Source organism: Pantoea sp. 1B4 (assembly GCF_016925765.1).
Taxonomy (GTDB): Bacteria; Pseudomonadota; Gammaproteobacteria; order Enterobacterales; family Enterobacteriaceae; genus Pantoea; species Pantoea agglomerans.
Window position 1 is genome coordinate 1 of record NZ_JAEUWZ010000006.1, and the last position, 98374, is coordinate 98374.

The following is a 98374-nucleotide window of genomic DNA, read 5'->3' on the forward strand; positions in this document are numbered from 1 at the left end:
TCTTTAATCTCCGGCTTAGTGTCACTCATAACAGATAGTAAACCTCATAGCTTATTAGTGTCAGTCACCAGACGGATTGTTAAAACCCAATCCTGCAATGTCATTAAGTGCATAAGCTACAACGCCCCAGACAGGCAGTTCCTGACTTTCATCGAGCAAAGTAATGGTTTCATCGCCGCTTAGCTCCTGAAGGGCTGGAACAGGTTTTATAAGAAGCCTGCGCAGTACAAGCTCACCCTCAACCTCAGCGACAATGATGTGCCTGTGTTGTGGAGTAAGTGCACGATCAATGGCCAGAACTGAGCCCTGCAAAATTCCAGCTTCAGGATAACTACTGTCGCTACGCACAAGGAACGTTGAATGAGGAGATAGCGTGACCAGATCACCCAGATTCAGTCGCTGTTCTGCAAAGTTTTGTGCAGGATTCTGAAAAGCCATTTCAGCTCCAATATGCTTAAAATTAAGGGAGTTAGAAAATTTTTATCCACATATCCAGTTGATAGATCAATTCTTTTAGATCATATAGAGATCAAGTAGAGATCAATAGAGATCACCATCTCTATAACCGATTGATAGTTAAATAAAAAACATCACTTAAGGCGGTCACTTTCATAATTTTAGCGGTTACTTTCATAAGAAAAGCGTTTACTTTCATAAATTAGGCGGTTACTTTCATAATCCAAAAGCGGTTACTTTCATAAATCTGGGTGTTATTTACTCATTCGGTGTGGATAAATGGAAAAAATTCAGGAAAACAGTGAGATAGAAAGCCCTTTTTGCATCATTAAAAAAAGAGTCCAACACAAGTTATGAACTGACGCCAAACAGCAACAAATCTGTTCAGCCTGTCGCGCTACTTCGTCTCAGCGTATTCACACCTGTCGCACCCAAAGAAAAGGGTAAACGCGACTTCCTGATCGATGCTTCCGAAGAACTATCAAGTCTGGAAGTAGCAAGACAGGAAGGTTACACCGATATTAAAATCCAGGGGGCAAAGCTAAGCATGTCCACTGATTTTAAAACATGGATAGGCGTAATTTCTGCCTTTTCAAAGTATGGCTATAGCAGCGAAAAAATCACGTTACCTTTCTCTGAGTTCGCCCGAATGTGCGGTCTAAAACCCACGGATATCAACGGACGAGCCCGCGCACGCTTGCATGACTCTCTCTTTAATCTTTCCAGTGTAACTCTCTCATTTCGTGGTAAAAATTCAAAAAAATCCCTTGTGACCCATCTCGTTCAACGAGCAGTTCTTGACTATGAAACTGACCAGGTTGAAATTGTCGGAGATAGTAGTCTATGGGAACTTTATCGTTACGATCATAAGGTTTTGCTCGGCTTAAAAGCGCTTTCAGAACTGGCGAGGAAGGAAGCAGCGCAATCGCTCTATGTGTACCTGGAAAGTATGCCCGCAGGCCCTTTGTATATCTCAATGAAACGCTTTCGTGAGCGCCTTGCTCTTGAATCGCAGATAAAGGATCAGAATGCCATTATCAGGCGCGCCCTGGCTGACTTAGTCAGGATTGGTTATCTCGATGTCACTGAGTACAAAAAAGGCAGGGAAATCATGTTTGTTATCAATAGCCGTTCGCCAAAACTTCAGGCGATTGGACGAGCAGCCAAAAAATAGCGGTCACTTTCATAACGGCTGCTGCGCAGGGTAGGGTACTTTCATAAGGCCTCCTCGCAGAGTAGGGTACTTTCATAAATCAGTGCCGGTAAGGTAGGGTGCTTTCATAAGAAAGGCTCTACGGGACACAGTGTGCTCCACAAAAACCGCCCAAATGGTGTTTTGGAGAGCGAAAATTTATGAAAGTGACCGCCTTTGAGGTCTGCCTTATGAAAGTAACCGCTGTACTAGGATGAAAGTGAGATTACTTATGAAAGTAACCGCCTTTATCAAACTGACTGCATGAAAATGACGTTTACGATCCTCCCCAGCTCAGGGTATGAATCAACATAACTTGTATGGAGTGTTTAGTCGGAATGGAAACAGCTCAAATATACGTAACAGGTAGTGGTGACCCGCATACTCGACTTGGCTTCGCGCGCGTACTGATCGAACAGGGCTCCCGGAAAACGCCGTTCATCTTTAACTACGAAGACACTACTTATAAGCGCAGCCAGATTCAGGGCATGATTGATGCTGTGCTGCAGCTTCATTGCCCGCACCATGTAGTGTTCGTCAGCGCCTCACCACTGGCGTTAGAAAAGGCTGAGACTGGCGAAGGGCCTAACCGGGATCTTATCTACGAACTGTATCGCGTTCTGTCTGCTAAAGGCTGTACACACGCATTCGATTTTCGGGTAGGGAAAGCTAAAGAGATAAACAAATTGCTGTCTGATAACATCATCTAAGCCTATGCTCTTAGCTTCTTTTAAGCTGTACGCAGCTTTTGTCTTCACCATAAAATCTCAATGAGACTATGATAAATCCAATCTCTAAAATTATGCTAAAAGAGCTTATTTACATTAGCAGGCATAACTTCATTTCATGCAGGAATTCAAATGAATAGTAAAAAAGATTGAGCTTGATGCTGCCAAAGAAAAACTGTCGAAGTTGATTGAAGATTTAGACAAGGTAGAACGTGAATTCGATAAAGCGAATGAACATTCAGCACACTATATGGGAAATGATCAAACGATAGAAAAAGCCAGGGACGAAAAGGCAAGAAATGCTTACGAGCGTATGGCTGGAGTTAAGGAAGAGATAGCTAATCAAACTAAGCTGATTGAAACACTCGTAAATGCCTATTAAGCAATAGCTTTCGTGCGTCTTGAATAGCTGATTTAAAGCCAGCTACAGTTTTTACCAAAACATATCTTACTCATCCCCTGTGCATGCTAGCAGGGCTTTCCTGCCGTATCGAAACTAAAATCAGGGATCTAAATTGTTAAAGGCCGTGGGGCGGTAACCCACGGCCTTATCTACGTTTCCTCTATCTTCAGAAGAAGATACGGATCAGTTCCAGAAGCACGATAAGTGCTTTCAGAACCATGATTGCTTTATCAATCATGCGTTTCTCCAGTTTCCCGGAGGAGTAACACCGCGACGTACTCTTACACTGCCTGTGGTCGCGGCTCTCTCATTGTTAGATGTAGAGCGTTCTCCTCCTGCCAGAGCACTGAAACAGCACCACCTGTTTTTCAGCCAGGACTTACAAAACCTTCATACCCGTTGCAGGGCTTAAATCAGGAGGAGCGAAATACAGAGCTAACCTGCTGATTATACCGCGCCTCCTCTATCAATCCACTAAAACCGCTGAGTATGTCCAGTGCCTTCAAGTGCGTTGTAGTGCACTGTGCAACTGGCACAAGTTGCAATCTACTGCGCCAGGGATATAATTAAACACGTTAGATGTAGAGCGTTCTCCTCCGGTCAGAGCACCACCTCCGCACCGGAAAAGTAAAAAAAACCCGGCCTCACCAGTCGGGTTTTTTTTACGCCCGAAATCCGCTATTCCCATTTATTCAAAAGCCGTTAAGTAATCAACATGCAGTGTGTTAATGAGATTCTATTGACTATATGTGGTGATTGCAGATCTTAAATCGCAGCATTTTTGATCTGAAACAAGGACTCTTCACCCCGGTGTAAAATGTCGCATTTAACCTGGACGTTCTGATGCTGAGTATGGCGTTGCTTCAGATCTCCCCCTTCAGGTCGCCATCACTGACCCAATTACAAGCTAGGCTATGCGCCCGACTAGTCAAAAGGCAGCCTAAACGTACAAAAATTTTCGATATCCAAACTGCCCACTATTTTGGCTGGTAGGCCCCTAATGCCGCATAGCGGGATGGAGGCGCCAACTGTAGCCACATATTATCCCGCAGCTGAACGGCGCCGGTAGCGCGGCGCAGCCGCTTCCTGACGAATATATCGCGCAAATCCAACCATGCCCTGCTAGACGCCGTTGAAGCAGCGGCCTTTTAGGCGCACAGAAGCTAGACGGTCGCAGACGAAAGGAAGAACCCGCAGCACTACTTATAGCCACTCGAAAACTATAGTTACAACACCCATTAATCAGCCACTGCAGTTCCGGCCCTTTGGGCCGGGCGGCGGCGGCTGTTCAGTGGGGGCAACCGGGTTTCAGGTCCGGCTCAGGTCTGGCTGGAGAGGGGCACGTGTTATACGGTTCTGCCCGGAACGGGGTTAATAGTGCTACCATTGGGTGTTGTAACTAATGTGTTCTGCCCGCCGTCTGTCGGCGGGAGCTACCTCAGTCTTTTGATTCTGAGCGGCGCGGTCGCGTGCGGCCGCTGCAAGCGAAGGCATTAAACTTATCCACGCAAAATGCCGGTATGAAAACCTTATTAGTTATTTTGATTATTTCTTTCTGACGTAAGTCAGGACTATTTTGCGCGTAGCGCTGATTATGATTGCCTGTAACCTGCGGATATTAATTGCGGGTAACTGTGGTTAAAAAAAGCGGCACGCTGTTTTGCAGCCACGATTCGTGAATTTCCGAGGAAATGCCGGCGCAGAAAAGGGCGTTCAGTGCCCGGCACAAACGACTTTACCGCCAGTCAAGGCGGTTAAAAAGGTAGGTCGTGTCAGTGGACTATATCGGGTATTTCAGGGAGTACGGGCTCATAGTCGAGCCCCAGCTCCAGCTGTCGCAGACACTTCCAGACCAGGCGGTCAAAGTCTTCAGTCGGAAGATTGCGCCAGACGTGAGCCGGACGCGTGCGCAGCAGCTTGGCCATCGCGTTACGCCTGTCATCGAGCGGCAGTTTACTCAGGCGCTTGCGGCGCTTCTGCTTTGAAGCTTTTTCGCGACGGCTTATCAGCGTGGCCATGCGCATATTTTCATACCAGCGGCGGCGGGCGGCGCGTACTGAGGCGTGCGTGCCTGGATCAATGATGCCATCAGCCTCAGCAGCGAGACGCTCATTGCGCTCCGCGAGAAACTTATTCATATCGATGCCGCACAGCTGCCAGAACTGATCGGTCAGCACGATATGTCGCGGCATGCAGTAACCCGTCACCGGGTCCATTTCCAGATCTGGACGCTCTATCAGGCCGTAGCGCTCCCATTCTTCAAACAGGCGGGATATCCGGCTGGGTTCAACGCGAGTTTCCGGAATGACGTCGCCATTTTCATCTTTCGGGCTCAGCTCATCAGCCAGTTTGCTGCCGTTAAAGGTGACCACTGACGTGGCCAAATCTGCGCGCTGCACGCACAGCGGCCACATTGCGTCATACAGCGCCTGCTTTTCAGGCCGGAAATCACGTTTCCGGCCTGCAGCATCACGAAGGTGGACAAAATAGGGATGCCGGGACATGCGCTGGCGCAGCGTCATTTTGCCTGTGCGCTTGTCTTTGGCTACAAGCCGGCTCATGGCGTGCCCCATCTGACCGGGAAGACGTCTGTAATTTTTCGGTGCAAACCACTCCGGATTAGAGCATTTGCAGGCAGTGGAATGATCGCCACGGTGGCGTTTGTCAGGTCGTGATGATGTAGTGAAGGGTATCTGCTTAAACATGCCTGCCTGCGCTTATATTGCGCAGGCGGAGTAAGCCCAGAACGGATTGTCTTTTTCTGGCCATAAATCTATACTCCCTGCACAGGGCAATAATCCTGTGCAGAACGATACTGAAACCCCGTTAATCCTGTGGTCGCCAAACTCAAGGGATTAGCGGGGTTTTTACTTTTCTGATTTGGTCATACCGCCTCAGATCCCTGCCACCTTACGGCGTGGCCAGCCATAAATTCTTAACTGTCCGTAATCTATCACCTGATGAAGCGTTCAGCAATAAAGTGAACCCTTCACATCCTATTTTCTACGCCCGGTTTCGTTCTCGATAAGACGTTCAAGAACCTCTGCCTGCGTCAGGCCATCAGCTTCGCAGAGCTTTATCAGCGCCTGTTTAATCTCAGCTCTGATAAAGACTTTTATCTCTTTATGAGTTTCCCGTTTTCTGGCCTGGTAAGCTTTTGCTCGCTCATTGTCAGATGTGGGATTCTGCCGGCTGCGGGTGAGTTTCTTTGCGGGGGCTGATGTTACTGAATCACGGGGGCTCATGCTCGTACCCTGCTGCAAAATAAGACTTTCCGCAGAATACCATAAGCCAAATCAGTAATGCCCTTTCTTTGTGATACCTGAGCAGCAGCTGGCGAACTGACTGCTCCGGCGTTACGGACGATAAGCTGCGGCTGTCAGTACGGCAGTCGGTAGTCTGTTCCGGCGTCCCAGCGGGATTGCCAGTGCTGAAGATAACGATCGGCAAGTTCCGGCATACCTTCGATGACCAGCGCGTTTTCGCTGTTGTACCGGGCGCCCGCGCGGGTGTAGTTGACGCTGCCGGTTTCGACCGTGCGCCCGTCGGCAATGATAAATTTGTCGTGCAGGGCTGCATACCGGCCATTCAGTCGGACAGGAATGTCACGCGCCGTAAGCACGTTTATGGCCACCTGGCTTTTGCGATTCTGGTTCGCCTTTTCATCAAGCACCACGCGAACGTCAACGCCGCGCGCTTTTGCCCTGACCAGAGCAGTCGCCACATCAGGGGACGTGAAGCTGTAGCCGGCAAGCCGGATTTCGGCCTTGGCGCGGTCAATGACGCCGAGCACCAGTGCTTCAGCGCTGCCTTCCGGGGAAAAACCGACGCTGACGCCGGGCGCGCCGCTGGCGTGCCCGGCAGGCGACAGTAGCGTCAGACTGCTCAGGAGCAGTGGCACAAGAATGACTTTCATGAGGGTTCTCCGGGGGTCGTGAGCGTGCGGGATTTTCAATCCTGGACGCGAGGGACCGGCCAACCGCAGGGCGGCAGGCCGTTTGTTCAGTCTGCCTTGCCGGCAACCAGCACGTTCAGCAGGACCAGGTCGGAATACGCGTAACGCAGCAGCTGAAGGCCGGCAAAAAATACCGCCGTATTCAGAAAGGGCAGCAGCCACAGGCTCATATTGTGCATGGCCATACCCGCCAGCGGCGGCATGATAAGCGCGCTTATGCCTGTAGCCACAAACACGGCGGTAAGGTTTCGCCCGCGAGCAAAGCGTCCTTTTTCCCGTGTCACCAGCTGCGGATGCAGCAACAGGGTCACCGGCATCATGCCCGGGCGGGTTTTCATATCCCGGATGCGCGCTGTTTCGGCATCGCTCAGAATATGTGTGTCAGAAAAATCCTGAATGAACGCGTCTACTATGCTCTGCACAGCTTCACTGCAGCGAGGCTCTCCGCCCCCCTTTACTCCAGCGGCGAAGCAGTGCGCCTTTTGATCTGAACTCAGGCATCCAGGCCGCCAGCATCATCAGGGAAACGGCCACGGTGGTCGCAATCAGAAGTAATGTCATAGGGCTACTCCAGGGTTTTTTGAGGTTTATGGCCAAACTCCGGCTCAGGTTCACTGCGCTCGTGGCGCATTACATTGACTTCATCGTTCATCATTGCGGAGCGCTCCTCCCGCTCCGGCGACAGGTCGTAGTCGCGGTAATCAAATGCCTCCTCTTCCTGCAGCTCTTCAAGCGCCGCCGCCAGCGCCGCCTCGCGTTCACTTTCCCTGTCATCCGGGGCGCTTCGCGCGTCATCCTGCACGACAGGTTCCGGCTCTTTCTCCTCCTCTCCATGTGCGGCCCTGACAGCTTTCTCCAGCGCCTCGGCTTCACGGCGGTCCAGCTCCTCACCGCCCGATGTGGCCGTTGCTGCTTCTGCAGGAGCGCCTTTATCGCCTGAACGTTCACTGTGGTCAGCAGAGAGGACTACCGGACTGTCCGGGTTGTCCTTCATCAGCTGGAGCGCCTCCGCTACGTCCGCGGCTTCCAGCACCTTTCCGTGCTTTTCTCCGCGCTGCAGAACAATACGGCTGCCGTCCGCGGCCCCTTCATAGTGGGCGGCTGAAAAATTTACCTCCCCGCTTGAGGGCGACACCGGAACGTGCCAGTTTCCGCGCTGCCGGCCGTGCTCGTTAATGACCGGCCAGAGCATCTCCGGCGTTTTCCCCGCCATAAACCGTGCGTCCGCCGTCAGGTCCTGATCGACCCGGTCTGCCAGACGTGTACCGGACACCGGCAGGCTCTTATCCCACGCCTGTATTTCCCGACCTGCCCGTACGTCCTCCGCACGCATAAGCACGTCGTGCACCGTCTGTCGCCGGCCGCTTTTACTCTCCACCCGACTGGCCCACCCGGACATGTTGTCGAAGTAGGTCTGAACGTGCTCTTTTGCCCTGGAAAGCTGCACGTAGGTGCTGTCCAGTGCGGCCATCATCTTCCGTGCACCCTCCTCACCAAACAGGCCAATCAGGTACTTCACCGACGCGCCCTGTGAGCTGTAGGTCGTTACGGCATAGCCATAGTCCATGTGGCGGTCGGCGTACTGCCCGGCTGGATCGAAAGAGAGCTGGCGATCACCGGTATCGAGCGTGATTTTTCCGTCTTCCGTTACGCCGGTGACCACTCCCATGTCGCTGGCGCGCAGGTTGCGGTCACGGTCCGTTGCCGTCAGGCGGATTTTTTCGCCGGGGCTGATTTCCCGCTGCACTTCCTTAAATACGGCTACCTCCTCCTTGCGCAACTCGGCGGGTCGGATCCAGCGGTCTGCTGTACCGTCCAGCCCGGCCATACGCACCACGCCGCTCTCCGCGTCGGTTTCGCCGACCCGGTAATACTGCTCGCCCCGGCGTACCACGTTGCCTGCCTGCTCTTCCCAGAACGTCTGACGGCCCAGATCGGCGTTACTGTTATTCACGCGCACCAGCAGCGGCACCGTGACACCGTCACCCAGCGCGCCCTGATCCTGAAGTCGCGCGTGAACCGCGTCGTTTATAGCCTCGCGGTCGGCGTTCAGCTCCGCCACGATAAGCGTGTTGTCACGCGCCTCCGGCGTCCGGCCGGCGTAGTCGTCGGCAATCATGCCGGTCAGATCAGGTTTTTCGGCCTCCCCGCCTGCGCCTGCAGGCCCTGCCTGCGCCAGGCTCTTGCCGTCCATTGCGCTGCTCTCCGGAACGTATGCGCCCGGCTGGCGCGGCACGCTCTGCGGGCTGGTTTCCGCCGAGATGCGCACCGCCTCCCGTACGTTACCGGCGATGACAGCCTCTACGGCAGGCTTCAGCGCCGGGATCTGCCGGACGATTTCCTTCATCACCGCCACGTCGGCGGCGCTGCGCTCCAGCGCCAGCGCGAACGGTGCGCCGGACTCCAGCGACTTGAGCTGGTCCTGGTCACCGCTCAGCACCGCGCGGCCCCCTCCTTCGGCGATCACGTTCATCAGGGAGGCCATCTGGGCGTTGCCGTTCATGGAGGATTCGTCGATAACGAACACGGTGTTGCGAAAGTCGCGCGCCTGCCCGGCTGCCTGCCACTGGCTGCTCTCGCTGAGAAAGCTGGCAATGGTCTGCGCCGGAATACCCGCGCCGGACAGCTCACTGACCGCCCGGTGCGTGGGTGCAAGGCCGCGAATGTCCGGCGCGTCCTCTGCGGCGGCGAGCGCCGCCGCCACGGTGCGAAACTGCGTGGTTTTCCCCACCCCGGCGTAGCCCTGGATGGCGGTAAAGCGGTCGCGGGTGGTCAGGATGAGGTTGCCCGCTTCGCGCTGGCCCTCCGTCAGTCCCGCGGCCTTCTCCTCGCTCAGGCCGCCAGCCAGCAGCGGCTTAACGCTGTTTTTCCCTTCGGCGACGTGGCGCAGGATAGACACCTCGTTCTCAAAGTTCTCGCGGGAGATGTACTTCCCGGCCGCGCCCTGCTCCGCGCTGAGTTCGAGAATCTCGCCGCGCTGCACCAGCCGTGACAGCTCCTCCTCCGCGCGCGCCGGCGTGATGCTGCGGTCGGCGTTTATCACCCCGGCCAGCGCCCGGACGCCCGTGAACGTCACGTCGGTGCCGGTCGCTTTCTCGATGGCCAGCCTCATCGCGCGCTCCGGCTGGGACATCTTCCGGGACTCAAGCTCGCGCAGCGCGTCGGTCAGGTCACTTTCGCCCGATAGCGACTTAATGCCCTTCGTTACGCTGACAACCGGCCGGTTTTCCTCAAGCCGGCGGCCGATAGTCGCCTCATCCAGCGGGGTGAATGCGATCACGTCTGAGCCGCTGCGGCGCAGCATGTTCACGGTCGCGTCATTTACCTCCTTGCCTGCCAGCACCGCCACCACGCTTCCCTCTGTGCGTCGGGTGGAGCCAAAAGATTCGGCGTAGGCGTAGTCCGCGTAGAGCGGCGCGTTACGGTCGAGCTTCACGCGATCGCCCTTTGAGTTTTCCATCGTGATGGTGTCTTTAAAAAGCCAGCGCCCTTCCTTCACGCCGGTGACGATCAGCCGCTCGCCACTGCTGGCGCGGCTGCCGATATCGGCCGTTGCGCGCAGCTGCTCGCCCTCGCGCAGCTCCAGCTTTTTCTCCCGGTAAAGCCGGTAATGGCTGTCGATGCTGCTGATGCTCACCCCCTGCGTCTGGCCCTTTTCATCTTTCAGGGTCAGCAGGTTGTGACGCTCGCTGACCCCCGTGATGGTGAACACTGACTTCTGACCCTGCCCCTCGTGCTGCTCCAGCACCATGCCTGCGCGGTACACGCTGCGGTCGTTGCGGTTGCTCGCGTCCAGCCACACCCGCACCCGCACCGTGGCCTCGCCCAGCACCCGCCCGAGCTGTCCCTCTTCGGTCAGGACCTCACGGGCCCGGGACGTGAGCTGGTCGCGTGTGCGCGCGTTGCCCGCCTGCAGCGACACAACCCGTCCCTGCGCCTTTTCATGTGCGAAGTAGCGCGCCGCCACACTGAGCCGGTCTTCAACGGTGTCCTTCTGCACCATCGTCACGCGCACGTTCTCGGTCTTAGGCGTGGCGGTGAACTGCTTCACCCCCGCACTGCTCAGCACCTCGGAGGCAAAGCCCGCCGTACGCCGCGCATGCGTGTCAGTAACCAGCGTGGTGCTATCGTGCTGCGCCGCCGTCTTCAGCACGTCGTGCATACCGGAGGTGTTAAAGCGCTCGGACTCAGCAATCAGGACCAGCGGTCGCGCCGGCAATTCGGCCGCAGTCATCTCTTCGGCAGTCATGAGCGTTACCCCGGGCCTGTCCCCGAAGGTGGCCAGCTGGCGCTTGCGCGCGGCTCCGTCGGCCGCCACAACAACAAGCGGCCTCCCGCTCTCTTTGGCCATCCCCATGATGCTGCTGTTGAGATCGCTGACGAACTGCGTGCCCCCCGCGTACATCGATGAGCGACACTGCCCGGTCCGCGTCGGCCACCTGGGCCAGCACGCCCTTTTCACCGGCTGGCGCCACAAGCCCTCCGCGCTTCTCCGCGAGCCCGGCAGCCAGCTGCGCCAGCCGCGCTTCATCCCGGACGTGGGCTGCGGTGGTGAACAGCGTCTGGTTCTTGTCCACGGCAATCAGCTGGCCGCGCCCGATGGCATTATCGACGGCGCTGCGGGTCTGCCCGTAAACACCCGGGGCGACCGGGATGTGGTTGAGCACGCTGGTCATCACGTCGTCGTAGGTGACGCGCACGCTTTTAGACGACAGCCGCTCGATAGCCTCGCGCACTGCGCCCTCCAGCACCGGCGGCGTGGCGGCTTTTTTTCCTGACCGGCGCTTTCGGCTTCACGCTGCTGACGCCGCTCCGCCAGCTCTTCCCTGAACGTCTGCGCATCAAACCCGGTATCCTTCAGCACCGACTGCCAATGCTCACGCAGGGTTTCGGGGTCTTCAAAGTGCTTGGCCTGTCGGGAATCCAGCGCGGCCATGCTCTTCTGCTTCGCCGTCGCGTTTTCGCCGACCCGATCGAGTATGTCCTGGCGACGCGAGGAAAAAGGCTTCACCGGCACACCGGTGATATCCCACTCCCCGCGCGGCCCTGTGTCTTCCGTCTGGTAGCCCGCCGGTTCAATGATGGAGCGGTAATGGCCGCGATAGAGAGCACCGATGCTGACCTGCTCGTTCCACACCACGTCCGTAAAACCCTGTTTGCCGTTGATGTCAGTGGAAAGGGTTTTCCAGCCGTTTTCTGACAGCGTAGCGTTGGCGACAACGGCGTGCGTGTGCATCTGAGGTTCAAGATTGCGGCTGGTATCGTGCATGAAGGTTGCGATCACCAGGTTGCCGGTTTTCTCCATTTCAGTGATGCCGTCGGTCATGGTGCGCGTGGTCGCCAGCTTTTCCACCTCGTCCAGCGTGCGTCGTACCGCCTCTTTATGGGCGTCCACCAGGAAGGTGTCGCCAGTCACGAGTGCGAGCACAGACGCGCTTTTAGGGGCGGAGAAGGTCAGGTCATAGCCCGGGCGGTGTTTGTTGACACCACCTTCCATGCGACGCATGTCGGTGCCGTCCGGCAGCTGGCCTTCCAGCACTGCCACGAAGGTATCGCGGTTAACCGGGCCCTCAAGGCCCAGATTTTCTGCGCCTGTGCCGTACCACTCCGTGGACTGCTCCCCGAGGAAGTAATAATTATCTTCATTGGTGTAGTAAGCGCCGGCTTTGCCGGCGTTTTTGACTGAAGAGACTGACAGCATGATGTACCTCAGAAACGATCGTCAGGGTCGAAGTCGCGATGTTTAACAATGTCCACCTGCTGCAGAGAATTCTCCGCTGCGGGCTGTGTGGGAGGAGGCGCGGCGGCTGGCGCTGGTGCTGGTGCTGCAGGAACGGCTGGATTTGCGGGTGGCGGTAGTGCTGTTACGCGTCCGCCGGCCTCATCCGGCGCTGACTGTGCTGACGAACCTGATGCCGTTTCGACGGGTGCCGTCGCACCTGCTGCCGATGCCGCTGTGTTTTCCGCACCCGCAGTATCCCCGGCGTTGCCGGCATTCTGCTCATCTGCAGGCGTTTCCGCTTCAGTCGCATCACCAAACAGCCGCCCGACAATCTGGCCTGCCTGGTTGTCGCTGGCTTCGCCCGCCAGCGTCGCCTCGATATCCGGATCAAACACGTCTTCGACGTCCCGGGGGGATGCGGCCTTCCGCGATTTCCCTGTAGGGCTTCCAGGGCAGCTTCATACGAACAACCGGCCATTCACCTGGCAGGGTGATGTAGCACTCCAGGTCATTGAGGCTTTGAACGTCGGAATAGCTGACCAGGAACTCGTTAATCTCATCTTTGGAGAACTGCACGCCGTCGCGGATGATGTCGATGCCGTAGCTGTACTGGTCCTTGAACTTCTTATGGCGCTGTTCGCCGATTTCCTTCTGTACCCAGTCCGCAATTGAGCCGCTGGGCGCGCGGTAGAAGACGCGGGTGTTCAGCAGGTCCCAGATGGATTTAGCCGAGTTGGTTCCGTATGTTTCTTCCAGCTGCGGGAAGTTCTGCAGGCCGGCAACGGTACAGCCACCGAACTTACGGCCCTCGGCGCAGAACTCCGGCAGAATGGGCAGCTTGTGCAGGGACGGCAGCTCGTCCAGGAAGATCCAGATGCGACGGTTGCGGTCGGCCTTCAGGCCGAGAATCCCGGACATGGTCATGTAGAGCCACGCGCTCAGAAGCGGCTTCAGCGCATTGTGGTTCTGGCCGTCGCTGGAAATAAAAATCCACGGGTTATCACCGCTCGCATCCTCGGTATGCAGCCAGTCGCGAATGTTGAACGGGCGTCGGCCCTGTTCATCCAGTCCCTGCAGGTAGCGCAGTGAGCGAACGTAGGTGGTGAGAATGGTGCGGATGGTCATCGCGGTTTTCTCGATACTGCCGTCAACCAGGTTAGCCGCGTCCGTACCCTCAAGAAACTGGCGAAGGTCCGCCAGGCTGATGGACATGAGTTTTTTCAGCAGCTCACCGATGCTGCGGTTCTTTTCGCGGGCCATGCGCCGCGCGGTGGCCACAAACAGCGAACGGGCTGAGAGGACCCAGAACGGATCGCTGCTGCCGCTGCTGTCGGGCAACAGCGAGGTGGCGAAGTTTTCAAAGTCACCCACCGTCCGGCACTCTTCCCACAGGTCCCAGAACGGACAGCGCACGTCAAATGGATTGAGGATCTTGTCTTTATCCTGACGGAAAAAGGTCGGGATAAAGTTGTTACCTTTGTCATAGAGAATGACGCGATCACCGCGCTCGCGCAGTTGGCGCAGCAGATCGTTCAGTGCTGTACTCTTACCTGACCCGACGGTGCCGTGAAAGCCAAAGTTCTGCATCTCTGAGTCTTTGACGATATGCAAACCGCAGATGCTGAGCGGCGACATCACGCCAGCCTTTTTGAGAAGGCGGTTTACGACAGCAGGGCTTGTCGCAAGAATGCGACCGCCAGTAAGCTCGCTCTCACGCTGTTTCGCACCTTTGTTGCCAAGGAACCAGGTAATAGCGAGGATGGATGCAACAAAGCAGAACGTTGCAATCCCCCCACCCGTAAAACGCGGCGTCTTTAACGCTCTCACCCATCTGCACAAAGTACGGATCATTCATCACCTGCTGAGCAGTGTGTTTGAACGCTACCACTTCACCGTCCGGCCGCTGGAAATGAAAGGTCCAGCCGCTTTTAGAATTACCGCCAGAGAATTTCGACAGTGGCATGACAAACCACTTAACCAGCCAGTAGGCGCTGCCGTGAATGAACTCCTGCATCGTAAGGCGCAGCAGCATCCAACTGAAAAATACCAGTGCAGAAAACAGCACGACCCAGTAGGAGGCGATATTCATGATCTGCACAAACATGCCGATCATGTATTTCATCACCTGGCCGCCCTGGGTAAAGTCGCGGGCGTTGAGGCTCATTGAAAGTCCTTTATGTGGAAACAGAGACAGGCGCGCAGGGCTGCGGGCAGGCGAAAGCCAGGCAGAAAGCTGCGCGGGGTTTACTTACGGTGCGAACGTGCCCGGATGGGCTGACGTGATGTTCCGCCTCCTCCGCCAGACGCAGGGCGCGTCAGGCTGTGCGGCGGGCGGTCTCAGCTGACTGAAACCTGAAACAATGGCTGATTAATCTGGTCTTCAACAAACTGCTGATCGGCGTCACTCAGCGCGCTAAAACGCGTGGAAAATCTTCGGATGTAGTTCATCAGGTTGGTCGTGTTGGTGAAAAACACCGGACACACCGTGCGAACTTCCTGCAGAACGGGCTGAATGATCGAAGTAAACGCATCGAGCTTTCCGATCTCTTTCAGGTCGTTTTCAATAAGCTCCTCATGCTCCGTCAGTGGGCAAACGGTTACGCCCGGGAAGGGATACAGGACGCGCAGCGTGTCCGAACATTCCCGTACTTTGCAGTCAAACGCGTCTTCCAGTGCCGGTAACCGGTTATTGCTACGCACAGGAGAAAGCAGGCGTTCAGGCTCTACGGTAGCGGCGGTATAGTATTCGGTCTGCTGTCGGATAATCCCGGCCGGATCGGCACGACGCCAGATAGCCGGTTCGCGTGCGGACGGCCTGTCGCCAGCGTTCACGGTCAGGCGGGGCTGACAGGATGCCGGTATCCAGTTTCTGGCCTCAGCCGGGGTTTTATCCCGGAAGGGGGGTGTTGAAAACGCCGCTCCACAAGTGAATAACGTCCGTTACTGCATCGTCATCGCCGACGATGTGCATATGCACGCGGTGCACGGACACCTCACCCTGAACGGCCCAGCGGGTTATCACGGTTATGTCCGTCACGTCAGTGTCCGTATTCAGCAGAATACCGTGAATAGCTTTGCGTCCTTTTTTTACGGCAGACGTAATGCAGGCGTTTATTAGGTGACGGGAATCGGACGGTAATATCTCTTTCAGCATGAAGGTGCAGACCTAATTCAGGGATTTCGACATCAATTAAGTTAACAGAGATATTGGAGTAATTTAAAAAGAAAGAAGGTGTTAAGTGTATTAGCATTTTTTCCTCTAAATATTCTGATTAAGAGAGAGATGCAAAAGCTCTCGCCTGAATTTAATCAGGCGAGAACACTTTATTAGAAAAGTTGTTTTACGCTTTATTTCTTACAGCTTTCACAGCTCCAATAATGGAAGAAACCTGATAGCGTGATATATCCATATTGAAGACAATGAAGATCAGGAACGTAGCAACAAAGTTACCGATTACAAGAGGTAGTATGCTCCACTCAGTAAGGACTCCTGCAAGCCCGCATGTAACCAAGGCTACGAACCAAACCACCCCATACGCTCTGACTTTTCCTGATATTAATTTTGTTAGCTCTAAACTTTTTAACTTGTCAGATCTAATCATGTTGAACAGGCTTGCATATGATGCAGTAAATGAAAAAATCACAAGCCAGTGGAAGATACCGAAAGCTACAAAAAACAGCCATAATCCAACATTCTTTGGTTGAGGTAGCGAAAAATAACTTAATACACCGAGAACACAATATGCAATGAAGTGATATTTAACCTTACTGAACATCCCAAAAAAACTAGGCACCTCTCTATCAGACGAACCTATTGAGTCTATTATTTCTTTGGAGTCCTTTTCAATTTGTGCATATGTCATCATATTAACTACTCCTTACCATCCCCTTTGTAATCTTTATGGGTGTGATTCTTAAAAGGGTTCACTAATAAGTCGTCTTGTTGCTTATCAGCAGCCCGCTTATCATCCGCAAAGTTATTCGCGCTCGACGTATACTCTCCCATACGTGACGCTATACCGCTATCTGTTTCACCTTTAGCTTTTTCAATAGTAGCATTTGCGTCGCTGGCTTTATTGTTAACTACAGCCTGCTGTTCCTCAACATCATTGATAACGCCAGTGCGTATGTTATTTCTGGCTACACCTGCATCAATGTTCTGATTTGCACTATCGTATGCTCCTCCGAACTGAGCGCCTGCTGTATTCGCCGGTGCGCCCATACCTTCACCCGTGCTTCCTGAGTTGCGCGCATAGTCTCCGTCAATACGGCCCCGCAGCTTCTCTGCAAAGAACTCCTGCACCAGACCGTCGCGCTGCTTCTGAACGCCTTCATCGGACGTGTTAGTAAGGATAGTTTCGGCATTCCCCGGAGAACGCTTCTGAGCCCACTCCACAAACTGCTGCGTGTAGTTGTCACGTGCGCCTGCGCTGAGCGTTTCAGTCTCAGAGGCCATTTTCTGCAATTCATGCGTATGCGACTGACTGGCCGTGTACTGCGCATATTTGCTATCAGAGGTGGTGATGCCAGAAGAGATCTGGTTCATCAGGCCGGTCGCATTGTTATCAACGTGCTGTCCATTGTAGGTCGTGCTGTAATTACGCAGCACATCCATACCCTGGCTGAAGTCCTGCGACTCGCGAGCGGAGATAGTTTGCGAATTATCATTTCCACTTTGTCCTCCCTCAGAAGTTTGAGATGTTGAACCAGTTCTCCCTGTCAATTCTGTACCGCCATGAACATCCCCTTTGACCGAAGCACCTGTAACCCACTCTCCTGCTTTGCCCCAGAGTGATTTACTTGAATCAATACCCGCCTGTGTTCGTGCTCCAGTATTCACTGATGCGCTCCGGGATTTATCTTCAAGCTCCGAGTACGCCTCATTCAGGCTGATGTGGTTGCGGGTCGCATAATCCTGCGCCACGTTCTGCATTTTGTTTACGCGCTCCGCATCAGTGATGCTCATGCCGGTTGAAGCCGACAGCGTTTTCGAGTCGCTATTGCCAAACTGCTCATGGAACTGCTTAAGCTGCGAGCCCGTTTCCTGCACCGAGTGGTTGTAGCCCTGCGCCGCCATCTCGGTCTGCGCCATACTGTCGCGAACTGAGCGCTGCGCCGCGCTCGCCAGATTGCGGTCAAGATGTAGATCAACCGGCAGGCGGCTGGTTGCGCCGGACGCGTCATACACCGTCTGCCCGTCCTGCGTCATGGTTCGCATGGCACCATTGCCAAGCTGCATCGTAGTCATCCCCTCGCGGTAGGCACGGTTCAGGTCCGTTTTGTGCCCGTTGATATTATCCATCTGCACGTTACCCACGCTCACATTCCCCGATGCCACCGCACCGGAGTCTGCCGCCGACGCGCTGCTGAGCGCGCTGCCCAGGCTGGAGCTCAGGCTTGCAAAACTCTGGCCCAGCCCGGTGAACAGGCGGAACGCAAGGAACGGAATAGACAGCATCAGCCATCCGGCGATGCCCGCCGTGGTGGTGCTGGTTTCCATCAGGCGGTTCATGTTGGAGAGCGTCGGCCCCGTGGCGTGAAAGCTGCTCTGCGTGCTGTAGTTCACCGCAAAGTTAAAAATGGCGAACATCACTGGCCACAGCATCAGGCTGCCCATAAAGTTCAGATAGCTCTTGATGACGGACCAGGCAATTTCCCGCACATAGAGCGCCAGCACCATCACCGGGAAGATGCAGATGCAGAACAGCAGCAGCACCGTGTGCAGCTGTGGCAGCACCTCCGTCGCAATGGTGTAGCTGACCGCGTGCGACAGGCGCAGCTTCATCAGAGACTGCTCGGACGCGATGTCCACCATTGAGGCGGTGTCGCCCATACCCTTCACGTAGCTGTTCAGCCCGCGACGCAGGCCCGCCACGGCAATGTTCTGCATCATGATCGCCTGCGCTGACTTACTGCTGCCGAGAAAGTATTCATAGGACCCCGCCAGCTGTTCGGCGTATACCGTCTGCGGTGCGTTATTGCCCGGCAGCATGCGGGCCGCATGGGCCATGAACGTGCTGCCGGTGTTGTTACTCTCCGCCGTTAGCAGAGTTTTCAGGCGTGGTGCCGCGTCCCGGCAGACCATAAACGTAGTGCCGTTAGCGTCGCGCCAGTAGATAGCGCGCAGCGGGCTCGGGTTGCCGAAGATCTGCGCCTGCACGTCCTCGGACTCCATCACGTCCTGCATGCTGTACTTGTGGTTCAGCATGATGTCCGGGACCACGCAATTTTTCGCATACTCACCCATGTTATAAGCCAGCACCGGGTTGCGGCTGTCGATGGTGAAGCTGTCCTGCATCAGCTTACTCGCGAAGAGCATGCCGGTTTTTGTGTAGGAGCGCTCGTCCGGGAAGTGAAAGATGTCTTCATAGGTGGTCGTGAGCGTGTAGCCCACACCGGTAGCCAGATAGAGCGGCAGAGCAAGCCCCGCCGGCACGTTATCGACGCGCCCGATAGTGTCCGGGGCGGTCAGGTCGTTGACCACCACCGTGACCTTTGGTGTCAGCAGCAGCGCGGTGACCAGCACGAACGTCATTCCCCAGCCAAACATCGCGCCCAGACTGTGCGTGCGCAGGTAGGTCATCACGCAGAAGGCAATGCCCAGCATCTCCGCCACCCAGATTGTGCTTTTCCAGCCACCGTTTTCCATCACCGTGGCGACCGCGTTGAGGCCCATTGTGATCATGCCACCGGAGCTGACCACCCATATATCAAGCGCCATGCTTACCCCCCGAACTGATAGTTCGACAGCACGCTGTCGGAAACGGATGACGAGAGCTGCTGGCGCGTTTCTGACAGGCTGCGGTCATACTCGGCCAGCCCGTTCTGCTGAACCTGGATGCGCGCGACGCGCTGGCTCAGCTCATTGCGCACCTGACGCAGGTTCTCGCGAAAGTGCTTGTTCTCTTCTTCGGTATCGAGCGTACCTGCTGCCCCGCTCGCGGCTACGTCGATCAGGCCGTTGATGTAGGACATCACCATATCGGCTGCGATGTACTCTGCCAGGCTGCTGACCACACTCTGATCCATGCCCACCGACGCGGAGTCGATGGTGTAGCGCAGGATGCGCACGCGGGTGCTGCTGATAAGCGCCTTTTCGTTATCGTTAAGCGCTGTGTCGGTGCGGCTCTTGTCGAAGATGTCGTTGAGCATGTCGCGTACCCGGCCGGTCATGCCCTCATCTTCTGAGAGCGTGAGCTCCGCGATCGTGGGCGACAGGCAGGTTGTGTTGTCGTTGCAGCGGTAGATTTTCTCGGTGCCTCCGTTCAGTAGCGTATTGAACATCGACTCGCTGCCTCCGCGCGGCTGCAGGAACGTCGGGTTGCCATTTGCGTCATAAATCACCGTACCGACCATCGACATAATGAACTCCTTCAGCGCGCGATCGTTGCTGAAAAACTGGTTGAGCTTCGTGAACGTGTCCCAGGTCAGGTTGCGGTTACGCGGGATGCGCTTTTTCTCTTCGTCGGTCGCCTTATCGAACACGCTGTTAGTTTCTCCGCCGACGCCGCAGCCCTGGCGGGAGGCAGCCCAGTCTGAGAACACATCGTGCTTGGTGCCAAGGTCCTGGCAAATCTGGGAACTCGCTGCCTGTGTTTTTGGCCACAGTCCGCCGACGATGGACTGCGCCGCCTGACAGGTGGAAATATTCATGTTGTTGGTATCCGCCGCGAGCTTCTGCAGGTAGTCCTTAACCGCCTTACACTGCGGGCAGATGGTTTCCAGCCCGAGGTCAAAGGCGTAGCCGGCGGCGTTGCTCAGGATCTGCTTACCCATGATTTTGATGCTGTCGCTGTTAATGAAGCTGAACGAGCCGAGATAAGCGTCGATGCCGCCGCAGCCCGACTTAATGTCCGGGAGCGTGACCGAGATCAGCTGGATGTTGCGCACCGGCGTGCGGATAAACAGGTTTCCGCCTGTGAGGTAGCCCGCTGACTGGCCCTGCCAGGCGGCCGCCTGCGTGTAATTTCCGCCGCCACCGCCCATGTCGTTAAAGAATTTGTTGATGTCGTTCTGCACGTCCGCGATCGCCGCAGCGGAGAACAGCAGGCCAGCGGCCACGCCTGCACTTAACACAAATTTAGTCATCACAGCACCCCCCAGACGCACGGCCAGCGCGAACGATTCATCCAGGCGCTGCCTCAGCGCCTCCTCACTCATTTCCCCCTGCGACAGCGGGATGGTTACCAGCGACTGCGTGTTGATAATGAAGTCGGTGGGCGTCGCCTGCGGCAGCTCCGCGAAGAAGTCTTTCAGGATGCCGTCATTCACCGGCATGACCTTCGGAAACACCGCATCGCCCTTGCCGTCAAAGCTGTAAACGAATACACCGATGCCGGTCTGCTCGGACACCGACTTAAGAGTCGGATTGAAGCGGTGGCAGTACGGGCAGTCAGAGCGAACAAAGTGCACGATCTGCCAGTGGCCCACGTCCACGCGGCGGCCGTCGCTCAGGTGATACCAGACCGGCTTTGCAGGCGCAGGTTGCGCGTCAGCAGCAGGCGCGCTTTTCGCTGACCGGTTTTCCGGCTGCGCGGGTGCGTCTGCACCTTCTTTCGCCTGCTCCAGGCGGGCAATGTCATCAATCGTGCTGGCCGTGGCCAGCACCGGCGTAAGCATCAGCAATACGGCAAAGAGTTTTGACATCATGGATTAATCCTCGGGCTGGAAGTCGGTAACGATGTTGAGCATGCGGCGCGCCAGGTCGTCCTGTGTGATAAAGCCGTAGGCCAGCGGCTGATATTTCTTCGTGCGAGGCTCAACCAGGTAAATGGCCGGGAAGTGTTCGATTTTCATTTTCTCTGCCTGCCCGGCGTTCTGCCGGGTGTCTGGCAGGTCCGGGCTGGCGCGTCCGTCCACCGTTACAGGGATAACGGTCAGGCCGTACTGCTCGCTGAACTCCTTCACTACCCCGCCGAGACGGTTATCCAGTGGCTCGTTACCGCGATAAAAGAAGAAAACGCCGTAGCGCTGGTTAACGTAGCGGATGGCGGCCTGCTGCTTCTGCCGCTGCTCGGTGTACTGGATGTTGGCGGTGCCGTTGTAAAATGGATGTTTCAGGCTGTAGTCCAGCTCCGGGTTATCCAGCAGCACTTTCTCCCAGCGCGATGCAAACATGCTCGCCTGATTGACCATCCAGTCCTGCACGATTTTGTAGCGCCGGATGTTTTCGGTAGAGGGGTGCAGCATCGCCTCATTCATCAGGTTGTCGCGAAACGCCTGCAGGCGTTTCATCTTCTGCGTGGGCGTCTCCTGCGGCGCGGCAGGTGGTGGTGCAGGCTGCTCTTCCTCATCCTTTTTTTACCGGTTCGTTGTACCAGTACCAGCCGACCGCCGGATCGTAGTTGTAGCCATCGGGCTTTGTTTCCTCTGCCGCGTGCAACGGCGATACTGCAAGCAGCAGCGTGAGGCTGATGAGTTTTCTCACGTCAGTCTCCTGATTTAAGGCTGTTCTGGATGTCGGATGTGATGCGCTGGTTAAGCGCGTCCTGATCGGGCAGCTTAATGTTGCTGTTCAGGTCGTCGTAAAAGTCGCTGAAGTCGATATGATCGAACTTAATGCCCTGCAGCTCAGCCACCCTTATTCCCCGGCAGTCCGGGTTGCTGCCCGAGCCGAAGCTGATGCCCAGCTGATCCCGGCGTCCCTGCTCCTGCACGATGCGGGCGAGCTTGCTGTCGAAGACGCAGTAGCCCTCTTTTTGCTGCAGGCAGACTCCGAGCACTTTCTTCGAGCAGTAAGAGCCGACCTTCACGACAAGCTTCTTCTCCTTGCCGGTGCCGATTTCCTTTTCCTCGGTGTTGCACTGCGCAAGTCCGGCATCCTGACCCCAGCCGCCGCTTTTACAGCAGTTGCTGAAGCCGGCCGCACTCTTGCGGCACGCCATCGCCTTGCCGGTAAACGCCGTGACCGAGTCCGGGTCCATGCCCGCGAAATCTTTTCCCGCAGCGGCGAGTGCCGCCAGCTGTGATACCGCAGCCTCAAAGTTCTGATTCTGTCCCGCCTGCATCGCCGAGCAGCTGCCGTCTGAGCAGTAAAACTCTGAGCCGCAGATATAGCCGGTGCTCTTAACGGTGTGCGCACACTGGTAGGTCAGCTTGCTGTAGACGCAGAGGTTGCCGATTTTCTGGGTGCAGGTACGGGTGCCTTCACTGCAGTTTGGATTGTCGATATAGGCCTGGCAGGTATTGGTGTCGTCTTCGAAAACATTCCACTGTGTGGTGTAACCCCAGCAGTCGCTGTAAAGGCTGTAGGCCTTGCCGCCCACCGTGACAGAACGTGTGCCGCCCGGATCGCTGCAGACCTCACTCATCTTCACCGCGTCGCCCATGTCTGCCGGGCAGCTGTCCGTCCACTGAATCCCGGCACTGACCGTATCCCGGACCGCCTCCATCGGAAGGGTGATGCGGACAATCATTTGTCCGCTGGCTAACTGCTTCATGAAATTATCGGCGGCCTGATCGTTGTGGCCATCGCTGTTATTGCGTACCAGAAGGCTGATGATCTGCCCCTGCTTTACTTCCTGCGTGGCTATGCTGAATGCGCCGGAGTAGTTTATTTTGGTCCTGAAATTTTGCCCGAGCACCTGAATGGAGTAATCCAGGCGACCACCGTGATAACCGGGGGGGCGGACGGATAGAGAAACTCCCACGTTCCGCTGCTGATGGTGCCATCCTGCGGCACTGTGATGTCGTACTGAATCCAGTAGTTATCGATGCGCCTTCCGCTGACATCACCCGCATTCAGTACCAGCTGAGTGTTAAAGGTTTCACGTGACCCGGTCGTCACAATTGTGGCCTTACGCGTACATGACTGTGAGAGTGGGGATGCCATCTCACAACTGTGCGTCGTGTAGGTGGTTTTGTTCAGCTCCTGCGCCACGCACTGATTGCCGTTCACCCCGGTAATCGCATTCGCATTTTCCCGGATCTCATCGCTGTGTTTCATCATGTCCGAGTCGTAGCTGAGCTTGTCCGCCGGGTTGTTCACATAGGATTCCCGGGCCGTCTGCCCGAGTTCCGACTGGCTCAGCTCTGTCTGCCCCTTTACGTCGATGTTTGTTGACGTCTGCGTCGGGTCGCCGTAGTAGTCGCGCTGCGGCGCGTCAGAGGTGTAGTTGTCAAAATAACTGTTCGGGTCGGCGCTGGTTGTGCCGTTAGCCGACTTCGCGGCGTTAATGCCTTCCTGGTTTGAGGCATCCATTGACGCCGCCAGTGCACCCGCTGAAGCGCAGGTCAGCAGCAGGCCCAGCAGCTTGATGCGGGTTGCTTTTTTCATCGGGAGTTCCGGTCAGAGTAAGAGAAGGGCCCGCCGCAGCGGGCAGTGGTCAGGGCCTGTTGCGGCAGTCGCCGCGCTGGCTAATCATGTCCAGCGCCTGGTTCAGCGCCACGTTGCCATACACGATGTCGAAGTGGTCACCACACTTTTTAACCAGCGCCGGCACCTGCTTCACGCTGTAGCGGTCAAAGCGCACCGGGTCTATCTGCACGCCGCGCACCTTATAGGTGGTGACCATGTACATCATGTACTTCGCGGTCTGCTCCATGCTGTCGCCAACCAGCCCCCCGGAAGTACATCGGAATGTTCCGCGCTTCCGCCGCTTTCATCAGAATGGCCATCTCTTTTTCCGGCACCGAGGCGGACAGGAAATAGGCCGTCTCGTTTTCCGTACTGCTGACCTGCGTGCCTTTCGGCGCGTCTTCCGCCTGCGCTGACAGTGCGTTCATCAGCCCGGCGGCAAGCCACAGCGTGTTGCGTGTTTTCCTCATATTTCCTCACTTAAAGCACGACACAGTTGCGCTTTTTCCAGATGAGATAGCCGTAGTTCTTTTTGCTGTTCGGCATTTCTTTGCCGGTCTGCCACAGCATCACGTTGCGCCCCAGCGGATGACACGACGCTACGTCCGGTATGGTGTTCACCATCTGATAGCGGTAGCGGCTTTTCGGCAGGATGACGGACGGATATTCGTAACAGACGGCGGTGTTATACGGCACGGTATCGAGGATCAGCCCTTCGCGGTGCAGCTTGAAGTCCATGCGCTCAGAGAGCAGCACCGAACTGTTCAGACCGCTCGACTCGTTCACGATGTTGCCGGTAAACGGGTACATCGAGCCGTGTGAGCCGGCACACCAGAACAGCGCATCAATCGGCTTGCTGACACCTGATGCCACCGCGTCGGCCGCGCAGGCCATCTGCGCAACCGGGTTCGCAAACAGCATCACTTCCGGGTTCAGGAACAGCGCAAGATTGTCGTTCTGCCAGGTCGGGTCCAGCTCCGAGAGGTAGCCGATGTCATACTCACCGCCCTGCATACACATCTCCGAGGTAATAATGTTGAGCCAGGAGATCAGCGGGTACTTATACCAGTGGACGTGATAGAAGGTGCCGGGGTGCTCATTCGCCGTTTTGGTGCCGGTGCCGGTGCCGGTGTTCGGGATGTTGATGTTGAAGCCTCCCATGTTCACCATGCAGCCGGGCGAGCGCGTCACATCAGTCATTGCAAACGGCTCCCAGAAGCCAATCGCGATGCCCGGGCGCTCAAAAATGGGCGGCGGCACCGGACAGAACTGAATGGGCGATGACGGGTTTTCGGTATCCGGCAGCGACCCGGCCGATACCTGCACGCTGCCGATGCTCATCGGGAACAGGCACTCCCAGCACACGTCGGTGATAGGGTTGACCCAGCGACCGTCGCATGTCAGGGATGTATTGCCGTTTTCAGCGGCGTTAGCGGGCTGGCAGAACCACACCGTCAGCGCCAGAAATACCGTGCGCCAGACCATGTCAGCCCCCTTTCTTAACGTCGCCGCGTGCTTTTTCCACTGCAGCCTGCAGCCCCTGCAGGCTTGTCGCACCCGGGATCACGCTGATGTTCTCAGCAGTGGCGCCCTTCACTGGCATAATGAAGAAGGCCGGCGTGCCCTGAATACCGAGCTGCTTCGCAAGCTGGTCATTAGCTTTAAGCGCAGCGTCAGTCGCCTCAACCTCCTCACGCGGTGTGTCAGTCACACCCGCTTTTACCGCTGCCTGACGGATATCCTCATCGAGCAGCTTTCCTTCATCATGCCCGGTCGCGTAGAGTGCCGCGTGGTAGCGGTGGTATGCCTCTGCGCCGCCCTTTTTATAAACAGACAGGCCGACTTTTGCCGCCTGCACCGACGTCGGCCAGCGGCTGCCAAAGATCGGCCACTCCTTATAGACGAAGCGCACGTCAGGATTTTTACTGATGAACTGCTCTACAGTAGGAGCGACCTTCGCGCAGAAAATGCACTGGTAGTCAAAAAACTGGATCACCGCGACGTCGCCCTTCGGATGCAGCACCGGTGAGGAAGGGTCATTCAGCAGCGCGTCCTGGTTTGCAAGCGCCGCTCCGGCTGCTGACGCCATCTGTTTATTCTGCGCCTGGGCCTGCAGCTTCTGGCTCATCTCGATCAGGATTTCCGGGTGCGCGCGCAGATAGTCTGCCGCGATCTCGCCGATCTGCGCCTTCTGCGCGTCGCTGAAGGCAGCCGCTGCAGTGCCGGTCGTGTCTGCGGTCGCGTACCCTGTCAGGCTCAGCGTCAGGGCGGCGGTGAGGATTAACTTTTTCATGTCTGCTCCGTTAGCGGTCGGGAAGACCGAATTCAGTAATAAGGAAGAGTTTCTGCCCGGGTGCCTGCTTCACTTCCGCAGGCACCTGCGTGATGCCGAATTTCTTTGTGATGCTGCCGGTCTGGTCGAAGTAGACCCGGCTGCCAAGGGCCTGCGCGCTGTCGCGAACGTTGCCGCTGACCAGGATGACGCGGGAGGTTGTCGTGTGCGGCACCTGCTGCTTTATCCAGGCAATCTGCCGCTCGTCATCGGCGTCGATGAAGTAAAGCGTCTCGTCAAACACCGGAATGACGTCAAAGGGGTTCACCTTCTGTCCCTTGTGCGCGAACACCACGCCGTTCTGGTCGGCAATGTCGCGCTGCACCGTAAACGAGGGGTCAAACAGCCGGTGGTGCGTTTCACGCCCGGTGGTGAGTCCGGCAACCGGCGGCGGACGCATCGCCTCGTCTTCGGCCTTCTGCTGCATTTCCCGCTCAATGTCGGCCTGCGACCGGCCTTCAAAGTGCTGTTTCAGGTTGTCTTTGAGAACCGCGATCAGGTTGCGCTCGCGAATGTCCCAGGTATCGCCGTAGGTGCCAAGCTCGGCCGCGCCTGCCTGCAGGCTGAGCATGGTGAGCAGCGCGCTGGCGGCCAGTCGCGCCAGCGGAGTTGCATATGTCATCGGGATGCTCCCGTTGGGGTGATCGGACAGGGTTACTGCGGCGGGTTGCCGGCCTTCATCAGCTCAGCGAGGCGCGCCTGAATCTCCGGCGTGGCGTCCGGCAGGCCAGTAACAACTGCGGGACTCACCAGAATGGCCGCGCCGTGTTCGCTGGCATAATCCGCCGTTGCGGTGGTGACGCTGCGGTCAAAGCGGTTCAGCAACGCTTTACGCTGGTCATCGTTCAGATCCAGCTTCGCGGTCTGGCGTATAAGCGCGTTGGTCGTGCCCTTCATATCGAAGGTGACCAGCACGGGCGGCTTCAGCCAGAAAAACCAGGCGGTCGCGCACGCGCCCACGCTCAGCACAACTGACAGGCCGCAGCCCGCCACAAGGTGTCTTGTATTCAAAGTTGCATCTCCCGCAGCATGTGGATGATGTCGCGCTTGTGCGCGTCGTTATTAGCCATCTCAAACAGGATGTCTTTGATGTCCGCGCCTTCCCGCAGACGCTTCTCGCGGTAGGTGAAGTCCTCGCCTTTGGAGGAAAACAGCCCGTCGCTCAGCGGATCGAGAATGAGGCGGTGGAAGCTGGAAAACTCACCCACGCTGAGCAGGAACGAGCTGTAGCGCGCCTTTTTCGCCGGCGGGAACTTACGGATCATCTCCCACTCCAGCTCGCTGAAGGCGTGCGGTTCCTCCTTCTGAAAGGTGGTGAACGACTTGGCGTCCTGCATACAGGTGAACTTAAACGAGCTGTTGTCGTAGGCTGCAAGCGCTGCCGTGGACAGGTTTTTATCGCGTATCGCCTGCGTCACCGTGCCGTAGGAGCCGTTGTGGCGGCGGGCGGTGCGGTATCCCTCTTCAATGAAGTCCTTAATCTTGGTGCTCGACCCGCCGAGCAGCTTCCAGCCCTCGTCGATGATGTTCATCTTCCGCATGCTGCGTGGCGTGGTGTACATCATGTTCTCGTTCCAGATCATGATGGTGAACAAAATGGCCGACAGCAGGTCCTGCTGTTTGCGCAGGTCGCCCAGCTCGGTGACCACGAACTGCAGATCAGGCTTCAGGGTCGGTTCGGACGAGTTGAAGAACTTACCGTAGATGCCTGTGGTGCTGTACTTACCGAGCAGCGTGGTAATTTCGTCAATGCGCCCGCCAATCAGTGAAGAGTGCTCGCGTGTAATCGCGCCCTGCTGTTTTTTGAGGTACTCAATGACGTGATCAATACGCATGTCCTGCTGATACTGAGGCCACGACTCTGTGATGGCCTCCAGAATCAGCGACTCGTGCACCTCGTCCAGCAGGCCGTTGGGGCTGGCCAGAATGCACAGTTGATCACGAATACGCTCGGCCGCGAGTGTGATGTCCGTGACGTTCGCAAACGGGTTAAAACGCAGCGACTCGCCATTGATGTAGGTGCCGCCCAGGCTGCTGCAGGCTGCCTTGTAGGAATCGCCGATGTCCTGCACCGCGACCGTGCCTCCCTTGTCCAGCACCGAGCGCGCAATCGAGTTTGCCAGCACCGACTTGCCTGCTCCCGAGGTGCCGGACATAAACCAGTTGAAGTTTGTGTTCGGCAGGCTTTCGTCAAACACGTCGATAAACGCGACCTGGTTGCGGTAGCTCGGAATAAGAATGCCCGAGGCGCACAGTTTATTGTCCCCAATGACCGGCATGAGATTCACCGCGTGAAACGACTCCGAACGCTGGATGCCGCCGGTCTTACGGCAGTCAGCGCGCAGCTTTTTGTTCACCATCGCAAACGGCACCGTGGCCATCAGGTTACGCAGCTGCATGAAGTCGGCGCGCACGAAGCGCAGGCCCTGCGCCGCGAAGGCGTTGCGCGTTTTCTCGGTGTAGCGGGACGTCAGGTCGTCGTCGTCCGGGCAGAACAGCGTGATGCCGTAAAAGTAGCTCGTGAGGGACGTCTGGTTCGACAGCAGTCGCGCACGGGCGTCTTTCCACTCAGCGTGCTGACGCGTGGTGGACGGAATGTATTTGGCGTAACTGGTGTTCACGCGCGAGTCCAGCGCCAGGAATCGGCTGTTGGCCTCACCCTGGCTCTTCATCTGCTCTTCGGTGGTCAGCACCATCGTGCAGATAAACGGGCAGGGAATGCCGTTGGTCGGCGACATCAGGTCCTGAAAAATATTGCCGTTCTGCCACAGGTAGTGCTCCTGCGGATTGTTGTCGAGGTTCAGGTTCACCATACGCGCGGCGAACGGCTTACTGTCTCTGTCGCTGCCCTCGATACGGATATGCGAGGGTTTCACCCGCCAGGAGGTGGTGCGGTCCACGAACTGCGTGTTCAGATCGGCCGCCGGATCGTACTCGCTGTCGTAGCGCTCAAGACGCGCAGGATCATGATTAAAGAACTCGCGCAGTACGCTGCTGAACTCCGTCACGCCGATGGCCTCAGACCAGATGTCGGCCGCATTAAGGGCGTTCAGCAGGTTACGGCGTACGTCGCGCACGCGCACCAGATCGGTTTCAGAGAGACTTTTAACCGGCATACCCCAGACAAAGAACAACCGGTAGTCGCGCAGGGTCAGCGGATGGTCAAGCCCGTTGCTGTAGGTATAGCGCGCACCGTTCAGGTAAAAGCGGGCGGTGACGTCGTTACACTCGTCCGCCCGGTGTCCTTTCCAGGCAAAGTTTTTCAGGCCCTGCTCGACCTGCTCTTTCACCGCCCGGGAAGAGACCAGCATTACCTGGAGCGGAACGTCGCGCGGCGCCACGTCGCGCAGCAGGTACTCCAGGCTTTCTGCCAGCTTCTCGTTGGCGCCAATCAGCGGCTGCGACTCAATCACGAAGCCCACCGACTCCTTATTCACCCAGATCTGACTTTCGCTGTCATAGTCCTGGTAAGGCAGCAGGTCGCGGATATGGGGGTAGTCCATATCCTGCAGCTTCTGACGCGTTTCATTCGTTGTGTCGCGCTCCCCCCAGAATGCCCGCCACTGTGTCCACCACGTTCAGCGGGTCAAAGCGGAAGCCTTTCAGAAATTTCATGCGGACCTCACATCAGGATGCCGCTCCAGTCGCCGTGACTGGAGACGCTGTAAATGACCTCGCCCATGTGGACGTTGCTGTCAGGGGAGACGTACGGTGCAATCCAGATGCGCGCTACACCGTCAGGACGGCGGAAGGCGGCTGCTGGCTCCGGGAAGCAGTGCGAGGCGCTGCAGTACGCGGTCTGTCGGGCATCGGTGCGCAGAACACCGTTTTCCCGCGTGAACGGGCGGACCCCGCCGGATGACGCAAGGCGTACCGGGATGCCATCGTTCAGGCCGCTGTGGCCCGCCTGCGCCTCCGTCTGCGGGTCCAGGCGGATGGTGCCGGTATCAATCAGGCGGTAGTCGTCCAGGCGAATGCCAGCGCCGGTAAAGCCGCCTGCGGCGGAAGCTGCTGAAGGGGCGTTGCCGCTGCTGCCAGCAGACATGTCGTCGGCCTGCGACATCCAGACCCCGGAGTCCTTAGCAGGCTTGTCGAACTCAAAGTCGCTGTTCATGCCCGCACAGCCGCTCAGCATGACGGCCAGCGCGCTGATGATAAAAGAGTGTGCTTTAGTCATGGAGCTCTCCGTCTGTGTGTTGGTTGAGAAGGTCTTTAATAAGGGACATGGCCAGCACGGTTTTCCCCGCTCCGGTTTCGCCCGCCATCAGGAAGTGACCAGCAGAAGACTGATCATCAGCAGGATGTGTATTGCATACATATATCGGGTTATTCATGGTGTTCTCCGCGCGCGCTACCGGATGACAGCGCGTCGATTTCGGTAAAGTCGATATAGAGGTCGCCGTGTTTGCCGCTGGTCCCGAGCCGGGACAGCATGTCCAGAGCGAAGGTGTCGCCGGGTGCCACCTCCAGCAGGCGGCGCAGCGTTTCCCCGAAAAGCGCGACGTAGCCGTCGTCAGGAATGAGTCCGGGTTTGCAGTAGAGCTTCTTGACGCGGTAACCCAGTGCCTGCAGACCCGGAATGCGTGCATCGGCCTCACGCCCGAAGCAGCTCACCGTTCTTTCGGTAAACACCATCCAGCCGCAGTGCTCTGCGTGACGAAGCCGGATTTTTGTGTCTGTCATTGCGCAACACCCTGTGGAGTCATATTTTTCGGCTGGCTGCCTGAAGGGGTAACGAAGTCATTCATATTGAGACGCGTCGCGTCGCCGAGTTTGCCGACAAGGTCCGGCGGAAGACCGCTGTTGCCCTGCTCACGCGTCTGCGTGTCCTGCTGCTGTGCGCCTGAGCGCTGCTGCTCTTTTGCCAGCTTCGCAGCCTCTTCATCCTCAATAAATTTCGCGCGGAACCCCTCAATAAAGACCACCTCCACGCGGTTCGCCGCGCCTATCGGGATAATCGGGTGATACTGCTCGGCGCGCTCGATGTAGTAGTCGGCCAGCTTGTCCGCCGCCTTACCCACGCCGCCGCCGATGGCACCGCGCGCCACGTCTCCTCCGCTTACCGTGCTGGTTGCGCCAATGCCAGTCACTGTCTGACCAACCTGCGAGGCGCTCTGCCCCAGCCCACCCAGCGCGCCGGCGGTAAACGCCAGCCCGAGGATTTTGCCGTTGCGCATTACCGGCACTCCCTTGATGCCGTTCTTCCCGTAGAAAGCGACGTGACCCTTCACCGCCTGATCGATATGTTTACCGTCAATGATGCAGGAGAGACGCTGCAGCTGAACGATGGCCCGCTCGCTGGAGATGTCGCCGTAGGCAGCGGCCGTCACGAAGCAGTTATCGAACCGGTCGAACTTGTTGTTGCCCGGCAGGTGCGCTTTTCCCTTGAGCTTAAACTGCATCGGCACCAGGTTATTCTCCCCGCGCACCGAGGCGTTGGCATCGGCGCCTTCAATAACGATGGCGTCGGAGAACGTACCGGTCGGCACCCAGAAGGAGGTGTCTTTCGCTTTGGGCTCAAACGGCGAGTAATCAAACGTCTGGTTATCGATCTGGCCCCTCTGCACGGGCGCAGGCGCAAAGGTATATTCTGTGCGAGGCGGTGTATAAGCTGCGCTCTGCTGACCGCCCGGAGCGGTCTTAGACTGGTTCTGCTGATTTTTCAGCTGTTCCATCAGGTCGCTGACATTCTGTTGCAGGGACTTGTTGTTGTTCATCACGTCCGACATCTGGTCTTTCAGCGACCTGAAGTCTTTCTGCATTAAGGAGAGCTGCTCCCGCGCTTCCTTCTCGCGGTTCTGTGCGCTCACCAGCAGCGAGCCCTGCCCCGAACCGTCAAACGTATTCACTACGCCGCCGCCGGTCAGGTCCGGCTCGGCGGCAGCTTTATCGGGCTTACCCGCTTTGTTCACCGCATGACCGGACACGCCTCGGTTGGCAAGGTACAGGCCGCCGATGATTACGGCAGCGGCGGCCAGAATGATGGCAAACAGCCGGCGCTGCTTGCTGCGGACCAGGCTGTTAAGGTTCATCCGGGCCTCCTCGGGTGCGGAACACAGTGATCACCGACACCTTTGCACCCGGCTCCAGCACGTCCAGCTGTGGATGAAAAGCGACGGCCATTACGCCCGGACTCCAGAAGTAGCGCTCACTCAGGCGGATGCGCTGCAAAGAGAGGCTGGTTAAGTCGGTGCGCACTATGCGGACCCGGTCGCCCTGCCACGCGGTCACCGGACGCAGGGCAAAGGCGCTTTTCACCGATTCGCTTACCGGTACGTCGGTATTTTTGCTGAACACGTAGCCAGCAGGCTTGCGGTTGGTGATAAAGCGCCCGACAAGGCCGCTGATGAGCGCGCTGTAGGTGTCCTGCTTCTGCTCGTACTCCCGTGCCTCCTCAGTACCCTGTACCTCGCGGTTATCCACCGTCAGGCTCAGCCCCGCTCTTTTGCCAGGCGTGGCCTGCACAGAGAAGGCAAAGCCTGACTCTGTCTGAACGAACATGGTGAACGGCTTATCGGTTACGGTAGAAAATACGATTGCGCCTTCCGGCGTGGGTGATTTGGCGCTCAGCACCCCCTGCGCCGCCTGTACGCTCAGAATACGGTCGTCATTTACGCGCAGGTAGTTTGGGTTAGTGTTGCTCACTGCCGCGTTTACGCGGGCGCCAGGGTTAAGCGTCAGCTGTTCGGCGCGGGCACCGAAGGCGGTAAGCAACGCCACGGCGCTGATTAACAGGGATTTACGCATCAGGAACCTCCAGGAAAGCGCTCCAGCAGAGACGGTTGTTTCGGGTATCGGTGCGCAGGCGGTAGTGCTTTTTCACCGGGTCCGCATCATGCAGTCCATAACTCAGTTGCAGATCGCCGATGACGTCCACGATGCCCTTATCTGGCCAGACGCTGACATCCTTCGGATAGAACACCGAGCCGCCGCTGTTTCCCTTCACACGTGAGGCTTCGTCTGCCAGCACGCCTTTCAGGGACTTCTCTGCGCCGTCACAGGCACCGGCCAGCAGCATTTCGTGGCTGGCGTCCGCGTTGCTGTCGGAAATGTTGAGGCGCAGGTTCAACCACGCCAGCGCCATCAGGCGAAGGTAGCGGGCGTCGCCGCGCTCGCCGGTAAAGCTGAACGGCGTGTCCGCGCCGTAGGGAATAACAATGGTCTGTCGGTTGTTAACGAGCTGATTCATGAGCGCCCGGTTATCGCCGTAAATGCGCCAGCAGAGCGCCAGCGCGAGGATCGTGATAACGAGCAGCACCAGAATAGCCACGGCCATATTGCGGTTTCCCGCCGAACGCAGCTTTAATTCCATGTTGTCTCCGGAGGGGGGGGTCAGGCGACCCAGTGCCGTTTGTAGCTGTCAGGCAGGATGCTGATAAAGAAGCGCATCACTGATGTAGGCAGGCACCAGTACGCCAGGTTGAGAAGATACTGAGAACCGCGGCCTTTCTTGAGATGACGAATTCCAACCACGGCGGCTAATAGCGTGGGGCCGAAAATCCACATGTTGAGGAAGATTGCGAGCAGTGCCAGTGGCACGTACAGGCAGAACTCATCAGGTGGCAGCCCCACGAACCGCTTTTGCTCGGAAAACGTAGCCGCAAAGGTATACCGGTCACGTTTATCCATTAGCGCGAATTAAGAGGGGATGATGCCGAAGGCGACGTTGATAAACACCATGACTGCGGCGATACCGCCAAACATGGCCAGGTTCTTGGTTTTCACATAGGTAAACACGGCAGCGATGATTTCGAGGATATACAGAATCCAAACTACTGTACTTCCAGACCCGAACGTATCGTTAATGGTAGTTTTCCCGTTTGCGAAAAGGTCTTCCGCGTGGGCTGGCATCGCAGCAGCAGCCAGGATCGCCATTCCAGTGAACAGAGCAGGTTTGTTTGCTTTGCTCCACGCTACCGCCCCTGCCTTGCGGCAGTAATTTACACACGAAGAGAGAGTGCCCTTCATAGGAATTTTCCTCAGTTAGGGTTATAATGGTCAGTTGGTTGAACTACCTTTTGTCACTATCTGTATTGCCTTAAGTCAGATTCCTTTTTTTGCCAGTTACGCCTCCTTTAAACATTATTGGTATTGCAACAGATGCTTACGTTTCCCTGGTTGGCTGACGTTTTTTTTACGCTTCTGGAACACACACTTCAATTTAAGTTATTGATCTTACTGATCAATTTCACTTATCGTCATAGTCAGTAATTTTACTTAAGTCCATAACTGGTTGAACGGAAATGAAAAATCATGGCTGACGCTGCCGACTTGATTGTTCGAATCGCCGAACCGGCGGGTTTTGCGGCGAAGGTTTTTAGGAAAAACGATGAGGCAGCCTTATGTAAGCTGCTTGAAGAAGCGATTTTTCGTTACAAACGCGACCCGGGCTGGTTTGAGGTCACGACGGCAGAAGGCCGTTTTTATGCCTGCCAGCTGGTGACTATTCCCCTGCTCGCCTTTATTTCAAAACGCGTTCCCGGCAGTCAGCTACGGGCCGCAGCAGAAAAAACACTCGCGTATATCAGAGAGCATTATGACGTATGCGATCCAGACACCTGGATAATGATAAATGCCGATTTCCTCACTCCCCTTCCCCGCCCCGGCGTCAACCTCTGGCAGGCTAGAAAATTAAAGAACAGTCTGGATAAAGCGATATTTATCGAGTCGGGAACGGACATTAAGACGGAGAATAAAAGCACTCCGTCAGTTTTTAAAAAATGTGATGAACAGGCCGCAGGAAATACAGTTTCTACTGCAGGAAAAAGAAAAAACAGTCCCGATGAAGAAAAAGTAATGGAGCGTGTCATGCTGGGCTGGCGCGTAAAGGATATATGCGAAGAACAACACTGCTCTGAAGCCTACGTCTACAAGCTTATAAAGAAGCTGAAGGGAAAATCAGCAATGGATTATCGCTGGAAGCAGTGGGAATTGATTGCAGCAATGTATCATGCTGAGCCGAAAATGACGGTTGAGCAAATTGAAAAGGCATGCGGCGTATCGCGAGCAGTGATTTACCATGCAGTAAGAAAAATAGCCGAACGTGACGGAAAAGAATTAACGCCCAGGGAAAGAGAGAGAAAGCTTTCACAGGAAGACGTTGAATTAATAAAGCAGAAACTAGCAGATGGAATCCTGAGAAAAGATATTTGCATCGATTATGGCATTACCCTTGATACGCTCATTAAATACATTGGTATACGTGAAGACCACAAGGTTATATCCGACGAACTTAAAGATTATGCTGTCCGCCTGCGCGTGCAGGGTAAAACACTGCAGCAGACAGCCGATATCATCGGGGTGACGGTGGGGACAGTAAAAAAAGGCATGGAGCAAAGTGAAAAACTCCCCTCAAATTAAGGAAAATCGCGTCAAGTATGATAACCGCAATGTACTGTCTAAGCGCGACCGCGATCAGGCCGTAAATGCAGTTCTGCGGGATGGACATACCCGAAAGCAGATTTATACGCAGTACGGAATTAATGCTCTTACGTTACGCCGTTATATCAGGGATGCACTAAAAAAAGAGACGCAATTATTAAGGACGACCGAGGCGGATACTGATAAGGATGATGATAACTGAGAGGGAAAGCCTGATGTGCTGCCGTGGACATCAGGCATGAAATGCTTATTTGAAGTACTCCAGCAATTTACCCGCAACCCGCTCCTTCATTTCTTTAGGCCATTCCGGGTCAAGCAGACTTTCATTTTTAACGACTTTTGTCTGGTCAATCGTTTCTTTCATAATCCCAAAAATCGCGTCAATGATAAAACCGTTCATCAGCGCATTTTTTGCAATTAATTCCAGCTTCTGATCCAGTGTTTTCTCTGAAGCATCTTTGTTAATTTTGTTCTCGTGAACTCTCAGCCCGAGCTTAAATATTTCCATAATGAAGGATGAACGGTTAGCCGTATCCCGGGATTCACCATCCTCTAGTTTTTTTTCCACATGCGCATCTACCTTTTCCAGCAGTGAAAAAGGCACGGTGAGATTTACCCTGTTTCTTTTCGATGACATTTCTTCGCTCATATTTTTCCCCGTCCTTTATAAAAATAAGACTTATTGCTTAACATATCCGATGAGTGTGCATACCAGCGTCCAGATGCACGCAGCCTGAGCCTGCATAAGTAACCATCGGGTAACCACCCCATCAAACATGGGTAACCATCCGGTTACCATGTGCCTTTTTAATATTCTAACTTACTGTTTTAAAATAAACAAACCTCCCGGTAACCCATAAGAAACCCGATAGCACCCAACAAGTTACCATCTGGTAACCATATCCATGGCTAATTTTTCTACAAAAATCAATTAAGTAACTGTTCTAAAAGAGATAAACAAGCAAAAATAAATTTGCGAGTGGTGTGTAAAATCCTGACTCTTATGATATTATTGAGCCTGACATCTCCTCCGAACTTTTCAAACCAGGAGCCGCAATGCGTTTATTAATCCACGCTGCAGCCCTGCTGGCGACAGGCATTTTCTCCGCCAGCGTGAATGCGGACTGTTTTATTAAAGCCGGTAAATGGTATTCCATCGACCCGGACTATCTGCGCGCTATCGCCTGGCAGGAGTCCCGCTATAATCCGGCGGCTATAAATACCAACCGGACGAAAGACGGCAAACCCGGTAGCAGTGATTACGGTCTCATGCAGATTAATTCGGAAACGATGCGGCGGCTGAAGAAAGAGTACCCTGGCCTTAGTAAGGAAAAGTTGCTCAGCGATCCGTGCCTGAACATTTATATCGGTGCCATGCTACTTCGACGTAATTTCAATCAGTACGGCACAACGTGGCTGGCGGTGGGAATGTACAACGCGGGAATGAAAAACAAGCCTGTGACCGTAACGAACCGTTATAACTATGCGATGCTGATTGACAAACATTACAAGGCAATTAAAGCAGGTACGATCCCGCGCAAGTCATTCAACGGCTAATCAGGTTTTAGTACCGTTAAGGCCCGAACCTAATTTTAATTTTTCTGTACCAGATAATCTTACTGCCAGCAATGAAACTTGCGCACAGAATTACCTGAAACCGGATCAATTCCGGGAACGGGTAACCTAAGCAATTCTCTTTTTTCTTACGTTACGTCTGTTCCAGACATCGTACCGGTTTATATTTATCCGTCTCCGGTTCAATATCGGTGGTGGATAACAGGCAAAAAGAAAGGAGCCTTCAGGCTCCCCTTTAATTACGGTTTTAGTCCCGAAAGCGTTCTGTTTATTTCACCCTGTACACCCTGACTGTGCCAGAAGTAATCCCGTCCGACCCGGTAAAGCTCACCGGCGTTAAAACGCGCCAGCGTTATTTCCTCACCCTCCAGACTTCTGCCATATTTTTTAGCGATGAGATCTACCGCTTTTTTGCTTCATCCCGTCCGAATAATCCCGGTCGGTAAAAACGTAGCCCACACCCCCCATAAATCCGGTTGAATGGAGAGGCACAGGAAACGGACATATCTTGCATGCCATCAAAATAACTGTCTTTGTACTTGTCTGTTACGGTTTTTACTTCTTCCTCTGTAGGCCCATCGGTCCAGTTAACGCTTACGCTGTCATAGCTGCGCTTGCGCACGGAGAATTTAACGCCCGGAAATTTCTCCTTCAGCTCCTTACGAATATTAGATGTTACCTGCACGGCTCCGTTTTTATGCTGCGAGAGCGCGGCATATTCCGTTGCCGTTTTTAAACGCTGGCATTCAGCTGCATAATGGCGTTCTGCCTCTTCTTTTTCCTGCTGCTTACGGCGTTCTTCAGATTCCGCATGTTTCACAATGCGCGCCGTATCTTCTCCGCTTTTTTATTTCCTGAAATATACTCCACTGTTTCCCGTGCAGGATACTTTCAGGCAGCCCACGTGATATTCCGCCGCTCTCAAACGCAATATCAAATGTCGCATTCCCGCCGTATGACACACACCCCGAAAGTGACCCTACTGACCCCGGACTCTGTTCGCCGTGAACGGCGAAAACCACACCCCGCCCACGATTGTAAAGAACGGTACTGACCACCTGACCCACGACCACAGCCTGCGCATTCTGCATTTTCATTTCAGTTTTCCCTGAATTTGTAGAAAGGAAGAAACGGCCCGCCCCGGCAGGCCGCGCAACGTTTTCAGAACGGGATATCGTTTAAGGTGGTATCAGCGGCAACGGCAGTTACCTGATTTTCAGTCACCGGCTTCAGGGCGTTTTCCAGTGAGATAACGCCACGCGCAACGTCGCTTGCCCGGTAATAATCCAGGCCCGCATCACACGCTGCGTGAAAAAGGTCAAAAAACTTTTTTGCCTCTTCTGCCATCACCGATGAGGCGCGACGAATATATTCCCGACAGGCTTCCTGCCATGAATCCGTGCGGTAAAAAATCTGGCCACGGCTGGCAATGAGGTAACGCCCGGTTGCGTTTTCTCCCAGGTCGTACAGCGCTGTCATGCCCCGGCCTGAACTCGCCAGACGCGGCAACGTGGTATGTCCGGCAGCCAGCACTGTTACGACATCCGTTTCATTAAGTAGCAGCACGTCCGTGCCATAACTGCCGTTTTTCGCCGGAAAGTGCTTTCCTTCAGCTGGAATGATTTTTCCGCCCTCTTCGCCTGTGGCATGCCAGCGCGTACGCAGATCGTTCGCATTGACGCAGATTTTTTGGGCGGTAACCCATGTTTTGGAAGATTCTGAAGCGGCGGTGTTGACGTTTTGTGTGTGCATGCTGGTTCTCCTCTCGGGTGGTTAAGTCATGTTTCGGTTAGTTCCTCGCGGCAAAGGGCTGAGAAGCAACGGCAGGCAGCAGATACAAGGGCGCCGCAGGCGTGCATTTCACCCTTGTATCTGATGAATGACGGTGCTTTGATTCGCCCGTCGCGTGGAACCGGCCGGAACATAACCACCGTGCCGGAAATGAGCATGCACACACCCGACCGCAACGCGGGCGTCCTCAGCGGCCACGGATTTTTTGTGGCCAGTGAACGCGCGGGCGCACGCCCGCTGCAGGGGTTGGCCTTGACGTTGCCATCAGACCCTAGCCGTCAGGCCCGGAACGCTTCGCGGTCGGGCGGAGCTTACCGGCTCTGCCGGTTAGCGCAGTGGGGCTGACGACCCGGCAACGCCGGGGAGCCGGAGGTGGCCATCATGATGTTCATGACGTTGACCTTTATTGAAAGGAAACAGGAGAAGCAGCTGCAGCACAGCAGCAGAACAGACAGCAGCAGGAAGCCGCGAGAGAAGACGGTGAGACAGCATCCCGGAGAGAGAAAGCGCAGGCGAAGGGAGATGGCCGGTGCGTCAGCACCGGCCATCTCCGGCCCGCAGGGCCGCCCGCTTTTCCGGCGATGCCCGATGCAGACACATATCTCTTTTTCTGATCGCTGACATAAAAAAAGCCCCTGCCGGGGCTTCTTTCTGATAAGGCTTTTATACTGAATTAGTGAGCAGTGCCTCATAATCCACGGCGTCACGTTCTTCATCTGGATGTTCAAGGTCCGGGTGGACAAAACTTGCCAGTGCAGCAGTTACGTCTGCATGTCCCTGCCAGGCGCTATCGACGATGCCTTTACCCGAATTTTCCGCTTCAGTGCGAAGCTGGCGCGCCGTTTCGTAGTTATCCCAGCCGCTTTCAAATCGCGCTTTATCCAGCAGTTCCTCCTGAGCCGCTTTAATGCGTTCAATCTCAGCGGGATCGATCACATGTTCATTCCAGCTCAGGTCAGCAGCATTACCAGTCAGAACAGTTTTGCCTTGTTCATCGCAGATGACGATAAGTGAAGGGCTGAAGCTGACTGGACCTAAGTCACGCCCGGATTCCTCGTCATAGTAACACTCACCATCTTCGCGGGGGGTTCCATTCGCCTTTAACCCAGGTCGCTTTTGCCAGCTCCAGTGCCTCAGTGATTGTCCAGGTGCGCCCCAGATGCATACTGCTTTCTGTCCAGTACGTTTCTCCGTATGAGCTGTATTCTTCCCGGTACTCCATTTGTCCCCGCACATCTACGCTGAAAGGCTTAAGGCTTTCCTGAATATCTGCCAGACACCGCGCTTTTTGCTCTCTCGCCGCCGTACGCAATGCGTTTAATGATGGCAGCGCATCAGGTGACAAGGTCGGGTCCATCTCGTTGATCAGTGCATCGACTGCGCTCACCATTTCATATACAGCCGATGAATCTATGCCGCCCATTACTGCCAGGACATCGATCCTGTCATGCGCTATCAGCGGGATATATGCGGATTCGTGCAGATCTTCATTCTCAATGCCGAGGCGTTGCAGCGCACAATACGCCATCATGTCGCCTTCAATCTGGGCTAGCTCAGCAAGCGCAGCTGTTTTACGTGTGAAGTAAATTGATTCAGGGGTTTTAACCCATGTTTTGGAAGATTCTGAAGCGGCGGTGTTGACGTTTTGTGTGTGCATGCTGGTTCTCCTCTCGGGTGGTTAAGTCATGTTTCGGTTAGTTCCTCGCGGCAAAGGGCTGAGAAGCAACGGCAGGCAGCAGATACAAGGGCGCCGCAGGCGTGCACTTCACCCTTGTATCTGATGAATGACGGTGCTTTGATTCGCCCGTCGCGTGGAACCGGCCGGAACATAACCACCGTGCCGGAAATGAGCATGCACACACCCGACCGCAACGCGGGCGTCCTCAGCGGCCACGGCTTTTTGTGGCCAGTGAATGCGCGGGCGCACGCCCGCTGCAGGGGTTGACCTGGCCGTTGCCATCAGACCCCAGCCGTCAGGCCCGAAACCCGGAGGGATTCGGCGGAGCTTACCGGCTTTGCCGGTTAGCGCAGTAGGGCTGACGACCCGGCAACGCCGGGGAGCCGGAGGTGGCCATCATGATGTTCATGACGTTGACCTTCATGGAAAGGAAACCGGAGAAGTAGCTGCAGCACAGCAGAATTAGCAGCAGGAAGCAAAGAGAGAAGGCCGTGAGACAGCCTCCCGGAGAGAGAAAGCGCAGGCGAAGGGAGAGAGCCAGTGCGTCAGCACGGGTTTTCCCCGGCCCGCAGGGCCGTCCGCCTTTGTGGGCTTTGTGATAGCAGTGCGGGACTACCCTTTCTTTCGATACAGCGATATTCACGCGTATCATCACTTCTAAACCAGGAGGTAAAGACTTTTAGCCGGTCTGCCGATAACGGGTAACGTCAGCCTCAAGGAGATAACAGACATGCCGTCATTTTTGAATAATTCACTGTCCCTGGTCGTTCTTATTTCAACCTTAGTACTTTCAGGATGCTCAAATCTGGTGCCTCGACAGCATAGCGATTACACCGGTTCTGATGCTGCCACTCTGCTCATACATCAGCAGGGAGGTGACGGATACTTTACCCTTCTTAACTATGAAAATAAGGGAGAATGTTACGACAGAACTGAGACTCACACATTTCAGTCCGGTAGTTTGGATACAAGCAGAAGAATTTTCACCCTCAAAATACAACCTGGTAAACTTTTAGCCGTTCAGCAGATTTATGCCGACAAAAAACAATTTTATCCTTTGGGACCATATGCCACGGTCCAGGTGATAAAGAAGTTTCCTTTTATCCCTCAGCCCGGGAAGCGTTATTATTTTGCTGTTAACCGCGGCGTACATGAAATTCCAAATGATTACGTTATTACCAGTTATACTGATCCGGAAAAGGTAACCAGCGAATTTCCAAAACTGGCGCAGCCCAGCTGGGATGCTACCAGACTCTGTCAGCATATCTGGGGTAACGAGTAGAACGCAGTGCATCAGCTACGTCCTGGTAATGTCAGACTAATGCACATGTGATACCGGGCAGCAGGCATTAAAAAAGCCCCTTTCGGGGCTGAATGATCAGGCCTTTCGCCTTTTTTTGTGCTCTCTGCGCGTCTCTATGCACAATTGAAGATTGCTGGCTAACCCTGCCATGCCGTATATCAGCATTACTATTGCCACAGCAGCTAAAATTTTAAACCCTGTAGCTGATCCGGGGTCTGCGAAATGCTCAAGCATAAAACCTCCCTTTACACTCCCAGCGCCTTCATAATCAGTACGGTCACAGTCGCCACAGCTCCGATCATCCCTGTTGAAACCGCAACGGGATACCAGAACGTCTCACGGTTCAGCTTACCCGCCTCTGCGTTCAGTTTTTGCGTTTCCGCCATTAGCTTGGCGATTTCCACATTAATTCGGTTACTGTTAAGCTCGTTCATATCGGTTGCCGACATCCGTCAGTTCTCCCTTTCGGGCAGGGCCGCAGCCTTTCTGCGCTCTGCTGTCAGTATATCCCGCAGGCCTGTCACACACCACGCCAGCGGACAAAGTTTAGTCAAATCTGTGAATTGCCCTGTTGTCCTCAGCTTTGCTGCCAGCGGTTGGTGATCATGCCGGGGACCACTCTGTAGCCCACGTCGAACTCCAGCACTGCTACCGGCCAGCTATCACGCAGATAAATGCGCAGCCCTTCAGGTTCGTCGGTCGGCTCATGGATGACGTCACACATGCCCAGTTCTTCCCACGGTACGGCGCTGAATCCTGCAAACATTCCTGCATCGCAGATGTACGCGTACAGATCCATAAACTGCATCGCCGTAAGGGTGTCATGCTCCTGCGCGGGCGTTGCCAGTGCAGCGAGGTTTACAGCCTTGCTTACGTGTGCGAGGATGCGTGTATCAGACATAAAGTTAACTCCTTCGTGTTTTGATGTTGGCCGGACCGTGTTGCTGCACGCCCGGCCGTTAAGAGAGCAGGCTTATGCCTGCTTTTTTAATGCGCGTTTTCCGCCGCCATTGCCAGCACTGCACTCAGCACCAGATCCGCGTGTTTCTTCCACGCATAGTCCCGGCATTCAAAATAACGACCGCGAATGTGCGCAAAAATATGCGTCACCTTGCCCGAATACATCTCACAGCACTTGAACGTCTCGCCAGCGGGCGATGATTTCCAGTCCAGTGGCGGCAGCACGGTCAGCTGATCCATCCAGCGTTCCTCTGTAATTTCTTCCCACGGTCTGAAAAGACGGGTACAGAACAGGGCATCGGCCTCAGATTCAGTCATCAGCGCCATGTCGTCGTACTGCATCTGCAATTCATCGAGCGTTTCAAAATTAAAAAGCGACACAATGCTCCCGTCATTCATTCTGATTGCCTGACTGAACACCTTGCCCGTATCGATTCGCACGAATACCAGATCGTCAGCCGTTTTGTTCGGGCCGTTAACCCATGTTTTGGAAGATTCTGAAGCGGCGGTGTTGACGTTTTGTGTGTGCATGCTGGTTCTCCTCTCGGGTGATTAAGTCATGTTTCGGTTAGTTCCTCGCGGCAAAGGGCTGAGAAGCAACGGCAGGCAGCAGATACAAGGGCGCCGCAGGCGTGCACTTCACCCTTGTATCTGATGAATGACGGTGCTTTGATTCGCCCGTCGCGTGGAACCGGCCGGAACATAACCACCGTGCCGGAAATGAGCATGCACACACCCGACCGCAACGCGGGCGTCCTCAGCGGCCACGGATTTTTTGTGGCCAGTGAACGCGCGGGCGCACGCCCGCTGCAGGGGTTGACCCGGCCGTTGCCATCAGACCCCAGCCGTCAGGCCCGAAACCCGGAGGGATTCGGCGAAGCTTACCGGCTTTGCCGGTTAGCGCAGTAGGGCTGACGACCCGGCAACGCCGGGGAGCCGGAGGTGGCCATCATGATGTTCATGACGTTGACCTTCATGGAAAGGAAACCGGAGAAATAGCTGCAGCACAGCAGAATTAGCAGCAGCAGGAAGCAGAGAGAGAATACGGAGAGACAGCGTCCCGGAGAGAGAAAGCGCAGGCGAAGGGAGATGGCCGGTGCGTCAGCACCGGGTTTCCCCGGCCCGCAGGGCCGCCCGCTTTTAACGACGCCGACGCTGCTGCAGGGCCATTATCAGCCCCGCCCCAAAATGTGTTATTCGCCTTCAAGTTCTGCCTGATAGTGCATTTCAGCCATGCAGACCATCTCCATAAATGTCGTTTCCTTGCCCGTGATCCCCTCCTGCTCACACAGGTGCATAAGGTTGGCTATCAGGTCCTGAACTGTTGTTATTGCATCGTCACCGCACCCGTCCAGCCCTGTGCGCCGGGCAAATACCCACAACGCTTCCGCTGCGACTGTCGCCCTGTCTGTATTGCCCCAGATAAGCGCCGGTCTTTCTGTTTCTGCTGACATCGCGGCGATCTCCTTAATGACGTCCATCCGCACCGGCTCGCATTCGTGGTTTACATCAGTGTTTACTGCTGCGCTCTGTGCTGATAAGGTTTTTTCTGCAGACACGTCGATTACCTCTTTGTTATCAGTGTTTCTCTGATGCCCCGGCTTCGTCGCAGATACCAGGGGCGTAATCTGGCAGGGCTGACATCCTGCCCTTTTTCTGTCCTGAATCAGATAAGCCCTCTTTCTGCCATTGATACCGCGTCATTTCCTGCCACAACGATGTGATCGATTACCCGCACAGCTATCAGCTCAAGCGCTTTTTTCAGTCGTGCTGTTATTTGTTCGTCTGCGCGTGATGGTTCTTTGCTGAATGAAGGGTGGTTATGACTCATGATCACCGCTGCAGCGTTAAGCCGTAATGCCGCGCGGGCCACTTCCCGTGGTTGGATCTCAATTGATGCAATGCCTCCCATAAACAGCTCTTCATAAGCTATCAGCTGATGCTGATTATTCAGAAACGCCACGGCAAACACTTCCCTTTCGCGCCCGGCCAGTTTTGCACGAAAAAATTCGGCTGATTCTTCTGCTGAGGTAAATACCGTGCCGGTTGGATAACGAAAATCTATTGCCCGCTCAGCCTCTGTAAGGATCTGGCTTACGCTTGCCATAACATAATTACCCTGTGTGTCACGCACGTGCAGGCTGCTGAAATAACTCACGTTGCCACCTGCTATTTCCAGTGATGATTCTTTAGATTCTGAAGCCGTGGTGTTGACGTTCTGCTGTGACATGTTGTTTCTCCCGTTCAGGTTTAAGTGATGTTTCTCTGAGTTCCTCGCCGTGAGGGCAGAACAGGCGACCGGGCATCAGGCTGAACGCAGGGGGAAACGGCAAAGCCGCAGCCCGGAGGGACCGGGTGCAGCCGTTTAGCGTGCGACCCTTGCGTGAAGGCGCCCGGGTGCCAGGTTTCTGCACGGCGAAGGGACTCAGGGAACAAAACAGAACGCGGGTGATGAACAGGGCACAGCCCCGGAACGGCACAACACGGTGCCGGTCCGGTCCTCAGCGGCCACGGCCATTCGTGGCCAGTGAACGCGCTGGCGTACGCCCGCTGCGGGGGGTTGACCCGGCCGTTGCCATCAGACCCCAGCCGTCAGGCCCGAAACCCGGAGGGATTCGGCGAAGCTTACCGGCTCTCCCGGTTAGCGCAGTAGGGCTGACGACCCGGCAACGCCGGGGAGCCGGAGGGGGGCCATCAGGCTTTTCATGTCGTTGACCTTCAGTGAAATAAAACTGCTGCAGCACTGCAATAGTAAGCGGGGAAAGAAGCTCACAGGACAGTATCCCGGAGAGAGAAAGCGCAGGCGAAGGGAGAGAGACGGTGCGTCAGCACCGTCTTTTCCCGGCCCGCAGGGCCGCCCGTCGTTATAACGCGACTGACGTACAGAGGCAGACCGGACCTGCTGCGCCCGGCTTGCATCATTTCTTAACTCAAACGCGCAGGTTCACTTATTAAGACAAAATATCGGTGTCGCTGATCCAGCAGATATTCTCGCGCTTTTTCGCTTATGTATGGCCGTGCCGCGTCTTCTGTATAGCGATTGTAAGATTCACATTCCGCCAGAGTCATAATGTGTCCTGAGTAAGTTACATAGCCTGCCTTAAGCGGGTTTTTAAGCGCTGCCGCCAGACGTTCCTGTGTGTTCATGATTTGTTCTCCTGGTTCCCTGCGGCATGCCGCAGGGATTGAATAGTCAGGCTTTCAGGCGGGAAAACTGCCAGTGACAAAATGGACTGTATTCGTCAGCCAGAGGCAGGTTTTGCTGCGCATATTTACTCAGGCCTTCATGCTCCGACCAGAACAACTCAAGTGCCGCGACATTCAGATCACCTGCGGCTTTATAAACGTTGGTTGTCTGGTATTCGGTATTTTCTGCGTACTCTTCTTCGCCAATTGGATTAGCTGAATGCACGATCCGGGTTTCATAGGTTTCCGGTGCAGCGCCTGCCTTTGGAGCATACACAGATACAGTGATGAGCAGTTTTTCGTGCGCGTTAATCAGCAGCATCTCGATTCCCGAGCGGTACTTACCCGTATCAAATTCCACTTGATCACGCGTAAATGTTGCCGCGGTCAGATATTCCAGATTCATAGAAAAATCACTCCGCAGTGCTGCAGTATTTACATTGAACTGCGGATAGCCAAAGTAAAAAAGATTGCGACGGAAGGCGCGCCGGATAGCGTCATAGTTGATGCCTTCTGATGGTTTTGCAGTAAAAGAAGATGATTCTTTAGATTCTGAAGCCGTGGTGTTGACGTTCTGCTGTGACATGTTGTTTCTCCCGTTCAGGTTTAAGTGATGTTTCTCTGAGTTCCTCGCCGTGAGGGCAGAACGGGCGACCGGGCATCAGGCTGAACGCAGGGGGAAACGGCAAAGCCGCAGCCCGGAGGGACCGGGTGCAGCCGTTTAGCGTGCGACCCTTGCGTGAAGGCGCCCGGGTGCCAGGTTTCTGCACGGCGAAGGGATTCAGGGAACAAAACAGAGTGCGGGTGATGAACAGGGCACAGCCCCGGAACGGCACAACATGGTGCCGGTCCGGTCCTCAGCGGCCACGGCCATTCGTGGCCAGTGAACGCGCTGGCGTCAGCCAGCTGCAGGGGTTGACCCGGCCGTTGCCATCAGACCCCAGCCGTCAGGCCCGAAACCCGGAGGGATTCGGCGGAGCTTACCGGCTCTGCCGGTTAGCGCAGTAGGGCTGACGACCCGGCAACGCCGGGGAGCCGGAGGTGGCCATCATGATGTTCATGACGTTGACCTTCAGTGAAATGAAGCCGGAGAAGCAGCAGCTGCACGGCAGCAGAACAGACAACAGCAGGAAGCAGAGAGAGAATTCGGAGAGACAGCGTCCCGGAGAGAGAAAGCGCAGGCGAAGGGAGATGGCCGGTGCGTCAGCACCGGGTTTCCCCGGCCCGCAGGGCCGCCCGCTTTTCAGCCGTGCCAAATGCTTGCAGCAAGCCGGACACTATGCGCCCGGCTTAACAGGATCAGGCCTGGCTCGTCAGCATCACGGGCAGAGCGAACCGGTCAGTCATTCTGCTGAAGGCGTTCATTTCACCGGCCATAATGCTGATGTCGAGCATCACGCGCCACAGAGGTTCATTGTGCCACTCCCACGGATCGATATGTCTGCATGATACAAACCGCTTAAGCCAGGCCAGTACCAGTGAGTGCAGATCGCTTTCATAGATTTCCTGCACCTGCCAGTACGCGTACCAGCGCCCTGCCGTGAGCGGCGTATGAAACGCCAGTTCAAGCGCCGCCTGTGCCAGCCGGTTCTGATAGCGCCTGCGCTTCTGCTCGCGCTCGCGCGATTCCCGGTTGTGCTCCCTGTTCTGGCGCAGTGAGAGGCGCTTTTCCCGTCGCTCCGTGAAGCGGGCGGCGGTCAGTGGAAACAGCCGTGTGCCGGTATCCTGCGACAGCGGCGCAGGACAGCACTCGCCCCTTGTGGCGATTAGCGTATCGAGCGCGGCCAGATAGTCTCGCGCAGGTGGTGCGTTGCGATCACCAGGCGAGTATTCGGGCATGACCCGGCGCAGCTGGTCAGACTTAATGGTGCGCGTCCCGCAGTAATGCCGCATGAAAGCGCTGGCATAGGGATGCGGGCTACATGCCGCCCTGCCCTTCAGGCGTTTTTCCACATCGGCAAAGGCCTGGCTGATGGCTAAGGTGTACGGACAGGCTGGAACCAGCGAGAGGTGACGGGGGGATAGTGTTCATTATTATATTCCTTCAGGTAAAGACCGCCCGTCAGGGCGGTCTGCTGCGGTCAGGCTTCGCTGTCTGCATCGTGTGAAGTGCCAGTAGCTGCAGACTGCAGTGGTTTCATCCAGGAAGGCACCCAGCGGGAATTCTTCATTGACGATTCCGCAAAGTCAGCCGCATCTCCCTTCTTCATCTTCTCTGCATCGCTTGCGTTACCTGTTTTACCCACCTCCGTCAGTACACCTGCGATCTGCTCTTTGCTGATACGTTTAAAAAAGCCTTCTGCGGTTGGTTGCCACCAGTCTGCCAGGTCGAAGCCCATTGCCAGCTCCAGAGCATCAAGATTGCTGGTCTGACTTTTCCCGTACATTCGATCCTGAAAGCAGCACACCGCCGTGGCACTGCAAAACCCCTGCAGCCCGAGTACGTCGTCAGTACTCCAGTCGAGCAGCCAGCGAAAATCCTGTTCCCAGCCTTTCGGCAGTAACGCCTGCCATTCCGCTTTCTGCTGCTGCAGAAACTGCCATGCCTTACCGTCTTCCTTCGCTGATGAGTCGGAGATCAGGGCGCTGCTGTTATCGGTCAGGCTGATTTTCATCGGAGTCCCTTCATAACTACGATGACTGAAAGTGGCCCGGCACAGTGTCCAGGTCAGCATTGCTACTGCTATATCTGGTTTTTTGCTGAGCGCCGCCTGTACTGCCAGAGAGCGATCGCATGACATTGAGCGCACGAGCGAGGCGGAGTAGTCTTCTGAAAGGTTTTGCAGATCGTTTTTATTCTCAGGTTTCATCTTCTTCGGCAGGTCAGCCTGCCGCTGCACACCACGCTGGATGAAGCAGTTGCCGCGCTCAAAGCAGATAACAACACCCGTTTTGTCTTTATCTGCACCTGACCAGCTGCGCTTCAGCCCGGTTTCTTCCAGCGCGGCGATCTGCTTTCTCAGCTGCTCGTTCAGAGAATCATCTTCTGAAAGCCTCAGCTGCGCCCGCAGATCGCTCAGCTCTGCGTCTTCTTCCGGCGTCAGCTCCGGGCAGCGCTCCGGCAGCAGCTGATACGTTTTTTTCACCTCACTACTCCAGCTCTGCAGGCGGCTGTCCATCCTGACCTCTGCCCAGGCAAATCCTTCCTCTTTCTGCACGGCGTCGGCAATTTTCTGCAGCTTATCCAGCGTCAGCTGCTCAACCAGCGCCGTGTCGATATAGCCCTCGTCCTCATTGCTGAACAGGTCGGCGCGAATAGAGCCGCCCGCCGCGAGATAAACATCTTTGCCAATGAAGGCGAACTTTGGAGAATGGCTGATCGCCGTCTCAGAGGAGGTGATCAGCTTACGGATGGTTTCTGCGGAGGCGTTGTAATACCCGGAGGCCTGCTCCCACACTTCCAGCTGGCGTTCATGCGTGTCGGCCAGCGCCAGCGCCTGACACTGCTCAAGCGTGATGTTATCGGCGGCCAGTTCGTCAAGGATGGCAGGAGCAAGGTCAGTCAGCTTCAGGCAGCGCTGAACGTGGCGCGAGCTGTAGCCCATCAGGTCACCGATCTGCGCAGGGGTTTTGCCCTCGTCGGCCAGCGCCCGGAAACCGGCAATCTGCTCGGCGGGGTGCATATCCTCACGCTCGCCGTTTTCGACCATTGAGGCCGCGCGTGCCAGCTCCTCCGTCACGCGTTTGACCGGAATAAGCTGATCGGGCTGATATACGCCCTGCGAAAGCAGCAGTTGCAGCGCGGTGAGACGGCGACCGCCGCAGGCCACGCCCAGCATCCCGTCAGCCATGTCGTGTGCGATCAGGTTGTGCAGCAGGCCGACATTTTTGATAGTGGCGGCAAGCGACTCAATGCGCGACTGCACGTAGACTTTGCTGCGCACGTTGAGGGGTGAAACCGCCAGGCGCGAAAGCGGGATCATCTCGATGTCGATTTTTTCCAGCGCCTGTTCTACCGCCGCCACTGCGGCTTTGTCAGCCTTCGCCTTCGCGGGCCGACGCGGGGTCCTGGGTTTTGGAGATGATGATTCTTTAGATTCTGAAGCCGTGGTGTTGACGTTCTGCTGTGACATGTTGTTTCTCCCGTTCAGGTTTAAGTGATGTTTCTCTGAGTTCCTCGCCGTGAGGGCAGAACGGGCGACCGGGCATCAGGCTGAACGCAGGGGGAAACGGCAAAGCCGCAGCCCGGAGGGACCGGGTGCAGCCGTTTAGCATGCGACCCTTGCGTGAAGGCGCCCGGGTGCCAGGTTTCTGCACGGCGAAGGGATTCAGGGAACAAAACAGAGTGCGGGTGATGAACGGGGCACAGCCCCGGACGGCGGCTTGCTGCCGGTCCGGTCCTCAGCGGCCACGTCTTTTTGTGGCCAGTGAACGCGCGGGCGAAAGCCCGCTGCAGGGGTTGACCTGGCCGTCAGCCATCAGACCCCAGCCGCCAGGCCCGAAACCCGGAGGGATTCGGCGGAGCTTACCGGCTCTGCCGGTTAGCGCAGTAGGGCTGACGACCCGGCAACGCCGGGGAGCCGGAGGGGGGCATAAATATTAAATTCGAAAATTTTGGTTTTCCTGAGAGGTAATATATTTAAGATCTATATAAACTCATAAAGCAACCTAACGAAATACTCAAATTACAAGTGTATATCGTAGTCTAAGCCATCGTCTTTAACTACAAATGGGCTTCCAAGCTTAACTTTATTTTCTTTAACTTCAAAAACCACACCTTCAACTTTGAAAAATGATATGTCACCCACCTTCAACTTCAATACATCCCCCGGATGATATGTGGCACGCCTTATTGTCAATACAGGGATTTTACCTTCACCATCCGCATACTCAATTTTTCTTATAGTAGGATTGAAAACATAAAAGTCATCCTCTATGTTTTCATGCATCTCTACCTTGTACTCACAGCGTATATTGTCAGCATTGTTTACGCTGGACGATCTCTTGAATAGTACGATATTGTACTTTTCAATTGACTTATTACTACCCTTGCTAACTTGAGTGGAGTTAAATGTAATACCATCAAGCTTAAGAGAGTTGTTAATTGACAAGTATTCTGATACCGCCTGTGTTATTAAATATTCATTTTCCGCATTCTTTCCTGGAACTGGGATAGTTAATATTTTTGATAGCGTACGTAAAAAAAGATGACTTTTCAAGCCTTTTAATGACTTCTGGATTAAACTTACTGCCTTTCTCATGAGAGATTAATTCTAAACTAGAAATATCTAAAACTCTTAGTGCTCGCATGGCTTCAAATGGTGCAACTACCACATAACTGCCTACTGCAGGTCTTACCTCAGCTATAGCTACTTCAGCAGAGGCTGCTCCATAAAACACTGGTATACCTGATGCGTTCATTCTACCAGCTCGTGCAATCTTACTAGGCGGCGGCCCAAACTCCAGCTCAGGATGTTTTAACGCAACTTCCAATTCATTAATTGAATTAAATACTCGCGCCCGAAAAAAAAACCGTGTTTATTTTTATTTCTTTAATGGCAGAAGAACTCACTTTTGTTTTATAAGTATCTATATCGCTAAATAAATCATCAAGGAAATCCTTAACCCCCTGATTAAAGTATCTCGCCTCGCTCTTTAAAGATTCAAGCATTTTATTCCACGCCAAATCAAGTACATCTGAATTATAATCCATTTTCACATAGTTAAAATCATCACTGTACTTTTCATATTCATCCAGCCTGAATGGATTACATTCCTCCTTAAGATATTCATAAATATCTGCAACTAAAGATTCATCATCAGTTTGCAACTCATAATGTATAACCCCCGTTGCATCATCGCCCGCTGGAGTATCCCAATAAACATCATTCTCAAAATTTGGCTCGTAATAGTTTTCAAATACCGCATGCATCATCTCAGCAACATCACTATAAGGTAAGCTTTTACGGGCTTTTAAACAGTAACTGCAACCGCCACTTCTATTGCCATGTTTCTTAATGTAAGATTTGACATACTCTTCGCCAATGCATTCATGGCATACCTTCTTATCTTCTTCCATTTTTTTCTCTCTTTTAAATTGAATTATTTTGAAATATTAATTCAATTATAATGTTATGTGTTGTTTTGTTTCGCCATCAGACCCTAGCCGGCAGGCCCGGAACGCTTGCGGTCCGGCGCAGCTAACCGGTACAGCCGGTTAGCGGAGTGGGGCTGACGACCCGGCAACGTCGGGGAGCCGTAGGGGGCCATCAGGGTCTTCATGTCTTTGACCTTAAGGAGAGGAAACCATAAAAGCAACTGCAGCCCACACAGGAATAAACAGCAGCAGAAAGCAGAGAGAGAAGACGGAGAGACAGCGCTCCGGAGAGAGAAAGCGCAGGCAAAGGATGAAGAACCGCCGTGGCGGCGCAGTCGCCACAGCTGTTATCACCCGCCGTTGACGTTTGCGGTCTCAGCTGACGGCGCTAATCCGGCCCCGCATGCGCGGAACCGGTATGGCAGGCAATCAGGCATCAATGCGGACAATCATTGCTGAAACGTCCGTATATGCGAACGCCCCGCGTGGCAGCACTTCCTGATGCGTCGCAATATCCTTAAATTCTTGCTGCTGACGCGGACCGTTTGCGCAGACCGCAACCAGGTTACCGCCCGGTGCCAGCATTTTCAGCGCGTGCCGGATGTGCTTCAGATCCTCGCCGTTACGGAAAGGCGGATTCATGATAATCCGGTCATAAACCGCCTGCGGGGCGCAGCTCAGAAAGTCCGCGCAGGTAACGGCCACTTCAGGAAAAGTGGCGCTGAGATGTTCAGCCAGCGCCGCGTTCATTTCCACGCACTGGCATATTACCCCCGGCACGACCGCAAGCACCGCGCGGACAATGGCGCCGGTCCCGGCGCTCGGCTCCAGCACCCGGCTGCCCGGCCGGGCATCGGCCAGGGTAACAAGCTTCCGGCACACCGGATCGGACGAAACAAACAGCTGTGTATCTGCATGCACCCGGGCCACGGGCTGCAGGCCGCTGAGTTTCTGCTGCATCTGCGCAATTCGCGCGCTGAGTTTGGTACGCATTTATCGTTCTCCCGTGCCGGTATTACCGGCACGCTTTGTATAGTCATATGTATATACATCATCTCCCCGGCACCGTCGGGGAGCACAGGCTTTTAGCGCGGTATTTCAACCGTCTTCATGTCAGTGATGTAAACCGGCGACAGGGTGTAGCCCGTGGACATCACGCGGCGTACCCGATAAGCCTTGTGATCGTCACCGGCCGCTATGCCCTTCACCTGTTTAAAATCGGCGTGCTTTTTTACTCCACTGCTCTTTTGTCATGTGCTCAAAGCCGTCCCCCCGGATAATTCACAATCGGCGGGCGCTTTGCGGCCGCCTTCGCCGTTTTTGCTTCCTCTGCGCCGGGCGCTTTGTATTCCGTAATGCGATCGGGCGTGATGGTGATGACGGCGCCGTTTCCCCGTGACATGAATGAATACTCAGGCGTAACCAGCGAGCTGATTCTTCCGCCGCTGCGGTTTACGCGAATGATGGTCAGCCACTCCCCGCGGCTTTTAACCTGGCCGCCCGGCACCATGTCCACATCTGAGGCCAGCACGCCGCCGTGCTCGTCCAGCATGGCGCGCTCGTAGGCAATGCGGTTGCGGTAGTGCGCCGTCCAGCGGCTTAACCGCGTGATGGTGCGCTCATGGCAGGGTATGCAGATGTCCCGGGCCTGTTCGGCGGTAATAATGTCATCTTCAAGGGCTGACCAGATGCTGCGGCTACCTTCATACTGGCTTTTCTCCGGCGGGCGCGGGTACTTCTCCAGGGTAAAGCAGCAGTGAAGGTGATCGATACCTGCAATAACAAGGGCCATTGCCCGGTTAAGGTTTTCAGATGACCAGAGTTTGATAAATTTCTGCACGTCCTGAAGCCGGCGCTCAGCCTTGCGCAAATCGGCCTCAATCTTCTTAATCCGGCGCCAGCGCACGTCCGGGCGCTCTTTGTAAGCAGCATGACGCAGCGAGGCCTCTGCGCGGCGCTCCCAGTATTCAGACGTTTCAAACAGGTTGATTGCGCGGCGCATGCCGTTTTCAATTTTCTGCGCGTGCTTACGGGCACGGCGCTCGCTGTGATGTCCGACAAGAATCGGCTGCCCGAAGGGAATGGCCGAAGCCAGGCTGTCCACGGCTGCCAGCACCTGTCCGGACTCGACGGCGCGTTTTTCGCTGTACTCTTCAAAGCGCTCCGCGCGCTCCTCCTGGCGGTCAAACAGTGACTGATCTTCATCCTCAATTTCGCCGGCCAGTTCGATCAGCAGGTCTTCACGATCGGGCGTCCACATCGGCGCAACAAAGAGCCCCTGACGTGGCGCATGCTTAAAGCCCGCATCTTTAACACGCTTATACATTTCTTCATCAAGACGGTGCAGTGGGTACAGGCGCAATTTGTTGTCATCCGGCGAATACGTTGCACGGTAGTCCTGGCCGTTAAAAAAAGATGATTCTTTAGATTCTGAAGCCGTGGTGTTGACGTTCTGCTGTGACATGTTGTTTCTCCCGTTCAGGTTTAAGTGATGTTTCTCTGAGTTCCTCGCCGTGAGGGCAGAACGGGCGACCGGGCATCAGGCTGAACGCAGGGGGAAACGGCAAAGCCGCAGCCCGGAGGGACCGGGTGCAGCCGTTTAGCGTGCGACCCTTGCGTGAAGGCGCCCGGGTGCCAGGTTTCTGCACGGCGAAGGGATTCAGGGAACAAAACAGAGTGCGGGTGATGAACAGGGCACAGCCCCGGACGGCGGCTCTTTGCCGGTCCGGTCCTCAGCGGCCACGGCCTTTTGTGGCCAGTTAATGCGCGGGCGAAAGCCCGCTGCAGGGGTTGACCTGGCCGTCAGCCATCAGACCCCAGCCGTCAGGCCCGAACCCCGGAGGGATTCGGCGGAGCTTACCGGCTTTGCCGGTTAGCGCAGTAGGGCTGACGACCCGGCAACGCCGGGGAGCCGGAGGGGGGCCATCAGGCTGTTAATGCCTTTGACCTTCATGGAAAGGAAACCAGAGAAGCAGCTCCAGCACAGCAGATAGATTAACAGCAGCATGAAGCTGACAGAGAAGACAGGGAGACAGCGTCCCGTAGAGAAAGCGCAGGCGAAGGGAGAGGACCGGTGCGGCAGCACCGGCTGCTCGCGGCCCGCAGGGCCGTCTGTGTTGTCTTTGGGCCATAACTGCATGCGCCCGACGAAAAAACAGGCAGGAACAGGCCTGCCTTCCATAAATTGCTTAATGCCGGTTACAGAGAAGTCTGGCCAGCAGACCTCGCGGCACTGCCGGCGTTTCGGGTATCGAATGCTGTGGCGGATTCTTTCTCGCGAGCAGCACTAGCTGATCCACAACGTCATTCCATGCCCACTCTTCATTATCAGGTTCGGGCACCACAAAGCAGCACAGGTTGTGACCTGAAGCCGCTGCGATGCTACGCGCGAGATTCAGTAACGGCGGTTCTCCCGGATATGCATCAGTGACGAAATTACCGTTAATGTAAAGCGCCTCTGCGCCGGTATTCAGCGTGATGTGGCAGCACTTTCCCAGTACCCGGTCAATTTCTTCCTGTGTAACCGGTAAATCATCGTTAAAGGCCTTCATCCCTGCCCTCCCTGCATTTTTCTGACGGTGGCCATGAAACAGGGCCATTCACTGAACCGCATCGCCGGCATGCTGGCGGACCTGCCTTCCCGGTAAGCCTGAGCAAAACGTTGTGCCTGCTCCTCAACTTTCTTACTGTAACGCATCAGTTAACTCCTTCGCTTCTGAATTAACCGGCACGGTTGCTGCCGCGCCGGAATCTTTTGCAGACTGACTGCCGCGCTCTACCAGTCGTACGTCACAAAACCGGGCTGTATGTCCGCGTCTCTGTCAAAGTGAAACATCCGCGTGCCGGACAGTCCTGAAACGGTTTCCAGCAGGTAACAGAGGCTTTCAGAAATGCCCCGGTTATGCAGCCACCTGAGCCTGTCCCCGTCAGCATCAAGGCAGATAAGGAATCCATAGCCCGTATCGTGAATCCACATCCAGGCCCCATCCCCCCTTTTCTGTGCGACGTGAGAGCCAGTAAAACAGGTCATTGTCTTTCGCCGTCATGTGCGCCGTACTGAGCACCAGGCATTTCTCTATACAGGTTTTTGCCTGTTCTTCACCCCATCTTTCCGAGGGCTCCAGAGCGGCGGTGTTGACGTTCTGTGTATTCATTCCGGTTCTCCTTTGTGGTGTTTAATTCATCTCTCGTCGGGACCTTTCGCGGCAAAGGGCGTGCACGCGACGGCGAACGGACAAAGCAGGGCCGGCGAAGCCGTACACTTCAGCCTTGCTTTTTCCGGGCGATGGTGCGAAACCCGGCCCTTCGCGAGAGGAGTGATGAGAGATGACCACCGGTATGAGAGGGAATGCATACACCCGGCGCGCCGTTAAGGCGTGACGACATCGAAGCGACGGAGGGATGACGGCGCGGTGAAGGCGCGGGCGCAGGCCCGCAGCTGTAGTTGGCCGTTAAAGCCATCAGGCCTTAGCCTGCTGGCACGGAACGCTTCGCGGTCCGGCGTGCCGGTTAGCGAAGCAGGCCTTACGACCCGGCAGCGCCGGGGAGCCGGAGGGGGCCATCAGGGTGCCGGCCATCCGTAACTGACTGACTGACTGCTTGTCTCACCGCCCCTGACCGGCGCAGTTCCCCTTACCGGCATCTGGCGGCTTCCATGCTGCGAGGTACAAAATAAACCGCACCTAATAACCTAAAGGTTATCCATAACTCTTGAGCTATAATAGCCTTTAGGTTATCATTGTACTACTGGAACAATGATGTGATAAAGGAATGGGGCGCTAAGTGTTTGAACTGATCTTTCATCCTGAAGCACAACAGGAAATATTCGCCCTGGACAGCGCGATGCAGGGTAAAGCGTTAGCAGCACTGGATAAGCTGGAGTTACAGGGCAACCAGCTACGCTATCCGCATACGGATATTATTCAGGAAGGGCTTTTTGAGTTACGGGCGGGAAAGAAAGATATTACACGTACTTTTTTCGCTTTTGCTAAGGGAAGAAAAATATACATTTTACGGACATTTATCAAAAAAGACACCCAGGACGCCACCGGCAGAAATCAAAATAGCATTGAAAAGACTGGAGGAGCTGACAGATGAAAGTTAAAGGTATTCCTTACGCTGAGGTAAAGGCAAAGGCTTTACAGAATCCTGATGTTATGGCCGCTTATCTCGCAGAGAAGAAAGAGGAAGAGTTACAGGAACTCCTGGCTGACATGCGCCGCAAAGCGGGTATCAACAGCACTCAGGTAGCTGAACGCATGGGGATCACACAGCCAGCCGTGAGCAAGCTGGAAAAGAATGCCAGTAAAGCCAGTATCACCACCCTTGAAAGATACGCTGCGGCATGTGGTGCGAGTATCAAAATCGTAATGGGCTGATCGTTTGAAAAGTGGTGCGCATTTGCCACGCGGGAAATATTTCATTGGCAGCTCAATTTTCAGTACACCAAATTGAGCTGGGGAAATAATAATGTTTCGGCCCATCACATTGAGCAGGAGAAATAAGCGTGTTTGCTAAAATAAAAGATAGTTCAACCTTTGGCTATAGAAAAGTAGCTATCCTGGAGTTTTATCGTATTGAGGATAACAGGCTACTTTATGGCGACAGGCGGTATCGCCTCACGCTGCCTGATAACAGGAAAGTAGAAGTCGTGCTGCATAAGGATGAATGGGAAAAACTTGAGGCTGATTTTATCAGCATCAACTAGAACGTTGCCGCCGTCAGGCTTCACGAATGGAGCGTAGTATGATTTTGCTGATTGTTGCAGTTTTCTCGATCTGGATAGTTTCAGTCCTATACGCCGGTTTGACTCTGACGTTTCTGTGGTCATGGTTTATTGTTCCACTGGGCGTAATTCCAATAAATATGGCGTGGGCTATCGGGCTTTCATGTATCGTTGGACTGGCAAAGGGGGGTTCCTGCTTCCCTGAAAACTTATGAAACCGACCCTTCAATCTTAGAGATGTTGAGCTCTCCATGAAAAAGAGATTCATGACTAACAGAAGAACCGCCGCTAGGCGGTTTTTTTACGCACTTCTCCGGGCATTCGGTAAAACCCCTGTATTACTGAAACAAAAATGCCGCTTCAGTGAGCGGCATCATATAGACCTGAAAGACTGGCTTACATCCGTTTTCAGTCGTCAAGATAGCGGTGTATCAGGTAGCTGGCGACAAGGACCAGTATCACGGCCAGAAACTGATAGCCGCCTACCCCGTACCACGGCCTGTCGTCGAAAAGGCCCATTTCCCTTGCTCGCCCTATTGCAGAACCGAACTGCTCTTTATCGGCCTTATAGTTAAGCAGGGGAAATGTCCCGACGACAAACCATGCCGCCAGTACGCCATTAACCAGCCAGTCAGGAAACAGGTCGATAAAGTCTGACAGCCCGCCGCTGTGCCATGAATCGCGCCGTGCAGCACTGAAAAAGTTATACCCGGCCGCTACGCAGAACGTTCCCCATATAATCAGCGAAAATACTGCCGCCGTGAAAAAATTTACTCCGTCACTAAATGCTTCCAACATACTACCGACTCCTTTTAGCCCGATTGTTCAGCAGGGCTTATTAAATCATCTTTTCCGTGACAATTCGCGGATAGATAGCATTCAACGGCTCGTTATACAGATGAAAATTATCGCCAGCCCGGTAAACAGGATTGCAAATATCTGCGTCCTGTAGGCCTGTATCTCTTTGTTAGATATGTGTTTCTTGAGGTCTCTGTCTAGCTGGGATTATTCAGCCTGCGATGGATCGTCAAGCCACAGTCTGTCTTTGAGATTTGATTGCGTTTCTTTTATATCGCGCTTAATAAACGCCAGATAAATCCAAAAAATCAACGCCATTATAACGGGTATCACTATGCGCATGACGTCTACTATATCTGTGCTTTGATGCATATTTTTTCCTTTAAATTTCCGGCTGTCTTACATCAGCACTAATACAGTCACCGCCGTTATCAGCGACATCATAGTTGAAAGCAAAAATGAAAAAGATAGCAATTCGCACTCTGCATTAATCAGGCGATCTAAGGTTTCTTCCTGGGTATGCGCTGGCGTTAACTCTTTCATCCTTTCATGTCTGCTAAGAGTACGCCGGGTACGCCAATAAAACAGCCAGAGCAATACTGCCAGGCAAACCGGCAGATATTTTGCTAATTCGAATGTTCCAGAAATTTGTTCCATACAAAATACCCTAGCGCCTCGTTGCCTTAAGTCGGGAGGTGTCCAGGACGGTGCCGCTGCCTGCATTCAGCGCGATTTCCGCGCCTTCCTCAAGTATATGGACTCAACAGTGAGGCTTTCAACATTGTCAGGCCTGATGGGCAAAAAATCACTTTAGCACTAACGCCGAATGATTTGTTCGATGCACTAAAAATCACCCCGGCTGAATAACCGGAGAAATCAGGATGACAGCTACGGGAATAAAGACGATGCAGCGAAGCATCGCCTAAACGGATTTACCAACGACAACCATTTCTGGTGTGAGATACTTATCTTATCGACGCGCCAACTTAAATCATTAAAAGGTCTGAACGGTTACCTGCTGCATCGATGGCGCCACACCCACGTCATATCCAGCAGGTCGTTTACCCGTACACCACGATGACGCCAGTGCGAGTACCATTGCCGGTATGTGCGAACAGTCTGGCTGGCCAGCGCCGTTTCAGCCTCGCAGATAAGTCTTTCCTGCGCTTCAGCCTGATGCGTCATCGCCAGTACGGTTCGTTCTGACGCCACAGAAGCGGGCCGCCCTATACTGCAAGGCATGTTCAGTAACGTGAGCACCGGAGGGCATGCCTTATCCTTTTTTTCTGCCGTCCCCGCCAGCGCTGATGCCTGCGCAGGGCGTGAAGCGACATCGTGTAGTCTGCAGACTCTGTGCAGCTGCCGATAAAGGCGTGGCGCCACTGCAGGGATCATCATGACAGTATTCATGCGAGGCCCCCTTTTCTGCCCAGCACCGCCACGATTTCCGCCGGCGTTACCCCCCGCTGAGACCATTTCCTCAACGCGCTTCAGCAACTGCCCGATGGTTTGCGGCTCAAACTGTTCGGTGTTCAGAACATACAGGCTGGTGTGATCGGGGTTTATCCAGAGAAGCCCGTGCCAGAACGGTGACTCGCTGCCCGGGCTCAGGATGTCGAGCGTGACGAGCGGATTTTTGCGGTGCGTCAGGCGGAGATGAACCGGGAAGACCCCGCCCCACTCTCCCCGACACTCGCAGTCGGTAAGCCAGGCTTTGCTGAGCTGCAGAGCGTTCAGCACGGTCCCGCACAGCCGCCGGCGAAACTCCTCGCCGCGCGCGCTGTAGGCTTCAAAGTCGCCCGGCGTGAACGCCTTAAGACGTTGCAGTGTCACGCTCTCATCACGGGTCAGTTCGCTGCCGCAGCAGCTGCGGTAGTTGCCGCGCCGGCGGCCGTAATATGCGGGGGGTCTTGCCGTTACGGATTTTTTGTCTAGACTGATTCGCTGACATATTGGGTTCCTTATTATCTGAGTGTCATGCCCTGCGCGGAGTTACCGCTCCGCCAGGGCAACCATCCCGGCCGTCCGGCCGCCTTGCTGATTCTGTTAACTGCTGTTTTCATCACAGTTGCAGCCTCGCGAGAGCGAAGCCGCGTCATCCTAGAACGGAATGTCGTCGTCAAAATCTGCCGGCGGGTAGTTGCCCTGCGGCGGTGCCTGGGGGTCAGGCTGCGGCTGAGCAGCACCGCGTCCGCCCTTACCGCCTTTGCCGCCGTTACCTGCAGCTGGCTGTGACGGCTTAGCGTTTTGCTGGCCGCTGAACTGTTGTCCGGTCTGTCCTGCAGCGCTGCCGCCGCGTCCGCCCAGCATCTGCATGGCGCCGCCAACGTTCACGACGACTTCGGTGGTGTACCTGTCCTGTCCGTCCGCCCCCTGCCATTTACGCGTGCGCAGCTGGCCCTCGATGTAGACCTGTGAGCCCTTGCGGAGATACTCCCCCCGCCACCTCTGCCAGCTTTCCAAACAGCACCACGCGGTGCCACTCCGTGATTTCTTTGTTCTCACCGGTCTGCTTGTCGCGCCAGCTTTCCGACGTCGCCAGCGTGATGTTTGCGACCGCGCCGCCGTTCGGCATGTAGCGCACCTCCGGGTCCTGTCCCAGATTGCCGACCAGGATGACCTTGTTGACGCCTCGTGAAGCCATGTTCGTTCTCCTCATGCAGTGGTTTTTAACCCCGTCACCCGTTGAGTTTCGGGAGCCGCGGTGTTGACGTTTTGTGGAAATCGGCTGGTTTTTTCCTCCGGTATTCACTTCACCCGTTTGAGATCCTTCGCCGCGAGGGCGTAAACCAGCGCGGGTGGCGGCAGACGTCCGGGGCGACGGGGGCATTTATTTCGGGTCTAACGGAGTGGCCAGAAAAAAATGTTCACGGCGTGCATTTCACCCTGGACAGCCACGGCGACTGTGCTTGTCTCAGCCCCGGCGAAAGGACTTAAACCGGTGAAGCCCGGCGGAAAAGTACAGCACGATGCACCGGCAACGGCGGCTGAGCGGCAGCGAAACGGCGTTGCGCCTCAGAGCGGCGGCGGGCTTATGCCGGCGCGGTTCGCGCCAGCCCGCGGGCTGGCTGCATGTCAGGCTGTGGTCCTGCCGTTGTTTTTAAGCTGTGGGGTGGCCAGATTTGGCCGTCAAGAGTCTGTCCTCAGCACGTGAGGGCGATACCGGAGGAAGAAATGAAATAAATACGGAGGATGTGCAGATTTCAAAACATAGTCCTTATGCGAAAGCTCCCTGAAAACGGGCATAATCCTACACCTGCGGTTTCGTTTGAAAAACCCTCAGCGGCCTTTTTAGAGGAGCGCCAGCCCGGTTTGCCTTAAGTCATCAGACTCCAGCCGTCAGGCCCGGAACGCTTCGCGGTCCGGCGGAGCTTACCGGCTCTGCCGGTTAGCGCAGTGAGGCTTGACGACCCGGCAACGCCGGGGAGCCGAAGGGGACCCTTATCCACATCTTTCCTGCACAGGCGGCGCATAAAGCTGTGGATAATCAGCTGCAGGCCCTGCCAGCCTAAGCCTGCACCCGAGTGATTAATTTTTGAGCAGGCGTTTTGCTATAAACCTATATAAATCAATGACTGTCTTTTAATCCTGCGCTCAGACGTTTTTCACTGTCTTGCACTGCCCGTCAAGCCAGTTAATACTACTGTAAATACATACAGCGCTTTAACAGGGATTTTGCTATGTTCAACGCCTTTGAGTTGCTGCACCCGGCAGATAATCCGCCGCCCAGCTTCAGGCCCCTTTTCCTGGAACGCGTGCCATGCGGGTTTCCCTCACCCTGTCAGGACTACGCGGAGCAGGAGCTCGATCTTAATGAATATCTGATAGCCCACCGGGCAAGCACCTTTTTCCTGCGTGCGCAGGGCAACAGCATGCAGGACGTCGGCCTCTATGACGGCGACCTGCTTATCGTGGATCGCTCCCTCACGCCGGAGCACAACGACGTGGTTATCGCCGAGCTTTACGGCGAGTTCACGGTAAAACGTCTTTTGCTTACCCCGAAGGGACCTGTTCTGCAGCCTATGAACCCTGCCTACCCCGTTATTATCCCGGACCCGGACACGCTTGAGATCTTCGGCGTGGTGGTGCACTTCGTGCACAGCCCTCGCAAAAGGAACTGACATGTTTGGCTTAATTGACGTGAACAGCTTTTATGCAAGCGCGGAGAAGGTGTTCCGGCCTGACCTTAAAAATGCGCCGGTGGCCATCCTGTCGAATAACGACGGCTGCGTCATCGCGCGCAGCAAGGAAGCCAAAAAGTACGTTAAAATGGGCGACCCGTGGTTTAAGATAAAAAACCAGCGTTTCCCTGAGAAAATACACATATTTTCAAGCAATTACGCCTTATAGTAAGTTAAGTGGAATGCAACATCTTCGGTATAAACTTTAATCAGTTGTTATGAACTGAAAGGGGAAGCCCGTGAACACCACCCTGCATTCCACATCTGCACTTCTGCTGACTGAGCAATGGCTTAAAATTCTTTCGAATCTAGGAAGAGCCAGCGCAACTATCAAAGCCTATCGAAGTGCCCTGACGCATTTTTTGGCCTTTTGTGAAATACATGCTATTGCTCCGGAAAGGGCTTCCTTTGAGGACATGGCAGCATATATCCGCCCTCAGCTCCCTGATATGCCGTCATCCGTTGCCAGCGCCACACTCCAGCTGCGCATTTCAGCTCTTCGCCTCTGGTATGACTTTCTGATTTACCAGGATTTATGCAGTCTCAATCCGTTACCCCGTTCGGGGTTGCCTGGTGCCCATTATACCGGGCGTGGCCTGATTCCTCGTATCACCCGCCTCCCCGTTATTCCCGATGACGGGCAGTGGCTTATGTTCCTGAAACACGTTTCTGCTGCGTCTCTGCGTGACCGGCTGATGCTTGCTCTGGCTTATTATGGCGCGCTCCGGCGCACGGAAGTGACGGCTCTGAGGCTTGAGGACGTTGATCTGGCTCACCGCCTGATCCGCATCCGCGCAGAGACGACGAAAAACAGACGGGAAAGAATGGTCTGCTACAGCGCTGACGTTGCGCCGGTACTGGCAAACCATTTTCGACAGCTACGGCTGGCCGGCTGGTCAGGCGGTGCTCTGTTCCGTTCCGCTTCTGACCGTAATTACGGCGATCCGCTCTCGTTCTGGAGCTGGAGTAAAACCGTGCGAAAATGGGCGACAGAGTGTGAATTGCCAGACGTCACCACGCATACTTTCCGTCATCTCCGGCTGACGCACCTGGCACGGGCCGGATGGAAACTGCATGAACTGGCTACGTATGCGGGGCACAGGGACCCACGTACCACACAAATTTATATTCATCTGTCGGGAACGGATATGGCTGCCCGAATGGCTGCTGCCGTAGCTGAAACCGACCGGAAGATCGCAGGACTTATCTTTCAGGCGGGGGCAGTATGATGAAAGCTGAAACAGAAATTCATAACATTTATGTCCCTTTCAGTCGTTCAGATTATCAGCTGAATAATGTGTTAAGCACTGAAGAGCGCGAGGCGTTAAGCACCGGGCACAAACGTACCTCAGCTCTGAGCCAGCAAGGTCCGCTGTCATCTTTACTGCGGCCTCTCCAGGATATTGCCGATCGCAGCGGCACCAGTGACAGACTCGTCAGGATTATCCTTCCTGCCGTTCTGGCGGAGATACACCGGACAGGGCAACCCTGCTGGCTGTGGGAATCGGAAAAGTGGCTGACGCTGTGTCAGCAGCACCGTTCAGGCAGGCCCCTCATTGCGGCTTTTGCCTTCCATCTTGGCCCGTTTCCCTCACCATTCGGCCTACCGCATCATGGTGCCCCGTCGCTGTACGCCTGTGCCATCTATGGCCGGGAATTTTACACACAGGAACTTAACCGGCTGACCGAAGCTCTGGTTTCACTGGGATACAAACGCAAGAACCAGAAAAATCAGTTGTCAGCCCTGTTGGGCATACTGATGATGATGAACAGTAATCCTCAGCTCGAAAGCTTCACGACTGATCTCTTGTGGCGCGCGCAGAAGTACCACGATCGCGGGATCGCAAGAACGGTGGGCAGAGTTTCGCATGCGCTTGCCGCAATGGGCATCATCAAAAGCCCCGTGCGTATGCGCAATTACCAGGAGTGGCGCGAAAAACCGACAGATGACATCGCACAGGCCTGGGTAGCATGCTGTCGGCGGTGGAGGGAAACCTCAGTGCTTCGTCCCCGCTCCAGAGAGAGCCAGTACAGTTTTATCCTTCGCTGCGGCCTGTGGCTCGCCCGGGAGCATCCGGAAATATGCGAGCCGTCCGACTGGACAATGGAGATCTGCGCAAGCTTCATTGCAGCAGTCGGAAGAATGAAGGTCGATGAACTTTCTCTGGGCACGGCACAGGGGGTGCGCCGGTCTTCCCGTTCCGGAGAACCCATGTTGCCAAACTCCCGCGCCTGTTTTGTGTATGCCGTTCGCCGCTTTATGATTGACTACGAGAACTGGGGATGGGGACGGCTTAAATTCAGTCCGTCCCGCCACCTCTCCACGCCTGATACGCCGCTGTTTCGTCAGGGCGTCAATCCCCGGGTTATTGATGATCCGGTCTGGTTGAAACTGATATGGGCAAGTCTGAACCTGCGTCAGGAAGATTTGCTGAGTGAAATCCATTATCCCCTGTCTATGCTACAGGCTATGGCGGTCATCTGGACGCATGCAGGGCTGCGTCAGAATGAGCTGATGCGCCTGACCGCTGGCTGTATCATTCCACCGGAAGATATTAACCGGGACGACGGCAGTACCATTCCGGCCGGGACGCTTTGCTACCTGAACGTGCCGGCTGGCAAGACCTCTAAAGCCTTTGTTAAACCGGTTTCTGCCGCAGTGAAAAAATATGTCGATATCTGGCTGGCAGAACGACCAGAAGAGCAGGCAGCTCTGACGGATGAGCGCACCGGCGAAAAGGTCCGTTTTCTGTTTCAGTACCGGGGCAAACCGGTGGGAAGAGACATAATAAACCGCACCGTTATTCCGGTTCTCTGTACCAGAGCGGGAGTGCCGGAGGATGACAGCCGGGGTCCCATTACCAGTCACCGGGGGGCGCGCATCGGCCATGACTGCCCTGGCCAGCGTTCCTCAGGGTATGTCGTTATACGAACTGATGCAGTGGGCTGGTCACTCTTCGCCGCAGTCCACCATGCATTATATTCGTATACGCCCGACACAGCTGGCGGCCTCTTTTGTGAAAGCTGACCGGGTTGCACATATGATAAGCGTGCTGATTGACCATGACCCGGAAGCAGCCAGCCTCACGGGACCTGCGACATATTATGATCTGGGCGACTCTTTCTGTACTAATCCCTTCTGGAGCAGCTGCCCGCACCGTATGGCATGCATCGGATGTGATTTTAATCTGCCAAAGAGAAGTGCAAGAGGACTGTTACTGGAAAGTAAGGCATCGGTAAAACATTATCTTGAAGAAGTGCCACTGACGCCCGATGAGAAAGAAGTAATAGAAGGTGATGTGGAAAAACTGAACGCCGCTCTTATGAAAACAGATATCCCACGTATTCTGTAGCAGGCCCTGACCGGAATTCACTTTATGTGTGTGAAGGACGGCGTAGTAAGGAGCTGCTACGCCATAACGAAGTAATATAAACAGAGCTTATTTACTGAGCCATACTTCCATCTGCCGTATTTCTTCTTTCTGGGCGCTGATAATGCTTTCAGCCATCTTCCGCATTGCCGGTGATTTACCATAACGGAGTTCCGTTTCGGCCATGGCAATGGCTCCTTTGTGATGTTCAATCATGCCCCTGGCAAATGCCCTGTCTGCATCCGGCTCCTGTACGGCCTTCATCATTCCTTCGTGCATATTATTCATGCCGTCCATATAGGCCTCAGAAGACGGTGACATTCCGGCATGGTTTCCGTGTACTGCCTGCGCAGCCGTTGCCGGAAACACGACTGCGAGCATCAGCAATAAAATCATGTTACGCGGTTTCATACTCTCTTCCTTTATCAGCGTTCAGATTAGCGGCTATTTTCAGGTGCCTGTCTTTACCGGAAGAGCAGCCAGGCAGGTTACTTACGCAACAGGCGCAGACCGTTTGCCACGACAAGCAGACTTGCCCCCCACATCTGCGAATACGGCCATCCACATGGTCCCCATACCGGCAATGGTCAGGGCCAGGAATACTGCCTTGATCCCAATAGCCATAACGATATTCTGAACCAGAATGTTATACGTCTGCCGGGAGAGTCGGACAAAAGCCGGAATTTTACGCAAATCGTCATCCATGAGGGCCACATCGGCAGTCTCGATGGCGGTATCCGTGCCCATTGCACCCATGGCAAAGCCGATATCGGCGCGGGCCAGCGCCGGTGCATCATTGATGCCGTCGCCTACCATGCCGGTCGTGCCCTGCGCCGTAAATGTTTCTACAGCACGCAGTTTATCTTCCGGCAGTTGATCCCCCCCGCGCCTCATCAATACCAACCTGACCGGCAATGGCCTGCGCAGTGTGCGCATTGTCTCCGGTCAGCATGAGCGTTTTGACACCCAGACTATGCAACTGACTTATCGCCTCGCGGCTGCTTTCCTTCACCGTATCAGCCACCGCAAACAGCCCAAGCACCTGATGAGTGTCACAGAGCATGATGACCGTTTTACCCCCGGTCTCCAGTTCCGTTAGTGCAGCCCTGACCGCTTCCGGGCAGCGCACCGTTTCTTCAGCCAGCCTCAGATTGCCCAGACTGTAGGTTTGACCGTTGATGACGCCACGCACGCCGCGGCCTGGCAGAGCCTCAAAGTTTTCCACTTCATAACGCTGAATGCCATCTGATGCCGCCGATACAGCCTGCGAAACCGGATGATCGGAGTAACCTGCCAGGCTCACAGCCAGCTTGCGCCCCTCGTCTTCTGCCACCCCGGTATAGATAATCGCATCCGTCTGTACCGGCTTACCGTGCGTCAGGGTGCCGGTCTTGTCGAGTGCCAGCCACTTCAGCTTTCGGCCCTCTTCAAGATAAACGCCGCCCTTGATCAATATCCCCCCGGCGAGCTGCTGCCGTCAGGCCGCTGACAATGGTCACTGGCGTGGAAATGACGAGCGCACAAGGGCAGGCGATAACCAGCATCACCAGCGCCTTGTAAATCCACTCCTGCCAGCTTTCACCTGCAATCAGCGGCGGGAGAACGGCAACTGCAACGGCAATAGCAAACACCACAGGGGTATAAATTTGCGCAAAGCGATCAACAAAGCGCTGCGTAGGGGCTTTTGCCCCCTGCGCTTCCTCCACGGCATGAATGATACGCGCAAGCGTGGTATTTCCGGCAGCGGCCGTTACCCGGTACTCAAAGCCACCGGATCCGTTGACCGTCCCGGCGAAGACCGGGTCGCCTTCCCCTTTATCCACCGGCAGGCTTTCGCCGGTAATAGGTGCCTGATTAATGGCGGTCCTTCCCCGAACCACCGTGCCGTCGAGGGCGATACGCTCGCCCGGTTTTACCCTGACCACGCTGTTAAGGGATACAGACCTGGCCTCAGTTTCTTTCCAGGAGCCGTCCGGCTGCTGAACCGTGGCCGTTTCAGGCGTCAGTTTCATCAGAGAGCCAATGGCATTGCGGGCGCGATCAAGAGACTTTGCTTCAATCAGTTCCGCAATCGTGAACAGCACCATTACCATGGCGGCTTCAGGCCACTGTCCGAGCGCCAGCGCCCCGGTGACGGCAATACTCATCAGGGCGTTGATATTCAGGTTGCCGTTGCGAAGTGCAATCCAGCCTTTTTTTGTATGTGGACAGGCCACAGGCAGCAACGGCAGCCAGAGCAAGAGCCGCTTCCAGCCATTCCGGCATACCCGTCCAGTGCATGGCTTCGGCGGCGATTGCCGCCACACCGGCCAGCGCCAGCGGCCACCAGGTTTTTTTCTTTTCCTCCGTGACCACGTGTCGGCCACTGCTGTCAGGAAGTTCAGGCTCAAAGCCCAGCGAACGAATGGCGGCCAGAACGGGCTCGAGCGCATCCGGTGCGTGAACCACCGTCAGTACGCGCTGCATAAGGTTAAAATCCAGTTCCTTCACGGCTGACATGCCGTCCAGCTTTTTACGGATCATGCCCTCTTCAACCGGGCAGTCCATCTGCATGATCCTGATACTGGTACGCACCCCGTCAGCGGTCACCTGCTGGGTCTGCAGCTCACCGAATGTGACAGGAGCAGGCGCGCAGCAGGAACCGCCGGTACTTTCAGCCTCACGGCTTGAACAGCAGTTGCCTTCAGGCTGCATTGCTTTATCAATCGGTTCCGGGTCAAAACCCAGCGAGCGCACCGCCTGCAGAACTGGCCCCAGAGCCTGCGGCGTATGGGTCACGGTAAGCACCCTCTGTATCAGATTGAATTCAAGATTGCTGACGGCAGATAATTTTGCCAGTTTTTTTCGGAGGAGCGCCTCCTCCGTCGGGCAGTCCATCTGCATGATGCGCAGACGCGTCTGAACGTCATCGTTGCGGGGATGCTCTGCAACCGGTTCGGACACCTGGCTCAGGCCGTCCCTTGAGCAGCAGCTCCCGGTGCTGCAACAAGCCGGTGTGGTCTCAGTCGTTTTTGGTGGCATCTTCCCGGAAGCCTCAGTCGGGGCAGTTGCGGTATTTTTAACAGACGCCCCCCTCTACGGTTGCGGCTGATCCACATTTTTTATTACTGCAGCAGTCACTCATTTTTTTATCCCGTTCATAACGTATACTGGCATTAAAGACCCTGATGTAACTACAGGGTCAAGCTCAGAAGAGGTGTGATATGAAAATTGGTGAACTGGCCCGCCAGGCGGGATGTCCTGTAGAGACGGTACGTTATTATGAGCGAGAGGGGCTTTTGCAGGCCGCATTGCGGGACCAGACTAATAACTACCGCCATTACGACAGCGCACATCTCGAAAGGCTTATGTTTATTCGGCGCTGCCGGGCGCTCGATATGACCCATGAAGAAATCCGGGTGTTGCTGCAGGCGCGCAGCCAGCCTGACGCAGACTGCGGTACGGTTAATGCCCTGATAAATGAACATCTGAACCATGTTCAGGCCCGTATTCGTGAACTGAATATGCTGGAAAAACAACTGTTTGAGCTCCAGAGCCACTGCAATGCCAACCGGGCAACACGGGACTGCGGTATTCTGCGCGAACTGGAGCAGGCAGAAGAGCCTGAGGATATCGTGCCGGTTATTACTGCAGGTCATCTGGCCGGAAGCCACTCTTACTGATGCTGCTTTCTGCCATAAGTAGAACGGTTCACTAAAGAAACAGGCTTTTTTTGTGATGTTACTTCGTCATGCCCGACCATTAAGGCAGCTGAAAGTGTGCTGCCGTTAAAATCTGTGTGATATCGTTTAACCGCTATTCCCTCATTAAGCTGTACTGAAAAGCCTGTAAGCACGTCAAAACATATATGAATTTATAAATATAAAGTTGACCTTTCGTCTGCAGCAGACGAGACTTGTTGCTGTCCGCCACGAAGGAGAAATTATGCCGTCACTTCTGCCCCTGCAACTTTTTAAGAATCTTTCTGACGAAACCCGGCTCAGCCTGGTGCTGTTGTTGCGCGAAAAAGGGGAGCTCTGCGTCTGCGAGCTTGTATCTATCCTGAAAGAAACACAGCCAAAAATATCGCGGCACCTGGCCCTGCTCAGAGAGAGTGGGCTGCTTATCGACAGGCGCGACGGCAAGTGGATCTATTACCGGTTATCGCCACACATGCCTGCATGGGCAGCAGCGGTCATTGAGCAGGCATATCTGTGCCAGCGGGATGAAATTCTTTATCTCAGTCAGCAGGCTGAGCGTGATAACGCAACCACTAACGGCAAAGCTGTCTGCATGTAAAAATTTTATCTAAACACATTCGATTAAACGCATATATTTACAGGGTACACTTAGCAGCCCGCTTTAACGGGCAGTTATAATTAAGAAGGAGAGAGTATGTTTCTGGCGGGTGCGATTTTTATCCTGACCCTGATACTGGTGATCTGGCAGCCGAAAGGGCTCAGCATTGGCTGGAGTGCCGTTATCGGCGCCGCGCTGGCGCTGCTGACCGGCGTGGTACACATCGGGGACATTCCGGTGGTCTGGCAGATTGTCTGGAACGCTACGGCTACCTTTATTGCGGTTATCATTATCAGCCTGCTGCTCGATGAGTCCGGCTTTTTTGAGTGGGCGGCGCTGCACGTTTCCCGCTGGGGCGGCGGCAGGGGCCGGTTGCTGTTCACGTATATCGTTCTGCTGGGTGCGGCAGTGGCGGCGCTGTTTGCCAATGACGGAGCCGCGCTAATTCTGACGCCCATCGTTATCGCCATGCTGCTGGCGCTGGGTTTCAGCCCCGGTGCCACGCTGGCGTTTGTGATGGCGGCGGGCTTTATCGCTGACACCTCCAGCCTGCCGCTCATCGTATCGAACCTTGTGAACATCGTTACGGCCGACTTCTTTAAGCTGGGATTCAGCGAGTATGCCTCGGTAATGGTGCCGGTGAATATCGCCTCTGTGGCCGCCACGCTGGTGATGCTGCACCTGTTTTTCCGCAGGGACATCCCGGCCACTTACGACCTGGCGAAGCTGAAGGCGCCGCGTGAGGCCATTCGCGATGCGCGTACCTTTAAAACCGGCTGGATTGTTCTCATCCTGCTACTGGTCGGCTTCTTTGCTCTCGAACCACTCGGCGTGCCGGTAAGCCTGGTGGCAGCGGTGGCGGCGTGTATTCTCTGGCTGGTTGCCCGCAAAGGACACGTGATTGATACCGGCAAGGTGCTGAAAGGCGCGCCCTGGCAGATTGTTATCTTCTCGCTGGGCATGTATCTGGTGGTGTACGGTCTTCGTAACGCCGGCCTGACTGATTACCTTTCTGCCGCCCTGAACCGGTTTGCCGAGCATGGCGTCTGGGGCGCAACGCTCGGCACCGGCTTTCTGACAGCGGCGCTTTCCTCGGTGATGAACAACATGCCTACCGTGCTGGTTGGGGCGCTTTCGATTGACGGCAGCACCGCGCAGGGCGTGGTGCAGGAGGCGATGATTTACGCCAACATCATCGGCTGCGACCTCGGTCCGAAAATCACCCCCATCGGCAGCCTTGCTACCCTGCTGTGGCTGCACGTCCTGGCACAGAAAAACATTACCGTCAGCTGGGGCTACTACTTCCGTGTGGGCATCGTGATTACCCTGCCGGTACTGTTTGTGACGCTGGCCGCGCTGGCCCTGCGCCTGTCTGTTTAACCCTAACCCCGGCGCTGCGCCTGTGCAGCGCCTTTACGGAGTACCGCTTATGACTGACATCACCATTTATCACAACCCGGCGTGCGGGACGTCCCGTAATACCCTGGCGCTTATCCGCAACAGCGGCACCGAGCCCACGGTGATTCTGTATCTGGAAACTCCACCGTCGCGCGACGAGCTGAAAAAGCTGATTGCGGACATGGGCATCAGCGTGCGCGCTCTGCTGCGTAAAAATACCGATCCCTACGAGCAGCTTGGCCTTGCCGAAGACCGGTTCAGCGAAGAAGAATTGCTCGATGCGATGCTGGCTCATCCAATCCTCATTAATCGTCCGGTGGTGGTGACGCCGCTCGGAACGAAGCTGTGCCGCCCCTCCGAAGCGGTTCTGGACATACTGCCGGATCCGCAGAAGGGAGCGTTTACCAAAGAGGACGGCGAAGCCGTCATTGATGAGCACGGGAACCGCGTCAGCCACTGATGTTTCCCCAGGCTGTGGGCATAGAAAATGTGAAAAAGCCGGCAGATGCCGGCTTTTTTTATATGCTGCGCTGGTTTACCCGCTCAGAGAGCTGCGCAGCACTCTCCTTCCTTTCGCTGTAGCGGTCGGTGAGATAACCACTACGACCGCGCGTCAGCAGGGTGAACTTCATCAGTTCCTCCATGACGTCCACTATGCGGTCATAATACGGAGAAGGCTTCATGCGGCCGTCCTCATCAAACTCGGCCCAGGCTTTCGCCACGGATGACTGGTTCGGGATAGTGATCATGCGCATCCAGCGCCCGAGAATACGCATCTGGTTTACGGCGTTGAACGACTGTGAGCCGCCGCTGACCTGCATGACCGCAAGAGTTTTGCCCTGCGAGGGCCTGACCGCCCCGGACGTCAGCGGTATCCAGTCAATCTGCGTTTTCATGATGCCAGTCATAGCCCCGTGACGCTCAGGAGAGCACCAGACCATTCCTTCTGACCAGAGCACCAGCTCGCGCAGCTCCGCGACCTTCGGGTGCGTCTCAGGTGCATCATCCGGCAGCGGCAGGCCGGACGGATTGAATATCCTCACCTCCGCACCCATGGCCGTCAGCAGCCGCGCCGCCTCTTCCGTGGTGAGACGACTGTAAGAGCGCTCCCGCAGCGAGCCGTAGAGCATCAGGATGCGGGGCGGGTGCGCCACCTCTGCGGCCTTCAGATTTTCTTCCGTCATCGGTGCATCGAGGAGAATCGGGTCGATATTGTTCAGGACATCATTCACGTTATTCACAATGGAGTCTCTTTATGGGTAATTGCGGTGGACAGGCTGCAGCCACTGCCACCGGCGCAGCACTCTTCCGTCAGAAAGGTCATCAGCTGCTCAAGCTGCGCATAGCAGGGCCTGCAGAACAGGGTTCGGCTCTGCCGTTCCTGGCTTATGAGGCCAGCGGACATCAGCGCAGAAAGATGATGGCTGAGCGTGGAGGCCGGAATAGACAGTCTTTTCTGGATGTCACCCACGGGCAGTCCTTCAGGCCCGGCTTTCACCAGTTCACGGTAAACTCCCAGTCGCGTCACGTGTCCCAGTTCCCTGAGAGCATTAGCAGCATTTTGTATGTCCATGCCATCACCAAATCTATATTTCCAGAATAATGGAAATATAATTTAAAGCTGGCTAAATGGTCAAGCCTCTTACTGCCGTAAAAGGGCTGCACTCAAAAGGAAAGCCTTTTATACCCTGTTGATCCGGCTGCAGTGGCAACGCATATAAAAAGGCCATAGCTCAGCATTTCGGTAAAATTTCAGCGATCTGACAACAGTTTTAGCCATAACCGTTTCGCTTCCTCTTGCCAGAAATTTCAGGCTCAACAATACTGTTCATATAACCAGTATAATTTAAAGGAGGATTTTTATGCGCTTTACATTTTTTTTCTTAATCCGTACACGGCAGCACGTCCGGGACGCCGCGTTATGAAAGCGGTCAGTTACGCTCAGGGCCTGACGCTGTTATGGCCGCCGATTTTTACCTCAACGGTAAAGGTGCCGCTGTACGCAGATCCCTGCTCAGCCGGCTTTCCCTCCCCTGCTCAGGATTATGTAGAGAAAGAGCTGGACCTGAATGAGCTCTGTATTCGCAGACGGGCATCCACATTCTTCGTACGGGCCAGTGGCAACAGCATGCAGGAGCTGGTGCTCTATGACGGTGATGTTATGATGGTCGATCGCGCGGAGCCACCCACGCATGGCGACATCGTCATTGCCGAGGTTGGCGGTGAGTTCACAGTTAAGCGCCTGCAGCTGATCCCGAGGGTGGCACTGCTGCCCATGAATCCTGCTTACGCCGCCATCTATCCGGAAGAGCTGCAGCTGCTCGGCGTTGTCACCTGGTTCTTTAACAGTACCCGTGCCCGTCGGAGATAATTATGCCCATGTTCGGACTGGCTGACGTCAACTCTTTCTATGCCAGCTGTGAGACGCTTTTCCGCCCGGACCTGCGTGGCAGGCCGGTAGTCGTGCTCAGTAACAACGATGGCTGCGTTATTGCGCGCTCTGCTGGCGCAAAAGCTCTGGGTATAAAAATGGGTGCACCTTGGTTCCAGATAAAAACGCAGGACTATCCGGAAAAGATACACGTGTTCAGCTCAAACTATGCGCTGTAGTAAGTTACGTGGAATGCAACATTGATTGAGTAAACTTTGAACAGCAAAGCTGTTGTCAGAGGAGAATGCAATGCTGATTCCACCGAGTGGACACGTTCTGTTGCTGGCAGAGCGCTGGCTGCAACTGTTATCCGATCTGGGGCGGGCGCAGGCCACGCTAACAGCCTACCGCAATGCCCTCCGTCATTACTTTGCGTTCTGCAGCCAGAACGGAATTAAACCTGAAAAGGCGCGGTTTGAAGACCTGGCTGCCTATATTAGTCCTCAGTTACCCGGGATGCCTTTTTCCGCGGCCAGCGCCACGCTCCAGCTTCGCCTGTCGGCGATCCGCCTCTGGTATGACTTTCTCATGTACCTGGATCTTTGCACGGTCAATCCGCTGCCCCGATCCGGCACGCCCGGCATGCTGAGTTCCGGCCGGGGACTGGTTCCCCGCGTTGTAAAGCTGCCGCGCATTCCTGACGATGCGCAGTGGCAGTGTTTTCTTTATCATGCCGCCGCTTCCCCACTGCGTGACCGCCTGATGCTGGCATTAACCTATTACGGCGCGCTGCGTCGGTCTGAAATTACCTCGCTAAGTATTGACGACTTCGACTTTGCTCACCGGCTCATCCGCATCCGGGCAGAAACCACCAAGAGCCGGCGTGAACGAATTGTCTGTTACAGCCCGGCAGTAGTGCCAGTGCTGGCCGCGCACCTTATGCAGATGAAGCGGACCGGAATCGTAAGAGGTGCCCTGTTCCGTTCTGAGTCCGATCGTAATCAGGGCGGGCCGCTTTCATTCTGGACCTGGAGCAAAACGGTACGGAAATGGGCGCTTGAGTCTGGGATGCCGGACATCTCAACCCATACCTTCCGGCACCTGCGACTCACACACCTTGCCCGCGCGGGCTGGAAGTTGCACGAACTTGCCACCTATGCAGGACACCGCGACCTGACCACAACACAGATTTATATTCATCTTTCTGGCAGGGACCTGGCTGCCCGGATGGCTGGCGCGATTGAAACGGCAGATATCAGGATGGCGAACCTCATTTTCAGAACAGAGAAATAACATGAGCCCACACACACCGATTGAAAACAGCCGGCATCCGTTCGACATGACTGAATACCGGCTTGAGGCGTCACTGACCCTCGCTGAACGGACGGCACTGAGCAGCGCTCACAGCCGGTCCCGTATGCTGCGAACGAAGCCGGTGCCGGACCTCATCAGGCCGCTGATGGACATTGCCGCCGGAAGCGGATGCGGCAGCAAAATCACGGGGCTGGTGATAGCCGGATTGCTGCGCGAAATGCATGCAGACGGCATGCCCTGCTGGTGCTGGCCGCAGGAACGCTGGCTGACGCTGTGCCGGGAAGTCAGGGAGGGCCGTCCGTTAATGGCCGCTTTTGCCTGGCATCTGGCTGATTTGCATGACCCGCTCAGCCTGCCTGATATACGTAAACCCGCGCTCTATGCTTCTGCCATCTTCGGCCAGGCTTTTTATCACCAGGAGCTGGACCGGCTGACTGATACGCTGACGTCGCTGGGTTATGCCCCGACCAGCCAGAAAAATCATGTCTCGGGTATACTGGCAACACTGATGATCATGAACAGGGATCCCCGGCTTGAAACGTTTACGCCTGAACTCCTCTGGCGCGCCCAGAGCGGGACAGACAAGGGAATATCCCGTTACGTCGGCCGCGTTTCACATGCACTTGCCGCACTGGGGATTATCAGCGCCCCGGTGAGGATGCGAAACTATAAAAAAATGGTACGAAAAGCCGGTCGAAGGCGTCGATCCGGCCTGGGTGCACTGGTGCCGGCGCTGGCGGGAAACGTCGGTGCTCAGGCCGCGCACCCGTGAAAGCCAGTACAGCTTTATTCTGCGCTGCGGCCTCTGGCTGAAAAAGGAGCATCCGGAGGTTCGGGAACCGGCAGACTGGACAATGGAAACCTGCGCCAGCTTCATTGCGGCGGTAGGCCGGATGAACGTGGATGAGCTTCAGCTGGGCACGGAAAGGGGCACCCGCAAATCGGTGCGCTCCGGCGAGCCCATGATGCCGCATTCCAGGGCGCATTTTATCTATTCTCTGCGCCGTTTTATGATTGATTACGAAAACTGGGGCTGGGGGGCGCCTGCACTTCAGCCCTGCCCGCCATCTTTCCACACCGGATACGCCGCTGTTCCGTCGCGGCGTCAATCCCCGTGTTATTGACGATCCGGTCTGGCTGAAGCTCATCTGGGCCAGCCTCAATCTGCGTCAGGAAGATCTGCTCACTGAAATACATTATCCACTGGCCATGCTGCAGGCAATGGCCGTCATCTGGACCCATGCGGGGGGTAAGAAAGAACGAACTGCTCCGCCTGACAACCGGGTGCATCGCGCCGCAGGCGGACGATATCGTGAAGGACGACGGAAGTATCATCCCGGCAGGAACCCTGTGTTACCTGCATATCCCTGCCGGAAAAACCTCAAAAGCCTTTGTTAAACCGGTGGCGGCCGTGGTGAAAAAATACGTCGACATATGGCTGGATGAGCGTCCGGCAGAACAGGCTTTGCTCGCTGACGAGCGAACCGGTGAGAAAGTCCGGCTTCTGTTTCAGTACCGGGGTAAGCCTGCCGGCAGCGCTATCCTCAACCGCACCGTGATACCGATGCTATGCGCAAGAGCGGGCGTGCCTTGTGAAGACAGTGGCGGAATGATAACCAGCCACCGGGGGCGGGCCTCAGCCGTGACCGCGCTGGCGAGCGTACCGCAGGGCATGTCGCTGTACGAACTGATGCAGTGGACGGGCCATTCAACGCCCCAGTCTACAATGCACTATCTTCGCATCCGCCCGACTCAGCTGGCTGCCTCGTTCGTCAAAGCCGACAGGGTCGCTCATATGATAAGCGTGCTGGTTGACCACGATCCTGAAGCCGCCAGCCTGTCCGGGCCCGCGACCTACTACGATCTGGGCGACTCATACTGTACGAACCCCTTCTGGAGCAGTTGCCCGCACCGGATGGCCTGCATCGGCTGCGATTTTAACCTGCTGAAGGATAGCGCGCGCGGGCTGATACTGGAGAGTAAAGCATCCATCCGGCGTTACCTCGAAGAGGTCCCGCTCACTCCCGATGAGAGAGCCATACTGGAGCAGGATGCTGAAAAGGTTGAGCAGGCTCTTACAAGATTGGGCCCACAATCCTGACTGCTCAGATGCTTACAATGTCAGGTCTGAGGGTATCAGTGCAGAATCAGTACAGATAACTGAACGCCGTATTTGATATAAAGCTGATTATAACGGGCGTAATGCCGTAACTGATGGAGCAGCAGATGAGAAAACAGAAGCGATGTATGGGATACGTGGCGGTCGTGGTCGATGACTACGATCGTGCAATTGAGTACTACACCGATAAGCTGGGCTTTACCCTCATTGAAGACACGCCGCAGCCGGGTAAGCGCTGGGTCGTGGTGACGCCGGCCCCTGACAGCGACTGTGCTATTCTTCTTGCCCGCGCGTCGAACGACCGGCAGGAAGGCTTTATCGGCAATCAGTGCGGCGGACGGGTTTTTCTGTTCCTGCAGACCGACGACTTCTGGCGCGACTACAATGCTATGAAGGCAAAAGGCGTCCACTTCTTTCAGGAGCCACGGGAGGAAGAATACGGAATGGTTGTCGTATTTGAGGACATCTACGGCAATCGCTGGGACCTTTACCAGAACAGGCAGGCCTGAAATTCTTTCACAGCAGCGCCTCAGGTGTACGGGAAGCATTACAAGCGTAAACCCTGTCAGGTCTGGCCTGCAGAGAGCGCTTCTGAACAATATACCTCAGTGCAGCGGTCACTGCACTAAGGTCTCCCTCGGGTTAACCACACAGCGTCATGATATAAAATCCGGCCGCCGTCATGGCCAGCGAACCCAGCACGTGTATCAGCACCGAGGCGGCTGCCCAGGCATAGCTGCCGGACTGCAGCAGGGCAAAAACCTCAGCCGAGAACGTGGAGAAGGTCGTCATTCCGCCACACAGCCCGGTGGTAATGAGCAGCCGCCAGGCCGGATCGAGGCCGGGATGGCGCAGAAAATACGCCAGCGCCGCTCCGATGATAAACCCTCCCAGCAGGTTGACCAGCAGCGTCCCCGGCGGCAGGTCCGGAAAAAGCGCGTTCAGGCGCGCGCCCAGCTGCCAGCGGATAACACACCCTAAAGCACCGCCGGTGATGACAGCAAAAAGCTGATTCACGTTCACTCCTTTTTATTTTTTTATATTCAGAACATAACGGGAAACGACCTGTGCGGCCGCATCCATCTGGTATACGGCCGGCACGCCGGTCGGGATATGCAACTGTGCCAAGCTGTCGTGTGGCATGCCGTCCAGGAAGGCGGCCAGGGCGCGCAGCGTGTTGCCGTGCGCCACGACCAGAACGGTACTTCCGCAGAGTATCTGCGGCATCACGGCGTGCTGCCAGTAGGGCATGACGCGACGCAGCGTCATTTCCAGGCTTTCCGTCGCAGGCAGGTCGGCCAGCGCAACGCGGCTGTAGCGCGGGTCCCGACGCAGCTGCGCCGGAGCCCCTGCGTCCGCGGGGGGGAATGCCGCTGAAGCTTTTGCGCCAGAGCCGGACGGTCTCTGCACCCATCATCCGGGCAGCCGCTTCCTTGTTCAGCCCCTGCAGCGCACCGTAGTGCCGCTCGTTCAGCCGCCAGTGTTTGTCCACGGGCGTCCAGCTGCGGCCAAGACGGTCCAGCACCCGCCAGACCGTGTGAACACAGCGCGTCATCACCGAGGTGAAGACCCGATCGGGCAGCAGGCCCGCGTCCCGCAGCACGTCACCGGCCCGGTCAGCCTCCTGCCGCCCCCGGTCCGTCAGCGGCACGTCTGTCCATCCGGTAAAACGGTTTTCCCGGTTCCACTGGCTTTCGCCATGGCGCAGGAGAATCAGCGTTGAAGGTGCCAAAGACTGTGCTCCTGTGCCGGCCGCTGGCCGTCCGGTGGATCTGTTACGTGCGGCGCACAAACGCATGAAGCCCCGCATAGTGAGCGTCCTCACCCAGCGCCTGCTCAATGCGCATCAGCTGGTTGTACTTTTCCACGCGTTCGCCGCGGCACGGCGCACCGGTTTTCAGGTGTCCCGCGCGCAGGGCTACCGTGAGGTCGGCAAGAAATGTGTCCGTCGTTTCCCCACTGCGGTGGGACATGAACGCGCCCCACCCGTGCCGCTGGCAGAGCGCCACGGCGTCCAGCGTTTCGCTAAGCGAGCCTATCTGATTGAGTTTAATCAATGCGGCGCTGGCGAGGTTTTCGTCAATGCCGCGCTGGATGTACTTCACGTTGGTGACAAACAGGTCGTCACCAACCAGCTCGGCCCTGCCCGCAAGCTGCTGGTGCAGATGCTTCCAGCCCGACCAGTCATCTTCTGCCAGGCCGTCTTCCAGCAGAATGACGGGAAACTGGTCCATCAGCTCGCCGTAGTACGCCGTCATTTCCGCCGCGCTCAGCGCACTGCCCTCCGTGCGCAGATGATATTTTCCGTCTGCGAAAAACTCACTTGAGGCAGGGTCCATGCAGATGCTGATGTCTTCTCCGGGCCTGTACCCCGCCTTCTCAATGGCCTGCACGATAAACGCCAGCGGGTCGCGGTTCGACGATACGGCGGGCGCAAAACCGCCTTCGTCGCCGACTGCCGCGGACAGGTTCTTGTCCAGCAGGATCTGGCGCAGCGCCTGGTAGACCTCGCTGCCCTGACGCACGGCCTCGCGCAGCGTGGGTGCCCCGTGTGGCGCTATCATGAACTCCTGAAAGTCCGCGCCCTGACCGCGGGCGTGCACGCCGCCGTTGATAATGTTCATGCACGGTACGGGCAGCAGGTTCGCCTGCAGGCCCCCCAGGTAGCGCCAGAGCGGCTCGTGCGAGGCCTGTGCCGCCAGCCGGGCAACCGCCAGCGACACGCCCAGAATGGCATTGGCACCCAGCCGACTCTTGCTCTGCGTACCGTCCAGCGCCAGCATGATGTTATCCAGCTGACGCTGCTCGCGCACGTCCCTGCCGCGCAAGGCTTCGCAGATTTCCGTATTAACCGTCCTGACAGCATCCAGTACGCCTTTACCGCCAAAACGGTGTACGTCGCCGTCGCGGCGCTCAGCGGCCTCGCGCGAGCCGGTGCTGGCCCCGGAAGGCACCGAGGCCCGCGCCATCATTCCGTCCACGGTCCGGGCTTCGACTTCAACGGTGGGGTTGCCGCGAGAGTCAAGAATTTCACGGGCGGTCACGTTATCCAGTGTAAAGCGCATAGAGTTTCTCCCGGTTCAGTCATTCAGGTGAGTGATAAGCACATCCACCGTGAGGTGGTTAATGTATTCCGCCGAGCGGGACGTCAGCATTCCCATAAAGCGGTTTCGGTGCCCGGCAAGCACGAGGTCCACGCCCAGCTCAGCGATGCACTTCTCCACGTCCTCAAAGCGGCGCATGGTCACCAGCTCCCGCATGTCTACCGTCTCAGGCACGGAGGCCGCCAGCTCGCTCATAAACGCTTTGGATTTCAGCACCTCTTCCGACACGACGTCGTCCATCAGGCTGTCGGACACGTAGTTCATTTCCCGGTAGTCGTCGCTGATGTGGGCCAGGGTGATTTTCATGCCGAGCGGCTGCGCCAGCGCGACCGCCCGCTTCAGCAGGAGGGTGCCGTCGTCTTTATCGTTCACAAGTATCAATGCATGGGTGTAGCAGGTCATAATGAACTCCCGTTCTGGTTGAGGCGGGACTCAAGCCACGGCAGAAGCTGTTTTTTGCGGCTGAGCATACCCGGTACGGAGCAGGAGGCCGCGTTAACGCTCTCCCGCCCGGCGAAATAAAGCGTTGAAAACCCGGCCCGGATGTCGGTCAGCATCAGCACCGCCAAACCAGCACCCGACTGGTCTGCCAGATACGCCAGGGCAGCGAGCAGGTCGTCCATCACGGTGGCAACCTGTGACGGGGAGCTGACCTCAATCTGGGCGATGCGCACGTCAGTGCCGGCAATGACGAAGGCCTTGAGGTCCCTGTCCAGCAGCAGCTGTGCGCTGAGGCCGCTGACGTCAGTTTTTGCCGTAAGGAGGTCACGGGCGAAGGCTCTGCGGTTTACGCCGGACAGTACGCCCAGCTCGGTAGCCGAACGGATATCGTCTTCGGTCGTGGTGGGCGAGCGAAGATTCACGGTGTCGCTCAGGAGTGCACCCAGCAGAAGAATGGCAAGCGTCGGGGGCAGCGTGCGTCGCGCTTCAGCGTTCATAAGCAGCCACAGCAGCGTGGCGCTGCTGCCAAGCGGGCGTATGTGTACCTCCGGCGGCAGTTGCGTTATCAGTCCGCCCAGCCGGTGGTGGTCAGTGATCCCCACGATGTTGCTCCGGAGCAGGTCGTCAGGTCCCTGCGCCGGCTCGGTGAAATCGACCAGCCAGACCCGTTCATCCTGTAGCGGAATATCAAGCCGTGGCGGCAGCGTGAGTCCGGCGGTGTCAAAGATAAAATGGGTTTCGCGGTTAGCTTCGCCAAGACGCCATGCGCGGGCGTCCATGCCGCGCCCGGTCAGCCAGTGCGCGGTGACGAAGGCCGTGCAGATGGCGTCGCTGTCAGGATTGATGTGGCCAAAAACGTGTATCACAGGTCTCTCCCCCGAAGAGGGAAGTACGCAGGCCGGGAAGAAAGTAAGGACGGCCTGACGCACCTCCTGAAAATCAAGAGTCGCATCAGGCGTCATCAGCTCCGGAACGGAGCGGTTGGGAAAGGTGGAACGCCATCACCTTGTCATATGAGTATAGAGCCGGTTGCAAAACCTGTCAGTATTATTCTGCTGGCGCCCTCAGCCTGCCAGCGCAGCCCGTGCCTCGCAGAGTACCCGGCGAATGTTTTCCGTCACCGCCGGACTCGTGCAGAGCGAAAGCGGACTGGGGTGCGGCATCGTCAACACGGGGACGCCGGGGTACAGATGATTGACCGTCCCGCGGGCCTGAGCCGCTACGGCACCGGCCAGCACCACCACGCGCAGCGCGGGCAGATACGCCAGCACGTCCTCAAGCAAGGCGCAGCCTCTGCGGATGTCCGCCGCTGACGGCCGTTTCTGCAGCCCGTGACTGACCCAGGGCACCGTATTCCACAGCACGCTGTCCTGACGCGAAATACCGGCTTCCGCCAGAAACCGCCCAAGGTTCTGCTGGGCCGGCCCCGGGTTATCACGCGACACAAACCGCGGTGACGGGCTGCTGCGCGCCGGCGACTGCAGCAGGACGAGCAGTCCGGCCCTAACCCCGCCGTCAGCCGGATCAAACCACGGCAGTTCTGCACCGGCCTGACGCTGGCCGCTGACCCAGCGATTCAGCGCGGCCACATGCGGCGCGGTGACTGCCGCGAGGCATTCCTCGCGTAAAAACGAGTCCTGCATCGATGTGCTGGTTTCACTCACGGCTTCCGATCCAGGCCTGCCAGACAGGGAGAAACAAACAGTTTACCGCTCCATGCCCCACGCACTGTTTTCACCGCGACAAGCAGCCACATGGCCGCCAGTATGACGACAAGAAGCGCACCGAAGCCTTTAAAGAATGCGAGGTCAATCAGGGTAGACAGCTTGAGCGTGGCCACGGTGTACACGCCCAGCGGGAAGGTAAAGCCCCACCATCCAAGGTTGAACGGGATGCCTTCACGGAAGTATCGCACGGTTATCAGCGTGGCCAGCAGCATCCACCACAGGCCGCAGCCCCAGAAGAGAATGCCGGCAACGAACCCCACGCCCTGCGCGATGTGACCGATTTCCGGCATGCCCGCCGCGGCAAACACCCCGGGCGCATCTCCGCCGATGACCAGCATGCCGAGCGAGCCGGTGCCAATCGGACCCAGCGCCAGCCAGCTTGAGGCCGCCATGCTTTCGTGCGGTAGCTTGTGCAGCGCCATACGCAGCAGCAGAATGGCGAGGATGCTCAGCGCCACCGGCACGGAGTACGCCCACAGCACGTAGCTGGTAATAATGATGCCGAGCTGCGCGTGTGGGGCAGCAATGTGCGGCGCCAGCAGGCCGCCGCTGACCGCCGCGACCTCGGCTGCCACGACCGGCAGTAACCAGACGGCAGTCATCTGGTCAATACTGTGCTGCTGCCGGGTAAACATCATGTAGGGAATGCACACGCCGCACAGCAGCGACATCGCCACGTCCAGCCACCACAGGGCGTGTGCCACCTGAATAACGTCTGCGCCCCAGCGCGGAAGACCGAACGCCAGCAGGCCATTGATGATGGTCGCCATGCCCATCGGGATGGTGCCGAAGAACATGGACACGGTTGAATGGCCGAAAATGCGCTTTGCCTCTCCGAAGTACATCACCCAGCGGGCCAGATACATCACGGCAAAGACGCTGAACAGGAGGATGTTAAACATCCAGAGCCCCTCGGCGACAAGGCGCAATCCCGGAACCTGCCAGGGGAACTGCGCCAGAGACAGCGACAGGATGCCGGTCCCCATGGTCGCGGCGAACCAGTTAGGCGTGAACTGTCGTATGGCCTCTTTCGGGCTGCTCAGCGCGCTCAGCGGACGCGCACCGTTATGCAGGGTGAATATTTTATCGTTCATGCCGGAATCTCCTGAGTAGACAGAAAGATTATAGGCATGTCAGAGTAAATCTTTAAAACAGGTTATTTAGCTAAAATAAATCTATAAAAGTGATTAACCACCCCACTTTGCGAAGGATCGTCACTGCGCTGGAGTAAGGGAGGTTTCGCGTCAGGTCTGCGGCGGGCTTTTAATCGTGGCCATGACACGGTTCTTTTTCAGGTCAACCACCGCAATGCTGAGGTCTTTATTCAGCACCCACGCGCGGGTACCGTCCTTGTTGAAGACAATCGCCTGACGGGGCGCATCCAGTCCGGTGACGGTGGACACCACCTTACCGGCGGCGGTATCAATAACGGAGAGGCTGTTGTCGCCAAGGTTGCCGCTGTAAACATAGCGGTTATCCGGCGTCAGCGCGGCACCGTAAGGGTCCTGACCCACGGGAATGGTTGCCGTAATGACGTGCTTTTGCGTGTCAACCACGGCGATTGTGTTGCTGCCGCTGTTAGCCGCGTACAGTGTGCGGCCGTCTGCGCTGACAGAAATGGCGCGCAGCTTGCTGAAGCCGGTTATCTCGCCGCGAATGTCGCCCGTCACGGCATCAACCAGGGTAATTTTATCGCCCTTAAAGTTGGTGACGTAGACGGTTTTGCCGTCCGGGCTGATTTTAATGCCCTGACGGGGCTGGGCCAAAACCCGTCACAACTGCAATGGGCCGGTCATGTGTAAGGTCATACACCGAGAGCGTGCTGGCGGCCTCGTTATTCACATACAGTCGCTGACCGTCACGACTTATGGCCGTGCCGAATGCCCCGGGCCCCAGCGGCAGCGTGGCCGCCACGTCAAGCGTCCCGGTGCTGATTTTTTTGACTACGCCGAGACTGCTGTCAGAAAGAAATATGGCCTTACCGTCCGGAGAGAAAAGTGCATTACGGGGGGGTGACGTAGCCCTTCATCACCTTTCTGACTTTCCCGGCAGCCAGATCATAGACCACCACGTCTGAGCGCTCACTGTAGGACGCCACCGCCGTTTTTTCATCGGGACTGACAGCAAGGGAATTGTTGTGGATATCGCCGTCAAACGTCCAGCGCGCTTCTGCAGCACCTGCGATGGTACTTATGAGGAGAAATGCCACCGCGGTCAGTCCCGGGATTCTGTAATTTTTTATCATTATTTCTTCCTGCATAAAGTGAAAGATAAAAGCGCATTGCCCGATTGAGGGCTTCAGAATAAGCGTGGCAGATTAAATCCCGGCGGGGAAATCGATTTTCCGGCTATGTCTTACCACCCGTCAACTTTCCTCCCTGCCAGTAAGCATACCGAAGTGGTTCAAGGCTGAATAATTCCTGTTCAGAAAATAAACTTCAGAGGAATGGTAACTTATTTTTTTGTTTAAATTGCATTCCACATAAATCACAGCCTGAGCCAGAGAGTAATGACCGCGCTTGAGGAGATAACGCCACGCGTCGAGCAGTACAGCATTGATGAAATGTTCCTGGATATTACCGGTATTAACGGCTGTGAGGACTTCGAAGCTTTTGGTCGTCGCCTGCGCACGCATGTATTTACCACAACGGGTCTCACCGTCGGTGTCGGCATGGGGCCCACCAAAACGCTGGCAAAATCGGCCCAGTGGGCGAGTAAGGAATGGAAGCAGTTTCGCGGCGTGCTGGCGCTGACGGCGGGTAATCCGAAACGTACTGAAACCCTGCTGGCTAACCAGCCCGTTGAGGAAATATGGGGTGTGGGACGGCGTATCGGTAAGCGACTCAGCCTTATGGGTATCGAAACAGCTCTGCAGCTGTCACGCGCGCGTCCAAAGTTCATTCGCGATAACTTTTCCGTGGTGCTGGAACGCACCGTACGCGAGCTGAACGGTGAGTCATGTATTCCGCTGGAAGAACTGCCGCCAGCAAAACAGCAGATAGTCTGCAGTCGCAGCTTCGGGGAGCGCATTACTACAAAAACAGCCATGCAGCAGGCGTTGTGTCAGTATGCTGCTCGTGCAGCGGAAAAGCTGCGCGGGGAACGTCAGTACTGCCGCAACATCGGCGTGTTTATCCGGACGTCGCCACACGCCAGCGGTGAGGTGTTTTACGGAAACAGCGCCGGAGAGAAGCTGACACTACCAACACAGGACACGCGGGACATCATTGAGTCTGCGATGCGGTCGCTCGATCGTATCTGGCTTGAGGGTCGCAGGTACATGAAAGCCGGCATCATGCTTGATAACTTCACGCCGAACGGCGTAAGCCAGCTAAACCTGTTTGACGATAATCGGCCACGGGCTAACAGCGCACAGCTGATGAAGGTACTGGACGGCATTAACCAGTCAGGACTGGGAAATGTGTGGTTTGCCGGACAGGGAATTAACACTGAGTGGAAAATGAAGCGTGAAATGCTCAGCCCTGCCTGGACCACGCGCTGGTCAGACATTCCTAAAGCACGTGTGCTCTGAGACGGTTATTAATTGAGCTGTTGAAACTCTATTCCACATAAATCACTCTATGAGCACTCGTGTTATGGCCTGCATCGAGGAGATGGTGCCGCGTCTGGAGGTGTATTCGGTTGACGAAGGGTTCTGTGACTGCACGGGTATGGAAATGACTATGCCGTATGAAGATTTCGGACGCATGATCCGGGCGCACGTCAGGGCCTGCACAGGCCTGACGGTCGGCGTCGGGCTTGGGCCGACGAAGACCCTGGCGAAGTCGGCTCAGTGGGCCGGCAAGGAGTGGCCACAATTTGGTGGGGTACTGGCGCTCACGCCTGGAAATCCGAGGCGGACAGAAACGCTACTGTCGCGTCAGCCTGTTGGCGAACTCTGGGGTGTGGGTTCCCGGCTTGAAAAACGCCTGCAGCTGCTCGGCGTGACAACGGCGCTCGATCTGGCACGCACCTCCCCTTCCTTCATCCGTAAGAATTTTGGCGTAGTGCTGGAGCGCACGGTACGTGAGCTAAACGGCGAATCCTGCATCCCGATGGAGGATGCGCCCCCCGCCTAAACAGCAGATTGTAGTGAGCCGCAGCTTCGGGGAGCGCATTACGGAATATGATGCTATGCGACAGTCCGTCTGCGCGTATGCCGAACGCGTAGCGGAAAAGCTTCGCGAGGATGGGCAGTACTGCCACCACATCTCCGTTTTTATCCGCACCTCCCCTTTCGATACCGGGCAGCCTGGTTACGGCAACACGGCCTTCGTAAAACTGTGTGTGGGTACGCAAGACACTCGCAATATCATCGAGGCAGCGGTGAAATCTCTGGATACGATCTGGCGCCCGGGCTATCGCTATGCGAAGGCCGGCATCATGCTGAGCGAGCTGCGGCCGAACGGTGTAGCACAGCTGAACCTGTTTGACGACGAAGCGCCGCGTGCCGGCAGCGACGCACTGATGAACCTGATGGATTCGATGAACCGCTCCGGGCGCTACAGCATAGGCTTTGCAGGTAAAGGTATCGATCCGGATTGGAAGATGAAGCGGGAGATGCTGAGTAAAGCATGGACGACGAACTGGAAAGAATTACCGGTCGCAAAATTAATCTGACATTCAGCTGCAGGCCTGCTCACAACGCGTTAGTGTATATACAAAACCCTAATAATTATTAGCCTCTTCATAACCCATCAATACAATAATGCCTATACAAATGTATAGGCATTAATCTTTAATTATGTATATACAAAAGCATATTCAAGTGTATATGCATAAGGGTTATATTATGTATATAAAAATCAGGTATTTTCAACGAGAAGCTGAGCCAGCTTATCGATCAACTTATCATCTTCTATATAGCAGGCGGCCCGGACTACACGCGACCGCGTGATGTTTTTGTTAGGCAGCCTTTCCTGTATTCTTTCAACAAGAATGGATAGCGCATCGTCATCCAGACCAGTAAGGCGAAGGTTCATCTGCTTACCGGTGGTGATATTTCTGCGTTCAGTAACGCGCGTAACCCCTTTCGCTATACGGTCACTTCTTGCCACGTTCGGCCTCCTCAATCTGCTGCAGCAACTCCTGCGTGAAGGCTTTGTAATCCCGGTAAGGACGTTCGTTTCTAGCGAACATCATAACGGGACGATGCACCTCTGTAGCCTGTTTGAATAGCTCACTCTGGCGTATTTCAGTATTAGCAACCTTATAGCCCGCTTCACTGATGTACCCATCAATGGCTTTTTTCATTTTAGAGTGAGACTCGTTAACTTTTGTCTTTACAAGTGTATATACAAAATCGTCATTACGCCTTACTTCACGGACAACCTGAAAAAGGTCATCAATTCCTTTTACCGCCCTGCGATCCATGTCTACCGGCACAACAATTTTATCTGTTATCAGCAGCGCGTTTTCGATACTGAGATCGATGGCTGGCCGCAGGTCAATCAGGATAAAATCGTAAACGGTTTTGAGCCTTGCCAGACCTTCATCCAGAATATTAAGCCGGTGACGGAAACGTTCGGCGCTGCGCGCCTCAACAGCAAGGGTTATATCGGCGGGGATAACATCCAAGTTAGGAATGATGGTTTCCTCATCGAGGGCGGTATAAACGAGTTTATTTGTATCGAACTTAGGGTCTTCAAAAAGATCGGTGATTGTATAATCTTCGTCACCACGTCCCACGTCGTCACTCAGGTTTCCCTGGTGGTCCAGATCAACCAATAAGGTTTTATAACCAGCTGAAGCCAGCGCGCATCCAACCGCAATACAGCTTGTCGTTTTGGCAACACCGCCTTTGCTGTTCGCAAAAGAAATAATGTAGGGCTTCTTCATTTCACACCGCCATGTATATACAAAGGTATATGCATAGTACATACATCCTGCGCCATGTCAATGTATATACATAAGCATATACATTCCTGCTTATAAGTCATCGCCCGGTACAACACGATAATTCCCAGAAAATCGATTATGTATATACATATGCATATACTAATGATTCTTTAACTTGCTGTATTAACTGAGCTTAAGTACTCAGTAATGGGGCGTGACTCTTGTGGCTTCAGAAGAGAAGGGCAGGGGAGAGAAAGGATCTGTTTGTAAAAATAGCAGGTCTTGTCATGATAACCGGCACTACGTTTAAGGAGGCAACATCGCTCATGGATATATTTAACTGGTTTCTGATTGCCGTTGCGGTCGTGATTTTTCTTGTAGTCCGAGGTAAGCAGAAACGTAAGAAAGGACATTACCGGCCATCACCGGCTCAGAAACCGGAGTGGCGGGATCACAGACCAACCCCTGAATATACGCGGGAAGAAACTACGGCTGAGCGACAACTGAACGCCGTCAGAAGCAGCGAATTTCGCAAGCGTCCTTTGATGAATAAAAGTGAGTACGGCGTATTCTGCAAGCTTGAAGAGCTGCTCTCAACTTCACACCGTGGCTATCGCGTATTCTCTCAGGTGTCACTCGGTGAGATTCTGGGATCAGATGACAAACAGGCTTATCTGGCGATTAACAGCAAGCGGGCAGATTTCGTGATCATAGACTGGTCAGGGCAGCCTATAGCCGTTGTTGAGTATCACGGCAGCGGCCATTTTAAGGCGATGCGGTCGTTCGCGATGCGGTCAAGCGGGAAGCGTGCAAAAGTGCCGGAATATCTTTCATTGAACTCCCATCGCACTATTCAGCAACAGACATTGAGGCTATTGGCGTTCAACTCAGCAGAAAAGCAGCATGATGTCTTAGTGACACCACCAGTAAAGACGACTCTTCTTTTCATCAAGTACACGCCGCAACTCCTGGCTGTGGCGTTTTAAGTCCTGACGCATCATCCTCTCCTTCAGCCGATGAAAATCTTCGTTCACGATCTCAGGAGTGTGACTGTCAGCCTCTGCTTCGCAACGGCTGATCGATTCCAGTAACCAGTCCATATAGAGGTTAAGCTGTTCGTCATCCATCTTCTCTAAATCCGATTTAGAAAACATACTGTAAGCCTCTCTGCGCAACAACTACGCCCATCTGAGCAAAATAAAAGCTTTCAAGGCGCAGTGTTTATATTTACTGGCCGTATCTACGATAGAAGTTCAGGCAGGACATCCTGCCATGTTTACTCGTACTGCTTATAAGCGGCTTCCGAGATTTCTCCGGAGCTTCCACATCCATGTTGGTCTGATGATTCATAATGTTAAAGAGCATAAAAAAGTCGCCATGTAGGCGACTTTAAGGATGTTGGATCATTCATAGCTAATTTTTTGTAAGTGCCCTAGTGCTGTATCTAGGTTAATTTTGGCACTATATAGGCACTATGTGCAACCACTTTAATCTATCTGACAGCCGAATACACTGCCTGCACTTTTAACTGTGTGGAAACAGATGTAATGGCCGAACCCTATTTAAAAAACCGCCGGCGCTTCACCTCATCTCTTGATAATCGACTGGTGCCATTATTCGATGCGTTAGCAGCCAAAACGCGGATTCCTAAAAGCCGGCTGCTTGATGAGGCTATCGAAGATTTGCTGGCCAAACATGGTGCTTCAGGTAAGAGCACAGAGAATCAGGATTAGATTTTGCTAACCGGCGTAACCGTTCATTCCAACACGCACGCAGGTCCGGCTGCTGCACTGATAGACATCTCTAGTGTCGTAGTGTTTGGATCAAGTCATGTTTATTCTGGTCTGATATGCGTCTCCACATCGCTTATCTTTTACCATCCTTACCCCTTCCAACAGGTAAGCATATCCGTGTAGTCCTTGCGGGCGATGCCGCGAGCATATCAAGCATTATGGTGCGATACCTACATTCCCGGTGTAGGTATCAGGTCCATCCTCTCCTGAAGCCGCGTTAGCTGTAACTTGTTCATAGCTGTAGTCAGCCAGTTCGTGAACCATCTGGTCAATAACCCGCTGCAAATCATGGGTTTCATCTGTATCAGTGCCAGAATTACTATTATTGAACTTCCTGCGCGCTATTCAGAAATAGACATTGAGGTTCATCTAAGCACAAAAGCAGCCTGACTGCTCATTGGCACCAAAATGGATGCCGTCTATTCTTTTCCTCAAGTACACGGCGTAACTGCCTTCAGTGCTGTCTCAGTTGTTGATGCAGAATGCGTCTCTTAATCCTGTGAAAAACCTCATTTCTGATCTCATGTGAACAGCTATCAGCTTCTGCTTCGCAGCGGATAATTACCTGAAATAGCTACTCCATATAAAGATAAGGCTGTCCGTCAGTTACTCCCTGCATCTGTGGGGGCATAATAGGAGCCTTAATGTAATAAGTATTCTTAAATTCAGTTTAAAATCACAGGCCTTAAATCAGAGAATTGAAGATATTTTTGGCTATGAAATTTGGTGCTAACGGCAGAACATAAAATTAGAGTTTATTCTATGCTTCCTTTCTTAGTGCAGCATCCATAATCGAGCAACTAGAAAATCATTATGGATGATAACTAAAAAAGGCCGCATAGCTGCCAAGAAAAAACACTACTGAGTATCTTCTAATTTTTTTTCTGTTTTCCCGTTAGCTATAAAAACCCCATAAAATATCCAAGCACACAGGAACATCTCGAAGCCTTTCACAATATCCATTGGGTCTCCTTTATCGTACAACTTAACATAAACAAGCTCAAATGTGATGGCAATAGAGACAATAACTGTAGTGATGTCAATATAGTACTTTAGCGTTTCCCTTTCTTTACCATTTTCATCTTTCACATAAAAAGATAAAACAACTATAAGAAGAGCATAAGAATTCAGAATATCGTCTCCGAGTTTATCTGAAGCTATAAAGAAGTGTAGCCAAGTAACACCAAGAACAACAAATATAGTAAATAGTGTTTTTAAGAACCATCCGTTAATGTTCACAATTAATCTCCTAAGCATCCATAAAGAAAAAATCCCCTTAACGCACTGAAATAGCGTTAATGGCAAACACCAAAATAAATCATTTTTTTCATTAAAATCATAATCTTACAAACTTAACTGAGTGTGATGAATACATCTATGACCTCTCGCTAATAGCACGCATAGCCGCAATATAGTTCTCCAACCCTCCTGCTCTATTAAGCATTCTAAAAGAATTTCTCCTGGCCGCATTATCTACATCGCGTTGCGTAATGCTGCACCAACCACAGGTTTTATTATCTTCATCAATAGGTTCGTGACACTTTTTACACTGGAAGACAGCTGATTCAATTCTTCCATTCAGATACCTATGCGACTTATTGTTAATTGATAACAAAAAAAGGGTTTGTTGTTGTTTTCCCTATGACCATTTCGAAATACCGACACTTTGCTTTTTTGGAAAGCTGTTTTATTTTCTCTTTTAAATCTTCTTTCGCTTTATGTCCAACGATGATAGCCGTTATACAACTTATTGGCACAGGAAGTAACATAAGCCAACTTTCAGGCTTTATTAGGGCATTTTCATCAATTATTACACGCCGCTCCTGCTCATATTCCCAGCAACACTGTTTAGTGAGATAAGCAGCATTCCTTATATATGACTGAAGAAAATAAATGTAGCGTGGTTTACAAATCTGAAACGCTCTAGCTAGGGTCGGCTCAATATCTTCATCCGGGGAATCTTTATAATCAACATCCTCTATCCCAGTATTCTCCCCAAAGCCAATATCTTCTATATATTTTTTGAACTTTTCTTCGTTTATTTCAATAGCAAAGCCTGATGAGTTCCCAGCATAATGAGCCCACATAGGAGGGATTACCGGACTTTTAGTAAAACACGTCGCGGGTTGTTTTATGACCATGCTAATCATTTCATTGTAGAAAGCTAATTCATCTGAGCCGCGATTGAAATCAATTGTTAAAAAGAATTCATATGGGTCATTATAATCTTCTAAATAAGAGAATTTTATGCCTATATGCTTTTCATCAAGCATTATTCTATCTGCTATATCAGCACCCATAAATTTATATAAATTTGCCATGCCTTTATCCTTAAGTCATAACACAAGCTGAAGATGGCCATTAGGATTATTCCTAAGATAATGCGAGCGTATCTCTAGGTGATATAGCGAGTCAATCCTTGTTGTTACATTTATGCATATTTATTGATGTGTACTAAAACGGTCGGTTTCGGACACATATTGCTGTGACTGTACGAAAGTAAGTGTTTTTTGTTTAGTACACGCGTTATAATTAGTACACCCTTTTAGTACATATAGTAACACCATGTCACGAGTTTTTGCTTACTGCAGGGTTTCAACCCTGGAACAGAATACAGAAAACCAGCGTCGCGAAATCGAGGCTGCCGGTTTTGCTATTCAGCCACGGCGGCTGATTGAGGAGAAAATCAGCGGTTCGGTGGCTGCCAGTGAACGTCCTGGTTTTGCCAGGCTGCTTGATCGCATGGAAAACGGAGATGTGCTGATAGTAACCAAACTGGATCGGCTGGGTCGTGATGCAATAGATGTACGGAAGACTGTGGAGCAGCTGGCCATGTCAGATATCCGTGTTCACTGTCTCGCGCTGGGCGGCGTTGACCTCACTAGTCCGGCCGGGAAGATGACCATGCAAGTTATTTCGGCTGTTGCTGAATTCGAGAAGGATCTGCTGATAGAGCGAACACATTCAGGTCTTGCACGTGCGAGAGCTGCAGGTAAACGTTTTGGCCGTCCCCCCGGCTTTGAACGATGAGCAGAAGAAGGCTGTACTTGAACGTATTGACGCCGGGGCCAGCATCAGTTCTATAGCCCGTGATTTTGATACGACCCGACAGACCATACTCAGGGTCAAGGCATCCCGGCCGGCAGGGGATACCCCGTAGGGGCATCGTAAATAATTAAGATGGCAGGTGAGCAGGTCTTCCTTGGTTAGTTTTATGTCGCCGCGCCATGATTCAAAAAGGACGAATTTATGTCAGACATTAAAACCTATCCTGTCGCTTTCACCGGTCAGCTAAAGACTGTTGAGTGCGACGCGGCTTTTCAGAAGGAAAATGCTGACACCTTCAGGCGTTACATCCGTTTTGCCCGACAGAACAAGACAACCACACTTATCACCTGCCAGTGCATGAAAGGGGGTGAAAGTGAAAATCGCCGTAAACTGAAAGCCTGCTATTCATCAACGCACGACAACTACTGGCTGGCCCGCTGGTCTTACAGTGGTTCAGAGCACGCACCTGACTGCCGTTTTTATTCGGTATGGGCAGACGAAAAGCAGGGTGATATTTACACCTCTGATGTGGTTAAGGCACTCTCTCCGGGCTATTTCCGTATCAAGCTACCTACCGGGTTACAGAAAAAAGAGCTTACGGAGCGCGATGCGGTTGAGCCATCAGGCCCTAAAAGCGGAGGAAAACGCAGGCGTCAGCCAGCCATGCGCCTCCTCGGCCTCCTTCATTTCATGTGGGAACAGGCAGAAATCAATCACTGGCACCCTAATTTTGACAAGCGTACCCGCGACGACGCCTGGGCCGCATGGCGCCTGAAGCAAATGGCAGAAAAAATCAGCGTGGGTAAAACTTCTCTGAAATCGGTCCTGCTCATAATGGCGCGGCCCGGCACGCAGGAGATTAAAAATAACTGGGCAACGATTGATGCGGCCGCTTCATCGAACAAGCGGTTAATCATGATCACTTATCTCAAACCCTGCACAAACGGGGAAGGAGGCAGCCTGAACGGCACACTGCCGCTCAATCAGGCCGCAGGCTTTCCGTCTCTTGATGTACCTGCAGATCTTATTGTCCGACTCAACCGAAGCTTTGCCCGCGAGCTGGCTGATTGGCGCCGGGGGCAAAAAGTTATGCTGATAGCTGAAACCGAACCACCGGTAAAAAAATTCAGGCAGCGAGACGGCAAACCTGTTCCGTATAACACCTGTACCGTCATTGATGCGGCACTGATGACAGTCAGCCCCAGATTTATTCCTCTCGATTCATCACTGGAAGGCATCATTGAGGAGAAACTCTGGCAGGAAAAGCGTCAATTCAGTAAACCTCTGCGCTATGACGGCGAGGCGGATGTGTTTCCTGACTTTTTGCTTCTGGATGTACCTGGTTCAGACGCCGTACCACTGGAAGTATTCGGTATGACCACGCCAGACTATCTCGCGCGTAAAGTGAAGAAATTGAAGCACTATCAGGATGAGTATGGCGAAGGGAACTGGTGGAGCTGGGACGCTCATGAAACTGATTCTTTAAATAATATTCCAGCGTTTCCTGTTAAGGGCTAAGCGTTAAGATATTCTCGTGTTATTTCTTCATGAAAAAATCAAAGAAACACAAATTTTAAGTGACTACTTTAACTCCAATTACCAGAGTGGCAAAAAATGTATCCATTAATAAACACTAAAAGCCGTTACGCTGAACGGGCTGAAGCTATAAGTGAAAAAATGAGAAAATATACGAACGATTCTTTTCTCAACTGTTTATTTTCACACTTCCAAATTTACAGAAAGCAAAACAACATAACCATGAACTTTCCGTGGTGCTGTTTTTTGGCTTTGAAATGGAAGTTTTCTGCGCAACAGAAGACCTACGCCTCTGACATGTCTCAAAAAGAGTTCACGAAAATAATTAATAGAATATATCAACTTACAGAAGATGCAGTTAAATTTGAAAGTGATGCAGGAGTAATACTGGAAATGAGGAGAATGATAATAAACCAAACATTCTATCAGACAAGATTACAAACATTTGCGCTGGCGCTTTCCCGTCAATATAGCTGGTACTGTAAAAGTGACACGCCGTTTTTTAGAGATAACTTTAAGTCACTGACAGGTTTAGGTCTTGAAAATTATTATAAAATATCTTTTTTCCTCATGTTCTATTTCCAGCTTGATACAAATAGTGAGTCGAGCCTAGTGAATATCGACAGGATAATCATATTTCTTGTTCCTCTTTTTGGCGTAGACGAAGTGCATGCTTTTTTAAAATTAGTTTCTATTCGGCGCAGTGAAATCAAAGATTTCGTATTCCTACATGCACGAGAAGGCTGGAATGTAGAGGAATACTTTGAGCGGACACCTTTTATATACAAACCTTTAATACTTGAAAAACAAGGGCTTGTCGTCTTATCTAAAACAGTCATGAATGCAGGATTTAGTGCGATAGTTCCTGAATTATTCAATGAAAACCTGAAAGGAAAGTATGGTGAAAAATTTGGAAAGATTGTAGAGAAATATCTTGAAAAACTCTTAATTAATACATTTAGCACTGTAGTGACCGAAAAAGAGTTAAACAAAATTTATCGAGATGAAAAGAAAACAGGTAAAGTTGTTGATTATTTAATTCAAGAGGATGATGCAAAGGTTTTTATCGATTCTAAAGCTGTTATGCCGCACAGGCACCTAAGAGATTCAATTATAGCTAATCAGTTAAAAAACAAACTTAAAGCCAATCTTCTTGAAGGTTTGGAAAAAGGTCAGTATTGCGCAAATATCATTAATGGCATTGAGAAAAGAAAACCTAATCCTCGTGATTCATTAATCATAATCTTGCAGCAAGATCATTATGTTTCTACAGGTAAGTTCATTTCTTCATTTATCAGTAATGATATATTCAAAAATATAATAAGTGATCTTGGAGAGCTACCAATACCTGAGGATAGAATTTACTACATAACCATTGATGAATTTGAAAATTTGTTAGAAGTTTGTAGTCATAATCATATTTCAATAACTGAAATTATTGATCGCTGCGTAGAAAACGACAATAGCTCGGCTACGCAAAAAATGAATTTTCAAATGCACATAGATGAGTTGTTGCCACCCAAGTCAACGATTCATAAAGACTTATTAGCTAATCATGATGAGTTTTTGAAAGTTTACGCGAAAATTAATTATGCATCCAAGATTTGGGATGGGGGAGAGCGAGCGTACAATGAAATAAGGAAGCAACTTCTTTCAGGCCTTCTGGACTAACAATTTTTAAAAAAGCATAGGAAAATACACTAAAAATATCAATCCGAAGTGCGGATTAAATGATAATTAAATAGCGCTCCAGTACTTCTGGCAAAGGAGAAGAAAGGCTATTTATCTTCTTCATGCTTTACATACACAGGATCATTCCCGCGAGGAAACTGGAGAGCAGAATTCCTGTAAAATGCCAGACGTTCGCGAAAGTATTCTCGCCACTTCTCTGGCTGCTGAAGTTCAACCTCAGCAGCCAATACTGGTTTGTTCATCCGCTCTTTATATGCAACGCCGGAAGCTGCCAGATCAATGTTGACTCGTTCACGCTCATCGGCTGAACGTTTTGCTATGTTGTGATTACTACATTCTGTCATCTGTCAGGTCCTTTTTTCGTGTCGATCTTTCAGCACACATTTTATTTTACTCTCAGAGTCTCGGCCAGGCAGGTGGTGTAACGTGGCGAAAGCATCTCGCGTTTCATTTTCCATACGTTGTCTGTTCCCTGTCCAGCAAACCACACTTTACCAAGCCCCGAACGGTTTATCTGATCCACAGCCGACATCAGAGCATCCGCGTTTGCGCGCGGCAGCTGCTGACTGAACATGTCCAGCTGTGCAACACCTGACTGATAAAAATCCCCTAACGTAACACCCGCTTTCGCATACCGGTAACCGTCGCGCCATATTGCGTCGAGAGCTCGCAATGCTAGACCGATAATGTCCCGTGTGTCGCTGGTTGGATATTCGCATGTCATAGCGGCAGAGTTGGCATACTGTGGTTCGTTCCCGTATCGTCCTGTATTGACTGACACACTGACGTGCTGACACTTTGAGCCCTGTTCCCTGAGCTTTTCACTGGCACGCGTGGCATACGTTACGACAGCCTGCTGCAGATCTTCGATACTGGTGACACGTTGTCCGAAACTGCGGCTCACTACAATCTGCTGCTTTGGCGGCGGGGCATCTTCCAGAGCCAAACAGGATTGACCGTTGAGTTCGCGAACCGTACGCTCAACTATCACATCGAAGCTTTTCCGGATCATGCTGATGTTACTATCGGCCAGCTGGAGCGCTGTACTAATACCCATTGTATGCAGTCGCTTACTCAATTTGCCACCAATTCCCCAGATGTCATCGACGCTTACCAGTGCGAGTAATTTTCTCTGGCGCTCCGGGCTGGTTAGATTGACGATACCGCCTGTTTGCGTCCATTTTTTTAGCAGCAAAATTAGCAAGCTTAGCCAGTGTCTTTGAGGGGCCAAAACCAACACCGATCGTCAGTCCTATTTCTTTCTTCACTCGATTCCGTATCAGCAAGCCAAAGTCTTCCAGAGGCATATACGACGAAATGCCGCTGACATCCAGAAAGCTTTCATCTATCGAGTAAATTTCCTGGCCTGGTGCCATTTCACCCAGGATTGCCATCATTCTGGCAGACATGTCGCCATATAGAGCGTAGTTAGAGCTAAAGATATGGACGCCATTCTCCCGAAAGTAGCGTTCATTTTTGAAAAGCGGAGCACCCATTTTAATACCCATGCGCTTGGCTTCTGCAGAACGGGCAATCACGCAGCCATCATTGTTTGACACTACACATATGGGTTTACCTAACAAATCGGGACGAAACACCGTTTCGCAGGACGCGTAGAAATTATTGGCGTCGGCCAGTGCAAACA

At 54.4% G+C, this 98374-nt stretch carries 101 protein-coding genes, 13 pseudogenes and 1 riboswitch; of the genes and pseudogenes, 31 read left to right on the forward strand and 83 right to left on the reverse strand.

Translation table 11 applies throughout. The annotated features are described in order from the left end of the window. Positions 1 to 60 precede the first annotated feature (60 nt). A complete protein-coding gene (locus JNO11_RS24145) occupies positions 61 to 438 on the reverse strand; it encodes a S24 family peptidase (RefSeq protein ID WP_325178070.1) in 378 nt (125 codons plus the stop codon). A gap of 376 nt (positions 439 to 814) precedes the next feature. Between JNO11_RS24145 and JNO11_RS24150 the strand changes: the two genes are divergently transcribed. The 3 genes from JNO11_RS24150 to JNO11_RS24160 all read left to right on the forward strand — a co-directional run bounded on the left by JNO11_RS24150 (position 815) and on the right by JNO11_RS24160 (position 2758). Continuing rightward, a complete protein-coding gene (locus tag JNO11_RS24150) occupies positions 815 to 1630 on the forward strand; it encodes a RepB family plasmid replication initiator protein (RefSeq protein WP_325178129.1) in 816 nt (271 codons plus the stop codon). Between the two features lie 356 nt (positions 1631 to 1986). Next, the gene (locus JNO11_RS24155; RefSeq protein ID WP_325178071.1) at positions 1987 to 2358 is read left to right on the forward strand and encodes a hypothetical protein; all 372 of its coding nucleotides are present in this window, start codon (positions 1987 to 1989) and stop codon (positions 2356 to 2358) included. 202 nt (positions 2359 to 2560) lie between these two features. Next, positions 2561 to 2758, forward strand: coding sequence for a hypothetical protein (locus tag JNO11_RS24160; protein ID WP_325178072.1), 198 nt, complete (start codon positions 2561 to 2563; stop codon positions 2756 to 2758). Positions 2759 to 4551: 1793 nt separating this feature from the next. Here JNO11_RS24160 and repA (JNO11_RS24165) read toward each other — a convergent pair. The 34 genes and pseudogenes from repA (JNO11_RS24165) to JNO11_RS24330 form a co-directional block, all read right to left on the reverse strand. Beyond that, the gene (gene repA / locus JNO11_RS24165; RefSeq protein WP_325178073.1) at positions 4552 to 5484 is read right to left on the reverse strand and encodes a plasmid replication initiator RepA; all 933 of its coding nucleotides are present in this window, start codon (positions 5482 to 5484) and stop codon (positions 4552 to 4554) included. A gap of 291 nt (positions 5485 to 5775) precedes the next feature. Then, positions 5776 to 6024, reverse strand: coding sequence for a replication regulatory protein RepA (gene repA, locus JNO11_RS24170; RefSeq protein WP_039390291.1), 249 nt, complete (start codon positions 6022 to 6024; stop codon positions 5776 to 5778). Positions 6025 to 6158: 134 nt separating this feature from the next. Beyond that, positions 6159 to 6695, reverse strand: a complete 537-nt coding sequence (locus JNO11_RS24175; RefSeq protein WP_039390287.1) for a phospholipase D family protein — start codon at positions 6693 to 6695, stop codon at positions 6159 to 6161. A gap of 86 nt (positions 6696 to 6781) precedes the next feature. Next, entirely contained in the window at positions 6782 to 7072 is a 291-nt protein-coding gene (locus tag JNO11_RS24180; protein ID WP_325178074.1) for a hypothetical protein, read from the reverse strand. Between the two features lie 88 nt (positions 7073 to 7160). Continuing rightward, positions 7161 to 7295, reverse strand: coding sequence for a hypothetical protein (locus tag JNO11_RS24185; protein ID WP_325178075.1), 135 nt, complete (start codon positions 7293 to 7295; stop codon positions 7161 to 7163). 4 nt (positions 7296 to 7299) lie between these two features. Continuing rightward, complete coding sequence (locus tag JNO11_RS24190; protein ID WP_325178130.1) at positions 7300 to 10983, reverse strand: AAA family ATPase; 3684 nt, start codon at positions 10981 to 10983, stop codon at positions 7300 to 7302. Continuing rightward, the gene (locus JNO11_RS24195) at positions 10922 to 11470 is read right to left on the reverse strand and encodes a hypothetical protein (RefSeq protein WP_325178134.1); all 549 of its coding nucleotides are present in this window, start codon (positions 11468 to 11470) and stop codon (positions 10922 to 10924) included. Before JNO11_RS24195 ends, JNO11_RS24190 begins: the two co-directional genes overlap by 62 nt. Continuing rightward, a complete protein-coding gene (mobF, locus tag JNO11_RS24200) occupies positions 11410 to 12435 on the reverse strand; it encodes a MobF family relaxase (protein WP_325178076.1) in 1026 nt (341 codons plus the stop codon). The genes JNO11_RS24195 and mobF overlap by 61 nt, the downstream gene beginning before the upstream one ends. An 8-nt stretch (positions 12436 to 12443) precedes the next feature. Beyond that, on the reverse strand, positions 12444 to 12851 hold the full coding sequence (locus tag JNO11_RS24205) for a hypothetical protein (protein ID WP_325178077.1): 408 nt from the start codon (positions 12849 to 12851) through the stop codon (positions 12444 to 12446). Continuing rightward, positions 12844 to 14283 (reverse strand): type IV conjugative transfer system coupling protein TraD, encoded by a 1440-nt coding sequence (gene traD, locus JNO11_RS24210; protein WP_325178078.1) that lies wholly within the window; start codon positions 14281 to 14283, stop codon positions 12844 to 12846. The genes JNO11_RS24205 and traD overlap by 8 nt, the downstream gene beginning before the upstream one ends. Then, positions 14168 to 14620 carry a hypothetical protein gene (locus JNO11_RS24215; protein ID WP_325178079.1) on the reverse strand — a complete coding sequence of 151 codons (453 nt, stop codon included), beginning with the start codon at positions 14618 to 14620 and terminating at the stop codon, positions 14168 to 14170. The genes traD and JNO11_RS24215 overlap by 116 nt, the downstream gene beginning before the upstream one ends. A gap of 173 nt (positions 14621 to 14793) precedes the next feature. After that, a pseudogene (locus JNO11_RS24220) lies at positions 14794 to 15357 on the reverse strand (DUF6012 family protein); the annotation flags it as partial. A 440-nt stretch (positions 15358 to 15797) separates the two neighbouring features. Further along, positions 15798 to 16322: a hypothetical protein gene (locus JNO11_RS24225; protein WP_039390280.1), complete on the reverse strand. Its 525-nt coding sequence runs from the start codon at positions 16320 to 16322 to the stop codon at positions 15798 to 15800. A 5-nt stretch (positions 16323 to 16327) separates the two neighbouring features. Continuing rightward, positions 16328 to 19177: a conjugal transfer mating-pair stabilization protein TraG gene (gene traG / locus JNO11_RS24230; protein ID WP_275103456.1), complete on the reverse strand. Its 2850-nt coding sequence runs from the start codon at positions 19175 to 19177 to the stop codon at positions 16328 to 16330. A 2-nt stretch (positions 19178 to 19179) separates the two neighbouring features. Then, the gene (trbB, locus tag JNO11_RS24235; RefSeq protein WP_325178080.1) at positions 19180 to 21105 is read right to left on the reverse strand and encodes a type-F conjugative transfer system pilin assembly thiol-disulfide isomerase TrbB; all 1926 of its coding nucleotides are present in this window, start codon (positions 21103 to 21105) and stop codon (positions 19180 to 19182) included. A 3-nt stretch (positions 21106 to 21108) separates the two neighbouring features. Next, a pseudogene (traF, locus tag JNO11_RS24240) lies at positions 21109 to 21693 on the reverse strand (type-F conjugative transfer system pilin assembly protein TraF); the annotation flags it as partial. A 52-nt stretch (positions 21694 to 21745) separates the two neighbouring features. Beyond that, positions 21746 to 21883: a hypothetical protein gene (locus tag JNO11_RS24245; RefSeq protein WP_325178082.1), complete on the reverse strand. Its 138-nt coding sequence runs from the start codon at positions 21881 to 21883 to the stop codon at positions 21746 to 21748. Between the two features lies 1 nt (position 21884). Beyond that, on the reverse strand, positions 21885 to 23105 hold the full coding sequence (locus tag JNO11_RS24250) for a conjugal transfer protein TraN (protein ID WP_325178083.1): 1221 nt from the start codon (positions 23103 to 23105) through the stop codon (positions 21885 to 21887). Further along, the gene (locus tag JNO11_RS24255; RefSeq protein ID WP_325178084.1) at positions 23009 to 23731 is read right to left on the reverse strand and encodes a hypothetical protein; all 723 of its coding nucleotides are present in this window, start codon (positions 23729 to 23731) and stop codon (positions 23009 to 23011) included. The genes JNO11_RS24250 and JNO11_RS24255 overlap by 97 nt, the downstream gene beginning before the upstream one ends. 49 nt (positions 23732 to 23780) lie before the next feature. After that, positions 23781 to 23969 carry a TrbC family F-type conjugative pilus assembly protein gene (locus tag JNO11_RS24260; protein ID WP_325178085.1) on the reverse strand — a complete coding sequence of 63 codons (189 nt, stop codon included), beginning with the start codon at positions 23967 to 23969 and terminating at the stop codon, positions 23781 to 23783. After that, entirely contained in the window at positions 23953 to 24222 is a 270-nt protein-coding gene (locus JNO11_RS24265) for a hypothetical protein (protein WP_325178086.1), read from the reverse strand. The genes JNO11_RS24260 and JNO11_RS24265 overlap by 17 nt, the downstream gene beginning before the upstream one ends. Positions 24223 to 24232: 10 nt before the next feature. Further along, positions 24233 to 25237, reverse strand: a complete 1005-nt coding sequence (gene traU, locus JNO11_RS24270; RefSeq protein ID WP_159222859.1) for a conjugal transfer pilus assembly protein TraU — start codon at positions 25235 to 25237, stop codon at positions 24233 to 24235. 1 nt (position 25238) lies between these two features. Then, positions 25239 to 26045, reverse strand: coding sequence for a DsbA family protein (locus tag JNO11_RS24275; protein ID WP_325178087.1), 807 nt, complete (start codon positions 26043 to 26045; stop codon positions 25239 to 25241). A 10-nt stretch (positions 26046 to 26055) separates the two neighbouring features. After that, positions 26056 to 26706, reverse strand: a complete 651-nt coding sequence (gene traW, locus JNO11_RS24280; protein WP_325178088.1) for a type-F conjugative transfer system protein TraW — start codon at positions 26704 to 26706, stop codon at positions 26056 to 26058. A gap of 32 nt (positions 26707 to 26738) precedes the next feature. Next, positions 26739 to 27095 (reverse strand): TrbI F-type domain-containing protein, encoded by a 357-nt coding sequence (locus tag JNO11_RS24285; RefSeq protein ID WP_065106158.1) that lies wholly within the window; start codon positions 27093 to 27095, stop codon positions 26739 to 26741. Further along, positions 27092 to 29587 (reverse strand): type IV secretion system protein TraC, encoded by a 2496-nt coding sequence (traC, locus tag JNO11_RS24290; RefSeq protein ID WP_325178089.1) that lies wholly within the window; start codon positions 29585 to 29587, stop codon positions 27092 to 27094. The genes JNO11_RS24285 and traC overlap by 4 nt, the downstream gene beginning before the upstream one ends. Positions 29588 to 29706: 119 nt before the next feature. Continuing rightward, positions 29707 to 30261: a TraV family lipoprotein gene (locus JNO11_RS24295; protein ID WP_325178090.1), complete on the reverse strand. Its 555-nt coding sequence runs from the start codon at positions 30259 to 30261 to the stop codon at positions 29707 to 29709. Continuing rightward, positions 30254 to 30418: an FtsK/SpoIIIE domain-containing protein gene (locus JNO11_RS24300; protein WP_325178091.1), complete on the reverse strand. Its 165-nt coding sequence runs from the start codon at positions 30416 to 30418 to the stop codon at positions 30254 to 30256. Before JNO11_RS24300 ends, JNO11_RS24295 begins: the two co-directional genes overlap by 8 nt. Then, positions 30411 to 30767 carry a hypothetical protein gene (locus JNO11_RS24305; protein WP_159222854.1) on the reverse strand — a complete coding sequence of 119 codons (357 nt, stop codon included), beginning with the start codon at positions 30765 to 30767 and terminating at the stop codon, positions 30411 to 30413. Before JNO11_RS24305 ends, JNO11_RS24300 begins: the two co-directional genes overlap by 8 nt. Next, positions 30764 to 32116, reverse strand: a complete 1353-nt coding sequence (locus JNO11_RS24310; RefSeq protein WP_159222853.1) for a TrbI/VirB10 family protein — start codon at positions 32114 to 32116, stop codon at positions 30764 to 30766. The genes JNO11_RS24305 and JNO11_RS24310 overlap by 4 nt, the downstream gene beginning before the upstream one ends. After that, positions 32106 to 32831 (reverse strand): type-F conjugative transfer system secretin TraK, encoded by a 726-nt coding sequence (locus JNO11_RS24315; RefSeq protein WP_325178092.1) that lies wholly within the window; start codon positions 32829 to 32831, stop codon positions 32106 to 32108. The genes JNO11_RS24310 and JNO11_RS24315 overlap by 11 nt, the downstream gene beginning before the upstream one ends. Further along, positions 32824 to 33396 (reverse strand): TraE/TraK family type IV conjugative transfer system protein, encoded by a 573-nt coding sequence (locus JNO11_RS24320; protein WP_039390256.1) that lies wholly within the window; start codon positions 33394 to 33396, stop codon positions 32824 to 32826. Before JNO11_RS24320 ends, JNO11_RS24315 begins: the two co-directional genes overlap by 8 nt. Before the next feature lie 20 nt (positions 33397 to 33416). Continuing rightward, positions 33417 to 33713, reverse strand: coding sequence for a type IV conjugative transfer system protein TraL (traL, locus tag JNO11_RS24325; protein ID WP_039390254.1), 297 nt, complete (start codon positions 33711 to 33713; stop codon positions 33417 to 33419). A gap of 9 nt (positions 33714 to 33722) precedes the next feature. Further along, on the reverse strand, positions 33723 to 34052 hold the full coding sequence (locus JNO11_RS24330; RefSeq protein ID WP_145891699.1) for a type IV conjugative transfer system pilin TraA: 330 nt from the start codon (positions 34050 to 34052) through the stop codon (positions 33723 to 33725). 285 nt (positions 34053 to 34337) lie between these two features. Here JNO11_RS24330 and JNO11_RS24335 point away from each other — a divergent pair, with 285 nt between their 5' ends. After that, positions 34338 to 35444, forward strand: a complete 1107-nt coding sequence (locus JNO11_RS24335) for a hypothetical protein (RefSeq protein ID WP_325178093.1) — start codon at positions 34338 to 34340, stop codon at positions 35442 to 35444. Further along, on the forward strand, positions 35422 to 35667 hold the full coding sequence (locus JNO11_RS24340; protein WP_325178094.1) for a hypothetical protein: 246 nt from the start codon (positions 35422 to 35424) through the stop codon (positions 35665 to 35667). The genes JNO11_RS24335 and JNO11_RS24340 overlap by 23 nt, the downstream gene beginning before the upstream one ends. Before the next feature lie 45 nt (positions 35668 to 35712). Here JNO11_RS24340 and JNO11_RS24345 read toward each other — a convergent pair whose 3' ends face one another. Continuing rightward, entirely contained in the window at positions 35713 to 36114 is a 402-nt protein-coding gene (locus JNO11_RS24345) for a hypothetical protein (RefSeq protein ID WP_325178095.1), read from the reverse strand. Positions 36115 to 36521: 407 nt separating this feature from the next. Between JNO11_RS24345 and JNO11_RS24350 the strand changes: the two genes are divergently transcribed. Beyond that, positions 36522 to 37022, forward strand: coding sequence for a lytic transglycosylase domain-containing protein (locus JNO11_RS24350; protein WP_052259265.1), 501 nt, complete (start codon positions 36522 to 36524; stop codon positions 37020 to 37022). Between the two features lie 418 nt (positions 37023 to 37440). On the opposite strand, the gene JNO11_RS24355 is transcribed toward JNO11_RS24350, so the two are convergent. From JNO11_RS24355 to JNO11_RS24380, 6 genes are all read right to left on the reverse strand, one after another. After that, entirely contained in the window at positions 37441 to 37860 is a 420-nt protein-coding gene (locus JNO11_RS24355; protein WP_325178096.1) for an LPD29 domain-containing protein, read from the reverse strand. Between the two features lie 341 nt (positions 37861 to 38201). Then, complete coding sequence (locus tag JNO11_RS24360) at positions 38202 to 38792, reverse strand: hypothetical protein (RefSeq protein ID WP_325178097.1); 591 nt, start codon at positions 38790 to 38792, stop codon at positions 38202 to 38204. Between the two features lie 350 nt (positions 38793 to 39142). Further along, complete coding sequence (locus JNO11_RS24365; protein ID WP_325178098.1) at positions 39143 to 39379, reverse strand: hypothetical protein; 237 nt, start codon at positions 39377 to 39379, stop codon at positions 39143 to 39145. A gap of 115 nt (positions 39380 to 39494) precedes the next feature. Next, entirely contained in the window at positions 39495 to 39767 is a 273-nt protein-coding gene (locus JNO11_RS24370) for a hypothetical protein (RefSeq protein WP_325178099.1), read from the reverse strand. 133 nt (positions 39768 to 39900) lie between these two features. Next, on the reverse strand, positions 39901 to 40488 hold the full coding sequence (locus tag JNO11_RS24375) for a hypothetical protein (protein ID WP_325178100.1): 588 nt from the start codon (positions 40486 to 40488) through the stop codon (positions 39901 to 39903). A gap of 349 nt (positions 40489 to 40837) precedes the next feature. Continuing rightward, complete coding sequence (locus tag JNO11_RS24380) at positions 40838 to 41152, reverse strand: hypothetical protein (protein WP_325178101.1); 315 nt, start codon at positions 41150 to 41152, stop codon at positions 40838 to 40840. Positions 41153 to 41239: 87 nt separating this feature from the next. On the opposite strand from JNO11_RS24380, the gene JNO11_RS24385 reads away from it, so the two are divergent. Next, positions 41240 to 41791: a hypothetical protein gene (locus JNO11_RS24385; protein ID WP_152610024.1), complete on the forward strand. Its 552-nt coding sequence runs from the start codon at positions 41240 to 41242 to the stop codon at positions 41789 to 41791. 266 nt (positions 41792 to 42057) lie between these two features. Here JNO11_RS24385 and JNO11_RS24390 read toward each other — a convergent pair whose 3' ends face one another. From JNO11_RS24390 to JNO11_RS24475, 18 genes and pseudogenes are all read right to left on the reverse strand, one after another. Further along, the gene (locus JNO11_RS24390; protein WP_182505383.1) at positions 42058 to 42246 is read right to left on the reverse strand and encodes a hypothetical protein; all 189 of its coding nucleotides are present in this window, start codon (positions 42244 to 42246) and stop codon (positions 42058 to 42060) included. Between the two features lie 143 nt (positions 42247 to 42389). Further along, positions 42390 to 42713 carry a hypothetical protein gene (locus JNO11_RS24395; RefSeq protein WP_039392066.1) on the reverse strand — a complete coding sequence of 108 codons (324 nt, stop codon included), beginning with the start codon at positions 42711 to 42713 and terminating at the stop codon, positions 42390 to 42392. Between the two features lie 86 nt (positions 42714 to 42799). Next, positions 42800 to 43303: a hypothetical protein gene (locus JNO11_RS24400; RefSeq protein WP_325178102.1), complete on the reverse strand. Its 504-nt coding sequence runs from the start codon at positions 43301 to 43303 to the stop codon at positions 42800 to 42802. A gap of 662 nt (positions 43304 to 43965) precedes the next feature. Next, the gene (locus JNO11_RS24405; RefSeq protein WP_159222843.1) at positions 43966 to 44331 is read right to left on the reverse strand and encodes a hypothetical protein; all 366 of its coding nucleotides are present in this window, start codon (positions 44329 to 44331) and stop codon (positions 43966 to 43968) included. Between the two features lie 107 nt (positions 44332 to 44438). Further along, positions 44439 to 44879, reverse strand: coding sequence for a JAB domain-containing protein (locus JNO11_RS24410; protein WP_236566397.1), 441 nt, complete (start codon positions 44877 to 44879; stop codon positions 44439 to 44441). An 818-nt stretch (positions 44880 to 45697) separates the two neighbouring features. Beyond that, on the reverse strand, positions 45698 to 45919 hold the full coding sequence (locus JNO11_RS24415) for a hypothetical protein (protein ID WP_325178103.1): 222 nt from the start codon (positions 45917 to 45919) through the stop codon (positions 45698 to 45700). A gap of 46 nt (positions 45920 to 45965) precedes the next feature. Further along, entirely contained in the window at positions 45966 to 46544 is a 579-nt protein-coding gene (locus tag JNO11_RS24420; RefSeq protein ID WP_111535232.1) for a hypothetical protein, read from the reverse strand. A 394-nt stretch (positions 46545 to 46938) separates the two neighbouring features. Then, entirely contained in the window at positions 46939 to 47214 is a 276-nt protein-coding gene (locus JNO11_RS24425) for a hypothetical protein (RefSeq protein WP_152610029.1), read from the reverse strand. A gap of 43 nt (positions 47215 to 47257) precedes the next feature. Further along, the gene (locus JNO11_RS24430; protein WP_325178131.1) at positions 47258 to 47962 is read right to left on the reverse strand and encodes a plasmid SOS inhibition protein A; all 705 of its coding nucleotides are present in this window, start codon (positions 47960 to 47962) and stop codon (positions 47258 to 47260) included. Between the two features lie 77 nt (positions 47963 to 48039). After that, positions 48040 to 50031 (reverse strand): ParB/RepB/Spo0J family partition protein, encoded by a 1992-nt coding sequence (locus tag JNO11_RS24435; protein WP_325178104.1) that lies wholly within the window; start codon positions 50029 to 50031, stop codon positions 48040 to 48042. Between the two features lie 552 nt (positions 50032 to 50583). Then, entirely contained in the window at positions 50584 to 51009 is a 426-nt protein-coding gene (locus JNO11_RS24440; protein WP_325178105.1) for a hypothetical protein, read from the reverse strand. Between the two features lie 31 nt (positions 51010 to 51040). Continuing rightward, a complete protein-coding gene (locus JNO11_RS24445) occupies positions 51041 to 51391 on the reverse strand; it encodes an RES family NAD+ phosphorylase (protein ID WP_325178106.1) in 351 nt (116 codons plus the stop codon). A gap of 13 nt (positions 51392 to 51404) precedes the next feature. After that, positions 51405 to 51977 (reverse strand): HEPN-associated N-terminal domain-containing protein, encoded by a 573-nt coding sequence (locus JNO11_RS24450; protein ID WP_325178107.1) that lies wholly within the window; start codon positions 51975 to 51977, stop codon positions 51405 to 51407. Between the two features lie 447 nt (positions 51978 to 52424). Then, the gene (locus JNO11_RS24455; protein WP_159222838.1) at positions 52425 to 52988 is read right to left on the reverse strand and encodes a methyltransferase; all 564 of its coding nucleotides are present in this window, start codon (positions 52986 to 52988) and stop codon (positions 52425 to 52427) included. A gap of 92 nt (positions 52989 to 53080) precedes the next feature. After that, a pseudogene (locus tag JNO11_RS24460) lies at positions 53081 to 54459 on the reverse strand (DUF3560 domain-containing protein). Between the two features lie 724 nt (positions 54460 to 55183). Then, the gene (locus JNO11_RS24465; protein WP_325178108.1) at positions 55184 to 55546 is read right to left on the reverse strand and encodes a hypothetical protein; all 363 of its coding nucleotides are present in this window, start codon (positions 55544 to 55546) and stop codon (positions 55184 to 55186) included. Then, complete coding sequence (locus JNO11_RS24470; RefSeq protein WP_161569777.1) at positions 55543 to 55692, reverse strand: hypothetical protein; 150 nt, start codon at positions 55690 to 55692, stop codon at positions 55543 to 55545. The genes JNO11_RS24465 and JNO11_RS24470 overlap by 4 nt, the downstream gene beginning before the upstream one ends. 235 nt (positions 55693 to 55927) lie before the next feature. Beyond that, positions 55928 to 56149: a hypothetical protein gene (locus tag JNO11_RS24475; RefSeq protein WP_325178109.1), complete on the reverse strand. Its 222-nt coding sequence runs from the start codon at positions 56147 to 56149 to the stop codon at positions 55928 to 55930. A 628-nt stretch (positions 56150 to 56777) separates the two neighbouring features. Between JNO11_RS24475 and JNO11_RS24480 the strand changes: the two are divergent. The 3 genes and pseudogenes from JNO11_RS24480 to JNO11_RS24490 all read left to right on the forward strand — a co-directional run bounded on the left by JNO11_RS24480 (position 56778) and on the right by JNO11_RS24490 (position 57702). After that, positions 56778 to 57099, forward strand: a pseudogene (locus JNO11_RS24480) (type II toxin-antitoxin system RelE/ParE family toxin). Then, on the forward strand, positions 57089 to 57373 hold the full coding sequence (locus JNO11_RS24485; protein WP_159222832.1) for a helix-turn-helix transcriptional regulator: 285 nt from the start codon (positions 57089 to 57091) through the stop codon (positions 57371 to 57373). The pseudogene JNO11_RS24480 and the gene JNO11_RS24485 overlap by 11 nt, the downstream one beginning before the upstream one ends. A 128-nt stretch (positions 57374 to 57501) precedes the next feature. Continuing rightward, a complete protein-coding gene (locus tag JNO11_RS24490; RefSeq protein ID WP_325178111.1) occupies positions 57502 to 57702 on the forward strand; it encodes a hypothetical protein in 201 nt (66 codons plus the stop codon). Positions 57703 to 58128: 426 nt separating this feature from the next. On the opposite strand, the gene JNO11_RS24495 is transcribed toward JNO11_RS24490, so the two are convergent. The 5 genes from JNO11_RS24495 to ssb (JNO11_RS24515) all read right to left on the reverse strand — a co-directional run bounded on the left by JNO11_RS24495 (position 58129) and on the right by ssb (JNO11_RS24515) (position 61162). Continuing rightward, on the reverse strand, positions 58129 to 58518 hold the full coding sequence (locus JNO11_RS24495) for a hypothetical protein (RefSeq protein ID WP_325178112.1): 390 nt from the start codon (positions 58516 to 58518) through the stop codon (positions 58129 to 58131). A 399-nt stretch (positions 58519 to 58917) separates the two neighbouring features. After that, positions 58918 to 59175 (reverse strand): hypothetical protein, encoded by a 258-nt coding sequence (locus tag JNO11_RS24500; protein WP_159222829.1) that lies wholly within the window; start codon positions 59173 to 59175, stop codon positions 58918 to 58920. 354 nt (positions 59176 to 59529) lie between these two features. Further along, a complete protein-coding gene (locus JNO11_RS24505) occupies positions 59530 to 60351 on the reverse strand; it encodes a conjugation system SOS inhibitor PsiB family protein (RefSeq protein ID WP_325178113.1) in 822 nt (273 codons plus the stop codon). Positions 60352 to 60618: 267 nt separating this feature from the next. Beyond that, on the reverse strand, positions 60619 to 60981 hold the full coding sequence (gene ssb, locus JNO11_RS24510) for a single-stranded DNA-binding protein (protein ID WP_325178114.1): 363 nt from the start codon (positions 60979 to 60981) through the stop codon (positions 60619 to 60621). Next, positions 60899 to 61162, reverse strand: coding sequence for a single-stranded DNA-binding protein (gene ssb / locus JNO11_RS24515; protein ID WP_325178115.1), 264 nt, complete (start codon positions 61160 to 61162; stop codon positions 60899 to 60901). The genes ssb (JNO11_RS24510) and ssb (JNO11_RS24515) overlap by 83 nt, the downstream gene beginning before the upstream one ends. Before the next feature lie 1036 nt (positions 61163 to 62198). On the opposite strand from ssb (JNO11_RS24515), the gene umuD (JNO11_RS24520) reads away from it, so the two are divergent. The 5 genes and pseudogenes from umuD (JNO11_RS24520) to JNO11_RS24540 all read left to right on the forward strand — a co-directional run bounded on the left by umuD (JNO11_RS24520) (position 62199) and on the right by JNO11_RS24540 (position 66052). Then, positions 62199 to 62639 (forward strand): translesion error-prone DNA polymerase V autoproteolytic subunit, encoded by a 441-nt coding sequence (umuD, locus tag JNO11_RS24520; RefSeq protein WP_159222825.1) that lies wholly within the window; start codon positions 62199 to 62201, stop codon positions 62637 to 62639. Between the two features lies 1 nt (position 62640). Continuing rightward, positions 62641 to 62865, forward strand: a pseudogene (locus JNO11_RS24525) (DNA polymerase V subunit UmuC); the annotation flags it as partial. 73 nt (positions 62866 to 62938) lie between these two features. Next, a complete protein-coding gene (locus tag JNO11_RS24530) occupies positions 62939 to 63928 on the forward strand; it encodes a site-specific integrase (RefSeq protein WP_069730094.1) in 990 nt (329 codons plus the stop codon). Positions 63929 to 64458: 530 nt separating this feature from the next. Continuing rightward, positions 64459 to 65727 (forward strand): hypothetical protein, encoded by a 1269-nt coding sequence (locus JNO11_RS24535; RefSeq protein ID WP_325178116.1) that lies wholly within the window; start codon positions 64459 to 64461, stop codon positions 65725 to 65727. A gap of 13 nt (positions 65728 to 65740) precedes the next feature. Next, positions 65741 to 66052: a site-specific recombinase gene (locus JNO11_RS24540; RefSeq protein ID WP_325178117.1), complete on the forward strand. Its 312-nt coding sequence runs from the start codon at positions 65741 to 65743 to the stop codon at positions 66050 to 66052. 87 nt (positions 66053 to 66139) lie between these two features. Here JNO11_RS24540 and JNO11_RS24545 read toward each other — a convergent pair whose 3' ends face one another. Both JNO11_RS24545 and JNO11_RS24550 read right to left on the reverse strand, forming a co-directional pair. Continuing rightward, positions 66140 to 66481, reverse strand: coding sequence for a DUF305 domain-containing protein (locus JNO11_RS24545; RefSeq protein WP_034915510.1), 342 nt, complete (start codon positions 66479 to 66481; stop codon positions 66140 to 66142). 77 nt (positions 66482 to 66558) lie between these two features. After that, positions 66559 to 68953, reverse strand: a pseudogene (locus JNO11_RS24550) (heavy metal translocating P-type ATPase). Between the two features lie 320 nt (positions 68954 to 69273). Between JNO11_RS24550 and cadR the strand changes: the two are divergent. The 4 genes from cadR to arsC all read left to right on the forward strand — a co-directional run bounded on the left by cadR (position 69274) and on the right by arsC (position 72206). Further along, on the forward strand, positions 69274 to 69732 hold the full coding sequence (cadR, locus tag JNO11_RS24555) for a Cd(II)/Pb(II)-responsive transcriptional regulator (protein ID WP_034915515.1): 459 nt from the start codon (positions 69274 to 69276) through the stop codon (positions 69730 to 69732). 262 nt (positions 69733 to 69994) lie between these two features. Beyond that, a complete protein-coding gene (locus JNO11_RS24560) occupies positions 69995 to 70348 on the forward strand; it encodes a metalloregulator ArsR/SmtB family transcription factor (protein ID WP_034915517.1) in 354 nt (117 codons plus the stop codon). A gap of 96 nt (positions 70349 to 70444) precedes the next feature. Beyond that, the gene (locus tag JNO11_RS24565) at positions 70445 to 71728 is read left to right on the forward strand and encodes an arsenic transporter (RefSeq protein ID WP_034915520.1); all 1284 of its coding nucleotides are present in this window, start codon (positions 70445 to 70447) and stop codon (positions 71726 to 71728) included. 49 nt (positions 71729 to 71777) lie between these two features. After that, positions 71778 to 72206: a glutaredoxin-dependent arsenate reductase gene (gene arsC, locus JNO11_RS24570; protein ID WP_034915523.1), complete on the forward strand. Its 429-nt coding sequence runs from the start codon at positions 71778 to 71780 to the stop codon at positions 72204 to 72206. Positions 72207 to 72264: 58 nt separating this feature from the next. Here the strand turns inward: arsC and arsH are convergent, their stop codons facing one another. Together arsH and JNO11_RS24580 are read right to left on the reverse strand one after the other, a co-directional pair. Next, positions 72265 to 72978 (reverse strand): arsenical resistance protein ArsH, encoded by a 714-nt coding sequence (gene arsH / locus JNO11_RS24575; protein WP_122983671.1) that lies wholly within the window; start codon positions 72976 to 72978, stop codon positions 72265 to 72267. 5 nt (positions 72979 to 72983) lie between these two features. Next, complete coding sequence (locus JNO11_RS24580; protein WP_034915528.1) at positions 72984 to 73319, reverse strand: metalloregulator ArsR/SmtB family transcription factor; 336 nt, start codon at positions 73317 to 73319, stop codon at positions 72984 to 72986. 348 nt (positions 73320 to 73667) lie between these two features. Between JNO11_RS24580 and umuD (JNO11_RS24585) the strand changes: the two genes are divergently transcribed. The 5 genes and pseudogenes from umuD (JNO11_RS24585) to JNO11_RS24620 all read left to right on the forward strand — a co-directional run bounded on the left by umuD (JNO11_RS24585) (position 73668) and on the right by JNO11_RS24620 (position 78059). Continuing rightward, positions 73668 to 74117, forward strand: coding sequence for a translesion error-prone DNA polymerase V autoproteolytic subunit (gene umuD / locus JNO11_RS24585; protein WP_082212583.1), 450 nt, complete (start codon positions 73668 to 73670; stop codon positions 74115 to 74117). 8 nt (positions 74118 to 74125) lie between these two features. Next, positions 74126 to 74353, forward strand: a pseudogene (locus tag JNO11_RS24590) (DNA polymerase V subunit UmuC); the annotation flags it as partial. Positions 74354 to 74426: 73 nt separating this feature from the next. Beyond that, positions 74427 to 75410 (forward strand): tyrosine-type recombinase/integrase, encoded by a 984-nt coding sequence (locus tag JNO11_RS24595; protein ID WP_346267512.1) that lies wholly within the window; start codon positions 74427 to 74429, stop codon positions 75408 to 75410. 1 nt (position 75411) lies between these two features. Then, positions 75412 to 77532, forward strand: a pseudogene (locus JNO11_RS24915) (tyrosine-type recombinase/integrase). 125 nt (positions 77533 to 77657) lie between these two features. Then, positions 77658 to 78059, forward strand: a complete 402-nt coding sequence (locus tag JNO11_RS24620; protein ID WP_010260801.1) for a VOC family protein — start codon at positions 77658 to 77660, stop codon at positions 78057 to 78059. A 133-nt stretch (positions 78060 to 78192) separates the two neighbouring features. Here JNO11_RS24620 and crcB read toward each other — a convergent pair whose 3' ends face one another. From crcB to JNO11_RS24920, 8 genes and pseudogenes are all read right to left on the reverse strand, one after another. Then, the gene (gene crcB, locus JNO11_RS24625; RefSeq protein ID WP_010260804.1) at positions 78193 to 78567 is read right to left on the reverse strand and encodes a fluoride efflux transporter CrcB; all 375 of its coding nucleotides are present in this window, start codon (positions 78565 to 78567) and stop codon (positions 78193 to 78195) included. Between the two features lie 12 nt (positions 78568 to 78579). Beyond that, positions 78580 to 79282 (reverse strand): annotated as a pseudogene (locus tag JNO11_RS24630) (2,3-bisphosphoglycerate-dependent phosphoglycerate mutase). Positions 79283 to 79325: 43 nt separating this feature from the next. Then, positions 79326 to 80615, reverse strand: a complete 1290-nt coding sequence (eno, locus tag JNO11_RS24635; protein ID WP_010260810.1) for a phosphopyruvate hydratase — start codon at positions 80613 to 80615, stop codon at positions 79326 to 79328. Between the two features lie 15 nt (positions 80616 to 80630). Beyond that, complete coding sequence (locus tag JNO11_RS24640) at positions 80631 to 81056, reverse strand: universal stress protein (RefSeq protein ID WP_010260813.1); 426 nt, start codon at positions 81054 to 81056, stop codon at positions 80631 to 80633. Continuing rightward, entirely contained in the window at positions 81053 to 81961 is a 909-nt protein-coding gene (locus JNO11_RS24645) for a DHHA2 domain-containing protein (protein ID WP_010260815.1), read from the reverse strand. The genes JNO11_RS24640 and JNO11_RS24645 overlap by 4 nt, the downstream gene beginning before the upstream one ends. 79 nt (positions 81962 to 82040) lie before the next feature. Next, positions 82041 to 82110: riboswitch (Fluoride riboswitch) on the reverse strand. A 49-nt stretch (positions 82111 to 82159) separates the two neighbouring features. Then, positions 82160 to 82759: a uracil-DNA glycosylase gene (locus JNO11_RS24650; protein WP_010260817.1), complete on the reverse strand. Its 600-nt coding sequence runs from the start codon at positions 82757 to 82759 to the stop codon at positions 82160 to 82162. After that, the gene (locus JNO11_RS24655) at positions 82756 to 83916 is read right to left on the reverse strand and encodes a TDT family transporter (RefSeq protein ID WP_010260819.1); all 1161 of its coding nucleotides are present in this window, start codon (positions 83914 to 83916) and stop codon (positions 82756 to 82758) included. The genes JNO11_RS24650 and JNO11_RS24655 overlap by 4 nt, the downstream gene beginning before the upstream one ends. 150 nt (positions 83917 to 84066) lie before the next feature. Then, positions 84067 to 85067: pseudogene (locus JNO11_RS24920) on the reverse strand (beta-propeller fold lactonase family protein). 237 nt (positions 85068 to 85304) lie between these two features. Here JNO11_RS24920 and umuC (JNO11_RS24670) point away from each other — a divergent pair. Together umuC (JNO11_RS24670) and umuC (JNO11_RS24675) are read left to right on the forward strand one after the other, a co-directional pair. Continuing rightward, positions 85305 to 86354: a translesion error-prone DNA polymerase V subunit UmuC gene (gene umuC, locus JNO11_RS24670; protein WP_325178133.1), complete on the forward strand. Its 1050-nt coding sequence runs from the start codon at positions 85305 to 85307 to the stop codon at positions 86352 to 86354. Between the two features lie 46 nt (positions 86355 to 86400). Then, a pseudogene (gene umuC, locus JNO11_RS24675) lies at positions 86401 to 87442 on the forward strand (translesion error-prone DNA polymerase V subunit UmuC); the annotation flags it as partial. Positions 87443 to 87627: 185 nt separating this feature from the next. Here umuC (JNO11_RS24675) and JNO11_RS24680 read toward each other — a convergent pair. After that, on the reverse strand, positions 87628 to 87879 hold the full coding sequence (locus JNO11_RS24680; protein ID WP_039387113.1) for a hypothetical protein: 252 nt from the start codon (positions 87877 to 87879) through the stop codon (positions 87628 to 87630). Beyond that, positions 87866 to 88660: a ParA family protein gene (locus JNO11_RS24685; RefSeq protein WP_325178122.1), complete on the reverse strand. Its 795-nt coding sequence runs from the start codon at positions 88658 to 88660 to the stop codon at positions 87866 to 87868. Before JNO11_RS24685 ends, JNO11_RS24680 begins: the two co-directional genes overlap by 14 nt. 326 nt (positions 88661 to 88986) lie before the next feature. Between JNO11_RS24685 and JNO11_RS24690 the strand changes: the two genes are divergently transcribed. Beyond that, positions 88987 to 89646: a DUF2726 domain-containing protein gene (locus tag JNO11_RS24690; RefSeq protein WP_325178123.1), complete on the forward strand. Its 660-nt coding sequence runs from the start codon at positions 88987 to 88989 to the stop codon at positions 89644 to 89646. A 561-nt stretch (positions 89647 to 90207) separates the two neighbouring features. Then, on the forward strand, positions 90208 to 90393 hold the full coding sequence (locus JNO11_RS24695; RefSeq protein ID WP_159222818.1) for a ribbon-helix-helix domain-containing protein: 186 nt from the start codon (positions 90208 to 90210) through the stop codon (positions 90391 to 90393). 918 nt (positions 90394 to 91311) lie between these two features. On the opposite strand, the gene JNO11_RS24700 is transcribed toward JNO11_RS24695, so the two are convergent. After that, positions 91312 to 91692 carry a hypothetical protein gene (locus tag JNO11_RS24700; protein WP_325178124.1) on the reverse strand — a complete coding sequence of 127 codons (381 nt, stop codon included), beginning with the start codon at positions 91690 to 91692 and terminating at the stop codon, positions 91312 to 91314. A gap of 362 nt (positions 91693 to 92054) precedes the next feature. Beyond that, a complete protein-coding gene (locus JNO11_RS24705) occupies positions 92055 to 92774 on the reverse strand; it encodes a DUF2971 domain-containing protein (protein ID WP_325178125.1) in 720 nt (239 codons plus the stop codon). A gap of 244 nt (positions 92775 to 93018) precedes the next feature. Between JNO11_RS24705 and JNO11_RS24710 the strand changes: the two are divergent. The 3 genes and pseudogenes from JNO11_RS24710 to JNO11_RS24720 all read left to right on the forward strand — a co-directional run bounded on the left by JNO11_RS24710 (position 93019) and on the right by JNO11_RS24720 (position 96708). Next, positions 93019 to 93613 (forward strand): annotated as a pseudogene (locus tag JNO11_RS24710) (recombinase family protein). A gap of 89 nt (positions 93614 to 93702) precedes the next feature. Further along, positions 93703 to 95019 carry a DUF1173 family protein gene (locus tag JNO11_RS24715; protein ID WP_325178126.1) on the forward strand — a complete coding sequence of 439 codons (1317 nt, stop codon included), beginning with the start codon at positions 93703 to 93705 and terminating at the stop codon, positions 95017 to 95019. A 264-nt stretch (positions 95020 to 95283) separates the two neighbouring features. Next, entirely contained in the window at positions 95284 to 96708 is a 1425-nt protein-coding gene (locus JNO11_RS24720) for a hypothetical protein (protein ID WP_325178127.1), read from the forward strand. Between the two features lie 107 nt (positions 96709 to 96815). Here JNO11_RS24720 and JNO11_RS24725 read toward each other — a convergent pair whose 3' ends face one another. Together JNO11_RS24725 and umuC (JNO11_RS24730) are read right to left on the reverse strand one after the other, a co-directional pair. Continuing rightward, positions 96816 to 97073, reverse strand: coding sequence for a DNA polymerase III subunit theta (locus JNO11_RS24725; RefSeq protein ID WP_325178128.1), 258 nt, complete (start codon positions 97071 to 97073; stop codon positions 96816 to 96818). 41 nt (positions 97074 to 97114) lie between these two features. Then, a pseudogene (gene umuC, locus JNO11_RS24730) lies at positions 97115 to 98374 on the reverse strand (translesion error-prone DNA polymerase V subunit UmuC); the annotation flags it as partial.

Excerpts from the sequence above, each read along its gene's own strand:
- JNO11_RS24705 (WP_325178125.1), bottom strand. The coding sequence starts at position 92,774 with ATGGCAAATTTATATAAATTTATGGGTGCTGATATAGCAGATAGAATA.
- JNO11_RS24395 (WP_039392066.1), bottom strand. The coding sequence starts at position 42,713 with ATGTCTGATACACGCATCCTCGCACACGTAAGCAAGGCTGTAAACCTC.
- traG (WP_275103456.1), bottom strand. The coding sequence starts at position 19,177 with ATGGCGCTTGATATATGGGTGGTCAGCTCCGGTGGCATGATCACAATG.
- JNO11_RS24690 (WP_325178123.1), top strand. The coding sequence starts at position 88,987 with ATGGATATATTTAACTGGTTTCTGATTGCCGTTGCGGTCGTGATTTTT.
- JNO11_RS24420 (WP_111535232.1), bottom strand. The coding sequence starts at position 46,544 with ATGTCACAGCAGAACGTCAACACCACGGCTTCAGAATCTAAAGAATCA.
- JNO11_RS24620 (WP_010260801.1), top strand. The coding sequence starts at position 77,658 with ATGAGAAAACAGAAGCGATGTATGGGATACGTGGCGGTCGTGGTCGAT.
- repA (WP_039390291.1), bottom strand. The coding sequence starts at position 6,024 with ATGAGCCCCCGTGATTCAGTAACATCAGCCCCCGCAAAGAAACTCACC.
- umuD (WP_082212583.1), top strand. The coding sequence starts at position 73,668 with ATGAAAGCGGTCAGTTACGCTCAGGGCCTGACGCTGTTATGGCCGCCG.
- mobF (WP_325178076.1), bottom strand. The coding sequence starts at position 12,435 with ATGCTGTCAGTCTCTTCAGTCAAAAACGCCGGCAAAGCCGGCGCTTAC.
- traW (WP_325178088.1), bottom strand. The coding sequence starts at position 26,706 with ATGACATATGCAACTCCGCTGGCGCGACTGGCCGCCAGCGCGCTGCTC.
- JNO11_RS24385 (WP_152610024.1), top strand. The coding sequence starts at position 41,240 with ATGCCGTCATTTTTGAATAATTCACTGTCCCTGGTCGTTCTTATTTCA.
- JNO11_RS24545 (WP_034915510.1), bottom strand. The coding sequence starts at position 66,481 with ATGAAACCGCGTAACATGATTTTATTGCTGATGCTCGCAGTCGTGTTT.
- JNO11_RS24410 (WP_236566397.1), bottom strand. The coding sequence starts at position 44,879 with ATGGCAAGCGTAAGCCAGATCCTTACAGAGGCTGAGCGGGCAATAGAT.
- JNO11_RS24320 (WP_039390256.1), bottom strand. The coding sequence starts at position 33,396 with ATGGAATTAAAGCTGCGTTCGGCGGGAAACCGCAATATGGCCGTGGCT.
- JNO11_RS24560 (WP_034915517.1), top strand. The coding sequence starts at position 69,995 with ATGCCGTCACTTCTGCCCCTGCAACTTTTTAAGAATCTTTCTGACGAA.
- JNO11_RS24295 (WP_325178090.1), bottom strand. The coding sequence starts at position 30,261 with ATGACTAAAGCACACTCTTTTATCATCAGCGCGCTGGCCGTCATGCTG.
- JNO11_RS24265 (WP_325178086.1), bottom strand. The coding sequence starts at position 24,222 with ATGAGGAAAACACGCAACACGCTGTGGCTTGCCGCCGGGCTGATGAAC.
- JNO11_RS24475 (WP_325178109.1), bottom strand. The coding sequence starts at position 56,149 with ATGAATACACAGAACGTCAACACCGCCGCTCTGGAGCCCTCGGAAAGA.
- traL (WP_039390254.1), bottom strand. The coding sequence starts at position 33,713 with ATGGATAAACGTGACCGGTATACCTTTGCGGCTACGTTTTCCGAGCAA.
- umuD (WP_159222825.1), top strand. The coding sequence starts at position 62,199 with ATGTTCAACGCCTTTGAGTTGCTGCACCCGGCAGATAATCCGCCGCCC.
- JNO11_RS24725 (WP_325178128.1), bottom strand. The coding sequence starts at position 97,073 with ATGACAGAATGTAGTAATCACAACATAGCAAAACGTTCAGCCGATGAG.
- JNO11_RS24495 (WP_325178112.1), bottom strand. The coding sequence starts at position 58,518 with ATGTTGGAAGCATTTAGTGACGGAGTAAATTTTTTCACGGCGGCAGTA.
- JNO11_RS24335 (WP_325178093.1), top strand. The coding sequence starts at position 34,338 with ATGGCTGACGCTGCCGACTTGATTGTTCGAATCGCCGAACCGGCGGGT.
- JNO11_RS24275 (WP_325178087.1), bottom strand. The coding sequence starts at position 26,045 with ATGAAAAAGTTAATCCTCACCGCCGCCCTGACGCTGAGCCTGACAGGG.
- JNO11_RS24695 (WP_159222818.1), top strand. The coding sequence starts at position 90,208 with ATGGCCGAACCCTATTTAAAAAACCGCCGGCGCTTCACCTCATCTCTT.
- JNO11_RS24255 (WP_325178084.1), bottom strand. The coding sequence starts at position 23,731 with ATGAAAAAAGCAACCCGCATCAAGCTGCTGGGCCTGCTGCTGACCTGC.
- JNO11_RS24415 (WP_325178103.1), bottom strand. The coding sequence starts at position 45,919 with ATGAACACACAGGAACGTCTGGCGGCAGCGCTTAAAAACCCGCTTAAG.
- JNO11_RS24225 (WP_039390280.1), bottom strand. The coding sequence starts at position 16,322 with ATGATGACATATGCACAAATTGAAAAGGACTCCAAAGAAATAATAGAC.
- JNO11_RS24655 (WP_010260819.1), bottom strand. The coding sequence starts at position 83,916 with ATGAACGATAAAATATTCACCCTGCATAACGGTGCGCGTCCGCTGAGC.
- JNO11_RS24365 (WP_325178098.1), bottom strand. The coding sequence starts at position 39,379 with ATGGCCGGTGCTGACGCACCGGCCATCTCCCTTCGCCTGCGCTTTCTC.
- cadR (WP_034915515.1), top strand. The coding sequence starts at position 69,274 with ATGAAAATTGGTGAACTGGCCCGCCAGGCGGGATGTCCTGTAGAGACG.
- JNO11_RS24330 (WP_145891699.1), bottom strand. The coding sequence starts at position 34,052 with ATGAAGGGCACTCTCTCTTCGTGTGTAAATTACTGCCGCAAGGCAGGG.
- JNO11_RS24565 (WP_034915520.1), top strand. The coding sequence starts at position 70,445 with ATGTTTCTGGCGGGTGCGATTTTTATCCTGACCCTGATACTGGTGATC.
- JNO11_RS24260 (WP_325178085.1), bottom strand. The coding sequence starts at position 23,969 with ATGGTCACCACCTATAAGGTGCGCGGCGTGCAGATAGACCCGGTGCGC.
- traC (WP_325178089.1), bottom strand. The coding sequence starts at position 29,587 with ATGGACTACCCCCATATCCGCGACCTGCTGCCTTACCAGGACTATGAC.
- JNO11_RS24535 (WP_325178116.1), top strand. The coding sequence starts at position 64,459 with ATGATGATGAACAGTAATCCTCAGCTCGAAAGCTTCACGACTGATCTC.
- traU (WP_159222859.1), bottom strand. The coding sequence starts at position 25,237 with ATGGTCTGGCGCACGGTATTTCTGGCGCTGACGGTGTGGTTCTGCCAG.
- JNO11_RS24145 (WP_325178070.1), bottom strand. The coding sequence starts at position 438 with ATGGCTTTTCAGAATCCTGCACAAAACTTTGCAGAACAGCGACTGAAT.
- JNO11_RS24180 (WP_325178074.1), bottom strand. The coding sequence starts at position 7,072 with ATGAAAACCCGCCCGGGCATGATGCCGGTGACCCTGTTGCTGCATCCG.
- JNO11_RS24715 (WP_325178126.1), top strand. The coding sequence starts at position 93,703 with ATGTCAGACATTAAAACCTATCCTGTCGCTTTCACCGGTCAGCTAAAG.
- JNO11_RS24375 (WP_325178100.1), bottom strand. The coding sequence starts at position 40,488 with ATGCACACACAAAACGTCAACACCGCCGCTTCAGAATCTTCCAAAACA.
- JNO11_RS24345 (WP_325178095.1), bottom strand. The coding sequence starts at position 36,114 with ATGAGCGAAGAAATGTCATCGAAAAGAAACAGGGTAAATCTCACCGTG.
- JNO11_RS24455 (WP_159222838.1), bottom strand. The coding sequence starts at position 52,988 with ATGCGTACCAAACTCAGCGCGCGAATTGCGCAGATGCAGCAGAAACTC.
- JNO11_RS24175 (WP_039390287.1), bottom strand. The coding sequence starts at position 6,695 with ATGAAAGTCATTCTTGTGCCACTGCTCCTGAGCAGTCTGACGCTACTG.
- JNO11_RS24685 (WP_325178122.1), bottom strand. The coding sequence starts at position 88,660 with ATGAAGAAGCCCTACATTATTTCTTTTGCGAACAGCAAAGGCGGTGTT.
- eno (WP_010260810.1), bottom strand. The coding sequence starts at position 80,615 with ATGCGCTTTACACTGGATAACGTGACCGCCCGTGAAATTCTTGACTCT.
- JNO11_RS24360 (WP_325178097.1), bottom strand. The coding sequence starts at position 38,792 with ATGCACACACAAAACGTCAACACCGCCGCTTCAGAATCTTCCAAAACA.
- JNO11_RS24500 (WP_159222829.1), bottom strand. The coding sequence starts at position 59,175 with ATGGAACAAATTTCTGGAACATTCGAATTAGCAAAATATCTGCCGGTT.
- JNO11_RS24450 (WP_325178107.1), bottom strand. The coding sequence starts at position 51,977 with ATGGAAGAAGATAAGAAGGTATGCCATGAATGCATTGGCGAAGAGTAT.
- JNO11_RS24190 (WP_325178130.1), bottom strand. The coding sequence starts at position 10,983 with ATGACTGCCGAAGAGATGACTGCGGCCGAATTGCCGGCGCGACCGCTG.
- ssb (WP_325178115.1), bottom strand. The coding sequence starts at position 61,162 with ATGGCTTCACGAGGCGTCAACAAGGTCATCCTGGTCGGCAATCTGGGA.
- JNO11_RS24470 (WP_161569777.1), bottom strand. The coding sequence starts at position 55,692 with ATGCGTTACAGTAAGAAAGTTGAGGAGCAGGCACAACGTTTTGCTCAG.
- JNO11_RS24580 (WP_034915528.1), bottom strand. The coding sequence starts at position 73,319 with ATGGACATACAAAATGCTGCTAATGCTCTCAGGGAACTGGGACACGTG.
- JNO11_RS24155 (WP_325178071.1), top strand. The coding sequence starts at position 1,987 with ATGGAAACAGCTCAAATATACGTAACAGGTAGTGGTGACCCGCATACT.
- JNO11_RS24310 (WP_159222853.1), bottom strand. The coding sequence starts at position 32,116 with ATGAACCTTAACAGCCTGGTCCGCAGCAAGCAGCGCCGGCTGTTTGCC.
- JNO11_RS24350 (WP_052259265.1), top strand. The coding sequence starts at position 36,522 with ATGCGTTTATTAATCCACGCTGCAGCCCTGCTGGCGACAGGCATTTTC.
- JNO11_RS24435 (WP_325178104.1), bottom strand. The coding sequence starts at position 50,031 with ATGTCACAGCAGAACGTCAACACCACGGCTTCAGAATCTAAAGAATCA.
- JNO11_RS24485 (WP_159222832.1), top strand. The coding sequence starts at position 57,089 with ATGAAAGTTAAAGGTATTCCTTACGCTGAGGTAAAGGCAAAGGCTTTA.
- JNO11_RS24300 (WP_325178091.1), bottom strand. The coding sequence starts at position 30,418 with ATGAATAACCCGATATATGTATGCAATACACATCCTGCTGATGATCAG.
- JNO11_RS24305 (WP_159222854.1), bottom strand. The coding sequence starts at position 30,767 with ATGACAGACACAAAAATCCGGCTTCGTCACGCAGAGCACTGCGGCTGG.
- JNO11_RS24185 (WP_325178075.1), bottom strand. The coding sequence starts at position 7,295 with ATGACATTACTTCTGATTGCGACCACCGTGGCCGTTTCCCTGATGATG.
- arsC (WP_034915523.1), top strand. The coding sequence starts at position 71,778 with ATGACTGACATCACCATTTATCACAACCCGGCGTGCGGGACGTCCCGT.
- JNO11_RS24315 (WP_325178092.1), bottom strand. The coding sequence starts at position 32,831 with ATGCGTAAATCCCTGTTAATCAGCGCCGTGGCGTTGCTTACCGCCTTC.
- JNO11_RS24215 (WP_325178079.1), bottom strand. The coding sequence starts at position 14,620 with ATGAGCCTCAACGCCCGCGACTTTACCCAGGGCGGCCAGGTGATGAAA.
- trbB (WP_325178080.1), bottom strand. The coding sequence starts at position 21,105 with ATGATGTCAAAACTCTTTGCCGTATTGCTGATGCTTACGCCGGTGCTG.
- JNO11_RS24400 (WP_325178102.1), bottom strand. The coding sequence starts at position 43,303 with ATGCACACACAAAACGTCAACACCGCCGCTTCAGAATCTTCCAAAACA.
- JNO11_RS24595 (WP_346267512.1), top strand. The coding sequence starts at position 74,427 with ATGCTGATTCCACCGAGTGGACACGTTCTGTTGCTGGCAGAGCGCTGG.
- JNO11_RS24640 (WP_010260813.1), bottom strand. The coding sequence starts at position 81,056 with ATGACCTGCTACACCCATGCATTGATACTTGTGAACGATAAAGACGAC.
- repA (WP_325178073.1), bottom strand. The coding sequence starts at position 5,484 with ATGTTTAAGCAGATACCCTTCACTACATCATCACGACCTGACAAACGC.
- JNO11_RS24540 (WP_325178117.1), top strand. The coding sequence starts at position 65,741 with ATGATAAGCGTGCTGATTGACCATGACCCGGAAGCAGCCAGCCTCACG.
- JNO11_RS24465 (WP_325178108.1), bottom strand. The coding sequence starts at position 55,546 with ATGAAGGCCTTTAACGATGATTTACCGGTTACACAGGAAGAAATTGAC.
- JNO11_RS24390 (WP_182505383.1), bottom strand. The coding sequence starts at position 42,246 with ATGAACGAGCTTAACAGTAACCGAATTAATGTGGAAATCGCCAAGCTA.